Source organism: Pseudomonas sp. GP01-A4 (assembly GCF_058780865.1).
Map to the genome: position 1 here is coordinate 1 of NZ_JBYSWF010000018.1, position 101456 is coordinate 101456.

The window sequence follows — 101456 nt, forward strand, 5'->3', positions numbered from 1 at the left end:
CACCGAGTGGTGGGGCAAAGACCTTTTGGTTACTTTTGGGGCGTTTGCCAAAAGTGACCCGCTGTAAGAGCGGAACCATAAGCGGCCGTTACCGCAGCAACGGATATGTACACGGTCCATTACAAACAACTCAAACCCCACACAACGAACGCAGTAACCCGGTATCCAAATGCCGCTCTACCAGATCCGCCAACCGCTCAATATCCCGCTCCCGCAACCCGTGATAATCCACCTCTTGCACATCTTCCAACCCGGCCCAACGCAACAAAGCACTACAGGCCGCCGGAGCCTCAAACAATCCATGCAAATAGGTCCCAAGGATCTGCCCATCCTCACTCTGAGCCCCATCCAGGCGCCCATCGTCCAACTGCACCGCAGCCCGCACCAAGCCAGCGCCACTGGTTACACCCGCGTGGATCTCATACCCACTCACCTCGGCCTCCTCCAGCAACAACCGCCCCCGCACGTTACGCAGCTGCTTCTCCTCCTCCAGGGTCGTACTGAACGCCAACAACCCCAGCCCAGCGCTAGAACCACAAGGCCCTTCCAACCCCAGCGGGTCATGCACCTGCTCCCCGAGCATCTGCAACCCACCACAAATCCCCAACACCTTCCCGCCATAACGCAGATGCCGAGCCACCGCCGTATCCCACCCGTTGGCCCGCAAATACGCCAAATCACTGCGCACACTCTTCGAGCCCGGCAAAATAATCAGGTCCGCCGCAGGAATCGCCTGCCCCTGCCCCACAAACTGCAAATCCACCTGCGGGTGCAAGCGCAACGGATCAAAATCCGTGTGATTACTGATCCGCGGCAATACCGGCACCACCACCTTGAGCACTTGCGCCGCCTTGTCGATCTGGCGCTGGTCGATACCGTCCTCAGCCTCCAGATGCAGATCCATCACATACGGCAACACCCCCACCACCGGCTTGCCCGTGCGCGCTTCCAGCCAATCCAGCCCCGGCTGCAACAGCGCAATATCCCCGCGAAACCGGTTGATGACGAAACCTTTGACCCGCGCCTGCTCGGTCGGCGACAACAATTCCAGCGTACCTACCAGGTGCGCAAACACTCCGCCACGATTGATGTCGGCAATCAGCAGTACCGGGCAGTCCACCGCCTCGGCAAAGCCCATGTTGGCAATATCATTCGCCCGCAGGTTGATCTCGGCCGGTGAACCCGCACCCTCGACCATCACCACCGGATACGCCGCACTCAAGCGCGCGTGGGAGGCAAGCACCGCCTGCATCGCGATGGCTTTGTAGTCGTGGTAGGCCACCGCATTCATGGTGGTCACGGCGCGCCCATGGATAATCACCTGGGAGCCCGTGTCACTGTTGGGCTTGAGCAATACCGGGTTCATGTCGGTATGGGGCGCCAGGTTCGCGGCCTGGGCCTGCACCGCCTGGGCCCGGCCGATCTCGCCGCCTTCGGCAGTCACGGCGCTGTTGAGCGCCATGTTCTGCGGCTTGAAGGGCACCACCGGGATGCCCTGGCGCACCAGCCAGCGGCAGAGTGCGGTCACCAGCGTGCTTTTGCCGGCGTCAGAGGTGGTGCCCTGCACCATCAAGGTACTCATGAGGCTTCCTTGTAGGCCTTCAGTGCCTGTTCCAGCCGCAACCAGTCGGCCTCGGTATCCGGCAGGCCGAAACGCAGGCTGCTGTTGTCGACAAACAAGCGCAGCAGAATGCCGCGCTGGGCCATGAATTCATGCAGCTGCTCAGCCCGGTCCGTGATCATCCACTGAAACAACGCGCAGCCGCCCTGGGGCCGCAAGTCGTGGCGTTCAAGCACATCAAACAGGCGCTGGCTGGCCGATTCGCAACGCAGCCGCTGTTGCGCATGGCCGGCGGTATCGCGCAGGCATACGTGCCCAAGCACCCGCGTCGGCCCGCTGACGGCCCACGGCCCCACCTGTTCGGCGAGCAGCTTGAGCAGCTTGCGCTCGGCCAGCACGAACCCCAGCCGCACTCCGGCCAGGCCAAAGAATTTGCCGAACGAGCGCAGCACGATCAGGCCGACTTGATGGGCCTGGCCCGCCAGGCTCAGTTGCGGGGTGATGTCCATGAAGGCTTCATCCACCACCAGCCAGCCGCCGCGTTGGGCCAGGCGAGCATGCCAGTCCAGCAGGCGTTGCGGCGTCAGGCTCAGGCCGGTGGGGTTGTTGGGGTTGACCACCACCAGCACGTCGAGGCTGTCGAGGAAGAAGTCGACTTCCTGCTCCAGCACTTCGCGCACGATGTAGCCGGCGCGACGCCAGGCTTCTGCGTGTTCGGCGTAACACGGCGACAGCACACCGACCTTGCCGGCCCGGCGCAGGCGCGGCAATAACTGGATCGCGGCCTGGGAGCCGGCCACCGGCAATACATGGGGCGTGCCGTAATATTCACAGGCAGCCTGCTCCAGACCGTCGTCGTTTTCAGGCAGGCGCGCCCAGGCCCGCAGCGGGATTTCCGGAATCGGAAACGGCCATGGCGCCAGGCCGCTGGACAGGTCCAGCCAGTCTGCTTCTGGAATGCCGTACTGCATCGCCGCCTTGCGCAAGCGGCCACCGTGCTCAAGCATAAAACTCAGCCCCCACACACAGGATCAGCAACCACAGCCACACGCCGCGTTGCACCAGTTGCCAGCCACGCTCGATGGAATCCGCATCCGCCGGCGGGCCTTCGCCCAGTGGCGGGCGCTGGTGCAGCTCACCGTGATAAATCGCTGCACCGCCCAACTCCACGCCAAGGGCACCGGCACCCGCAGCCATCACCGGGCCGGCGTTGGGGCTGTCCCAGGTCGGGCCCTGGGTGCGCCAGCATTTGAGAGCCAGGCGGGTTTTGCCCAGCAGCGCGTAGGTCAACGCCACCAGGCGTGCGGGAATGTAGTTGAGCACGTCGTCAATCTTCGCCGCGGCCCAGCCAAAACGTTCAAAGCGCTCATTGCGATAGCCCCACATAGCGTCCAGGGTGTTGCTCAGACGATAGAGCACCACGCCGGGCACGCCAGCGACCACAAACCAGAACAAGGCGGCAAATACCGCGTCGCTGCCGTTTTCCAGCACCGATTCGGTGGCTGCACGGGCGACTTCGGTGCGATCCAGCTCGCTGGTCTGGCGGCTCACCAGATAGCTGACACGCTTGCGGGCCTCGTCCAGATCATCACTGCGTAACGCTTGCGCCACCGGCAGCACGTGTTCGCCGAGGCTGCGCATGCCGAGGGCGCAATACAGCGCGAGGATTTCCAGGACCCAACCGATGTAAGGCGCCCACGAGAGGGCCGTGGCCAACAGGGTCAGCGGCACCACCGCAATCACCCATGCGGTAACGCCATGGCTGCGCCAGCCACGGCCGCCGGAGTTGAAACGCTGCTCGATACGCCCGGCAAAATTACCGAACGCCACCAGCGGATGCCAGCGCCTGGGCTCGCCCAGCAGCGCATCCAGCGCCACGGCAGCGACACTCAGCAAGGCCACACTCATTGACTCACTCCCCAAACATTCTCGTACAACATGTCACTCAGCGGCCGTGGTTCGGTCCAGCCTTCGAGCTGCAACATCGGTGCCGGGTAGAACTCGGCCACCGGGCCCAGGCACAACACGGCCAACGGCTTGGCACCGGGCGGCAGGCCCAGCAGATCGGCCAGGGCCTGGGGCTCGAACAGCGAGACCCAGCCCATGCCCAGCCCTTCGACACGAGCCGCCAGCCATAGATTCTGAATCGCACAGGACAACGATGCCATGTCCATTTCCGGCAAGGTGCGGCGCCCGAAGATATGCCGCTCGCGGTCGTCCATCAAGGCAGCCACCAGCACTTCGGCGCAGTCGTTGATGCCTTCGACCTTGAGCTTCATGAACTGATCGGAGCGCTCGCCGAGAGCCTCGGCGGTGCGTACGCGTTCTTCTTCCACTAGCTGCTGGATCTGGCCGCGCAGGTTGCGGTCGCTGATGCGGATAAAACGCCAGGGCTGCATCAAGCCGACGCTCGGCGCCTGGTGCGCGGCTTGCAGCAGGCGATGGAGCAATTGCGGCGCCACGCTGCCACCGCTGAAGTGCCGCATGTCGCGGCGTTCGGCGATGGCACGGTAGACGGCTTCGCGGTCGGCTTCCGGAAAGGCGTTGTCAGTCATGGCCTCATCGCGGGCAAGCCCGCTCCCACAGTAGATTGCGTTTCAACTCGGTCAACTGTGGGAGCGGGCTTGCCTGCGATGGCAGTCTCAAGGCTTGGCGCAAACAAGGCAGCCACCGCCATCGGGTTGGACGGGAAGTAAAAGTGCACATAGGAAGCCGTCATCCGGCCCTGACGATAAACCGCCTCGGCACCGCGCCCGCCATTCGGGCTCAGGCCCCGGGCAATCGGCTGCCACTCGGTGCTGGTCAGCGAGTGATGGTAGGTGTGACCGCGCAAGAGGCCTTCGGGCAGTTCGACGTTTTGCAGGGCCAGTGCCGCCAGACGCTTTTGCATCACGGCGTCGCCCTGGAGCAGGCCGACCAGTTCGGCACGGGTGCCGTCGACATCGGTGAGTGAGTCCAGCAGATAGAGCATGCCGCCGCATTCGGCCAGCAGTGGCTTGCCAGCAGTGTGGTGGGCGCGGATGGCGTCGAGCATCGCGGTATTTTCCGACAGCGCCTGGTGATGCAATTCCGGATAACCGCCGGGCAGGTAGAGGCTGTCAGCTTCGGGCAATGCACGGTCACGAATCGGCGAGAAGAAGCGCAGCTCGGCGCCCATCGCTCGCAACAGGTCGAGGCTGGCGCCGTAGGTAAACGCGAAGGCTTCGTCGCGGGCCACGGCGATGCGCACGCCGGCCAGCAACGGTTGGGCCTCGATCACCTCGGGCGCAGCGAATTCCACCGGCGGTGGCAGCGCTACCTCACAGCTGCTGCCCAGGGCCTGGGCGGCGGCGTCGAGGCGCAAGTCGAGGTCGTTCAATTCGCTGGCCTGCACCAGGCCAAGGTGGCGGCTGGGCAATTCGATCCCGGTTTCCCGGGACAGTGCGCCGTACCAGCGCAGGCCTTCGGTCAGGCTGCCTTCAAGCAGTTGCGCATGGCGCAGCGTGCCGACGCGGTTGGCCAGCACGCCGGCAAACGGCAGGTCCGGCTGGTAACGCGCCAGGCCCAATGCCAGGGCACCGAAGGTCTGGGCCATGGCCGTGCCATCGATGACCGCCAGTACCGGCACGCCAAAATGCCGCGCCAGGTCGGCGCTGGACGGCGTGCCGTCGAACAGGCCCATCACGCCTTCGATCAGGATCAGGTCGGCTTCCCCCGCCGCTTCCCACAGCAATCGGCGACTTTCCTGCTCGCCGACCATCCACATGTCCAATTGATAGACCGGCGCACCACTGGCGCGCTCGTGGATCATCGGGTCGAGAAAGTCCGGGCCGCATTTGAACACTCGCACCTTGCGCCCCAGGTTGCGGTGCAAACGGGCGAGCGCGGCGGTGACGGTGGTTTTGCCCTGGCCGGACGCCGGTGCGGCGATCAGCACAGCAGGACAGTGACGGGGCTGATTCAAAGTTCGATGCCTTTCTGCGCCTTGATACCCGCCTGGAATGCATGCTTGAGCATGCCCATTTCAGTCACGGTGTCGGCCATTTCGATCAATTCGGGTTTCGCGCCACGGCCGGTGACCAGCACGTGTTGCATCGGGGGGCGGGCCTGCAGGTCGCTGAGTACCTGGTCCAGGTCGAGGTAGCCGTGCTTGAGGGCGATGTTCAGTTCATCCAGCACCACCAGGCCGATGGCCGGGTTCTGCAGCATTTCCCGGGAGACCGCCCAGGCGGCTTCGGCGGCCACGATGTCGCGGGCACGGTCCTGGGTTTCCCAGGTAAAACCTTCGCCCATCACGTGGAAGCGCACCTGCTCGGGGAAACGGCGGAAGAACAGTTCTTCGCCAGTGCTGTTGCGGCCCTTGATGAACTGCACCACGCCACACTGCATGCCGTGGCCCATGGCCCGGGCGAGCATGCCAAAGGCCGAGCTGCTCTTGCCTTTGCCATTGCCGGTAAGCACCAGCAGCAACCCGCACTCGTTCGGTGAATTGGCAATGCGCTCGTCAATCACGGCTTTTTTGCGCAGCATGCGCGCCAGGTGGCGTTCGTCACGATCGGGGGATTCAGTCATGGCAGCTCTCCGTTGGGGCTGGACAAAAACGGCGGGCAGGAAAAAGACACATACAGACAGCCAAGCATCGCCCACCGTGATGCTGTTGGATGGATCAGGCCGGTCTCCGGGCTCATGAGTGGCATTGGATGCCGAAGGTGCGCCTTCCCATATCGCGGGCGATACAGTGGCTTAAGGCACCGTCTTGACTCATTTACCGTTGCGGGGGCAGCGCCGGGATCGTGGCAGCACTGTAGAAAAATGCGCTCACTCACCGGCTTCCCTGTTTCACTCAGTCGGCGCGTACGCCACAGAGCACCTGAAACAAGCCGCGAAGGTTAGTGGGTTGGGGGTGGAGCGTCAATTAAAGCCGGACATGCGCGTGAACCATCGGGCCGCTGCGCGCCTCTACCGCTACAGGTATTAAGGAGAAAACCATGCACAAGACCCGACTTGCCCTACTGATCATGCTCGCCGGCACCCTCGCCGCCTGCGGCGAAAGCTCTACCCTGCAAGTGTCCGACGGCACCGGGCCCTCGCCCAAACTGCCGGAACCGAATAAAACCCTGATCCCCACGGTGAATATCGCCCCGGCCATCGGCTGGCCCGAAGGCACCAAGCCAACGGCGGCGGCAGGCACTCAAGTAGCGGCGTTTGCCGAAGGCCTGGACCATCCGCGCTGGCTGTATGTGCTGCCCAATGGCGATGTGCTGGTGGCAGAAACCAATGCGCCACCCAAGCCGGACGATTCCAAGGGTATTCGTGGCTGGGTGATGGAGAAAGTCATGGGCCGCGCCGGGGCCGCCGTGCCGAGCCCCAACCGCATCACCCTGCTGCGGGACGCCGACCACGACGGCATAGCCGAAACCCGCACGGTGTTCCTGGAGAACCTGAACTCGCCGTTCGGCATGACACTGGTGGGCAGCGACCTGTATGTGGCCGATTCGGACAAGCTGCTGCGCTTCCCCTATCAGCCAGGCGAAACCTCGATCAAGGAAGCCGGCACCACGGTGACCGACTTGCCGGGCGGCAGTATCAACCATCACTGGACCAAGAACGTGGTCGCCAGCCAGGACGGCAGCAAGTTGTACGTCAGCGTGGGCTCCAACAGCAACGTCGCGGAAAACGGCCTGGAAGCCGAACAAGGCCGCGCCGCGATCTGGGAAGTGGACCGTGCTACCGGCCAGCACCGTATCTTCGCCTCCGGCCTGCGCAACCCCAACGGCATGGCTTGGGAACCGCAAAGCGGCAGGCTGTGGACGGCGGTGAATGAGCGCGATGAAATCGGCAGCGACCTGGTGCCGGACTACATCACCTCGGTCAAGGATGGCGCCTTCTACGGTTGGCCATTCAGTTACTACGGGCAGCACGTGGATGTGCGGGTCACACCGCAGAACCTGGACCTGGTGGCCAAGGCGATTGCCCCGGATTATGCAGTCGGCCCGCACACAGCCTCGCTGGGACTGACCTTTGCTGATGGCAGCAAGTTACCGGCGCAATTCAGCAATGGCGCGTTTATCGGCCAGCATGGTTCGTGGAACCGCAAGCCACACAGTGGCTACAAGGTGATCTTCGTGCCGTTTGAAGGCGGCAAACCCAAAGGCCAGCCGGTGGATGTGCTGACCGGGTTCCTCAATAGCGATGAGAAAGCCATGGGCCGCCCGGTCGGCGTGGTGATCGACAAGCAGGGGGATTTGCTGGTGGCGGATGACGTGGGGAACAAGGTGTGGCGAGTGTCGGCGGCTAAATAGCCAGCTTCGCAAACACCGCAAAACAAATGTGGGAGCGGGCTTGCTCGCGAATGCAGTGTGTCAGTCAGCTTGTTGTCGACTGATCCACCGCATTCGCGAGCAAGCCCGCTCCCACATTTGGTTTCGTGTTTTCCTAGGGGTTTCGTGCCAGGTGCTCGGCTGGCAACACACGCTTGGCGCTCAGGTAGGCGTTTTGCCAATAGGCTTTGGACAGCGTGTCCAGCTTCACCGTACCGCCAGTTTGCGGCGCATGCACAAAGCGCCCTTCTCCCACGTAGATCCCGGCGTGGCTGACCTGCGAGCCGCCACCGGTGGCGAAGAAAATCAGGTCGCCGGTCTGCAGGTTGTTTTCGCTCACGTCCTGGGCGCGCATCACGATCAGCTCGCGGGTGGTACGTGGCAAGGAGATGCCCGCCGCGTCACGGTAGACGAAACCGATCAAGCCACTGCAATCAAACCCCGAGTCCGGCGTGTTGCCGCCCCAACGATAAGGCGTGCCGACCAGGCCCAGCGCACGAAAAAGCACGTCTTCGGCCGCAGGCGAGAAACTTTGGGTGGCATAGGTGTTGAACACCGGCTTGGGCTTGACGGCCACGGGAGCAGGCGGAGGACGACTTGCGCAGGCGCTGAGCAGCGCGGCGCAAACGAGAAGAATTAGGCGGGCCGAGGTCGACATGGGCAGAACAATCCTGATCTGGATGCGGCTTTCGCTGCCGAACGTTGAAAAACAGAACGCGCAAGCAAAGCTCGCGCGATCAATTTACAACAATGTCCAGGGATTCTAGCGCTTACACGTCAAACTTCAAGTATCACTTTAACTTTACTTGCTGGCGGTAACGGTAGTCGGGGCCATCGCCAGGGCGCGCTTGGCTTCGATAAAGGTTTTGCTCCAGTAGCTGTCACCCAGGTTGTCGACTCGCACACCACCGCTGCGGCGGCTGCTGGAGTGGATAAACTGGTTGTCGCCCAGGTAGATACCGGCGTGGCTGACACGACCACGGCCAGCCGTACTAAAGAAAAGCAGATCACCGGGCTTGAGGTTGTTCCGCGCGACCAACGGTGCATCCACGTTGATCATTTCGCGGGTGGAACGCGGCAGGTTCATGCCGGCTTCCTCGCGGAACAGGTAGCCGATGAAACCGCTGCAGTCGAAACCGGCTTCAGAGGTACCGCCGAAACGGTAACGGGTACCGATCAGGGACATGCCGCGTTCGAGAATGCTGTCGGCCAGAACGGGAAGCTGGTAAGGCTTGGCGCCGGCGAAGTCGGCGAGTTCTTTTTCAGTTGCGATCTCTTCCTGATAAACAGTGGAAGACTGCGACGCAACGAATTTTGCCTGGGACTGCTGTACTGGTTTTTGCTGCTCAGCCACGTTTTGAGTGTGGGTGGCGCAACCAAACAACAGGGTAACGAGTGCGAGAGGCACGAGGGGTGCGAAGCGATTTAGCATGGGCACGACCGTGGCTGATGTGTAAAGAAGCCGAGACTATGCCTTCTATCACATCGATTTGCAAATTCAATCGTGATCTATGTGACTTCTTGTTTGGACTATGACATCTAAGCCCTTAACACCCTATGCCAGCCATTTGCGTGGCCAAAACGGCCCAAACGCAGGTTTTCTGGCGCCTGTAATTTGCCGAAAGCCCCGGTTTTAAAGGGCTGGCTACCAGCCCAGGGTTTCTTTGAGGAAGGGAATAGTCAGCTTGCGTTGGGCTTGCAAGGAAGCCTGGTCGAGCTGTTCGAGCAAGTCGAACAATGCGCTCATGCTGCGTGTACCGCGAGTGAGAATAAAATGCCCGACTTCATCGGTCAGGTGCAACCCGCGGCGCGAAGCACGCAGTTGCAGGGCCCGCAGTTTGTCTTCGTCGGACAACGGGCGCATCTGGAAAATCAGCGCCAGGGTCAGCCGCGACTTCAAGTCCGCCAGCTTCACCGGCAGCTCACGTGGCGAGGTGGAGGCGGCAATCAACAAACGCCGGCCGCTGTCACGCAAGCGGTTGAACAGATGGAACAGTGCCTCTTCCCAATCTGCCCGCCCCGCCACTGCCTGCAAATCGTCCAGGCAGACCAGTTCGTATTGTTCAAGGTTGTCGAGGATCTCGATACCGCGGTCCAGCAGCTCCGCCAGCGGCAGGTACACCGCCGGTTCACCCATCTGTTCGAAGCGCAGGCAAGCGGCCTGTAACAAGTGGGTACGCCCCACGCCGTGCTTGCCCCAGAGGTAGATCAAGCTTTCGGTCCACCCGGCGTCGGCTTCGCAGAGCCGCTCGACATAGCCGAGTGCAGCGGCATTGGCGCCTGGGTAGTAATTGATAAAGGTGGCGTCGTCACGCAGACGCACACCTAGGGGCAGCTGAATCGGTTTCATGCTGACTGAACGGTTCCAATCGAACCGTTAGTGACCTCTGTGTAAAGTTTGCAAAGTTTATACCCGTGACGCCGGGCGCACAATGCAGCAGACCACAAGCAAAATCAAAGGTTTGCGTTAACTTGTTGGATTTGGTGAGGAATGTTTGACGCAATGGCGAAACGCCAGAGCCGATAAATGACAAACCCGGCCTTGAGCCGGGTTTGTGACGCTGCGGTTATAACTCCGGTTCGTCGGTTCCGGCGTACATGTCCGAGTCCTTGTACAAGTCGTGCACATGGCGCACCAGCACCATGATCACCGCCGCCACCGGCAGCGCCAGCAGGATGCCGGTAAAGCCGAACAGCTCGCCGCCCGCCAGGATCGCAAAGATCACCGCCACCGGATGCAGGCCGATCCGGTCGCCCACCAGCAACGGCGTCAGCACCATGCCTTCCAGGGCCTGGCCGACCATGAACACCGCGACGATCCCGAGCATCGGGTACAGGTCGCCGTGGAACTGGAACAACCCGGCCACCAGCGCCGCACCGATACCAATCACGAAGCCCATATAAGGCACGATGGCTGCCAGGCCGGCGATCAGGCCGATCAACAGCCCCAGTTCCAGGCCGATCGCCATCAACCCCGCCGCGTAGATGATCCCCAGCGCCAGCATCACCAGCAACTGGCCACGGACGAAGGCGCCGAGCACCTCATGACACTCCTCGGCCAGGGAGACAATGCGCTCCTCACGGTCGCGCGGCAGCAGGCCGCGGATCTTGGCCATCATGATGTCCCAGTCCCGCAGCAGGTAGAACGCCACGACCGGGATCAGCACCAGGTTGGTCAGCCAGCCAATCAGCGCCAGGCTCGACGCCGTCGCCTGGCTCAGCACCACGCCGACAATGTCGGTGGTCTGGCCCATGTGCTCGCTGATGGCCGCCTTGACCTTGTCGAACTTCCAGAAGCCGTCTGCCAGCCCCAGCTTGGCCTGCGCCCACGGCATGGCCGTGTGTTGCAGCCAGTCGAGCATCTGCGGCGCCAGCTCATAGAGCTTGAACAGCTGCTTGGCCAACATCGGCACCAGCACCAGGACCAGCGCCGTGATGATCAAGGTGAACAACGCAAACACCGCCACCACGCCCCAGGTACGTGACAGGCCGATCTTTTCCAGGCGATCCACCACCGGATCGAACAGGTAGGCCAGCAGTAACGCGACCAGGAACGGCGTCAGGATCGAATGCAGCAGGAACACAAAAACGCACAGCAGGACAATCCCGCCAAGCCACACCCAACGACGCGTATCCGCCATAAACCACTCCCTCTGTTATTTGCTTCCTGCTTCTATATAAGAAGGAAGAACACTTACCAATGAAAACGTAGCTGCGGCGTCGGCTCGACCGGTGCCGGTTGCGCGCCTTCTACCACCGGCTGCGGAGCCGGAGCTTCACCTGCCGGGATTTCCTGCAACTTGGCCAGGCTCAACTGGGTGCGCAGCTGCTCGGCGCTGCCATTCACCCGATAAACGATGCGAGTGCCGTCCACGCGCACTGGCTGGGCACCGAACGGTTCCAGCAGATGGCCGAGGGCGGCGTAATGCTCGAGATTCATGCCCTGCACTTCCAGCAACTGATCACTGGTGGCAGCGCCGGCCTTGACCGCAAAGCGTGGTGCCAGGCGTTCGCTGACGGCCAGCAGCACGGCGTCAGCCAATGCGGCAGTATCAGTGCCGGTGGCGGTGCCCTGCTCGCTTTTATCCCCCAGCCACAGGCGCCATTTGGCCGACCATTGGCCGCCATCTTCGCGAGCATGCACCGCCAGCAAGGCATCGGCCCCATAACGCTCGGACGCGGCGCGCAGCGGTGTGGCGTCAGGGCTTTCAAGATTCGGGGCGGTGGCGACGATCTGTTCGTCCAGGTCACCCAATGGCAGACGCAGCGGCAAACCACGGTGCTGGGCCGCGCGGCGCAGCGGCTGGGCGACGGCCTGGCCATCACCGACCAGGCTGCTGCCTTCCACGGAGTCGTTCAGCCACCAACCGAGGATCGATGGCCGATTGCTGCCCCACAGCGCCAGGCCCGCGCCACGCAACGCGCGGTCGGTGCTGACCGGGTCGAAATCCACCTGCAGGCTTTCCGGCGGGCCGGCGTCGTAGCCATACTGACTGATGATTTGTTGCGGGTCTTTGCGGATCGCCGCCAGGCCCGGGCCATCGGCGGCCTTGGCGTCGCCGGTCAGGCGGATCACCAGGGTTTGCAGGGCACGCTGGGTCGCCTGGTCGCGCTCCTGAGGAGACTGACTGCTGACCGGCTCCAGCACCTGATAGAGACCATTGAGGGTTTCGGCATGACTCGCCAGGCTGACCAACGACAAGCAGCCCACAAAAAAATATTTACTCAGACCCATGAAAGAAGATTCCCGAACGGCAAATAAGCGGTTGGAACAGACCGCGTGAACACTGTTGAGCAAGGCTGTGACCACAGCGACCGGCAAAACATTCACAGGGTCTCGGCAAGTTTTTGTACTGTCATAACGATAGCGAGTTAAAGGCTATACCTTAATAGGGCCTGTGACCGACTCGATTAGCGATTTTTTTAACAGCTATTGCCCCTGCCCGTCGGCCCGAGGATGGCCGCTGCCCCTCAAGCCTGATAAAATCGCGCGCCTTCGCAGACCGTCAATGGCAGGCCGTGCTGAAACTTCAGGTTTCGGTACACCCGCCGCATTCGGTCGTTACCCCTGAATCCCCCCTAAAGGCCTGGATCATGAGCAAGCAACCCTCCCTGAGCTACAAGGACGCCGGTGTAGACATCGACGCCGGTGAAGCATTGGTCGAACGCATCAAGAGCGTCGCCAAGCGCACTGCGCGCCCCGAAGTCATGGGCGGCCTGGGCGGTTTTGGCGCCCTCTGCGAGATCCCGGCCGGCTACAAGCAGCCTGTATTGGTCTCCGGCACCGACGGTGTGGGCACCAAGCTGCGCCTGGCACTGAACCTGAACAAGCACGACAGCATCGGCATCGACCTGGTTGCCATGTGCGTGAACGACCTGGTGGTGTGCGGCGCCGAGCCGCTGTTCTTCCTTGACTACTACGCCACCGGCAAGCTCAACGTCGAGACCGCTACCCAGGTGGTCACCGGCATTGGCGCTGGCTGCGAACTGTCCGGCTGCTCCCTGGTCGGCGGCGAAACCGCTGAAATGCCAGGCATGTACGAAGGCGAAGACTACGACCTGGCCGGTTTCTGCGTCGGCGTTGTCGAAAAATCCGAAATCATCGACGGTTCCAAGGTGGCTGCCGGTGACGCCCTGCTGGCCCTGCCATCGTCCGGCCCGCACTCCAACGGCTACTCGCTGATCCGCAAGATCATCGAAGTGTCCGGCGCCGACATCGAAACCATCCAGCTCGACGGCAAGCCCTTGACCGACCTGCTGATGGCCCCGACCCGCATCTACGTGAAGCCGTTGCTCAAGCTGATCAAGGACACCGGCGCGGTCAAGGCCATGGCCCACATCACCGGTGGCGGCCTGCTGGACAACATCCCGCGCGTACTGCCTGAAGGCGCCCAGGCGATTGTCGACGTGGCCAGCTGGCAGCGCCCGGCAGTCTTCGACTGGCTGCAAGAGAAAGGCAACGTCAACGAAACCGAGATGCACCGCGTGCTGAACTGCGGCGTGGGCATGGTCATCTGCGTGGCTCAAGAGCACGTTGAAAGCGCGCTGAACGTATTGCGTGAAGCCGGCGAACAGCCTTGGGTCATCGGCCAGATCGCTACCGCCCCTGAAGGCGCGGCTCAGGTTGAACTGAAGAACCTTAAGGCGCACTGATGCCTGCAACCTGTGATGTCGTGGTGCTGCTCTCCGGCACCGGCAGTAACTTGCAGGCCCTGATCGACAGCACGCGCGCCGGCGACAGCCCGGTGCGCATCGCTGCGGTGATTTCCAACCGCAGCGACGCCTACGGCCTGCAACGCGCCAGGGACGCAGGTATCGACACCCGCTCCCTGGATCACAAGGCTTTTGAAGGCCGCGAGGCCTTCGACAGCGCCTTGATCGAACTGATCGACGCCTTCAACCCCAAACTCGTGGTACTGGCCGGCTTCATGCGCATTCTCAGCGCTGACTTCGTGCGTCACTACAACGGGCGTCTGCTGAATATCCACCCGTCCCTGCTGCCAAAATACAAAGGGTTACACACCCACCAGCGTGCCCTGGAGGCCGGCGACACCGAGCACGGCTGCAGCGTGCACTTTGTCACCGAGGAACTCGATGGCGGGCCTCTGGTCGTACAGGCAGTAGTTCCGGTAGAGTCTGCGGACTCTGCGCAGACGCTTGCGCAACGGGTTCACGCCCAGGAACACAGGATTTACCCGCTGGCTGTTCGCTGGTTCGCTGAGGGACGGTTGATTCTTGGCGACCACGGTGCATTATTGGACGGTCAGTTACTTGCGGCCAGCGGCCACTTGATTCGAACCTAGGAGACTTTATGCGTCGCGCCCTGCTCTTCGCTTTTGCGCTGTTCGCCTTGCCTGCCGTGCAAGCGGCAGACCTTCACCCTTTCTCCGCCAGCTACACCGCCGACTGGAAACAGTTGCCCATGAGTGGTTCGGCAGAACGCAGCCTGACCAAGAATGACAACGGCAGCTGGACCTTGAATTTCAAGGCTTCCATGATGATCGCCAGCCTGACTGAAACCAGCGTGATCCGCTTCGACAAAGACGCCCTGCAACCGGTGAGCTACACCTTCGAACGCGGTGGCCTGGGCAAGACGAAGAAGATCAACCTCGACTTCGATCAGACGGCCAAGAAAGTCACCGGCTTTGAAAACAAGGACCCGGTCAACGTGGCCCTTCAAAGCGGCATGCTCGACAAGTCGACCTACCAGTTGGCATTGCAGCGCGATGTGGCAGCCGGCAAGAAAAGCATGAGCTACAACGTCGTCGAAGGCACTGATGTCGATACCTACGACTTCCGCGTGATCGGCCCGGAAAAGGTCCAGACCAAAGCCGGCTCCATCGATGCGATCAAGGTCGAGCGCGTGCGTGACCCGACTCAAAGCAAGCGCATTACCCAAATGTGGTTTGCCAAGGACTGGGGCGGCATCCTGGTTGCCCTGCGCCAGGTCGAGACTGACGGCAAGGAATACAACATCATGCTGCAAGACGGTACCGTTGACGGCAAGGCTGTCAAAGGCAGCTGATCCTCTGCGCAATGAAAGAGCCTCGCGTACGCGGGGCTTTTTTTCGCCTGTCGCCTGACGCCAACATGAAACTTTTGTCATAAAACTCAGCGCCCTGCGACGCAATGTCGCGGTTTCCGTGGGCTCGCGGGATTACTCCAGTTTCTGTAAAGGTGTGTTGCAATTCCTGGTTATTTACTTAGCAAGCTAACAAATCATATAACAAAGGCCTGCGACGCCTTGCCGCAGATCAACCAGAGATTGGAGCAAGCAGATGACTGTAAAAGTAACTGAACGCGACGATGAACATATGTCCCACGAAGCAGTAGCCCACGGGATTCACATCTGGGATGTACACCAGCAAGACCTGCTGGTCGGCATGTTTCACGACGAGGCCGAAGCTCATAATTATAAAAACGAGCTCGAGACCCTTGAGATGAAACGCCAGGCGCAAAGCTCCTGAAACTCTGAAATCCTGTAGATAACCAGCCCCACGCAGCTGGAGTGTCTATAAACACAAACCCCGCCTTTTGAGCGGGGTTTGTGTTTTGGGGGTTGGGGGTTGGGATTTTGGGGGCGCTTCGCGCCCCAGCGGGAGCAAGCTCCCTCGCCACAACAAGCCGTCTCGCCACAATGTGTGTTTCTAACGCATTACCACATCAGGTCGTCAGGGATCTGGTAGGCGGCGTACGGATCATCCTCATCCGGCACCTGGCTTTCGGTCAGCACGTTCATCTGGACGATGCGCTCCGGCGCCCGCTCCTGGATCTTCAGCGCGGCTTCGCGCGGGATCACCTCGTAACCGCCACCGTGATGCACGATCGCCAGGGAGCCGTTGCTCAGCTTGTTACGCATCAGCGTGTTGACCGACAGGCGCTTGACCTTCTTGTCATCCACGAAGTTGTAGTAGTCCTCGGTGGTCAGCTTGGGCAGGCGCGAGGTTTCGATCAATTGCTTGACCTGCGCAACGCGGGCCTTAGCCTCGGCCTTTTCTTGCTGCTGACGGTTCAGCTCCTGGTCGCGCTTGACCTTCTCGGCATGCGCCTGGATGGCCAGGCGCGCCTGGCTGTCGTCCGCTTCGGCCTGGCCTTTATGCACCAGGCGCTGCTGTTTCTGTTTCTCTTTGCCGACCTGCTTGGCCTGCTTTTGGTTGACCAGGCCTGCTTTGAGCAACTGGTCGCGAAGGGAAATGCTCATGGTGCTTACTCACTTGGGCAACGGCTCAGCCGCAGCTGGACAGATTCTTTTCCTGGCGTTTGGCTTCGCCCCACAGGGCGTCCAACTCTTCGAGGGTGCAATCTTCTATGGGACGGTGGGTCTCGCGCAATGCCTGTTCGATAAATCGGAAACGTCGTTCGAATTTAGCGTTGGCTAAACGCAAGGCTGCTTCCGGGTCGACCTGGAGGTGACGGGCCAGGTTGACCGCCGCAAACAGCAGGTCACCTACTTCATCGGCGATGGCTGCCGGGTCGTTATCGGCCATGGCTTCGAGCACTTCATCCAGCTCTTCGCGCACGTTATCCACCACGGGCAACGCGGCCGGCCAGTCGAAACCCACCTGCCCGGCGCGCTTTTGCAATTTGGCGGCGCGGGAAAGCGCCGGCAAGGCCGTGGGTACATCATCCAGCAAGGACAGTTGCTCCGGTGCGTCGGACTTTTCCGCACGCTCCTCGGCCTTTATTTCTTCCCAACGCTGCTTGACCTGCTCTTCGCTCAGCTGCGGAATATCCAGCGGCGCGTACAAGTCTCCCGTGGGAAACACATGCGGGTGACGGCGAATCAACTTGCGGGTAATGCTGTCGATCACCCCAGCGAATTCGAAGCGCCCTTCTTCCCGCGCCAGCTGGCTGTAATACACCACCTGGAACAACAGGTCGCCCAGCTCACCTTGCAGGTGATCAAAATCCCCGCGCTCGATCGCATCGGCGACTTCGTAGGCTTCTTCCAGGGTGTGGGGGACGATGGTGGCGTAGGTTTACTTGATGTCCCACGGGCAACCGTATTGCGGGTCGCGCAGGCGGTTCATCAGGTGCAGCAGGTCTTCAAGTGAATACATCAGTCTCTTTCCGCAGAAGTGGGAACGCTGAGGATCAAATGTGGGAGCGGGCTTGCTCGCGAAGGCGTCGTGTCAGTTGCCTGATATTTGACAGACACATCGCCTTCGCGAGCAAGCCCGCTCCCACATTTCAGTCCGCGCTCATCCAGCTACTCATGGCGTGCGATTACGCCGGGTCTCAATGATGTTCGGCAACTGGGAAATACGCCCCAGCAACCGACCCAACGCGTCCAGCCCCGGAATCTCGATGGTCAGGGACATCAGCGCCGTGTTGTCCTCTTTGTTCGAGCGGGTGTTGACCGCCAGCACGTTGATCCGCTCATTGAGCAGCACCTGCGACACATCACGCAGCAGCCCGGAACGGTCGTAGGCACGAATGATGATGTCCACCGGATAGGTCAACACCGGCACCGGGCCCCAACTGACCTGGATGATCCGCTCCGGCTCGCGCCCGCCCAGTTGCAACACCGAGGCACAGTCCTGGCGGTGAATGCTCACCCCGCGGCCCTGAGTGATGTAACCGACGATGGCGTCGCCCGGCAATGGCTGGCAGCAGCCGGCCATTTGCGTCATCAGGTTGCCGACGCCCTGGATCTGGATATCGCCGCGCTTGCCCGGCTTGTAGCCGGTGGCCTTGCGTGGAATCAGTTCCAACTGCTCGCTGCCCCGCTCCGGCTCAACCAGTTGTTGGGCCAGGTTGACCAACTGCGCCAGGCGCAGATCGCCGGCACCGAGGGCGGCGAACATGTCTTCGGCGATCTTCATGTTGGCCTTTTCGGCCAGCTTGTCGAAGTCCACCTGCGGCAGGCCCAGGCGTGCCAATTCGCGCTCGAGCAAGGTCTTGCCGGCGGCGACGTTCTGGTCGCGCGCCTGCAATTTGAACCAGTGGACGATCTTCGCCCGCGCCCTGGACGTGGTGATGTAGCCCAGGTTCGGGTTCAGCCAGTCGCGGCTCGGCGTACCGTGCTTGCTGGTAATGATCTCGACCTGTTCACCGGTCTGCAGGCTGTAGTTGAGCGGCACGATGCGCCCGTTGATCTTGGCGCCACGGCAGTTGTGGCCGATCTCGGTGTGCACCCGGTACGCAAAATCCAGCGGTGTGGCGCCCTTGGGCAGGTCGATCGCGTGGCCGTCGGGGGTGAAGATGTAGACCCGGTCAGGTTCGATATCTACCCGCAGCTGGTCGGCCAAACCGCCGATGTCGCCCAGCTCTTCGTGCCACTCCAGCACCTGGCGCAACCAGGAGATTTTCTCTTCGTACTGGTTCGACCCGGCCTTGACGTCGGTGCCCTTGTAGCGCCAGTGAGCGCATACGCCCAGCTCCGCCTCTTCGTGCATCGCGTGGGTGCGGATCTGCACTTCCAGCACCTTGCCCTCGGGGCCGATCACCGCCGTGTGCAACGAGCGGTAACCGTTTTCCTTGGGGTTGGCGATGTAGTCGTCGAATTCCTTGGGGATGTGCCGCCACAGCGTGTGCACGATACCCAGCGCGGTGTAGCAGTCGCGCATTTCCGGCACCAGCACACGCACGGCGCGCACGTCGTAGATCTGGCTGAAGGCCAGGCCCTTGCGCTGCATTTTGCGCCAGATGGAATAGATGTGTTTGGCCCGGCCGCTGATGTCGGCTTCAACGCCGGTGGCCTGCAGTTCCGTGCGTAACTGGCTCATCACGTCGGCGATAAAGCGCTCACGGTCCAGCCGCCGCTCATGGAGCAGCGTGGCAATCTGTTTGTATTGATCGGGTTCGAGGTAACGGAAGGACAAGTCCTCCAGTTCCCACTTGATATGGCCGATACCCAGGCGGTGGGCCAGCGGCGCGTAGATGTCGAACACCTCGCGGGCGACGCGGTTGCGCTTTTCGTCGTCGGCGGTTTTCACCGCCCGAATCGCGCAGGTACGCTCGGCCAGCTTGATCAAGGCGACGCGCACGTCGTCGACCATCGCCACCAGCATCTTGCGCAGGTTTTCCACCTGGCCCTGGGTGCCCAGCACCATCGACTGGCGCGGGCTGAGGCTGGCACTGATCGCCGCCATGCGCAGCACGCCGTCGATCAGCTTGGCCACCACGGTGCCGAAACGCTGGCTGACGGTGGGCAGTTGAATATGCCCTTCACGCACGCCGCGATACAGCACCGCCGCGATCAGCGAATCCTGATCGAGCTTGAGATCGGCGAGGATCTCGGCGATTTCCAACCCGGTGCGAAAGCTTGAAGTGCCTTCGGCCCACAGGTTCTTCGCCGCATTGTCTTGCTGTTCAGACTCACGAGCGAACTCGCAGGCTGCTTTCAAGGCTTCACGGTCCAGTGCCGGGTCGACACTGATGGCATGATCCAGCCATGCCTCGAGATTGATACTGCCGTCGGTGTTGATCGGCTGGTGTGCTCTCACCTGTACCATCTTGCTTACCTTCCCTACGACGCACCTTTTAGTGCGTCAAAATCATCGCTGACCTGCTTTACAAAAAAAGCTTGTGCACGCTCCCTGGCAGGTCACAGGCCCAGGAGATGCAGGCCAGTCGGATTAAACGGGCATCCTAGCCCGCTTCAAATAACGCCATGGCCTCGACATGGGCCGTCTGGGGAAACATGTCGAGGATCCCGGCACGTTTTAGCCGGTAGCCTTGCTTGACCAACTCGACCGTGTCCCGCGCCAGCGTTGCCGGATTGCAGGACACATACACCAAGCGATCAGCCCCCAGGGTAGCGAGCTTGCGCACAACCTCCAGGGCACCATCGCGGGGTGGGTCCAAGAGTACCGCAGAAAAGCCCTGTTTGGCCCATTCCGCGTCGGTCAAAGGCTGGGACAAATCGGCCTGAAAAAACTGAACATTATGCAAATTATTGCTGACGGCATTCTGTGCCGCCCGGTCCACCATGGCCTGCACGCCTTCCACCGCCACCACTTCCCGCACTTGGCGGGCCAGCGGCAAGGCGAAGTTGCCCAAGCCACAAAACAAATCCAGCACCCGCTCGTCGGGCTTTGGCGCCAGCCAATCCAGCGCCTGGGCGACCATCGCCTGGTTGACCCCGGCGTTGACCTGCACAAAGTCTCCCGGGCGGTACGCCAACTGCAAATCCCACGGTTCCAGACGATAGCCCAAGGCCTGGTCTGGTTCGACCGGTTGCGGCTGGCCCTCGCCATGCAGCCACAGTTGGGCTTCATGGAACGTGCAAAATTCCTGCAGGATCGTCAGGTCCGCTTCGGACAAGGGCGCCATGTGTCGCAACAACACGGCAATCGACGAACCACTGAATAATTCCACATGCCCCAATGCCTGAGGCTTGCTCAAGCGCCGCAGCATGTTGGGCAAACGCTGCATGATCGGTTGCAAGGCCTGTACCAGCACCGGGCAATCGTCGATGGCGACGATGTCCTGGCTGGCCACGGCACGAAAGCCGACTTCAAGTTTCTTCGCCTTGGCATCCCAGCGCACGGCCACGCGGGCGCGGCGACGATAGCCGAATTCCGGCCCACTCAAAGGCGCGGCCCACTCCTGGGGTTCGACACCGGCCACACGGGATAATTGCTCGGCGAGCATGCGCTGTTTCAGGGCGAGTTGTTCGTCATGGGGCAAGTGTTGCAGGCTGCAACCGCCACAGCGGCCGGCGTGCACACAGGGTGCCGGACGGCGCAGTTCGCTGGCGGTAAATACGCGCTCGGTGCGCGCCTCGACCACTTTGCCGTGGGCGCCCAACACCCGCGCTTCCACCTCTTCACCGGCCAGCGCACCCACGACAAACCAGGTGCGGCCTTCAAAGAACACAATGCCACGGCCGTCGTTGGCCAGGCGCTCGATGGTCAGGCGCTGCTTCTTGCCTACGGGAATCTGTGGGGCCCGGCTGCCGCCCGTCGGTTGGAAGCGCAGGCCTCTCTCGTGCTTGGCCATCAGTTGGGCGCGTCGAAAATGCCGGTCGACAGGTAACGGTCGCCACGGTCACAGATGATCGCGACGATCACCGCGTTTTCCAACTCCTGGGACAAGCGCAACATCCCGGCCACGGCGCCACCGGACGACACGCCGCAGAAGATGCCTTCTTCACGGGCCAGGCGGCGGGTGGTGTCTTCGGCCTCACGCTGGGCCATGTCGATGATGCGATCGACGCGAGCCGCGTTGTAGATCTTCGGCAAGTACTCTTCGGGCCAACGACGGATCCCCGGGATCGCTGCGCCTTCCATCGGTTGCAGGCCGACGATCTGGATCTCGGGATTCTGCTCCTTGAGGTAGCGCGAATTGCCCATGATGGTGCCGGTGGTGCCCATCGAACTCACGAAGTGAGTGATGGTGCCCTGGGTCTGGCGCCAGATTTCCGGGCCAGTGGTGGTGTAGTGCGCCTCGGGGTTGTCGCCGTTGGCGAACTGGTCCAGCACCAGGCCACGGCCTTCGGCAGCCATACGCTCGGCGAGGTCGCGGGCACCTTCCATGCCTTCTTCCTGGGTGACCAGGATCAACTCGGCGCCGTAGGCGGTCATCGCCGCCTTGCGCTCGGCGCTGCCGTTGTCGGGCATGATCAGGACCATCTTGTAGCCCTTGATCGCCGCGGCCATGGCCAGGGCAATCCCGGTGTTACCGGAGGTGGCTTCGATCAGGGTGTCGCCGGGCTTGATCTGCCCACGCAACTCGGCGCGGGTGATCATCGACAACGCCGGGCGGTCCTTGACCGAGCCGGCCGGGTTGTTCCCTTCGAGCTTGAGCAACAAGGTATTGCTGGTGTTGCCCGGCAGGCGCTGCAAGCGGACCAGCGGGGTGTTGCCGACGCAATCGGCGATGGTGGGGTACTGCAAGGTCATGGCGTATTCGCAATCCAGACTGCGGGGGCGACTATCATACCGGGAAAGGCTGGCGGGCCATATCACGCAAAGTGTGGTGCTTATCGCTTAATGGAATAACTCAGGCGGGGCCGTGGTTTCTCTGGAACACTTCATCGCCCATCGCGGCAATCTGTCCTTCGATCAATGCCTCGAACGGTTTCAGCAGCGGCTCAAATGAGGTGGGCGCTTCAAGCACCTGCAACGCCTGCACGATGGCCTCCACCGTCGACAACGCCCCGGGCCCCGGTGCCTTGCGCAGCCGATAACGGGACACGGCGCCTTCCGCCAGCGTCACCCGAGGCAGCGCCGCCAATAAAGGATTGAGGTGCAGCAACTTGCGCGCCTTGCGCCAGGTACCGTCCGGCACCACCAACAGCAACGGTTCGTCGGATGGCGTATAGGCCTGCAAGGGTTGGGCATTTTCGTCCGGAAACAACAGACGCGCCTGATAACCCGGCGGATTCAACAACGCCTGCAAATCCTCAAACACCTCCCCCACCACCAACTGCGCATTCACCAAGCCCAGCGCCGCCAACCGCGCGGTATTCAAGGCGTGATTGACCTCACTCGGATGCTGCAACAGCAACACCCGGGTTCGGCTATCCAGCCGGGGAATCAGCGCGCACAGGCAGTGAGTGGTGGGCCGCAGGCAGCGGGAGCATTGGGGTCTGGACATGGGTTTTCAGGCCTGGTTGAGCTGGGCTTTGAGTAAATCGCGGAAGGTCTGGATCAGGGGTTCGCGGCTGCGGCCCCGGCGCATGATCATCGAGAACGGCGCCTGGTAACCAAAGGTTGCCGGCAGCAGTACCCGCAAATCCCCTTTGTCGGCCCAGGCCTGGGCGTAGTGCTCCGGGAGGTAGCCGATGTAGGCGCCGGACAGCACCAGGATCAATTGCGCCTCCATACTTTCCACCGTGGCGGCGCTGTGCTTGAAGCCGTGACGCGCCAGTTCGGCCTGGCTCCAGTAACCACGACCGACCATGCGTTGCTGGGTGATGACTTGTTCGGGAATGCGCCGCTCGTTGAACAATGGGTGACGGGTGCTGCAATACAGCCAGTGCTGTTCGCGGTACAGCGGCATATAGATCAGCCCGCTCATCCGGTTGGAAAACGCACCGATGGCCAGGTCCAGGCGATTATCCTGGACGCCGAGTTGCAACTCGTAAGGACTCATCACCGACAGGTGCAAATGCACCGCCGGGTGTTCCTGACTGTAGGCGCCGATCACTTCGGCAAACGGCAAGGCCTTGTCGCTGACGGTGGAGTCGAGTACGCCGAGTTTCAGGGTGCCGCGCAGTTCGCCTTTGAGCGCGGCGGCGTATTGCTCGAAGCCTTCCAGCTCGCCCAGCAGGCGCAGGGTTTCCTGATGGAACAACTCGCCCTTGCTGGTGAGGCTGAACCCGCCCCGCCCGCGATGGCACAGCACCAGGCCCAACGCGGCTTCCAGCTGGCTCATGTAAGTGCTGATGGCCGAGGTCGACAGGTTGAGTTCGTGCTGGGCATTGGCGAAACCCTGGTGCCGCACGACGCTGACGAAGATGCGCAGGAGTTTCAGGTCGGGCAAGGCGTTGGCCATAAGATCTCCAAGTAACACAAAACCTGTAGGAGCTGGCTTGCCAGCTCCTACAGTTGCAGCCGAGTTTACCCCAGGCATTAGTTTAGAAAAATCTGAACTAAGTATTTGCCCCTGCCGATTCTTCCCTTCCCATGCATTTCGCAGAATCGGCTTCTAATAAACAAAACGATGAGGCAATCCCGTGGACAAGATTTTCCACCAACCACTGGGCGGCAACGAAATGCCGCGCTTCGCCGGCATCGCCACCATGATGCGTCTTCCCCATCTGCAATCGGCCAAGGGCCTGGATGCCGCCTTCGTCGGCGTGCCCCTGGACATCGGCACCTCCCTGCGTGCCGGCACCCGTTTCGGGCCGCGGGAAATTCGCGCCGAATCGGTGATGATCCGCCCTTACAACATGGCCACCGGCGCCGCGCCGTTTGACTCGCTGTCGGTTGCCGACATCGGCGACGTGGCGATCAACACCTTCAACCTGCTGGACGCCGTGCGCATCATCGAAGAAGCCTACGACGAAATCCTCGAACACAATGTGATCCCGATGACCCTGGGCGGTGACCACACCATCACCCTGCCGATCCTGCGGGCGATCCACAAGAAACACGGCAAGGTCGGGCTGGTGCACATCGATGCCCACGCCGACGTCAACGACCACATGTTCGGCGAGAAAATCGCCCACGGCACCACCTTCCGCCGCGCGGTGGAAGAAGGCTTGCTGGATTGCGACCGCGTGGTGCAAATCGGCCTGCGCGCCCAGGGCTACACCGCCGAAGACTTCAACTGGAGCCGCAAACAGGGCTTCCGTGTGGTCCAGGCCGAAGAATGCTGGCATCACTCGCTGGCGCCCCTGATGGCTGAAGTGCGCGAGAAAGTCGGCGGTGGCCCGGTGTACCTGAGCTTCGACATCGACGGCATCGACCCAGCCTGGGCGCCCGGCACCGGCACCCCGGAAATCGGTGGCTTGACCACGATCCAGGCGATTGAAATCATCCGCGGCTGCCAAGGCCTGGATCTGATTGGTTGCGACCTGGTAGAAGTTTCGCCGCCGTACGACACCACCGGCAACACCTCGCTGCTGGGCGCCAACCTGCTGTACGAAATGCTCTGCGTATTGCCAGGCGTGGCGCACCGCTGATGAGCGCCCAGGCCGAGGTATTAAAAGCCGCGGCCGACCTGGTGTCGGCCTTCGCCCGCAATGATCGCGACGCCTACTTCGGTGCGTTCAGTGCCGACGCCAGCTTCGTGTTCTACACCCTCCCCCAGCCGCTGCTGAGTCGCGATGCCTACCAGGTGTTGTGGGACAGCTGGCGCCGGGACGAGGGATTTGAGGTGCTTTCCTGCACCTCAAGCAACGCTTTCGTCAGCCTGCACGGTGACGTCGCGGTATTTGTGCATGACGTGGCCACCGAGCTGCGCATGAACGGGGAGCAATTCTTTAGCCAGGAACGCGAGACCATTGTCTTCAAGCGGCAAGGGGATCGCACACAACAAAAAGAAGGCCTGTGGCTGGCCTGTCACGAACATTTGTCCGCTATGCCGGAAGGGCTGCCGCCCCATTAGCCAATGTGATCGGAGCAGATCATGAATAATAAAAACAACGAAAACAGTATTCGCAACATAGAAACCAACGGCGTCGAACAGATCCCGGACCACGAACGTACCGCCGGGCCGAAGGATTTGTTTCGCCTGATTTTCGGCGGTGCCAACACCTTCGCCACCGCGGTGCTGGGGAGCTTTCCGGTGCTGTTTGGCTTGTCGTTCCAGGCCGGCGTCTGGGCGATTGTGCTGGGCGTGCTGGTGGGGGCGGTGATCCTCGCCCCCATGGGTCTGTTCGGTCCGATCAATGGCACCAACAACGCCGTGTCTTCCGGTGCGCACTTTGGTGTGCACGGGCGGATTGTCGGCTCGTTCCTGTCGCTGCTGACCGCTATCGCGTTCTTTTCACTGTCGGTGTGGAGTTCAGGCGATGCACTGGTGGGCGGTGCGAAACGTCTGGTGGGCTTGCCGGAAACCGACCTGACCCTGGGCCTGGCCTACGGCGTCTTCGCCATTCTCGTGCTGACGGTGTGCATCTACGGCTTTCGCTTCATGCTGTGGGTCAACCGCATCGCAGTGTGGGCGGCGAGCCTGCTGTTCCTGCTGGGGATCTTCGCCTTCGCGCCGGCCTTCGACAGCCACTTCGCCGGCACCGTTGCCCTCGGCCAGACCGGCTTCTGGGCGGCGTTTATCGGTGCAGCACTGGTGGCCATGAGCAACCCGATTTCCTTCGGCGCGTTCCTCGGCGACTGGTCGCGCTACATCCCGCGGGAAACCTCGAAGATGCGGATCATGCTGGCGGTGGTGTTCGCGCAGATCGCCACCTTGATCCCGTTCCTGTTCGGCCTGGCCACCGCGACCATCGTGGCAGTCAAGGCACCGGACTACATCGCGGCCAACAACTATGTCGGCGGCCTGCTGGCGGTGGCACCGAGCTGGTTCTTCCTGCCGGTGTGCCTGATCGCGGTGATCGGCGGCATGTCCACCGGCACCACCTCGCTGTATGGCACCGGCCTGGACATGTCCAGCGTATTCCCGCGCCTGCTGTCCCGGGTCAAGGCGACGCTGCTGATCGGAGTGATGTCGATTGCCTTCATCTTTATCGGACGTTTCGCCGCCAACCTGGTGCAGAGCGTGTCGACCTTCGCCGTGCTGATCATCACCTGCACCACGCCGTGGATGGTGATGATGATCATCGGCCTGATCGTGCGCCGGGGTTACTACTGCCCGGATGACCTGCAAGTGTTCACTCGCGGCGAAACCGGCGGGCGCTACTGGTTCAGCCATGGCTGGAACTGGCGCGGCCTGGGGGCCTGGATCCCGAGTGCGCTGGTGGGCCTGTGCTTCGTCAACCTGCCGGGGCAGTTTGTCGGGCCGCTGGGCAACCTCGCCGACGGCATCGACATCAGCTTGCCGGTGACCCTGGGCCTGGCCTCGCTGGTGTACCTGACACTGCTTCGCGTGTTCCCTGAACCGGCTGCCGTCTACGGACCGACTGTGGCGAGGGAGCCTGCTCCCGTTCGACTGCGCAGCAGTCGCGAGGCTGCCTGATGAATTGCGTGGAATGGATTGGGGCTGCAATGCAGCCCAGCGGGAGCACGCTCCCTCGCCACACAGCCCCCTTTAGCCCCACATAAAAAAGATAATCGGAGACTCGCCGTCATGGCCTTAGATCTATTCGTCGTCCTCATCTACGCCGCCGGCATGCTGGTGCTCGGCTACTACGGCATGCGCCGCGCCAAGACCCATGAAGACTACCTGGTGGCCGGCCGCAACCTCGGCCCGACGCTGTACATGGGCACCATGGCTGCCACGGTGCTGGGCGGTGCGTCCACCGTCGGCACCGTGCGCCTGGGCTATGTACATGGTATTTCCGGTTTCTGGCTGTGCGCCGCGCTGGGCGCGGGGATCATTGCGCTGAACCTGTTCCTGGCCAAGCCGCTGCTGAAGCTGAAAATCTTCACCGTGACCCAGGTCCTGGAGAAACGCTACAACCCCATGGCCCGCCAGGCCAGTGCGGTGATCATGCTGGCCTACGCGCTGATGATCGGCGTGACCTCGATCCTGGCCATCGGCACCGTGCTGCAAGTGTTGTTCGACCTGCCCTTCTGGATGTCGGTATTGGTAGGCGGTGGCGTGGTGGTGGTGTACTCGACCATTGGCGGCATGTGGTCGCTGACCCTGACCGACATCGTGCAGTTCGTGATCAAGACGGTCGGCCTGATGTTTATCCTGCTACCAATCTGCCTGTACCGCGTCGGCGGTTGGGATGAATTGGTGGCCAAGCTGCCCGCGTCGAATTTCAGCTTCACTGAAATCGGCTGGGACACCATCATCACCTACTTCATGATCTACTTCTTCGGCATCCTGATCGGCCAGGACATCTGGCAACGGGTGTTCACCGCCCGTGACGAAAAGGTCGCCCAGTACGCAGGCACCTTCGCCGGTTTCTACTGCATCCTCTACGGCCTGGCCTGTGCGCTGATCGGCATGGCCGCCCACGTACTGATCCCGGACCTGGACAACGTCAACAATGCGTTCGCCGCCATCGTCAAAGTCTCGCTGCCCGACGGTATCCGCGGCCTGGTGATCGCCGCTGCACTGGCTGCGATGATGTCCACCGCCAGCGCCGGCTTGCTCGCCGCTTCCACCGTATTGACCGAAGACCTGCTGCCGCGCCTGCGTGGTGGCAAGCAGTCAAGCTTGAAGATCAACCGTCTGTTTACCTTGCTGACCGGTATCGCTGTGTTGGGTATCGCGCTGGTGGTGAGTGATGTGATCAGCGCACTGACCCTGGCGTACAACCTGTTGGTGGGCGGCATGTTGATCCCGCTGATCGGGGCGATTTTCTGGAAACGTGCGACGACTTCCGGGGCGATCACCTCCATGACCCTGGGTTTTGTGACCGCGTTGGTGTTCATGATCAAGGATGGTTTGGACGCCAATACACCGATCTACTACAGCCTGGGCGTGGGCCTGGTGAGTTTTGTGCTGGTGAGTTTGCTGTCCCGTCGTCCGGAGGCTGTTGCGGCTCGGGCGATCTGAACGAATAGTTGAAAGTAGCTTTCTTCAGCGGGTGCGACGTCGGATGTCGCACCCGTTTTTTTTATTCCCATACTGCCGAAACCCCCGGCGCTCTGGCCTGGATGACTTCCTGGACCAAAGACGCCCATACCAATCCCTGCGTGGTGCCCCCGGCATAAGTTGCCCCCGCGACAATGCGGTTGTAGGCGGACCAATGCACGATTGAAAGTCCATCTGCGGTGCCGGGCCTGGCACATTCGATTTGTTGCAAGTCGCCACGTTCGATTGCGCGGCTGCAGGACTTTGGAAAGTGTCGAGAAACGGCAGCCAGGCACGCCGCCCGTATCTGCTCCTTGTACTGCGGCGTCGAATCGGGCGGCACCTGCCCGGCGGAGACAAGGATGCAGTTCCCGTCCAGGCGGCAATTCATGACGCCGATTGGCAGGTCGTACTGCAGCTTGAGTCCGCGCATGTCGACACCTTCATCATCAACGGCGCGCAGCTTGAAAAACCAGCCAATGATCGGGATGACCTCTGGCTCGTCCACCCCCATGGCCGTGACGACAAAGTGCTCTCTACTCAGATCGGCAATTTGGACCGGACTCAGGTGCCGTGGCAGGAACTCAACCCCGGAGCGCTGCAAAAGCGTCACCATCTCATCCATTAAATGGATAAATTCCAGATCGTAGCCCGACACCTCAATCGCCCGCCCGACCTCGGGAACTCCATACATTGCCTGGAATTGCAACTGACTGATCTCTGCAAGCTCTCGCCCCGGCTTGCCACTCGGCCAAGGCCTGTTTTCAATATCCCATTGCTCGCGGATCGCGGCCTCCGTGCCACTGGAGTCGTCCACATAGGCTCGTACAATTCGCGACCGTGCAAATCGTGCCAGCGATGGGTTGTCGGCCAGGAATTTTTCAAACAGCTCGATGCCTGCGCGATTGCACTCAATGGCCAGGTACTGATTTGCGGGAGTCAGGTAATCGTTAGGCAGCGGTTTTGCAGTCGTCTCCGTTGCTGACAGATGACGCATGTTCACCTGCTTGTGACTGGCACCATCGCGCTGCTGATTTCCTCCGTAAACCGTGACCTGATAATTTGCCAGGCGGAACATCACGGCTTGGAGCAGCCCGTTGATACCTCTGCCGATGATCGACACACGCGGCGCACCGGCATCGGCTTGCCGAGAGGGGATCGCCAATGAGTGTGCAAGCTTGCGCCGGACAAGGCCGCGCAAGGCCATCAAGCTCAGTTGCACCGAGACCGCATAGTCGAGGTCGCAATGGCAGGCTTCGGTGGTGGCCGCCTGTGTGGTCAGCGTCGCCGGCTTGTACCACGTGGAGACACTGCAGCCGAGCGCTTGTGTGCGCACCCGAAACGCATCCAGTGTCCTGGGGCGGTAGTCCAATATGAGCTGGATATCTTCGGAGACTGCCAGGGTCTGCAACGCATCGTCGCTAAAGACATCCGGCTTGGCGACACAGACAAGGCGAGCCTTTCTGTGCAGGCACTGAATGAGGGTCCGATCAATGCGATAAATGGATTCATCATTCAGGGATAAGCATAGGGCGACTGCATTGGCCCCCTCGAGCGCCTCAAGCCAGTCGTCAACCAATGAAACCCTACAATCGGAAGAGGCTTTCCCGAAACTGTCCGACACTCGATCGCGTCGATCCAACACCTTAATCCGAACATCCGGATCTCGAGCAAGCAACAACTTAACAAGCTCTTTCCCTACATTGCCGTATCCCAGTACACAGATGTCATGGGGCAAGGAGCCATCGGCCAGCGTCAGCCAGTGCGCAATATAGGCAGCAACATGCGGCGCATTGACCCCTGGCGTGTTAATCACTCGAACATTGTTGCGCTCGCACAGATCCAATCGGATCTTATCCAGACTTGTACCTCTGCGGACCAAACAGAGTTCGCCAAATGGGTGGGATATACGCCATTGGTTGATGACGTCGGCATCAATAACCTGGTCTGCGACAATGATCGTTGATGGGCGCAGCAGTGCAATCTGTATAAGCAGAGCCTGCTTGGTTAACGTCGGCGGGAAAAACACCACGTTGCTGGGTGCATCAGCTTTCCAGCCACGCGATGCAGGGGCGATATGCAAGATGTTTTCGGTGGTGGCAATAAGTGACGCGGCGACTGGCGGAACGGAAGAGAACATCATGGTTTTGTCTCCAACAGTTCTGACTGGCTCATACTCCGGAGAGCGCAACTCAATGAAGTTGGGGGCTTGTAAGAACTGCAAACGATACAAATCTTTTCGTGATGAAACTCAACCTACGCCTATCCTAATAATCAAATAAGCCCGTCGACTCTGACAAACAGGTAGTCCAATTCCGATACTTAATGGCAAAACTCGACTGACGCGCACACGTCCGGACTACCAATCGGTATTACCGTGGCATTGTTAAATTAAATATTTGAAGGATTATTCCGAAAGCAGGTGTCTTGAGAAAATCACCAAACCCCGGAAATGAAAACGTCCGGCCAAAGCCAGACGAAGAATTGAAGTACACAGCAACGGGTCATGATCAATCATGACTCCAATACATAGGCAAACCTCCTGGCCGCGCCCAAACAAACATGCTTGAGCGCTTTCCAGGACTTACCTGCGACGCGGGCGACGCTGCTCGTCATCGGTGCGGATTGGCACCGGTTGCAGCGGTGGCTCGATCAAGCCGAGTGCGACGCCGAGGTCGTGCAGCCAGTTTTGCAGTTTCTCTTTCATGGTGCCCCCTTGGGGTAATGCCGAGCGGCTGGAATTCTGTGGCCGCTTCCTACAGATAGTAGTCTTAAGTCTTACGTATTGCTTGAACGAAACCACAACGAACTATTACTGAATTGATCAAAATCCTGACGGATCGTTCAAGCAATCGCTCGGGTTTCGGTTTCCGGTAGCACCTTGCCCTCCTGCTGCAGGTCAATCCACGCATTGAGGTTAGCGCCGAGCATGCCCTTGCGCCACATCAACCAGGTGGTGGCGCTGGCAAAAGGCTCGGCCAGCGGATGAATGGACACGCTGTCCTTGCCCGGCAGGCTGTCGAGCATCGATTCCGACATCAACGCCACGCCGGAACCGGCGATTACACAGGCCAGCATGCCTTGGTAGGACTCGATCTCGATGGCCCGGCCCATGGCCACGCGATCGTGGGAAAACCAGGCTTCCAGGCGCGCCCGATAAGAACAACTGCGTCGGAAAGTGAACACCGAACGGCCGGCAACATCCTGCGGCCCACGCACCGGCGGATGATCCGCCTCGCAGATCAGCAGCAGGCGCTCTTCGCACAGCGGCACGCCGTCGAGGGTGGCCAGGGTCAACGGCCCATCCACCAATGCGGCGTCCAGGCGCCCGGTGATCAAGCCTTCCAGCAGTTCACCGCTGGGAGCTGACTGCACCTGCAGGTTCACCATCGGATACGCCTTGTGGTAACGCGCCAGCAGCTTGGGCAAATGAATCGCCGCCGTGCTGTACATGCTGCCGAGCACAAAGTCTCCAGCCGGTTGCCCGCCTTGCACCGCGCCATGGGCTTCGTCATGCAGGGCCAGCAGGCGCGCACTGTAGTCCAGCAGCACTTTGCCTGCAGGAGAAAGCTGCAAGCGCTGGCGCTCGCGCACGAACAGTTCGACGCCCAGTTGTTCTTCCATCTGTTTAAGCCGGGTCGACAGGTTGGACGGCACCCGGTGCAAGCGCTCAGCGGCACGGGTGATGGAGCCTTCCTCGGCCACGGCCTGGAAAATCCGCAATTGACTGAACTCCATCACCATTCTCCAAAACTGAACAAGTTACTCACTATTATTCATTTTTAAAGAAAGTCAATCCGCTTTAGCCTGATGGTCACTCGCTGCTCCCAGGAAAAACCACCATGTCACCGCTGATCCGCTTACTCGCCAGCTTTATCGCCCTGATGATGGCCATGGGCATAGGTCGATTCGCGCTCACCCCGCAAATGCCGCATTTGCTCAGTGAAGGGCAGATCGACCTGACCGGCGCCGGCCTGATTGCGGCGGCCAACTACCTGGGTTATTTCGTCGGTGCGGTGGATTCGATCTTTGCCCGCAGCCATCATCATGTACGCGGGCGTTTGTACGGTGGGCTGTGGCTGTGTGTGCTGCTGACCCTGGCGTCGTACTGGGCCCACGGGTTCTGGCCGCATCTGTTGTTGCGCTTTGGTACCGGTGTAGCCAGTGCATGGGCGCTGGTGATGATTACCAGCCTGAGCCAGCCGCTGGCCATTGCGGCCGGGCGCCCACGCCTGGGTGCGCTGGTATTTGCGGGGCCGGGGCTGGGAATTCTGTTGACCGGGTTGCTGGCGCTGGGCTCCAACCTGTTGGGGCAAGACTCTGCAACCTTGTGGCTGGTGTATGGGGTAGTCGCCCTGGTCATGCTGCTGGCAATCCTGCCGTTCCTGCCCAAGCCTTCTGCTGCCGACTCGCCCGCTGCCAGCCACACCGACGTGGCCAGCAACGGCAGCATCACACACCTGTGCTGGATCTACGTGTTGTATGGCCTTGGCTACATCATCCCGGCGACATTCTTGTCACAGATGGCCAGCGCGCAATTCAAGGGAGCATGGCAAGCAGACCTGTTCTGGCCCTGCTTTGGCCTGGCTGCCGCGATTGGCGTGGTGGCGGCAAGTTTGCGCCGCAAGGACCCGGACACTACCCGTCGCTGGCTGATGACAACCCTTTGGCTGCAAGCGGCCGGCGTGTTTGCCTGCCTGCTGGGCAACGGTTGGGGGCTGGCGCTGGGGGTGTTGCTGTGCGGTGGGCCATTCCTGGCGTGCATGCAACTGGTGATGGCGCGCTTGCGTGATGTCGCCCCCCACGGCTACCAGCGCAGCACCGGGTTGCTGACCGCCAGCTTTGCGATCGGCCAATTGAGCGGTCCGTTGCTGGCGTCGGTGAGCAGCCACCTCAGCGGTGGCCTGCAACCGGCGCTGGTGGTAGCAGGCGCCGGTTTGTTGGTGGCCGGATCGGTGCTGGTCAGCCGGCAACCATCGACACAGGCGCGCGAACCTGTTCACGCCGCGCCAACACCAGGAAAAACAGCCCACCCAGGAAGCAGCCGGTAAACCAGGCGAAATTGGCCATGCCCTGCAGCGCCGGGGTGAAGGTGATCGCGACGCCTACCAGCGTCGCGGGCACCAGTGCCTTGACCGCCGTCCAGTTCACGCCGCCGTCAAAGTAGTAGCGCCCGCTCGGGCTGTCATCGAACAGCGCATCCACGTCGATCTTCTGTTTTTTGATCAGGTAGAAATCCACCAGCAGAATCCCGAACAACGGCCCGATAAACGCGGCGAGGATATCGAGGGTGTAGTGGATCATCAGCGGGTTGTTGAACAGGTTCCATGGGGTGATGAAGATCGAGGCCACCGCCGCAATCATTCCACCGGCACGCCAGCTGATTTTGCTCGGTGCCACGTTGGCGAAGTCAAAGGCCGGCGAGACGAAGTTGGCCACGATGTTGATGCCGATAGTCGCGGTGACAAAGGCGAACGCCCCCAGCAACACAGCCATGTCATTGTCGATGCGCGAAACGGTGGCAATCGGGTCGTGGAGCATTTCGCCGAACACCGGCAAGGTGCCCGAGACGATCACCACGGTGACCAGGGAGAACGCCAGGAAATTCACCGGCAGGCCCCAGAAATTTCCGCGACGCACGTCTTTCATCGTGCGGCAGTAGCGGCTGAAATCACCGAAGTTCAAGGTCGGCCCGGAAAAGTACGACACCACCAACGCGGTTGCCACGATGATTTGGCCAAACGCCTGCCAGCCTGAGAGGGATTTTTCCGCCAGGGTGAAGCTGATATTGGCCCAGCCAGCCTTCCAGACGATCCAGCCTGCCAGGGCAAACATCACCGCATAGACCACAGGCCCCGCCCAGTCGATGAAACGACGGATGGACTCCATGCCCGCCCAGAACACCAGCGCCTGGAGCGTCCACAGGCTGAGGAAACCGAACCAGCCCAGGTACGACAGGCCGGCAAAGTGCGGCTCTGCGTATACCGCCATCTGTGGGAAAAAGCGCAGCACCACGATGATCAATGCACTGGACGCCAGGTATGTCTGGATCCCGTACCAGGCCACTGCGATTAAGCCGCGAATCACTGCCGGGATGTTCGCCCCAAAAACCCCAAAGGCCAACCGGCAGATTACCGGGTACGGCACTGCCGCCTGCTGGCTCGGCTTGGCCACCAGGTTGGCGATCAATTGCACAATACAAATCCCGGCGAGCAAGGCGATCAATACCTGCCAACTGGCCAGCCCCAGGGCGAACAGGCTGGCGGCGAATACGTAGCCGCCGACGCTGTGCACGTCGCTCATCCAGAAGGCGAAGATGTTGTACCAGTTCCATTTTTGCGGCAGCGGTCCTAGGTCCTGGTTGTACAGGCGCGGGCTGTAGCCTTTGGGCAATTGTTCGGTCATCGCAGGGCTCCTCGTAAATACCGGCCTGCCACCCGCGACGGGAGTGCGTACGGGAGGCGACATGGTTTGTATACGAGTTGTTGAGCAGAATGCGTGCCAATGCAATAAAACTCGGCACAATCCCCCGTGGAGCTTGGCTCTTCAGGCGGCGTAGAGACGATTGAACGGTGGTGATTCGCTCAGGGATGGTGCAGGGCAATCCTGTACACAATCAATTGTGCACCCTGCGCGCACATTGATAGCCCACGGTGCAGCAAACGGCAGTCAGGAAGGTGCCCCAGGCGATGTCCATGAAGGCCAAACCGGCGGACCAGCCCTGCAGGGTTGCCCAATTGCTCAGGTCATAGGTGCCGTAGGCTACCAATCCCAGGAGTGCACCAAGCCGCGCGGCACGCTGCCAGCCGCCGCTCGCCAACGCAGGCAGGACGACAAGCACCACACAACCGAATACATAGAGGAGATAGAACGCCACGGCTGGGAACAGGCGCGGCTGGTCAAGCATCAACGGGCCGAGCAGCGCTTTGTAGGTCGGGCCCATGAGGACACCGAGCCACAGGCCGTCAAGCATCAGAAAGGCAAGCAACGTACCGAGGTAGGCGAAAAGCGTTTTTCTGGACATTGAGGCGGCCTTCTGCAGGAGCAAGCGTGCGCCTACAGAAGAGCAAACCGCGATCAGCTTAGTTCAATGCGATCCGCGTGGATCACAATCTGACCCTGCTTGTAGAGGGCGCCGATGGCCTTCTTGAAGTTGCCTTTGCTGACACCGAACAAACTGCTGATCAGTGCCGGGTCGCTTTTATCGCTGACCGGCAAGGTGCCGTTGTTGTCGCGCAACTTGGCGAGGATCTTGGAGTTCAGGCTGGAGGCCGCTTCTTCACCCACAGGCTGCAGACTCAGGCTGATATTGCCGTCGGCGCGAATTTCCTTGATGAAGCCTTTCTCTTCCTTGCCCGGGCGCAGGAACTTGAACACTTCGTTCTTGTGGATCAGGCCCCAGTGCTTGTTGTTGATAATGGCCTTGAAGCCCATGTCGGTGGCTTCGGCCACCAGCAAGTCAACTTCCTGGCCGACCTTGTAGGTGGCCGGAGTCTTGTCCAGGTAGCGGTCAAGGCGTGCGGTGGCAGTGATGCGCTTGGTGTGTTTGTCGAGGTAGACGTGTACCACGCAATACTCACCGGCGGTCAGCTGGCGCTTTTCTTCGGAGTAAGGCAGCAGCAGATCCTTGGGCAGGCCCCAATCGAGGAATACACCGATACTGTTGACTTCAACCACTTTCAGACTGGCAAATTCACCCACCTGTACTTTTGGTTTTTCGGTGGTCGCGATAAGTTTGTCATCGCTGTCCAGATAAATGAAAACGTTGAGCCAGTCTTCATCTTCACTGGGAATATCTTTGGGGATATATCGGTTGGGCAAGAGGATTTCGCCCTCTTGATCACCATCCAGGTACAAACCAAAGTTAGTGTGTTTAACCACTTGCAAGCTGTTGTAGCGCCCGACTAAAGCCATCTCAAATACCCTCATTGCGTGGGCGGCATTCTACCCGAGTTGACGACGGCGGTCCCGCGTACCGGCGTACAGGCCTGAAAAATCATGGGTTTGCCGAGAAGCGCCCCGCTCGTCAGGTCATCGGGCTGAATCCAGCCAGTACCCACGGCCGGATTTCCTCGAGGGATTCGAGTTAAAACAGCAAGTTAGGTGAGTATTTCACTTAATAATCCAGGCGAATCATAAACCCTGCGTATATTTCAGGGGGATATTTGCCAAGCAATTGTCAAGCATTTCATGTACGATGCATGGCCAAGTTAATTCTCTACAGGTTAGTGGCCGCCATGCGCGTAAAAGCATCCAACAGCAAAGCAAAGCCAGCTCCCGCCGTTGAAACCAGCGAATCGATCAACAGCCAAATTGCTGCATTCCTCAAGCAGGGCGGCGAAATCCAGCAGATTGCCAAAGGCGTAAGCGGCCAGACTTTCGGCCCGTCCAAGCAGATCACCCTGGGTAAAAAGTAAGACTCGCGCATTACACCTGGTCCCTATGCGCTTTGCCTTTCAAGGCGCTAGGACTAGAGCCCGCACTACCCTCTGATACACCCCTTTATTACGCCAATCGACGAACGGGCCTCATCTGCGAACCATCGCCGGTATGCTTGCACACGTCTAGATCGGGCATTTGCCTGATATTTCCCGTTACTGCTCCTCGCTTTTCATGGAGTGAAGCATGCTCAAATCCTGCATATTCCTGGCCGGTGCCCTGTTGGCCAGCCCCCTCGCCGAAGCGCAGGTTTTCCAGCGTGAATTGGGTGATTTCGACCTGAAATTGGGCACGACACCCAGCCGAAGCATGGCTCAAGGCCTGGTAAAGCCCACGGCGCCCGGGAGCGACTCGTTCCATGGCGGCCTGGACCTGAGCCACGGCAGCGGCCTGTACCTCGGCCAATTCTCACCGAGCATGGGCATTTCCCCTACCAGCAACCTGGAAGTCGACTCCTACCTGGGTTTCAAACGCCCCTTCGACCAGACCCTGGGTTATGAACTGGGGATGATTCACTACAGCTATCCCAAGCTGAGCCCCCTCGACAGCCAGGAGTTCTACGGCGGCCTGACCTTGCTGGGCAATCGCTTCGGCGCCTCCTTCAGCAACGACCCGGACCGGCAGGACAGCACCCTGTTCGCCGACCTCGGCGGCACCAAGCCGTTCGGCATCGGCGTCAGCATGAAATACACCACCCACCAGCTCGGCACCCCGGTCTCGGTGGCCGATGGCAGTTCGATCCGCAGCTTCAGCGACTGGTCGGTACAATTTTCCAGGCCATGGATGGGCGTCGACCTGAACCTGATCTACAGCGACTCCAGCCTCAGCGGCGGCGATTGCTCGGCCTACTCCGGACACAACTCGCAATGCGACGGGCTGTTGACCCTGAAGGCCGAGCGGGCGTTTTATTGATGGGCTGAACTGTCGCTGCCCTGACGGGTTCAGATGCAATACTCTCGTCTGCGCAAGGACTCGCTCATGCTGCGTCGGTTAAAATTTCTGGTGATGTTGCTGACCCTCAGCCTGGTGCTTGCCGGCTGCAATCGGGTGGGCCTGGCCTATCGCAATCTGGATGTGATCATCCCCTGGACCCTCAGCGACTACCTGGAAATGAACGCCGGGCAGAAGAGCTGGTTCAACGACACACTCAAGGAACACCTGGCCTGGCATTGCACCACCCAGTTGCCGGGCTACCTGGACTGGCTCGATCGCCTGCAACAGATGGTCGACATCAACCAGGTGACTGACGCCGCCCTGCAAACCCGTACCGCCGAAGCCAAACAAGCCATTGCCGAGAGCGCCCGGGCGATCACGCCGTCCGCCGTCGAGCTACTGCAGGGGCTGGACGACCAGCAAGTACAGGATATGGAGCAAGCGTTCGCCAAGGACCTGCGCAAGCGTCAGGACGAATACCTGAAACCGCCCCTCGAGCAGCAGATCAAGGAACGCGCCGAGCGCATGAACAAGCGCCTCGATGCGTGGCTCGGGCCGTTAAGTGCCAGCCAGCAGAATCGCGTCACCGCCTGGTCGATCGCCTTGGGTGAGCAGAACCAACAATGGATTGGCAACCGCGCCCACTGGCAAACACTATTTATCGCAGCCGTCAAAGACCGCCACAGCAGCGATTTCCCACAGAAGATCGAGCAACTGCTGGTGAACCGCGAAAGCCTGTGGACGCCGGAATATCGCCAGGCCTACGCCCAGACCGAAGCCGCTGCCCGCAGCCTGATCGTCGACCTGATGGCGGAAAGCACCGTGCAACAACGCCAGAAGCTGACACAAAAGATCGACAAGGTGCGCAGCGACTTCAAGGCACTTAAATGCCTGAAGGCTGGCACCCCATAGTCATCAGGCAATCTGTGGTTTGGAAGCCAGTTCATCAAACGTCGCCGGATCCAGCGCATCCGCCTGTTCGTCCAGCACCTGCCGGGGGTGATTATTGCCGGGGATGCTGCTGTCGATCAGGCTCAGCAGCTGTGAGCCGCGCGGGGTCAATTTGAAATTCTCCCCATTGCCGCACTCTTCCTCTGACCTCGACTCAATAAAGCCGTGCTTGAACAACAACGCCTCGTAATCCGCTGCGGTCTTTTTGAACTTATCAAGGTTACCGATGGGCTCTCTAGCATTAGCCCTTTCAGCGGCTTCCTCCTCGGCATATTTGCGCGGGGCGAAGTTGGCGCCACCGTTCTGTACCTCATGCAGCAATCGTTCGATCAAATCCCAATCGTAAGTCGTCATCCTGATTCCTCCTGAAGGCACACGAAATAGGCCCTTCAAAGGTGTGACATGCCGGGCCATCGTCCGTTCAGCCTAGTGGACAGGCGCAATTTCGCTGAACTTTTAAGCGCTCGCGGCCCTCAACCGAACATCATCGCCATGGAGGTCCGAATTATGAAAACCCTGCTGAATATGACCGTGGCGGCCACGCTGCTTGCCGCCCTGCCCGCCTGGGCCTGCACGCCGGAAGAAGCCACCGCCAAACGTGAGCAACTGGCCAAGAAGGTGACCGAGCTCACCCAACAGAATCCAGAGAAGGCCAAGGAGATCAACGAAGAACTGCAGAACATGAAGCTGGAAACCGCCAGCGCAGACCTGCCCGACAAGTGCCAACTGATCGACCAGCGCCTCACGGAACTCAATGAGGCGACCGACAAAACTAAAAACTGAGGCGAAAAAAAACCGGACATTGTCCGGTTTTTTTATGGCTCAAGCTTTACTCGGCAGCCGGTGCTTCCGGCTTGCGGCGCTTCAGAGGCGCCATGCCGTCCTTGCTGACCAACGACAGGTTGTCGGTCTTTGGACGGTTGGCAATCTTGCGCTTGGTCGGCGACTTGGCACCGGCCTTCTTCTTGTCGCCCTTGGCGTCGACCTTTTTCTTCTTCACGCCAACGGCCTTGCCCGATGCCTTGACCTTCTTCGGCCCGCCGTAGGTGCCTTTGACTTCCTTGATGGTGCGGCGCTCGAACGACTGCTTCAAGTAGCGCTCGATGCTCGACATCAGGTTCCAGTCGCCATGGCAGATCAGCGAGATCGCCAGGCCATCGTTGCCGGCACGCCCGGTACGACCGATACGGTGCACGTATTCGTCGCCGCTGCGGGGCATATCAAAGTTGATCACCATGTCCAGGCCGTCAACATCCAGGCCGCGGGCGGCAACGTCGGTGGCGACCAGGATCTTCACGCCGCCTTGCTTGAGGCGGTCGATGGCCAGCTTGCGGTCCTTCTGGTCTTTCTCACCGTGCAGGACGAACGCCTTGTACTCCTGAGCCACCAGGCGACCGTAGATGCGGTCGGCCATGGCCCGGGTGTTGGTGAACACGATAGCCTTCTGATAGGTCTCGTTGGCCAGCAACCAGTTGAGGATCTGCTCTTTGTGCACGTTGTGGTCAGCAGTGATGATCTGCTGACGGGTGGTCGAGTTCAGGTCGCTGACGTTGTTGACCTGCAGATGCTCAGGGTTGTTCAGGACCTTGGCGACCATGTCGCGCAGGGTCGAACCACCGGTGGTGGCCGAGAACAGCATGGTCTGCTGGCGGTTCACGCACTCTTGCACCAGGCGCTGCACGTCGTCGGCAAAACCCATGTCGAGCATGCGGTCGGCTTCGTCGAGCACCAGCACTTCAACTTCCTTGAGGTCCAGGTTGCCGGCGTTCAATTGCTCGATCATCCGGCCCGGAGTACCGATCAGGATGTCCGGCACCTTGCGCAACATGGCGGCCTGGACCTTGAAGTCTTCGCCGCCGGTGATCAGGCCGGACTTGATGAAAGTGAACTGCGAGAAGCGCTCCACTTCCTTCAAGGTCTGCTGGGCCAGTTCGCGGGTCGGCAGCAGGATCAGGGTCTTGATGCTGACACGGACTTTCGCCGGGCCGATCAGACGGTTAAGGATCGGCAGGACGAAAGCGGCGGTCTTGCCACTCCCGGTTTGAGCCGTCACCCGCAGGTCACGCCCTTCGAGCGCGAGCGGGATGGCCGCTGCTTGCACAGGCGTTGGCTCGACAAATTTAAGCTCGGCCACGGCTTTGAGCAGGCGTTCGTGCAGGGCGAATTGGGAAAACACGGGTGCTACCTCGAAGAAATACAAAAAAACAGCTGCATAGGGTAACGGTTTCGGGCGCTCAGGCCGAGTTTCTTTACGCGAACTGGGTTAATCAGGCGCTTTTTTGTCAGGGGATTTGTCCACAACCACAACTTTGACGTACTTAAATGCTCTAATCCGCCCGTCACGTCTTACAGAAGAATCGCGTTTACCCATGGATATCAAACAGCTCTGGCTCAACGTCAAAGACCTTTGGGGCACCCTCGACGAACACCCGCTGCTGCATTCCAGCCTCGCGCTGATGGTGTTGCTGGTAGTGGCATTGCTGCTCGGACGAGTGGCCCGGTACCTCATCCTGCACGCCGTCAAGCTGCTGGGCCGGCAACCCGCGCTGCACTGGCTCAACGACCTGCGGCACAACAAAGTCTTCCACCGCCTGGCACAGATGACGCCGTCACTGGTGATCCAGTTCGGCCTGTACCTGGTGCCGGACCTGAGCAAGACCGCCACCCTGTTCATCGGCAATGTCGCCCTGGCGTTCACCATTCTGTTCATGGTGCTGGCGATCAGTGCACTGCTCAACGCCCTGCTGGACATCTATGCCCGCACCGAACACGCCCGCACCCGCTCGATCAAGGGCTATGTGCAGTTGGCGAAGATGGTGCTGTTCGTGTTTGGCGCAATCATCATCGTCGCCACGTTGATCGACCGCTCGCCACTGCTGCTGCTTTCCGGTCTGGGTGCAATGTCGGCGGTGATTCTGTTGGTCTACAAGGACACCCTGCTGTCGTTCGTCGCCAGTGTGCAACTGACCAGCAACGACATGCTGCGGGTCGGCGACTGGATCGAAATGCCCCAGGTCGGCGCCGACGGTGACGTGGTCGACATCACCCTGCACACCGTCAAAGTGCAGAACTTCGACAAGACCATCGTCTCGATTCCCACCTGGCGCCTGATGTCCGAGTCGTTCAAGAACTGGCGCGGCATGCAGGCCTCCGGTGGCCGGCGGATCAAGCGCAGCCTGTATATCGACGCCAGCGGCGTGCGTTTCATCCGCGACGACGAAGAGCTGAAGCTCACCCAGGTACACCTGCTGACCGACTACATGAGCCGCAAGAAGGCCGAGCTCAAGGCCTGGAACGAAGCTCAGGGCAATGTCGCGGCGATGTCCGCCAACCGCCGACGCATGACCAATATCGGCACCTTCCGCGCGTATGCCTTGGCCTATCTGAAAAGCCATCCGGAGATCCAGCCGAACATGACCTGCATGGTGCGGCAGATGCAGACCACCGCCCAAGGCATCCCGCTGGAGATCTACTGCTTCACCCGCACCACCGCATGGGCCGACTACGAGCGGATCCAGGGCGATATCTTCGACTACCTGCTGGCGGTGCTGCCGGAATTTGGTTTGAGCCTGTACCAGCAGCCGAGCGGCGGTGACTTGCGGGCGGGGATGTTGCCGGCGGTGCTGGGAGCCAGTCACCTGCCCCCGGCGGAAAAGGCAGTGATGTAACAACAAAAAACGGCACAACCCGAGTTGTGCCGTTTTTTTTGCGTTGGACCTTACTTGACCTGACGCTGCGGCGCGCCGTGAACCATGGTGTAGGCGTAATCCACGCCCATGCCGTAAGCGCCGCTGTGCTCCTGTACCAGGCCCATCACCGCGTCGTAGGTTTCCTTGTGAGCCCAGTCACGCTGGTATTCCAACAGCACTTGCTGCCAGGTGACCGGTACCGCGCCCGCCTGAATCATCCGTTGCACCGACATGTCATGCGCTTCTTTGCTGGTGCCGCCGGAGGCGTCGGTGACGATGTACACCTCGTAGCCTTCGGCCAGGGCTTCCAGGGCCGGGAAGTTCAGGCACACCTCGGTCCACAGGGCCGCCATGATCAGCTTCTTGCGCCCGGTGGCCTTCACCGCGGCCACCAGCGCCTTGTCTTCCCAGGAGTTCATCGAGGTGCGCTCGATCGGCTGCTGGTCCGGGAACACATTCAGCAGCTCCGGCCAGATATAGCCGCTGAAGCTCTTGGTCTCAACCGAGGTCAGGATGGTCGGTACGTTGAAGATCTTGGCGCCCTTGGCCAGCGCCACCGTGTTGTTCTTCAGAGTCTGGCGATCGATCGACTGCACGCCAAAGGCCATCTGCGGCTGGTGGTCGATCAGGATCAGGGTGGAGTTGGTTGGGTTGAGCAATTCGCGAATAGACATGGTGACTTCCTTTTAATGGTTTCGATTCGGTAAGAGGTGCGTTCAGCGCCGCTGTGAAGCTTGGCTGGCGGCTTGGAAGTAACTTTATGGGATGGATAAAATCGAGACAATTACCTAAAATAGAGAATCATTGATTCTAAAAAAGGTACAATCATGGACCGTATCGAATGCATGCGGGCGTTTGTCGTCACGGTCGGCGAGAACGGCTTCGCGGCCGCCGCGCGAGCCATGGACGTACCGCGCTCAAAAGTCAGCAAACAGATTCAGGCGCTGGAAGAAGCCATAGGCGTGCAACTGCTTCAGCGCACCACCCGCAGCCTGCATTTGACGGAGGCCGGGGCCGAGTATTTTGAAGCTGCGCGTGAAGTACTGGCCGCCCTGGACGAAGCCGAACAGCGGGCCCGGGATGGTATCGGTGAGCTACGGGGCGTGTTGCGGGTCAATGCGCCGATGTCGTTCGGGCTGCATCGCCTGGGGCGGTTGATTCCGCTGTTCCATGAACAGCATCCGCATATCGAGCTGCAACTGGTGCTCAGCGACCAACAGGTCGACCCGGTACGCGGTGGTTTCGACGTGACCATCCGCATCGCCAGCATGCCCGACTCAACGATGATCGCCCGCCAGTTGGCACCTGCGCCACGGATCATGGTGGCTGCGCCAGCCTACCTGGCACGCGCGGGCATACCGCAGACCCCGCAAGACCTGCGCCAGCACCAGTGCCTCAATTATGGGTATCTGCAAAGCGGCGTCAGCCTGCAATTGAGCAAGGGCCAGGAAACCCAGCGGGTCAACGTTACCGGCCCTCTGCACGCCAACAACGGCGACCTGCTGGCCCAGGCGGCAGAGGCCGGGATGGGCATCGCGCTGTTGCCGGACTTTATCGTCGAAGACGCCCTGAGCGCCGGGCGCCTGGTGCCGGTGCTCTGCGAATGGCAGGCGCCGGCAATCACCATCAATGCGGTTTATTCGTCAGCGCGACGCGTGCCGCAAAAGACCCGCGCATTCATTGATTTTTTGCTGACGCAATTGGCGCCGACGACCGCAGGCCCAGCCGGCTGATCCACACCGCCCCGAGAATCACCAAACCGCCCAGCAGCAACCTGCCCAACGGTTCATGCTGATTCCAGATCAGCAAGTTCAGCAACAACCCCACCGGCACATGCAGGTTGTTCATCACCGCCAACGTGCCACCGTTGACCATGCACGCGCCCTTGTTCCACCAGTACATACCCAGTGCCGTGCTGACCAGACCGAGGAACACCAAAACGCCCCACTGCAACGGCGCTTCCGGCAGGTAGTTGGCCTTGCCGAACATCAGGAACGCCGGCAACGCCACCGCCAACGCGCCGAGGTAGAAGTAGCCAAAGCGCCGGTAATGCGGCAGATCACTCGGATGACGGGCCACCAGATGCTTATAAAGCACCTGCCCGGCGGCGTAGGTGAAGTTGGCCAGTTGCAGCAGCAGGAAGCCCATGAAGAAGTTCGGGGTGATCTGGTCGAAGCGAATCACCGCTGCCCCCGCCACCGCCACCAGTGCGGCCACCAGCGCCCACGGGTTGAAGCGGCGGTTCAGGGCGTCTTCGATCAAGGTCACGTGCAACGGTGTCAGGATGGTGAACAGCAACACCTCCGGCACCGTCAGTACGCGAAAGCTCAGGTACAGGCACACGTAGGTCACGCCGAACTGCAGTGCGCCGATCAACAGCATGCCGCGCATGAACGCCGGCTCCACCGAGCGCCAGCGGGTCAGCGGGATAAACACCAGCCCGGCCAACAGTACACGCACCAGCACCGCGAAATAACTGTCGACGTGACCGGCCAGGTATTCGCCGATCAAGCTGAAGGAAAACGCCTGGATCAGCGTCACAACAAGTAGATAGCCCATGCTCGCCTCATTTTGAATGGGCGCGACATTAGCGGTTTTCCGCGCGTTACGAAACTCAAGGCAAAAAAAACCCGACCTCGCTAAAAGCGTCAGTCGGGCGGGAGCACTCAGGAGCAAAAAGTGCAAAGGGAGGTTCGATACGCGTACTTGAAGGGTTGCGTGGAGCTATCTAAACAGCGGGCGATTATCTGACGATTAACATCTCACGCCACTTGGGCCAACAACGCCTTGGCCTGGTTCAAACCCTTCTCCTGGAAATCACCGCCCAGGTTCACCCCTTCGGCATGAATGAACGTGACGTCATGGATGCCGATAAAGCCCATGACCTGACGCAGGTACGGTTCCTGGTGGTCGGTGCTGCCACCGGCGTGGATGCCGCCGCGGGCGGTCAGCACAAAGGCACGCTTGTCGGTCAGCAGGCCCTGGGGGCCGGTGGCGGTGTACTTGAAGGTCACACCGGCACGCAGCACATGGTCGAGCCAGGCTTTGAGGGTGCTGGGAATCGCGAAGTTGTACATCGGCGCGGCCATCACCAACACATCGGCGGCCAGCAATTCATCGGTCAGTTCGTTGGAGCGGTCCAGGGAAGCCTGTTCGAGCGTGCTGCGCTGCTCGGCAGGTTTCATCCAGCCGCCCAACAGATTGGCATCCAGGTGCGGAACCGGGTTGATGGCGAGGTCTCGTACGGTGATCTGATCAGCCGGATGGGCGACTTTCCATTGGCTGATGAATTGTTGGGTCATCTGGCGGGAGATTGAATCCTGCTGACGGGCACTGCTTTCGATGATCAGAACACGGGCCATGATTATGTAAGCTCCATCGGTGAATGCTGTAAGGCGATGGAGTGAAGGTTAGACAGGGTCCGTTCGATTAAAAAGCGTAAAAAACTGCTATAACCCATCTAGAAATTTGTTTATAAGCGGAGTATTGCTGTACGCAAGCTCCGCTTTTGCCTTATTTCGGTGCGCAGGTCAGCTGGATACGCATCTTGATGATGGCACGGCTGAAATTGGCCGTGGTGTTGGTGGTTTTCCCTGCCGCGACCGTGACCTTGCGCGTACGCGGGGCTTCCGGACCATTGGTAAAGCGTACCTTGCACTCCGCGTCATTGGGGCCGTAGTTGGTGAGTTGGATCGAACTGATATTGCTGTCGACGTCTGACGCGCTGTAATCGATCTTCACGCCCTGAATGTCTTTCGTCACATCGGTACTGAATGCAAACGCACTCAACGGCAGCAACGCCAGCAGCACACAACAGAATTTTCTCATTCGGCAGTCTCCAATAAGGACCGCCAGCTTAGGACAAGAGGAGCTCATCTTGAAAGCGCCCCGCGTTACCCTTGATCAATGGCGCACCTTGCAAGCCGTGGTCGACCATGGCGGCTTCGCCCAGGCGGCCGAAGCGCTGCACCGCTCGCAATCCTCGGTGAGCTACACCGTGGCCCGCATGCAGGATCAGCTCGGCGTGCCGCTGCTGCGCATTGACGGGCGCAAGGCCGTGCTCACCGAAGCCGGTGAAGTGCTGCTGCGCCGCTCCCGGCAACTGGTGAAAAACGCCAGCCAACTGGAAGACCTGGCCCACCATATGGAACAAGGCTGGGAAGCCGAGGTGCGGCTGGTGGTCGACGCGGCCTACCCCAACGCCCGCCTGGTGCGCGCCCTCACTGCCTTTATGCCGCAAAGCCGTGGCTGCCGGGTGCGTTTGCGCGAAGAGGTGTTGTCCGGCGTCGAAGAGCTGTTGATGGACGGCATGGCCGACCTCGCCATCAGCGGGTTCATCATTCCCGGTTACCTCGGTACGGAAATGAGCGACGTCGAATTTGTCGCCGTGGCCCACCCCGAACATCCGCTGCATCAATTGCACCGCGAACTGAGCTTCCAGGATCTGGAAAGCCACATGCAGGTGGTGATCCGCGACTCCGGCCGCCAGCAGCCACGGGACGTCGGCTGGCTCGGCGCCGAGCAGCGCTGGACCGTCGGCAGCCTGCCCACCGCCGCCACCTTCGTCAGCAGCGGCCTGGGCTTCGCCTGGCTGCCGCGACACCTGATCGAACGCGAACTCAAGGAAGGCCTGCTCAAGCTACTGCCCCTGGAACGGGGTGGCAGCCGCAACCCGACCTTCTATCTTTACTCGAACAAGGACAAACCCCTGGGCCCGGCCACGCAGATTCTCGTCGAGTTGCTGCGCACCTTCGACACTGCACCATTGGACGCGCCATTCGCCGCACCGCAGCAAGCCTGAACAAGGAGTTCACGTGGCCTATTTCGAACATGAAGGTTGCACCCTGCATTACGAGGAATATGGCCACGGCGCGCCGCTGATCCTGATCCACGGCCTGGGCTCCAGTTGCCTGGACTGGGAACTGCAAGTGCCCGTGCTGTCCCAACACTATCGCCTGGTGGTGGTGGATGTGCGCGGTCACGGCCGCTCCGACAAACCCCGTGAGCGCTACAGCATCGCCGGCTTCACCGCCGACCTGGTGGCCTTGATCGAACACCTGCATTTGCCGCCGGCCCACGTGGTCGGCCTGTCCATGGGCGGCATGATCGCCTTTCAACTGGCAGTGGATGAGCCGCAAATGCTCAAGAGCCTGTGCATCGTCAACAGTGCGCCCCAGGTCAAGGTTCGCAGCGCCAGCGACTATTGGCAGTGGGCCAAGCGCTGGAGCCTGGCGCGCGTCCTCAGCCTGAACACCATCGGCAAGGCCCTGGGCAGCCTGCTGTTTCCCAAGCCCGAACAGGCCGAACTGCGGCGCAAGATGGCCGAACGCTGGGCAAAAAACGACAAACGTGCCTACCTCGCCAGCTTCGATGCGATTGTTGGCTGGGGCGTACAGGAACAACTTTCGAAAATATCCTGTCCAACCCTGGTCATCAGCGCCGACCACGACTACACCCCCGTGGCGCAGAAAGAAATCTATGTAAAACTGCTGCCCGATGCGCGACTGGTGGTGATCGAGGATTCCCGCCATGCCACGCCGCTGGACCAACCCGAACGCTTCAACAACACCCTGCTCGATTTTCTCAAGACAGTCGAAACCACAACCCAGGATCACTGACCCATGCTGAAAAAAATCGCCCTCTTTGCCGGTTCCGTACTGTTCGCTGCCAACCTGATGGCGGCCGAACCCGCCAAGGCACCCCACGTCTTGATCACCACCACCAATGGCGACATCGAGATCGAACTGGACCCGGTCAAAGCCCCGATCAGTACCAAGAACTTCCTGGCCTATGTCGACAAGGGCTTCTACACCAACACCATTTTTCACCGGGTAATCCCGGGCTTCATGGTGCAGGGCGGTGGTTTTACCCAGCAAATGTCGCAAAAGCCGACCGAAGCACCGATCAAGAACGAAGCCAGCAACGGCCTGCATAACGTGCGCGGCACCCTGTCGATGGCGCGTACCAACGACCCGAACTCCGCCACCAGCCAATTCTTCATCAACGTTGCGGACAATGCCTTCCTCGACCCGGGCCGTGATGCCGGTTACGCGGTGTTCGCCAAAGTGGTCAAGGGCATGGACGTGGTCGACATCATCGTCAACTCGCAGACCACCACCAAACAGGGCATGCAGAACGTGCCAATCGATCCTGTCCTGATCAAGTCGGCCAAGCGCATCGACTGAAGGCTACAGGGAGTTTCGCGCGGGGCCCGCAAGGCGTCGCGCGCATTTGAACAGGAGAGCCCGCCGCGCGGGCGTCAGACCTAATGCTCTATCGTCGTTTTGAACAACTGATCGACATCTTCCGCGAACCTCCCAGCGCGGCCCCTCCAGACAAAGTCCTACCCTTCTACGTCTATTACCTGCGCCAGGTATGGCCAAGCTTTGCCGCCTTGCTGGTGGTGGGCCTGATCGGCGCGCTGATCGAAGTGGCGCTGTTCAGCTACCTGAGCCGCATCATCGACCTGGCCCAGGGCACGCCGCCCGCCAACTTCTTCCAGATCCACGCCACCGAGCTGATCTGGATGGCCGTGGTCGCCCTGCTGTTGCGCCCGATCTTCGGCGCCCTGCATGACCTGCTGGTGCACCAGACCATCAGCCCCGGCATGACCAGCCTGATCCGCTGGCAAAACCACAGCTATGTGCTCAAACAGAGCCTGAACTTCTTCCAGAACGATTTCGCCGGGCGCATTGCCCAGCGCATCATGCAAACCGGCAACTCCCTGCGCGACTCCGCAGTGGCCGCCGTGGACGCGATCTGGCACGTGGCGATCTACGCCATCAGCGCCCTGGTGCTGTTCGCCGAAGCCGACTGGCGCCTGATGATCCCGCTGATCACCTGGATCGTCGCCTACAGCCTGGCCCTGCGGTACTTCGTGCCACGCGTCAAGGAGCGCTCGGTCATCTCCTCCGAGGCACGCTCAAAACTGATGGGGCGGATCGTCGACGGCTACACCAACATCACCACCTTGAAGCTGTTCGCTCATACGAATTTCGAGCAGAACTACGCCAGGGAAGCCATTGTCGAGCAGACCGAGAAAACCCAGTTGGCCAGCCGCGTCGTGACCAGCATGGACATCGTGATTACCACCATGAACGGCCTGCTGATTGTCACCACCACCGGCCTTGCCCTGTGGCTGTGGACCCAATCCCTGATTTCGGTGGGCGCCATCGCCCTGGCCACCGGCCTGGTGATTCGTATCGTCAACATGTCCGGCTGGATCATGTGGGTGGTCAACGGCATTTTCGAAAACATCGGCATGGTCCAAGACGGCCTGAAAACCATCGCCCAGCCGCTGGCAGTGACCGACCGGGAAAATGCCCCGCGCCTGGAAGTGCCCCATGGCGAGGTGCGGTTCGATCAGGTGGATTTCCACTACGGCAAGAAGAGCGGGATCATCAGCGGCTTGAACCTGGCGATTGAACCGGGTGAAAAGATCGGCCTGATCGGTCCGTCCGGCGCGGGCAAATCCACCCTGGTCAACCTGCTGTTGCGCCTGTACGACCTGCAAGGCGGCCGTATCCTGATCGACGGCCAGAACATCGCCGACGTCGCCCAGGAAACCCTGCGCGAACAGATCGGCATGATCACCCAGGACACCTCGCTGCTGCACCGCTCGATCCGCGACAACTTGCTGTATGGCAAGCCGGACGCCACCGACGAAGAGCTTTGGGCCGCCGTGCACAAGGCCCGCGCCGACGAGTTCATCCCATTGCTGTCGGACGCCGAGGGCCGCACCGGCCTCGACGCCCACGTCGGTGAACGCGGGGTGAAACTCTCCGGCGGGCAACGTCAGCGCATCGCCATCGCGCGAGTGCTGCTCAAGGATGCGCCAATCCTGATCATGGACGAAGCCACCTCGGCGCTGGATTCGGAAGTCGAAGCGGCGATCCAGGAAAGCCTGGAAACCCTGATGCAGGGCAAGACAGTGATCGCCATCGCCCACCGGCTGTCCACCATTGCCAGAATGGACAGGCTGGTGGTGCTGGAAAAAGGCCAGATCGCCGAGACCGGCAGCCATGCCGAATTGCTCGCACACGGCGGTTTGTATGCGCGATTGTGGCAACACCAGACCGGTGGCTTCGTCGGAATAGACTGATTCCGTTGGTTAACTGCAACCTCAATTCCGAACAATTCTGACAGTTTTCTTTATCCCGCTGGTCTTGCGACACAATCCTGCTGTACTCCAATCAGGCCCCAGGAGGGCCCTGATTTAAGGCAGCAGGGATGCATCACAGACCCGTTAATCAGATAGAGCAATCTATTAAGGATGTGTTCATGTCACTGTTCAAACGTTCCGTTACGGAAGGACTGGGTACGTTTTGGCTGGTGTTGGGTGGCTGCGGCAGTGCGGTACTGGCCGCATCGTCCCCGGTCGGGATCGGTGTGCTCGGTGTGGCCCTGGCGTTCGGGCTCACGGTGCTGACCATGGCATTTGCCATCGGGCACATCAGCGGTTGTCACCTGAACCCCGCAGTGTCGGTGGGGCTGGTAGTGGGCGGAAGATTTCCGGCCAGGGAGTTACCGGCGTACATCGTGTCCCAGGTAATCGGCGGCGTCGTTGCCGCTGCATTGTTGTACTTCATAGCCAGCGGCAAGCCGGGGTTCGAACTGGCTTCGGGCCTGGCCAGCAACGGCTACGGCGAGCACTCACCTGGTGGTTATTCGATGGCAGCGGGGTTTGTGTGCGAGCTGGTGATGACGGCGATGTTCGTGCTGATCATCCTCGGCGCCACCGACCGCCGTGTGCCGACGGGCTTCGCGCCCATTGCCATTGGCCTGGCGCTGACGCTGATCCACCTGATCTCGATCCCGGTCACCAACACCTCGGTCAACCCGGCCCGCAGCACCGGCCCGGCGCTGATTGTCGGCGGTTGGGCGCTCCAGCAGTTGTGGATGTTCTGGCTGGCGCCGATCCTCGGTGCAGTGGTCGGCGGCATTACCTATCGATGGCTGGGCGCGGAAAAAACCGCCTGAGCCAGACAGGTTCAGCCCTGCCGATAAGGCAGGGCTGCCCTCGCCAGTGCTCTATCAGCCTTGATGTGCCTGCATATACTGGCGCAGCAACTGATTGATGCGCGTCTGATAGCCAGTCCCTTGCCCCTTGAACCACTCAAGAACGTCAGCATCCAGACGGATAGTAACTGCCTGCTTGACCGGCACACGCAATTCGGCACGACGGAAGAAGTCTTCTCCCAATTCGGGGATGTCGCTGGTATCGATCTCCCGATCGTCCATCTTAGCCAGGCGCTCCCAGTCAGTTTTCGATGCTTTCGACATAGTATTTGGCCTCCTGTTTGGTTGCTTTTCGGGCGGAAATAATGCGAATTACGTCACCCCGCCTCTCGGTGTATACAACTACACCTACCAGTAATTTTATCCAGCCAATGCTGACCCAGCGTTCTTCGTCATAATCCGTTCGAGGATCACGTTGTGACAATATTGGATGTTGAAAAATATCCGATACGTCGTTGAAGTCTATGCCGTGCTTGCGGATGTTTATTTGGTTTTTTGGATTCATCCCACTCAAAACGCATGCTGCATCCTGTATTTACTTTTGTACATACACTGTAGCGAAGTGCTCCCGCCCTCGGCACCTGTCAACCGATCAGTGGTTCAGCCCTGCCGATAAGGCAGGGCTGCCCTCGCCTCCTCGGCATATGCCAGGATCCCCACGCTTTCGCGCTCCAGGAAATCCGCCACGGCGGTCTTCAATCCCGGGTGTCGCAGGTAATGCCAGGAGTGCGTGATCACCGGCTCAAACCCGCGAATCAACTTGTGCTCGCCCTGGGCGCCGGCGTCGAAACGCTGCAGGCCATGGGCAATCGCGTAATCCATGCCTTGGTAGAAGCAAGTCTCGAAATGCAGCCGGTCGAACTCGGCCAGGCAGCCCCAGTAACGCCCATAAAAACTGTTGCCGCCGATCAGGCTGAAGGCCATGGCCACCGGCCGTGAGCCTTGCTTGGCCAGCACCACGCGAATCGCCTCGGGCATGCGCTCGGCCAGCAGACTGAAAAACGCCCGGGTCAGGTACGGCGATTGTCGGCGTATGGCGTAGGTATTGGCGTAACAGGCGTAGACAAAATCCCACTGCGCCTCGCTCAACTCATGACCTTGCAGCCACTCGAAATCGATGCCCTGCCCCGCCACTTGCTCGCGCTCCTTGCGCATCTGTTTGCGCTTGCGCGAACTCAGCGCGTCGAGAAAGTCCTGGAAGTCGCGGTAGCCGCGGTTTTGCCAATGAAACTGGCAGCCCAGGCGTTGCAGCCAACCCGGCTGCCGGGCCAGTGCGGTGTCTGCGAGGGCGTCGGTAAAGTTGATATGGGCGCTGGAAAGGCCTTCGATTTCCAGGTAACCGGGCAGGCTTTTAAGCAATTCGAAACCGTCCTCGGCGCTGGCGGCCAACAGGCGCGGGCCGCTGACCGGGCTGAAGGGCACGGCCGTCAGCAATTTCGGGTAGTAGTCGATGCCCGCCCGCTCGCAAGCATCGGCCCAACCGTGGTCGAACACGTACTCGCCATAGGAATGCCATTTGCGATAGCTGGGCAACGCGGCAATCAGCCGTCCACCTTCATAATGCAGCAAATGCTCGGGCTGCCAGCCGGAGTGCGGGCCGATGCTGGCGCTGTCTTCCAGGGCACTGAGGAACGCATGGCGCAGAAACGGCTGATCGACGGGGACCAACGCGTTCCATTCATCGGGCGCAATCTCGGACAGGTTATTCAAACGTTGTAACGGCATCCCATTCCCCGACGGTCACGGCTTTGTGTAGGAGCGAGCTTGCTCGCGATGATCGTTAACGACAACGCGACCATTCTGACAGAACGCGGTGATCTCGGGTTCTTCGCGAGCAAGCTCGCGCCTACAGGACACGGCGCAAAAAAAAGCCCCGCCAAACGGCGGGGCAAACCAAATGAGGAGCGCTTTGACGGATGAAGAAAGAGCGCTTTGGAGCGGTATTACAGGTTGCCTAGAACACGTATTGCACGCGGGCCACGATGGCGTCGCCGCTGTCGTCGCCGGCGGCGTTAACCACTTTGTCGGTCTTGGCCTTGATGTAGTTGGCAGAGACTTTCACCGCCTCGTTGGCGTACCAGTTCACCCCGATGATGTTCAGGTTGGCCTTGGCATCTCCCACTTCACGGGTGGCGGTGTTGCGCACTACGTTTTTGTCATCAACGGTGATGTTGTCGTAACGGTAGAACACTTCCCACGCGCCGTACTGCTTGTTCTCGGGCTTGATGGTGTCGAACTTGGCACCGTCGAGTTTGTAGACGCGGGACTCTCCGGTCAGGGTGTAGGCCACCTGGCCGTAGAAGCCGCTGGCTTTCACGTCCTGATAGGCACTGCTGTCTGCCTTCATCTTGCGGTTCAGGTATTCGCCCTGCAGGGACAACGGACCACGGGCGAATGCAAATTCGCCGCCGAACACGGTGTCGGTGTCGTAGGCGTCGTTCGCCGTCAGGCTGCCGGAATCCAGACCCACACCGCCGCCGAAGGTCGCACGGTTGCCGTTGGCGCCCGCATCGTTGCCGCCGTTGGTGGAAACGCCGCGAACCCCAAGACGCGGACGAATACGCGAGTCGAAGGCCGTGTCCTTCAGGTCACGTACCGCGTAATCCAGGCCCAGGTGCAGCACGTTGCCGGTGTCATGCATCGGCGCAAACACCGCACGGGCGTTGAATTGCTTCACGCCTTTGCCGTTCTTGTCGTTGATGTCCTTGGAAGAAACGCTGGCCGACAGGTAAGCCATGTCGCCGACCACCGAGCTGGCCTGGATGCCCATGCCGTTGGCGTGGGAGTGGATCCAGTCCGCCACTTCATACGCTGCGTTGCGGTCAACGCCGGTGACCCACTTGGAGCTGGTGGCTTTTTCCAGGCCGAAGTCTTCGTCGAAGCGACCGGCGCGAATCACGACAGGCTTGAAGCCGGTGTAGGACATGGACGCTTCATCGAAGTAGCCATCGTCTGCGTTGCCGGAGTTGTGGGACAGGTCGTAGTTGACCTGGTATTTCCAGTCCTTGTAGACGGTGCCGCCAAACTCGATGTAGGCGCGGCGGAAATAGGCCGCGTCAGCCGAGTTGCCATTCTTGGTGTAAAAGCCATCAAACGTGCCGTAATCGGCCTGCAAACGACCACCCAGCTTGAAGCTGAAATTCTGGTCGGTGGTTGCAACCTCAAGGCCGCCCTTGGTTTTGACAACGATATCGGCACCATCAGTAGTGACAGTACCGGCGAAAGCCTGGGCGGTAACGGCCAGGGCCAAGGCGCTGGCCGCGAAACCGGCGAAGTGCTTACGGATCATCGAAGAATTCCCCTAATTGATGGTCTTGTGCATTGGTAAAACACGCGGTTTAGAGCCGCTGGTGTTGGGGGGCGATCTTGGCGAGGGGATATTTCAGCTGGGTTGCCGGAACATAAAGATTTTGTTACTCGGGAACTTTTTAATAGCCATTCGAAATAAGCCAGAGCCTACGGAAATCAAGGCTCCAGCCCCGGAAACTGGTGAAAATGTCAGATGATACAAAATGTAAAAACACCCGAGAAAAATGAAATATTTTTCATCTTGGTTGTTTTTTGAGCAAAAAAAAGCCCGCATCTTTTATCGATGCGGGCTTCGTTTAAGTGTGAAAAGTGATGGATATTATTGGTCGCGGGAGCGCTCGGCGGCCAGGCGTTCGGCCAACGCATCAACATCGGCGATAGGCGGCTCGGGCAGGATCTTCAGCGTCGCCTGCATCAAGCGCATCTGCCGGATAAAGCGCCGGCAGTTGGGGCAGAACATCAGGTGATGGCGCACCAGCAGGCGCTCGCGAAAGGTCAGTTGCCCATCGAGATAGTCACTGGAACGTGCCACTTGTTCCTTACAGGTCAACATTCGCCGGTTTCCTCAAAATGCTCCACCGTGGCGAAGACTTTAAGCCGTGCTCGATGCAACAGCACACGAACATTGGAGAGCGATAGCGTCAGAAGATTACAAATCTCCTCCAACTCCAGCCCCTGGCGCTCACGCAGCAGCAGTACGCTGCTTTGCAGCTCGGAAAGACTGGCCAGCGTGTGCTCCAGGCAATTACGCAGTTCGTCTTCGGTAAGCAGCGCTTCGGGAGTGTCCTGATGCCAGGCAAACGGCGCGACGGCCCAGTGGCCATCGTCGGGCACAAAGCGATCATCACCGATGGTGCCATGGGGCGCCGGCAAGTCATCGAGCAGTACTTCCCGGCGGTTCTGCTTGTAGCGGCCCTTTGCCGAGTTGGCAGTAATGGTCAGCAGCCAGGTCTTGAGGCTGGAACGCCCCTCGAACTTCGCCAGGTTACGCACCACCGACAGCCAGGCGTCCTGCACCACCTCGTCGGCATGGCGCTGGCCAACAATGGCATAGGCCACCGCGCGCATAGCGCTCTGGTAAGTGGTGACCAGCTCCTTGTAGGCCCGCTGCTCACCCTTGAGCAATCGTTCAAGCAGGTGCGCGTCGTCCGCTGCTGCCATTCAAGACCTCGATTTCAAAACATGATCAGCGTTTGCGCAGGATCACGCTACCAATCGAATACCCTGCGCCAAACGAGCTAAGCACAGCCACAGCGCCCTTGGGCAAGTCGTCCTGGTAGGTGTGGAACGCAATCACCGAACCCGCCGAACTGGTGTTGGCGTAAGTATCGAGGATCACCGGCGCCTCTTCCACAGAAGCCTCGCGGCCCAGCAGTTTCTTCACGATCAGATGATTCATGCTGAGGTTGGCCTGGTGCAGCCAGAAACGCTTCACATCGCCAACATTCAGCTGGTTTTCCGACAGGTGCTTGCCGATCAACTCGGCGACCATCGGGCAGACATCACGGAAGACCTTGCGGCCTTCCTGCACGAACAGCTTGTCCGGGGCACCAATCCCCTCTTCCGCCGCGCGGTTGAGGAAGCCGAAGTTATTGCGGATGTTGTTGGAGAACTTGGTCAGCAACTTGGTGCTCACCACGTCGAACTGATGCTCGGAAGTGGCCAGGTCGGCCCGCTCCAGGATCACGGCGGTGGCCGCATCGCCAAAGATGAAATGGCTGTCGCGGTCGCGGAAATTCAGGTGGCCGGTGCAGATCTCCGGGTTGACCATCAGGATCGCCCGCGCCTGGCCCAGCTGGATGCTGTTGGCGGCGTTCTGGATACCGAAGGTCGCCGAGGAACACGCCACGTTCATGTCAAAGCCAAAACCCTGGATACCCAGCGCTTCCTGGACTTCGATGGCAATCGCCGGGTACGCCCGCTGCAGGTTGGAACAGGCGACGATCACACCGTCGATATCGGCGGCGGTCTTGCCGGCGCGCTGCAAGGCTTGCTCGGCAGCACTGACGGCCATCTGGCAGAGGATCGACCATTCGTCGTTGGAGCGCTCTGGCAGGCGTGGCGCCATGCGTTGCGGGTCGAGAATGCCGGCCTTGTCCATAACAAAGCGGCTCTTGATGCCCGAGGCCTTCTCGATAAAGGCGGCGCTGGATTCGGTCAGGGCCTCCACGTCACCGCGTTCAATGGCGGCGGCGTTATCCAGGTTGAACTGTTGCACGTAAGCATTGAAAGACTGCACCAGCTCTTCGTTGGAGATGCTGTTGGCCGGGGTGTACAGGCCTGTGCCGCTGATGACGACGTTATGCACGGTCGTTCCTCTAAATCTGTTCAGGCAGAAGGGTATTGGTACCGTCGTACCAAACCGTAAGTAGTTTTATGCCGCCCAGCGGCCTTCAAACTGGAAACGCTTTATTCCATCGCGCCACGGCTGCACCAGCCCAACTCGACGATCCCGGCATTTATAACCGCGAAGTTTGCCACAACATCGGACACTTGGCGCCTATCCCGCGCAAACACCTTCCCTGTGGCGAGCGAGCTTGCTCGCGCTGGATCGCGAAGCGGCCCCAATAAAGTGACCCGGGTGTTTCAGAGAGACCTTATGGGGCTGCTTCGCAGCCCAGCGCGAGCAAGCTCGCTCGCCACCGTTGCTTGCCGCACGTCGGTCACGCTTCGACCAGGCTCCATTGCTTGCTCAGGCGCTTGTCGGAAATCGGTACCTTGGTGCCCAACTGCTGGGCAAACAGCGAAACCCGGTATTCCTCCAGCCACCAGCGATACAGCTCCAGCTGAGGGTCGCGCTTGCCTTCCTGGGCGTGTTTGTTCAGGCGGTTCTGATACTGGCTCCACAAGCCGCCCAACTCGGTACTCCAGACCCGGTCCTTCTGCACCTGGCTTGGCAATTTCTCCAGGCGCAGCTCGATGGCCTTGAGGAAGCGCGGCAGTTCCTTGAACCATTGCGCCGGGGTTTCCCGTACGAAACCGGGATACACCAGATTGCTCAGTTGCTGCTTGATATCATTCAGCGCCACCGCCTGGGCCAGGTCAATCTTGCCCTTGAAGCGTTTTTGCAGGCCATGCCACAGTTTCAAAATTTCGAGGGTCAGGCGCGCCTGGCGCTCGGCGTGCTCGGTCCAACTGCCACGCTTGCGCTCGGCCAGGGCGGCCAGGCCGGCGCCGTCCCGCGGCAGGCTGGCTTCGCCTTCCAGCACGCAACTGTCGAGGCTGGCCAACAGAATGTCTTCCACCAGGGCTTCGATACGCCCCAGCTCGCGGTACATCAACCCCAACTCGGTCAGGCCCGGCAATTTGCCCCGCAGGAACTTTGCCGGCTCGGCCAGTTGTTGCAGCAGCAGGCGCTGCAAGGCTCGACGGTGCTGGAACTCAGCCTCGGCCGCGGTAGAGAAACGCCCTTCCTTGACCGTGCCGTTTTCTTCGACCAAGGCCGGATACACCGTCATCGAAAGCCCGGCTATGTTTTGCTGGGTTTTCTCGGCCACCGCCGCGAACACCTTGGCCTCCACCGGCTGCTGGCTCTTCGCAGTCTGCGGCACCGCCAACGCAGCTTGGCTGGCCTCGGCGAAACGCGCGGTCAACTCGGCCAGGTCGCGGCCTTCACCGAGGAACTTGCCCTGGCCGTCGACCACTTCCAGGTTCATCTTCAGGTGGCTCTCCACCTGCTGCGCAGCCTCGGCCCAGGCTTCATCGCTGACCCGTGCCCCGGTCATGCGCAGCAGCTCACGCCCCAAGGCCTGAGGCAACGAGCCTTGGCCGAACTCGATACGTTGCAACGCCGCCTTGACGAAATCCGGCACCGGCACGAAGTTCTTGCGCAGGGCCTTGGGCAAGTTGCGCACCAGGGCAATGCACTTGGCCTCGATCACACCCGGCACCAGCCATTCCAGGCGCTCGGGTGGCAAGGCCGGCAACAGCGGCGCCGGCACGCGCAGGGTCACACCGTCCCGTGGATGGTTGGGTTCGAAGTGATAACTCAAGGCCAGGGCCAGGTCGCCCAGGTGCAAGGTGTCGGGGTAATGGGCGGCGGTGACTTCACTGGCCTCGCGGGCCAGCACGTCTTCTTCGCGCATGATCAACAGCTGCGGGTCTTTCTGGCTGTTGACCTTGTACCAACTGTCGAAGGTCGCAGTCTGGTGGATCTCGGCGGGCAGGCGCGCATCGTAGAAGGCGTACAGCGTTTCCTCGTCCGCCAGGATATCGCGCCGGCGGGCCTTGGCTTCCAGTTCGTCGAGCTGCTCCAGCAATTGCTGGTTGGCCGTCAGGCAGCGGGCCCGGGACTGGATCTCGCCGCGCACCAGGCCTTCGCGGATAAACAGCTCGCGGGACGTCACCGGATCAATCGGCCCGTAATGCACCGGCCGGCGCCCGACGATGATCAACCCGAACAGGGTGATCTGCTCAAACGCCACCACCTGGCCGCGCTTCTTTTCCCAATGGGGTTCGAAGTGGTTTTTCTTGATCAGGTGCCCGGCCAACGGCTCGATCCAGTCGGCGTCGATCTTGGCCACCATCCGCGCGTACAGCTTGGTGGTTTCCACCAGCTCGGCGGTCATCAGCCATTGCGGACGCTTCTTGCCAATACCCGACGACGGGTGAATCCAGAAACGCCGCTGACGCGCGCCGAGGTAATCGCCCTCTTCGGTCTTCTGGCCAATCTGGCTGAGCAGGCCGGACAGCACCGCCTTGTGCAGTTTCGGGAAGTCCGCCGGTTCTTTATTGACGGTCAACTGCATGTCGCGACAGATCAGGCTCAACTGGCGGTGGGAGTCACGCCATTCCCGCAGGCGCAGGTAGTTCAGGAAATTCTTGCGGCACCAATTGCGCAGCGGGCTGGCGGTCAATTCCTGGCGCTGCTCTTCAAAACCCCGCCACAGGTTCACCAACCCGGCGAAGTCCGAATCCGCGTCCTTCCATTGTGCGTGAGCCTGGTCGGCGGCTTGCTGGCGCTCCGGCGGACGCTCGCGCGGGTCCTGGATCGACATGGCGCTGGCGACGATCAGCACTTCCTGCAGGCTGCCAAGCTTGGCCGCCTCCAGCAACATGCGGCCCATGCGTGGGTCCACCGGCAGACGCGCCAACTGGCGGCCCATCGGTGTCAGCTGGCTGTTGCGGTCAACGGCGGACAACTCTTGCAGCAGGTTGAAACCGTCGCTGATGGCCTTGCCGTCCGGCGGCTCGATAAACGGGAAATCGGTGATCTCGCCCAGGCGCAGGTGCAGCATCTGCAGGATTACGGCCGCGAGGTTTGTGCGAAGAATCTCGGGGTCGGTAAATTCCGGGCGCCCGATAAAATCCTCTTCGCTGTACAAGCGCACGCAGATACCGGGTTCGACCCGCCCGCACCGGCCTTTACGCTGGTTGGCACTGGCCTGGGAAATCGCCTCGATCGGCAGTCGCTGCACCTTGGCCCGGTAGCTGTAGCGGCTGATGCGCGCGGTGCCACTGTCGATCACATAACGAATGCCTGGCACGGTCAGCGAGGTTTCCGCGACGTTGGTCGCCAGCACCACACGCCGGCCCGGGTGCGACTGGAAGATCCGCTGCTGCTCCGCCGGCGACAGGCGCGCATACAGCGGCAGGATTTCAGTGTGCTTGAGCTGGGCCTTGCGCAGCATGTCGGCAGCGTCGCGAATCTCGCGCTCGCCGGGCAGGAACACCAGCACATCGCCGGGGCTCTTGCGCTCGCTGCGCTCGAAGGCGGCGATCTCATCGAGAGTGGCGAGAATCGCCTGGTCGACGGTCAGGTCGTCCTCGACGCGGTTGCCCTCCTCGTCCTGCTCCAGGGTCAGCGGGCGGTACCAGGTTTCCACCGGGAAAGTGCGGCCCGACACCTCGACAATCGGCGCATCGTCGAAGTGCTTGGAAAAGCGCTCCAGGTCGATGGTGGCCGAGGTGATGATGACCTTGAGATCCGGGCGACGCGGCAGCAGGGTTTTCAGATAACCCAGCAGGAAGTCGATGTTCAGGCTGCGTTCGTGGGCTTCGTCGACGATGATCGTGTCGTAGCGTTCGAGATAGCGGTCGTTCTGGGTTTCGGCCAGCAGGATGCCGTCGGTCATCAGCTTGATCAGGGTGTTGGAATCACTCTGGTCTTCAAACCGCACCTGATAACCCACCAGGGAACCCAGCGGCGTTGCCAACTCTTCCGCGACCCGGCTCGCCACGCTGCGCGCCGCAATCCGCCGCGGCTGGGTGTGGCCGATCAGGCCGTATTGGCCGCGGCCGATTTCCAGGCAGATTTTCGGCAACTGGGTGGTTTTACCCGAACCGGTCTCACCGGCAATGATCAGCACCTGATGCTTGAGCAACGCTTCCTTGATCTCGTCACGCTTGGCGGCGATCGGCAGGCTGTCGTCATAGCGAATCACCGGCAGGCTGGCGCGCCGCGCCGTCACCTGGGCGCAGGAAGCCTGCATCCGCGTCACCCACTGCGCAAGTTTTTCCTCATCGGGTTTCTTGCGCAGCTCAAGCAGCTGCCGCCGCAGGCGGTGGCGGTCGGCGAGCATGGCGTGATCGAGGTTTTTCAGCAGTTGGTCGATAGCGGGCGCTTGGTCAGTCATCAGGTACGCAAAGGTCGTCTATGTAGGCAGGGGGCGGATTGTCGCAGAAAAGCGCCGCCGCGCGCTCCCCTCATTCATTGTCCAGGCCCTTGCGCCGGTAAGGAAACACATCGATTACCTTGCCGGCGCGAATCGCCTCTTGCAGGCCTTTCCAGTAGTCGGCGTTGTACAACTCGCCGTGCAGTTCGTCGAACAGGCGGCGCTGGCCGGAATCAGCAAACAGGAATGGCGGGAACTCCTCGGGGAACACGTCCAGCGGACCGATGGAATACCAGGGCTCGGAGGCCATTTCATCTTCCGGGGTACGCGGCGCGGGGATGTGGCGGAAGTTGGCCTCGGTCAGGAAACAGATTTCGTCATAGTCGTAGAACACCACGCGACCGTGGCGGGTGACGCCAAAATTCTTCAGCAGCATGTCGCCCGGGAAAATATTCGCCGCCGCCAGTTGCTTGATCGCCAGGCCGTAGTCTTCCAGGGCTTCGCGCACCTGGGCTTCGTTGGCGTTTTCCAGGTAGAGGTTGAGCGGGGTCATGCGCCGCTCGGTCCAGCAGTGGCGGATCAGTACCGTATCGCCTTCGACTTCGACGGTACCGGCGGCGACTTCCAGCAGTTCGGCCAGGCATTCAGGCTCGAATTTGCTCAACGGAAAACGGAAGTCGGCGAACTCCTGGGTGTCGGCCATGCGCCCTACCCGGTCGACACTTTTCACCAACCGATACTTCTCGATCACGGTGGCGCGGTTGACGTTTTTCGACGGTGAAAACCGGTCCTTGATGATCTTGAACACGGTGTTGAAGCCCGGCAGGGTAAACACGCTCATGACCATGCCGCGCACGCCCGGCGCCATGATGAACTGGTCATCGGTGGTGGCAAGGTGGTTGATCAGCGCCCGGTAGAATTCGGATTTGCCGTGTTTGTAGAAGCCGATGGAGGTGTACAACTCGGCGATGTGCTTGCCCGGCAGGATGCGCTTGAGGAAGCCGATAAACTCCGCCGGCACCGGCACGTCCACCATGAAATAGGAGCGGGTGAACGAGAAGATGATCGACACATCGGCCTCGTCGGTGATCAGCGCGTCGATCTGGATGCCGCGCCCTTCCCGATGCAGCAGCGGGATCACCAGCGGCCACTGTTCGTCGCGGGTGTAGATGCGTCCGACGAGGTACGCGCCTTTGTTGCGGTACAGCACCGAGGAAAACAGTTCGACGTTGAGGTCCGGGTCCTTGCACACCCAGTCCGGCAGGTTTTCGCGCAATTGCGCCTCCAGGCGGCGCAGGTCGGCGGGCAAGTCGGCGTAGGGTTCGCTGAAACTGTAGTCGGCGAAAATCTGCTCCAGCATGCCCGCCAGCTTGCCGCCCGGCTTGTAGGTGCGGGTTTGCGCCGCCCGGGCGCGGCGCAGGCTGGGCCGGGTGGTATGGATGAACATGCAGCCGTCGCTGATCAGGTCATGGCTGAACAGCCCGCAAAACGTCGAGTTGTACCAGGTCTCGGACAGCTCATCGTCAAACCGCAGGTCGATCAGGCTGATGTAGGCACTTTTCACCAGCGGCCAGTCGGCAATGTCGAGCAACACGGCTTCATCGAAAGCCGCCCGCAGCCGCGCCGTGACTTCGCTGACCTTCTCTTCGTAAAGATTGATGCGCGCAGCCGATGCCGCCTGCCCTTGCTGCCACTGCGCCTTTTCAAAGCGCTCCCGGGCGCCGTCGGTGATCTGGCGGAAGTGCTCGCGGTAGTCGTCGAAGCCGTCGAGGATCATCTGCGCAATGTCGAGGGCGGGCGTTGGCTGCGGCATTCGGGAAACCTCTGCGGGCATTTGGAGTGAGCTGAGCTTAGCCAGTGTGCGGGAACAGGAGAAGGATCATTTTTCATTCAGACTTGTACAAGATTGTTCATTTCGTACATTTATTTACTCTTTATTTAATTCGACTAACCGGTCAACAAAAAACCCGCGCGTCACCCTCCCCGCATTAAACGTTTCATCTACAGGCCTTGTGTGACGTGGCCTGCCTGTGCGAGCCGGGGTAAATAAGAGTCTTTGCTCTACTGCTCCGGTACTGGTGGCTTCTCGACCATTGGATCCAACGTAAGGGAAACCCTGACTACCCTAGCTAGTGGCACTTTGCTATATAGCGCGCCCTCTCCCACCTAACAAGGTCAGAAGACCGATCCGGGATCAGGTTCTAACCGCCAAAGGAGCATTGAGATGTCATTGAGGAATATGGGGATCGGCCTGCGCGCCAGTCTGAGTTTTGCGGTACTGGCCGGCTTGCTGGTAGTGGTGGGTCTGTTTGGCTTGGGGCAAATGGCCAAGCTGCGGGAAAGCGCCACCGTGATTGAGGATTCCTGGATGCCGAGCATCGAGACGGTCCACGACAGCGCGGCCTTTATCGCCAGCATCCGCCTGGAAGCACTGCGCCTGTTGACCACCGACGAATCCAGGGTGCGCGACAACAGCAAGAGCCTGATCAGCAAGGAACAGGCAGACCTGCAGGAAAGCTTCAAGCAATACGAAACACTGGTGGTCAACGAGCAGGACGCCGAGATGCTCAACCAGCTGAAAAGTACCGTATCGACGTACATGAGCATCATGGGCCAGATGATTCAGCTGGTGGACCAGGATCAACAGCAGCAGGCCATGGACCTGCTCAACAGCCGCCTCGCGCCCCAGGGCCTGGTGCTCAACAAGAGCCTGGAAGACCTGATCACCTTCAACCAGAAAGGCGTCCAGGAAGCCGCAGAGTCAGCGGCGCAGATGTACTACAGCGCCCAATGGATCGTAGGCCTGATCATCATCACCGCCCTGCTGGCCACCTTGTTGCTGGCCTGGCTGCTGACCCGCAGCATCACCGCGCCCATTGGCCAGGCACTGACAGTGGCCCGCACCATCGCCTCCGGCGATCTGAGCCGGCCGATCGTCGTGGAGGGCAAGGATGAGCCGGCGCAACTGCTCACCGCGCTGGCCACCATGCAGGCCAACCTGCAGGAAACCATCCGTGGCATCAGCGAATCGTCGCAGCAGTTGGCCTCGGCGGCGGAGGAGATGAGTTCGGTAATGGAGCAGAGCACCCGCGGCCTGCAAGCGCAGAACGACGAGATCGAACAGGCTGCCACCGCCGTGACGCAGATGAGCGCGGCAGTCGATGAAGTGGCGGGCAATGCGGTTTCCAGCGCCGAAGCCTCCAAGGCCTCCGACGAAGACAGCAAGCACGGTCACTACCAGATCAGCGAAACCATCAGCTCGATCCAGAACCTGGTGGACGAAGTCCTCGGTGCCTCGACCAAGGCCGAGGGCCTGGCGGCGCAGGCCCAGGACATCAGCAAGGTGCTTGAAGTGATTCGCGGGATTGCCGGGCAGACCAACCTGCTGGCACTCAACGCGGCGATTGAGGCGGCCCGCGCGGGCGAGGCCGGTCGTGGTTTTGCCGTGGTGGCTGACGAAGTGCGCTCCCTGGCACAACGCACCCAGGACTCCACCGAAGAAATCGAGCAGATGATCAACGGTATCCAGCAAGGCACCCAGGACACCGTCGGCGCCCTGAACAGCAGCGCCGAACACGCTGGCCAGACCTTGCAGCGAGCCAACAGCGCCGGCAGTGCACTGGAGAAAATCACGGCGGCGATCTCGCAGATCAGCCAGCGCAACCTGGTGATCGCCAGCGCCGCCGAGCAGCAAGCGTTGGTGGCTCGTGAGGTGGACCGCAGCCTGGTGAACATCCGGGACCTGTCGACGCAAACCGCCGCCGGTGCCACCCAGACCTCGGCGGCCAGCCAGGAACTGTCGCGGCTGGCGGTGGACCTCAATGGCTTGGTGACGCGTTTCGTGCTGTAAAACATGTATTAGCGATTGTGTCAGACAGGTCGGTGGGCAACACTTCCGCCCTTATCAAACTGGAGTTCCTCCGTGAGACCTGTCGACACCCTGCACCTGTTGGTGCTGGCCGCTATCTGGGGCGCGAGTTTTTTGTTCATGCGAATTATCGCGCCGGAAATCGGCACCCTTCCTACCGCGTTTTTCCGGGTGTCGATTGCTGCCACCGGCCTGCTGGTGATCCTCGCCATGATGCGGGTGAGTTGGGATTTCCAGGGCAAGTTCAAGACGGTCCTGTTGCTCGGGGTGATCAACTCGGGCATTCCCGCGACCATGTATTCAGTGGCGGCCCAAGTGCTGCCGGCCGGTTACTCGGCGATCTTCAATGCCACGACGCCACTGATGGGCGTGCTGATTGGCGGGTTGTTCTTCAGTGAGCGCCTCACGCCGTCGAAAATCGCCGGGGTATGCCTGGGCCTGTTCGGCGTTGGCATCCTGACCCGCGCCGGGCCGGTGGCCTTCGACATGGAATTGTTGATGGGTGCGCTGGCATGCCTGTTGGCGACCACCTGCTATGGCTTTGCCGGCTTTTTGGCACGCCGCTGGCTCGATCAACAGGGCGGGCTGGACAGTCGCCTGGCGGCCCTGGGCAGCATGCTCGGGGCCACGCTGTTCCTGCTGCCGCTGTTTGCCTGGAGTGCCATCAGCCATCCACCGGTCAGCTGGGGTGGCTGGCCTGTATGGTTGTCGCTGCTGGGGTTGGGGCTGGTATGCACGGCGTTTGCCTACATCCTGTACTTCCGCTTGCTGACGTCCATCGGCCCGGTGAAGTCGATGACCGTGACCTTCATGATTCCGCCATTCGGGGTGTTGTGGGGCGCGTTGCTGCTGGATGAGCCGTTGTCCATGGCGCATCTGTATGGCGGGTTATTGATTGCGGGGGCGTTGTGGCTGGTGCTTCGGCCGGGGAGATTGGCCCGCAAGCTGTAGGAGCTTTTTGGCTCCTACAGCATTGGGTTTATCAGCCCTTACGGAACACGAAAGCCAATCCGACGATGATCAAGCCCATCCCCAGCAAGCTCAACATTGCCAGCTTGTTGCCGAAGATCAGGTAGTCCATCACCGCCGTCACCGCGGGCACCAGGTAGAACAAGCTGGTGACATTCACCAGATTGCCCCGGGCAATCAGCCGGTACAGCAACAGCGTCGCCAGCAACGACACCACCAGCCCCATCCACAGCACCGGCACGAAAAAGCCGGTGTTGTGTTCAAAGTGGAACGGCTGGAACGGCACAAACACCGAGCACAACAGCAAGCCGGCCAGGTATTGCACAGGCAGCGTGCCCAACGGGTTATCGGTGATGCGCTTCTGCATGATCGAACCAAAGGTCATGCTGGCCAGGGCCAACAGGCCAAAAAGCATGCCTGCCAGGGACATGCCGGACATCCCGATGCCCTGGTACACCACCATGATCAACCCCGCCATTCCCAGCCCGAGGCCGAACATCCGGCTCCAGGAGCGCCGGCGCTCCATCAACACCACGGTCAGGATCGGCTGCACGCCCATGATGGTTGCCATCATGCCGGGCGTGACTTTGAGGTCCAGGGCCAGCAGATAGAAAATCTGGTAGGCCCCCAACAGCACCAGCCCGGTAGCCGCCGCGTAAAGCATCGGCTTGCCGGGACGCGGCAACTTCAGCTTGAGGATCGGTACCAGTATCACCAACCCCGCCAGGGCGATGGCGAAACGGATCAGCAGAAACGCAAAGGGTGAAGCGTGGGCCAGGCCCCATTTGGAGAAAATCGCCCCGCTGCTCCACAGCAAGACAAACAGGCTCGTCGAGGCCGCCGCGGCCACGGATTGTTTCGAAAGAACAGACATGGATACCACCTGTGATCAGGCAAAAAGCCAACTCAGCAACAGCTGAAATTCAGTAGGTTTTTTCAGGCGGGCACAGGGGAACAGCCATCAGCTGATCAGCCCGAAATGCCAACACCCGGCGGTGATACGACTGCGTACACCGGCGTGCTACTGACAGGTGGGGGGTAGTGACTGATCTGCGCAGGCTGCTGGCTCCCGCACGGCACGACCGCAGCGTTGACCGCTGAATCGACTACCGCTATGCGCAGGGAAGCTGGCATGTGCTGATCTTTTATGAAGGGATGAACAAGGTGTCTGGAAACACCTGCGGCCGACTATAACCAGCTGGGGACATGCTTTGCAATAACTTCGCCCGCACAAATCCAGCGCATAAAAAAACCGCTCATCGGAGCGGTTTTTTCGTGCCTGCAAAAGCCTTAACCAAACAACCAATACCCCAGCGCCGTCAGCACCACCACCGCCAGCACTGGCCGCAGGATGCGATAAGCCTTCGGATGCTTGCGCTTCCACTGCTTGACCACGCCACTGAAGCTGTCGCTGAAGCGCTTGCTCCAGGCATACGCCTGGTTGATGCCGCCAACGCGTTCGTCATCCAGGTTCTGCGGTGCGGTGGCGCGCCCCAGTTGCGCGCTGACCCAACGGTTGATGCGGGTCATCAGGCGGTTGCTCAGCGGGCGTTCGATGTCGCAGAACAGGATCACCCGGGTGTGCTCGGTTTCGTTCTTCACCCAGTGCACGTAGGTCTCGTCGAACATTACATCTTCACCGTCGCGCCAGGCGTACACCTGGCCGTCGACGAAAATACGGCAGTCGTCGGAGTTCGGCGTGGACAGCCCCAGGTGATAACGCAGCGAACCGGCAAACGGGTCGCGATGCGGGTTGAGGTGGCTGCCACCTGGCAACAGGGCGAACATCGCGCCCTTGACGTTAGGAATGCTGCTGACCAGGGCCACGGTTTTCGGGCACAGCAGTTCAGCCGACGGCAACGGTTTGTCGTACCACTTGAGGTAGAAACGCTTCCAGCCCTTCTTGAAGAACGAGCCGAAACCGGCGTCGTTGTTCTTCTCCGCGGCGCGGATGTAGCCCTCGTCGAACAGGTGCATGGCCTCTTCGCGAATCACTTCCCAGTTGTCCTTGAGCACGTCCAGCTCCGGGAACTTGCTGCGGTCCAGGTACGGCTTGGACGGCACGGCGGAGAAGATGTACATCAAGGCGTTGTACGGGGCGAACAGCGCTGAATGGTTGACGAACTGACGCAACATCGGCAAACGGGCCTTGCCACGCAAATGCACATACAGCGTGCTGCCGATAAACAGCAGCAACACCGACAGTTTGGCGGCCAAAGAAAAGGTCATGCAGCAACTCCTGGAAATAGGCGTCTGGCCATTAGCCTCCCGTTACGGGGAAACCAGACGTAGCAGCCGGCCATGATAAACACTCCGGGCCTCGGGAAAAACCCGCGCACTCCAACAATCAGCATCTAGCGGTGCGCGATAACGGGCCAATTATGCATAAGGGCCACGCCATCGCGCTGATTTGAATCAAGCCTGGTTTTCCTGATCGGTGAACAAATCGGCGAACAGCATGCTCGACAGGTAGCGTTCACCGGAGTCCGGCAGCACCACGACGATGGTCTTGCCCTGCATTTCCGGCTTCTGCGCCAGTCGCACCGCCACGGCCATCGCCGCGCCGCAGGAGATACCACACAGAATCCCCTCCTCCTGCATCAGGCGCAACGCCATGGCCTTGGATTCTTCGTCGCTGACCAGTTCGACCCGGTCGACCATCGACAGGTCGAGGTTCTTCGGCACAAAACCGGCGCCGATACCCTGGATCTTGTGGGGGCTGGGCTTGATCTCTTCACCGGCCAGCGCCTGGGTAATCACCGGCGAACTGATCGGCTCCACCGCCACCGACAGGATCGGCTTGCCCTGGATGTTCTTGATATAGCGCGACACCCCGGTGATGGTGCCGCCAGTGCCCACGCCCGCTACCAGCACGTCCACCGCGCCATCAGTGTCATTCCAGATTTCCGGACCGGTGGTTTTCTCGTGGATCGCCGGGTTGGCCGGGTTTTCGAACTGGGCCGGCATAAAGTACCTGGCCGGGTCGCTGGCAAGGATTTCGCCGGCTTTTTCAATCGCGCCCTTCATGCCCTTGCCCGGCTCGGTCAACACCAGTTCGGCGCCGAGGGCCTTGAGCACCTTGCGGCGCTCGATGCTCATGGAGGCGGGCATGGTCAGCAACAGCTTGTAACCACGGGCGGCGGCGACAAATGCCAGGCCGATCCCGGTGTTGCCGGAAGTCGGCTCGACAATGGTCATGCCCGGCTTGAGTTTGCCGCTGCCTTCGGCATCCCAGATCATGTTTGCGCCAATCCGGCACTTCACCGAATACCCCGGGTTACGCCCTTCGATCTTGGCCAGGATAGTCACGCCACGCGGCGCGATACGGTTGATCTGAACCAGGGGAGTGTTACCGATGGAGTGCGCGTTGTCTGCAAAAATGCGGCTCATGACGGGTCCTTAAGGCAATTTCAGGAAGGCCCCAAGGGTATGCCTCGTGTTGCAAGGCGTCCAGTCAAGCGAACGTCCGGCGGCGCCAGCAGTCAATCGCCTACACGGATGGAGAATTTTCCTATGAAACGTCGCTACAGTTGGCCGCTCTGGACCCTCGTCGGGGTCGTGGTACTGCTGGTCGTCCTGGATATCGCCCTGCCCTATCTGGTGCGCAATTACCTGAATGACAAACTCGCCGACATGGGCGATTACCGCGGCCAGGTCACCGATGTCGACCTCGCACTGTGGCGCGGCGCCTATCGGATCAACGGCCTGCAGATCGTCAAGGTCGACGGCAAGGTGCCGGTACCGTTCGTCAAGGCGCCGGTGATCGACCTGTCAGTGAGCTGGCATTCGCTGTGGTACGACCACGCAGTGGTGGCCGAGGCACAGTTCATCAAGCCGGAGCTGAACTTCGTCGACGGCGGCACCAACAAACAGGCGTCCCAGACCGGTCAGGGCACCGACTGGCGGGCCCAACTGAGCAAACTGTTGCCGATCACCCTGAACGAGGTACGCATCGACGACGGAAAGATCGCGTTCCATAACTTCAGTTCGAAACCGCCGGTCAATATGTACGCGACCCAGGTCAACGCCAGCTTCTACAACCTGACCAACGTGGTGGATGTCAAAGGCCAGCGCGACGCGCGCTTCGACGGCAAGGCGCTGTTCCTGGGCCAGGCACCGCTGGAAGCCACCGCCACGTTCGACCCCTTGAGCAATTTCGAAAACTTCGAATTCCGCTTCCGGGCCCGGGATATCGAACTCAAGCGCATGAATGACTTCGCCTCGGCCTACGGCAAGTTCGACTTCAATGCCGGCAGTGGCGACCTGGTGGTTGAAGCCCAGGCCGAAAAAGGCCAGTTGACCGGCTACATCAAGCCTTTGCTGCGCAATGTCGAAGTGTTCAACTGGCAGCAGGATGTCGAGAACAAGGACAAGGGCATCTTCCGGTCGATCTGGGAGGCGGTGGTTGGCGTCAGCGAAACCGTGCTGAAGAACCAGCAGAAAAACCAGTTCGCCACCCGCGTGGAGCTCAGCGGCAACGTGCACCAGCAAGATATCAGCGCGTTCCAGGCGTTTTTGCAGATTTTGCGCAATGGTTTTGTCCAGGCCTTCAACGCCCGCTATGAACAACCCAAGCCCTCGACAGATTGATCTTCAACGTGACTGCCCATTCAGAGACTGAATAGCCCGTCTGCGTTCACAGTCGCCGGGGCTGCGCGGTATAGTCGGGCCAAGCTGATTACTCGCCCGCTTCGGTCCTGCACCGTTCGGCGTCACGTTCGAGGATTGATAGATGAAGTTCGAAGGCACCCAGGCCTACGTTGCCACCGATGACCTGAAACTGGCCGTCAATGCCGCCATCACATTGGAGCGGCCACTGCTGGTCAAGGGCGAACCGGGCACCGGCAAGACCATGCTCGCCGAGCAACTGGCCGAATCCTTTGGCGCCAAGCTGATCACCTGGCACATCAAGTCCACCACCAAGGCGCACCAGGGCCTGTACGAGTACGACGCGGTGAGCCGCCTGCGGGACTCGCAGCTGGGCGTGGACAAGGTGCACGACGTACGCAACTACCTGAAAAAGGGCAAGCTCTGGGAAGCCTTCGAGTCCGAGGAGCGGGTCATCCTGCTGATCGACGAAATCGACAAGGCCGACATCGAGTTCCCCAACGACCTGCTGCAAGAACTCGACAAGATGGAGTTCTACGTCTACGAAATCGACGAGACCATCAAGGCCAAGAAGCGCCCGATCATCATCATTACCTCCAACAACGAAAAAGAGCTGCCGGACGCGTTCCTGCGCCGCTGCTTCTTCCACTACATCGCCTTCCCGGACCGCACCACCCTGCAAAAGATCGTCGACGTGCACTACCCGGACATCAAGAAAGACCTGGTCAGCGAAGCCCTCGACGTATTCTTTGACGTGCGCAAAGTACCGGGCCTGAAGAAAAAACCGTCCACCTCCGAACTGGTGGACTGGCTGAAACTGCTGATGGCCGACAACATCGGCGAAGCGGTACTGCGCGAGCGCGACCCCACCAAGGCCATCCCGCCCCTGGCCGGTGCCCTGGTGAAGAACGAGCAGGACGTGCAGTTGCTGGAACGCCTGGCGTTCATGAGCCGTCGCGGTAACCGATAAGGGCGATTACCATGCTGCTCAACCTGTTCAATGAAATGCGCGCAGCCAAGGTGCCGGTGTCGGTGCGTGAGCTGCTGGACCTGATCAACGCGCTGAAACAGCGCGTGACCTTCGCCGACATGGACGAGTTCTACTACCTGGCCCGGGCGATCCTGGTGAAGGACGAACGGCATTTCGACAAGTTCGACCGGGCCTTCGGCGCCTACTTCAACGGTCTGGAAAAACTCGACGATCACCTGCAGGCACTGATCCCCGAAGACTGGCTGCGCAAGGAATTCGAACGCTCGCTGACCGACGAGGAACGCGCACAGATCCAGTCCCTCGGCGGGCTGGACAAGCTGATCGAAGAATTCAAGAAACGTCTGGAAGAACAGAAGGAACGCCACGCCGGCGGCAACAAGTGGATCGGCACCGGCGGTACCAGCCCCTTCGGCTCCGGCGGCTTCAACCCCGAAGGCATTCGCGTGGGGGATGCCGGCAAGCGCCAGGGCAAGGCGGTCAAGGTCTGGGACCAGCGCGAGTACAAGAACCTCGATGATTCGGTGGAACTGGGCACGCGCAACATCAAGATCGCCCTGCGCCGCCTGCGCAAGTTCGCACGCCAGGGTGCGGCGGAAGAGCTCGACATTGACGGCACCATCGACCATACGGCCCGCGATGCCGGGCTGCTGAATATCCAGATGCGCCCGGAGCGGCGCAACACCATCAAGCTGTTGCTGCTGTTCGACATCGGCGGCTCGATGGATGCCCATGTGAAGACTTGCGAAGAGTTGTTCTCGGCGTGCAAGACCGAGTTCAAGCACCTGGAGTATTTCTACTTCCACAACTTCATTTATGAATCGGTGTGGAAGAACAACATGCGCCGGGGCTCGGAACGCACCTCGACCCAGGATTTGCTGCACAAGTACGGTGCCGACTACAAAGTGATCTTTATCGGCGATGCGGCCATGGCGCCGTATGAAATCACCCAGGCCGGCGGCAGCGTCGAGCACTGGAATGAAGAGCCCGGGTATGTGTGGATGCAGCGGTTCATGGAGAAGTACAAGAAGCTGATCTGGATTAATCCGTACCCGAAAGATACCTGGGGCTATACGGCGTCCACCGGGATTGTCCGGGATTTGATCGAGGACCAGATGTTTCCGTTGACGTTGCGCGGGCTTGAGGAAGGGATGCGCTTTTTGTCGAAGTAAGTTGTTTCCCAGACAACCACGATCAAATGTGGGAGCGGGCTTGCTCGCGAAAGCGCAGTGTCAGTCACCGAATATATTGGCTGATACACCGCCTTCGCGAGCAAGCCCGCTCCCACATTTTGTCCTGCGGCGGTCTTTAGTTTCTGGCAAGGTACTGCAAATACTCCACTTGCTGCCGATGCGCCGTCTCCTGCACCACCGGCGCCAACCTCACCTTCTCCCCCGGCAAGCACTGCGCCAGCCGCGCCAACGCCAATGGCGTCAACGCGCCCAATCGTGGGTAGCCGCCAATGGTCTGCCGGTCATTGAGCAACACAATCGGCTGCCCATCCGGCGGCACCTGGATCGCCCCCAGCGGGATGCCTTCCGAGATCAGCGACGGCCCCTGATACTCCAGCGGCGTGCCAAGCAAGCGCATGCCCATGCGGTCGGCACGGCTGTCGAGGGTCCACTCGCTGTTGAACACATCAAACAGACTCTGCCCGCCAAACTGGCCGATCTGCGCCCCGAGGATCACCTCCAGTGGCGCCTTGGAATCCAGCTTCGGCAATTGCCCGGCGGACAACACCTGCATCGCACCGCCCACGCCCGAATAGGTCAATTGCGCACCTTCGGCCAGTGACCGGCCAAAGCCATCCAGCCCGCCCAGTTCTTCACGGCCCACCGTGGCGCAACTGCCCAGCACCTGCGGCGCATCAAACCCGCCCGGCCCTGCCAGGTAAGCCCGCGCACCGCTGAAAGGCTGAGTAAAACGCAAGCGCTGGCCCTTTTGCAGAATAAAGCTGCGCCCCGGGCTGATCGCGCGCTCGTCGACATACGCGCCCAAGTCCGCCCCGGCCAGCGCCAGCAGGCAATAGTCCTCGGCCTGCACGGTGAAGCCACCCAAGGTGATTTCCACCACCGGCGCATCCAGGGCATTGCCCAGCAACCAATTGGCCCACGACATCGACACCCAATCCAGCGCGCCGCCCTGGGTCACGCCCAAATGCCTGACGCCAAAACGTCCGGCGTCCTGCAACAGGCACAGCGGCGTGCTGGCCTCGATCAGCAAGCGGCTCATGCCTGGGCCTCCAACGGCGTGTCATCGCCGCCCAGGTTGATGAATTCGCGATGGCTGACCGCTTCGTAGCGCACGGTATCCCCAGGCTGCATCAGGCTGTAGCCCTCGCGTTCACGGTCAAACAGCTTGGCCGGCGTGCGGCCAATCAGGTTCCAGCCGCCTGGCGAGACCACCGGATAAGCCGCCGTCTGCCGCTCGGCGATGCCCACGCTGCCCGCCGCCACCCGCTTGCGCGGGGTGTTGAGCCGCGGTGTCGCGAGCTGTTCATCCACCAGCCCCATAAAGGCAAACCCCGGGGCGAAGCCCAAGGCGAATACCTGGTACTCATGCTGGCTGTGACGGCGAATCACCTCCCCCACTGCCAGGCCACTGCGCTGCGCCAGCAACGCCAACTCCGGGCCGACACTCAGGTCATACCAGACCGGCAACACATGGCATTGCCCGCTGCCCTTGGGTTCGGGCTGCAATTCCTTGAGCGCCTGGTCGATCAACGCCCGTGCCTGGCCAGGGTCCAGCGCCAGCAGGTCGTAGTGCACCATCAGGGTCGTGTAGGACGGCACCAGGTCCACCAGCACCGGGCCAAAACCTTCGCGCAAACGGCGGGTGGCGGCGAGCATCCAGGGCATGTTGTCTTCGGCGATCACCTCAAACAGGCGCACCATCAGGCAGTCGATGGCCACCACTTCAATCCGTGGCTTCATGCTGGGGTCAACGCCTCGCGGATGCGCTGCACGGCAGCCACTGAGCTGGCGTTATCGCCATGCACGCACAAGGTATTGGCTTGCAGGTGCAACGGACTGCCATCACTGGCGACCAACTGTTCTCCCCGGGCGATGATCAAGGCCTGCTGGATGATCTTTTCCGGGTCATGATGCACCGCGCCCGGCAACTGGCGGGAGACCAGATGGCCGGCGCTGTCGTAGGCACGGTCGGCAAAGGCTTCGAACCACAGGGTCACGCCATATTCCTCACCCAGGGCCTGGGCGGCGCTGTTGTCGCGGGTGGCCATCAGCATCAATGGCAGGCTGGCGTCGTAGGCCGCCACGGCCTGGATCACCGCACGCAATTGCGCAGGCTTGGCCATCATGTCGTTGTACATCGCGCCATGGGGTTTGACGTAGCTGACCCGCCCGCCCTGGGCCCGGCAAATACCGTCGAGGGCGCCGACCTGGTAGTGCAACAGGTCCTGGATTTCCTGCGGGGTGTAGGCCATGGAGCGGCGGCCGAAACCCTGCAGGTCCTGGTACGCCGGGTGCGCGCCCACCTGCACGCCATGCTCGAAGGCCAGGCTGACGGTCTTGCGCATGATGCTCGGGTCGCCGGCGTGGAAACCGCAGGCTACGTTGGCGCAATCAATGAACGGCATGACTTCGGCGTCCAGACCCAAGGTCCAGTTGCCAAAGCTTTCGCCGATGTCGCAGTTCAATAGCAGGCGGCTCACGGTAGGGCTCCTGTAGGCTTTATTTTTTTGTAGTGTGGGATCTTTTACCAAGATCTCGCAACGATGTTGTCCCGAGCCCCAACGACGCTTATCGTGAGACAGCTCGATTTTTGGCGGTTGCGGCACGCTGCGTCCAACTAATAAAAAACAATCCATGCATAAGAAAAGTTGATCCCATGAATTTGAAGTTCCTCGAAACCTTCGTCTGGGTGGCCAAGCTCAAGAGCTTTCGCCTCACGGCAGAGAAGCTGTTCACCACCCAGGCCTCGATCTCCAGCCGCATCGCCGTGCTGGAAAGCGAGTTGGGGGTGAAGCTGTTCCTGCGCGATTCCCGAGGTGTGAGCCTGACGCCGGAAGGCTTGAAGGTGCTCGATTATGCCGAGCAGATGATGGCGACCATGCAAGGGCTCAAGCAGTCCCTGGAAACCACCAGCAGCAAGGTCGGGCGTATCCGCATCGGAGTGATGGACACGGTGATCCACACTTGGCTGAGCGCGCTGGTGGCAGAACTGACGGACAACTTTCCGCGGGTAGAAATCGAGTTGGTCGCCGATACCGCGCTGAACCTCAGCGATCAGTTGCAAAAAGGCTTTCTCGACCTGATCCTGCAAACCGACCTGCTGCGCCAGGAAACCTTGCGCAGCCTGGAACTGGCCAGCCACCCCATGGGCTGGATCGTCGCCAGCCACTCGATCTACAACCGCGACTACGCGTCCCTCGCCGAACTGGCCCAGGAGCGCATCATCACCTACTCGAAAAACTCCTGTCCGCACCAGGACGTGCTCAGCCTGATGCAGGCTAACGGCGTATCCGCCCCACGGATGAACTGTGTGAACTCGGTGTCAGCGATCACCCGCCTGCTGCGGGACGGGTTCGGGATTGGTGCGTTCCCGCCCGTATTGGTCAGTGAAGAGCTGGCACGAGGTGAATTGACCATGCTGCCCATGGAACAACGGCCGCCGAACCTGCAGGTGGTGGTGTCGTGGCGAGTGGGCGTGGAGTTGGTGGAGGAGATTGTGGCGCTGTGCCAGAGCGTGGTGCAGCAGTATGCGCAGAAGGTGGGCGAGGACTTGATGGTGTTGAGCAAACCCATGCCACTGAAGGAACCGATTTAAAACTGTGGGAGCGGGCTTGCGCGCGAATGCGGTGTGCCAGCCACCCCATATGTCACTGACGCACCGCATTCGCGAGCAAGCCCGCTCCCACAATTTGACCGCGTCAGCCTTTAAAGCCCCTTGAGGTCCCGCTCTTCAATCGGTCGGCTCTGGCGCAGGCGCTTGCCGCCCAACACCACCCAGTCGATCAGGCGGAACAGGCACTCGATGCCGAACGACAACAACATCGCCCCGCCCAGGCCCCAGCCCATGGCTTCCGGGGTCAGCAACAGCATGTAGCTGTAGCCGTTCCAGGTTTCCTGGCGAATCGCCGGGTCGGCGGCCACCGCCACTTGCAGCGCGCGGATGTACCACGGGCCCTGCATCGCCTGGAACTGCTTATCCAGCGCTACCTGGCGGTCGAGCAAGGTGCCCAGGCTGTTGGCATCGCTGCGAAACACCGGGTCGTCACTGGCACGGTAATGGGCCACCAGCGCCTGCAAGTCACCGTTGAAGAACTGTTGCGCCGTGGCATCGAAGCCGCGCAAGCCGGTCTGGGCTTCGATCAAGTGGGCTTCGACGCGCTTGGCGTAGTCGCTGATAAACCCCGGCACCTGCACACCGACTAACAGACCCACGGCAAACAACACCAGTCGCAAATAGCTGAGCAACATATTCGACGTCCTTATTCCGTTTTACCTTGGCTGACACATTCGCCGCGTCGCCACAGGCTCCACTGGCCCGGTTCGTAGCGGGTCCAGGTCTCGTTTTCGGTCAGGGGTTCGGTGGCAATCACCGTCACCACGTCATTGGGGGTGGTTTCGGCCTGAAAATCGACGATCACGTCGACATCTTTCAACCGTGCAGGGCCAAATGGCGCACGCCGGGTGATCTGTGCCAGCTTGGTCGAGCAATAGCAGAACAGCCAGTCACCGTCGCTGAGCAGGCAGTTGAACACGCCCTTGCTGCGGTATTCGCTGCAGGCGGCGATCAGGTCCGGCAGCACCTGTTCGATGTCCACCGGTTCCGGGAACGCTTCACGGACTCGGTTGAGCAAATCGCAGAACGCCGCTTCGCTGTCGGTATCGCCCACCGGGCGGTAGAACGTGGCGCGGGGGTTGAAGTCCGCCAGTTGACCGTTATGGGCAAAGCACCAGTTACGGCCCCACAGTTCACGGACGAACGGATGGGTATTGGACAGGCACACCTTGCCCACATTGGCCTGGCGGATATGGCCAATCACCACTTCACTCTTGATGGGATAACGCTGCACCAGCAGCGCGACTTCCGATTCGCTGCTGGCCGCCGGGTCCTGGAACAACCGCAGGCCACGGCCCTCGTAGAAGGCGATGCCCCAACCGTCGCGGTGGGGCCCGGTACGTCCGCCGCGCTGCATCAGCCCGGTGAAGCTGAAGACGATATCGGTCGGTACGTTGGCACTCATGCCCAATAATTCACACATGCCAGGCTTCTCGATACAGGGCGTACAACGTTAAAGGCGCGGTTCGACCCGCATACCGCTGACAGGTGCCGGGCGACCGTAACGCTCATCGGCGAAGGGTTCGTCGTCATCCTCCGGCTCGGCAGCAGCGGCTGCCGCAGCGGCGGCCTTCTGCTCACGACGAACCCTGGCGGCACGCTCGATGGGCCAGCGGATCAGCACGAACACCAGGTACACGCCGAACGCGATCATGCAATACATGAACAGATCGGAAATCGCCCGCCAGGCGTTGTTGCCGACCTTGAGCACCAGGTCCAGGGCGGTGATGGCCACGGCCGGGGCGAACTGGGTCTTCACCGGATCGACGATGGTCGGGCTGAACAGCAGCACCGCCACCAGCAACCGCAGTGGCTCGCGCAGCCAGCGCCACATCCAGCGGGTCATGGCAAACCACACCAACAGGCAACCCAGGGCTGCGAAGGCGTAGAGGCCCCAAGCGATCAGATAGTCGTTCTCGGTCATGGTGTCCATGGCAAGGTAGGCAAACAGGCCGCTATGATAACGGCTTTTCAGTGCCGAGGCTGCAATGCCGTCGGCCAACCGCCAGACAGAGAGTGATCCATGCCCCCATCGACCCACATCACTGCCGCCCCGATCGCCCGCAAGGCCCCAGGCACCGACCCGTATGCCTGGCTGCAAGCGCGTGACAGCGCCGAGGTGCTCGATTACCTCAAGGCGGAAAATGCCTGGCAAGAAGCACAATTGTCCGACCAGCAGGCGCTGCGCGAGACCCTGTTCGAGGAGATCAAGGGCCGCATTCTCGAAACCGACCTGTCCTTGCCCTCGCCCTGGGGCCCGTACCTGTATTACACCCGCACCACCGCCGGCGACGAATACGCCCGCCACTACCGCTGCCCGCGCCCGGCGGACGACAGCCAACAGGTCGACGAAAGCGCGGAAGAGCTGCTGCTGGACCCGAACGTACTGGCCAATGGCGGCTTTTTCTCCCTCGGCGCCTTCAGCATCAGCCCGGACCACCAGCGCCTGGCCTACAGCCTGGATACCAGCGGCGAAGAGATCTACACCCTCTATGTGAAGGAATTGGCCACCGGCAAGGTCAGCGAACTGGAGTTTGAAGACTGCGATGGCAGCATGACCTGGGCCAACGACAGCCTGACCCTGTTCTTCACCGAGCTGGACGACACCCATCGCCCGCACAAGCTGTATCGCTATCGCCTGGACGGCACTGCCGCCGAAGAAGTGTTCCACGAGCCTGACGGACGTTTCTTCCTGCACTGCTACCGCTCCAGCTCCGAGCGTCAGTTGCTGCTGGCCCTGGGCAGCAAGACCACCAGCGAGATCTGGGCCCTGGACGCCGAAAAGCCGCAGCAGGCGTTTACCTGCATGGCGCCACGGGTCGAGGGCCATGAATATGACGTCGACCACGGCAAGCTGGACGACCAGTGGACCTGGTTTATCCGCAGCAACCGTGACGGCATCAACTTTGCGCTGTTCCAGGCGGCCGACACCGGCAGTGTGCCGACCCAGGACGACTGGCTGAACCTGATCCCCCACGACGACGCGGTAATGCTCGATGGCGTAAGCCTCAATGCCCGGGCCATGACCCTGAGCCTGCGGATCGGCGGCCTGCCGATCATCGAAGTGCACCCACAGGGGCAAGCCGCTTATCGCGTGGAGTTACCGGACGCGGCCTACAGCCTCTATGTGCAAAACAGCCTGGAATTTGCCAGCGACAAGATCCGCCTGCGCTATGAGGCGCTGAACCGCCCGGCCCAGGTTCGTCAGCTGGAACTGGCCGGCGGCGCACAACAAGTGCTCAAGGAAACCCCGGTGCTGGGCGTGTTCAACGCCGACGACTACGTCAGCCAACGCCTGTGGGCAACGTCGGCCGATGGCACTCAGGTGCCGATCAGTCTTGTCGTCCGACGCGATCAGTTGGGTAAGCCGACGCCCCTGTATCTGTACGGCTACGGCGCCTACGGCCACAGCCTCGACCCGTGGTTCTCCCACGCCCGCCTGAGCCTGCTGGACCGTGGCGTGGCCTTCGCCATTGCCCATGTACGCGGCGGCGGCGAACTGGGTGAGGCCTGGTATCGCGGCGGCAAGCAGGAGCACAAGCAAAACACCTTCAGCGACTTTATCGCGTGCGCCGAACACTTGATCGCCCAGGGCCTGACCACCTCCAAGCAACTGGCCATCAGCGGCGGCAGCGCCGGTGGCCTGTTGATCGGCGCGGTGCTCAATCAACGCCCGGAGCTGTTCCAGGCGGCGATTGCCGAAGTGCCGTTCGTCGATGTGCTCAACACCATGCTCGACCCCGAGTTGCCGCTGACCATCACCGAGTACGACGAATGGGGCAACCCGCAGGAGCCCGAGGTGTATGAGCGGATCAAGGCGTACGCACCGTACGAAAACGTCAGCGCCCAGGCCTATCCGGCCACGCTGGTGATCGCCGGCTACAACGACAGCCGCGTGCAGTATTGGGAAGCGGCGAAGTGGGTGGCCAAGCTGCGCGACACAAGGACCGACGACAACCTGTTGCTGCTCAAGACCGAGCTGGGCGCCGGCCACGGCGGCATGAGTGGTCGTTACCAGGGATTACGTGACGTAGCACTCGAATATGCATTTGTTTTCAAGGCGCTGGGGCTGATTTAAGGAACTCCGCCTGGCGGGCCGGTCTGAACACTTGACCGCCGGGCGCGCCCTGCACGATTTATGGACAAAGACTGTAAGCCTCATGCCAGAACCGACCTTACTCAATAACGAAATCCGCGACATGCTGATGGATTGCGGCCTGTTCGACCCGTTGCTGCCGGAAGACTTCCACGTAGCGGCGGGCTATTTCAACATCAGCAGCATCGCCCGCGATGAGGTGATTTTCCTCGAGGGCGACGCGGGCACCTTCATGTGCATCATTCACTCAGGCCAGGTGGCGGTGCAGAAGACCAACCATGCAGGCCAGCGCCTGACTATCGCCACCTTGCGCAGCGGGCGGACCTTTGGCGAGATGGCTGTGCTGGACGGCGAGCGCCGCTCCGCCAGCTGTGTGGCGGCCAGCGATTGCGTGCTGTTGAACCTGGGCAAGGATTCCCTGGAAAAGATGCTCAACGATGCACCGAAAATCGCGGCCAAGATCATTCGTGCGATTGCTATCGCCCTGTCCAGGCGCCTGCGCATGGCAGACGGGCAATTGCTGTCCCAGCAGTTTTAGCCGCCCGGGGTCTTGGGCTTGATGTCGTTTTGCTGCAAGCCGGGGATCGTCTGGTCCTTAGGCGGCGCGGGCAGCACGATCGGCGCCAACAATGGCTCACCGCTGCCGGCCGCCTTTGGTGTCGCCGGTGGCGTGACTTGCGGGTAAGGCGTGGGCGTTGCAGTACCCGGTGAACCCGCCGTGGGCGCGGGGGTAATCGGCACGGTTTGCGACTCCTGAGCCTGGGCCACACCGCCAAGGGCGAGCGCGCTCCACACAATGACCGTTAGAATGCTGCACTTCATCGATGGCTCCATGGCCTGACCGTAAAGTCGTAAGGCTACTCCCAACCGCGCAAGAATGCCCTTCCCAATGAGATTTCCATGAAACGTTTCGTTCTGCTGGACACCACCCCGATCCCCGACAACGGCGGTGCCTTGTGCCTGTTCGAATACGGTGAGGATTTTGTCATCAAGATTCAGGGCGGTGACGGTGGCCAGTTGATGAACACGCGCATGCACGGTTCCGAGGATGCGCTGGCGGAGATTCCGTGCCGCAAAGTCGCCGGTCGGCCCGGCTCCAGGGTGTTGATTGGCGGCCTGGGCATGGGTTTTACCCTGGCGGCAGCGCTCAAGCATTTGGGCAAGACTGCCGAAGTGGTGGTTGCCGAGCTGGTGCCCGGCGTGGTCGAGTGGAATCGTGGCCCTCTGGGGGAAAAGTCCGGCCGCCCGCTGCTGGACCCGCGCACCGTGATCCGTCTGGAAGACGTGGCCAAGGTGCTGCAGGCCGAGCCCCAGGGGTTTGACGCGATCATGCTGGACGTGGACAACGGCCCCGAAGGCCTGACGCAAAAAGCCAACAGCTGGCTGTATTCCGCCGGTGGCCTAAGCGCCTGCGCCAAGGCGCTACGGCCCAAGGGCGTGCTGGCGGTGTGGTCGGCCAGCGCCGACAAGCAGTTCAGCGACAAACTGCGCAAGGCCGGCTTCAAGGCCGAGGAAGTGCAAGTGTTTGCCCATGGCAACAAGGGCACGCGGCATACCATCTGGATTGCCGAGAAACTCAAGGGCTGAAACAGCCGCCTGAATTCCACTGCGCGGGTCGTAGGTCAGATCGACCGGCGCAGTCGATTCAAATGCCTCAAGCCTTCCAGCACCAACACCACCACGGCCAGCCAGATCGGCAGGTAGGTCATCCATTGGCCCGGTTTGAGAGCGTCTCCCAGCATCAGCGACACGGCCACCAGCAGCACCGGCTCTGCGTAACTGAGCAAACCGAACAGGCTGAACGGCAACAGCCGGCTGGCCAGGATGTAGGAATAACCCGCCGCCGCGCTGACCAACCCCATGAGTGGCACCAGCCAATAGAGCGCCGGGCGCTGCGCCAGGGTCTCGTTGATGGGCTCACTACCGAGGACGAACCACAGCGCGACCGGAATCATCAGCATCATGTCCAGCCACAGCCCGCCGAGGTTGTCGGTGCCACAACGCCTGCGCAGCACGAAATACAGCGGATAACCGACGCACACCACCAGGGTGGTCCAGGAGAACCCGCCCGTGCGATACAGCTCGTTGGCCACGCCCACCGCCGCCAGCGCTGCGGCAATTTTTTGCAGATGGGAAAGGCGTTCGCCGTAAACGATGCGCCCGGTGATGACCATGGTCAGCGGTAACAGGAAATAGCCCAGCGACACATCCAGGCCGTGGCCATTGAGGGGCGCCCACATGAATATCCACAACTGCACACCCACCAGGGCACTGGTGAGCACGACACAAGGCAGCAATGCGGGTTTCTCCCGCAGACGCTTGTAGATCAACGGCACCCACTTCCAATCCCCGGACAGGCACAACAGCAACGTCATGAAGGGCAACGAGATGAGCATTCGCCAGCCAAATATCTGCTGGCCATTCAAGGGTTCAAGAAGGGAGGTAAAGAAATACAGCACACCAAACAGGAAGGAAGCGGAAACCGCCAGAACAACGCCTTTAGACACAACAGCCTCTACAAAAAATTGCATGTATTCAATTGAAGCAGGCCGTTGCATTCACGCAGTGTGAATGTCAGTGAGATGAACATCAGAAGTTTATTAACGGGCACCATAAACTTACAACTTGCACGGGACACCTATCCCGAATCTTCAAGTTATAACAACAGGGTAACGCGTCGATCTTTTATTATTTGCACGACGATCATCAGACACTTCAACCACCCGACTTCGGTTATTGGAAGCAGTACGCTCTGGATGAGCGCTTCTGATTTGAAACGCCACAACGTCAACCACGGGGGTTGATATCGTGAAAGGAAAGCCCGGCTTGCGGGAAACTGACAGTCGCCAGGAAAGACCTGACGTATTGACTACCTGACGCCACCACAGAACACACTAACGGCAGTAGGCCAAGAGGCGCCACATTAAACAAACTGGCAAAGTTAGTCCAACACTTTATCACCCTGAAGACAATTAAATGCCCCACGGCATTTAAATCGATATTTGCCGGATCTTTACTGTATATTAAGCCGTTATACGCCCGACAGAAACAGCACAAGGCCGCCCCTGCCGGTTCGTCACTTAGTTACTTCTACTGTCGATAACGTAGGGCACTTTCTTCTTGAACGTATCGTTCAGTTCTTTGCGGTCAAGTGACGTGAAGCCGCCCAACTGCCGGGCGCTGAAGCCGCTGTCCCCTACCGGTGCCTCGGGCGCCAGGCTGACCATGCGCTTGGCTACCGCCTCGATTGCCTTTTCATACCCGCCTTGCTTGTTCAGGTTGAACGCGCCGAGGTCAATCTGCGTGCGCAACCACCCTCCCCAGTAAAACTCCAGGAATTCCGGCACCACCTCACCAGAGGTCGGCTTGCCGTAGGACGCCTTGCGGGAGAAGTAAACCAGGCTGCGGAACATATCGTCGCCGAGGTCCTTGAAGCCCAGGTGTGCCGGAATTTGCTCAGGCGTGATGGTCTTGCCCTGGCCGTCCTTGAGCCAGACCTTGCGGCCCTGCTCCATGCGTTTCCAGAAAGTCGCCAGGTCGGGACTGTCGCTGAGGTTATCGGTGACCCGCACCCACATCTTCAGTTTGGCGCCGGCACCTGGCTGCTCCCACAAGGTACTGAACGAGTGGTGGCCGTCAGTGAGGTACAACTGGCCAGCGGGGCCGACCACCACGGTTTTCATGTCCGCCGGGTGGGCGCCTACCGGGTCTTTGCAGGTGAAGCTGCCCGGCTTATGCAGATCGGCATCTTCAGGCACCTTGTCGACACCGCCCTGGCCGTTGGTTTCACAGTATTCGTCGAACACTTTTTTGGGCGACTCGGCAAATACCCCCAGCTTGTAATGAATCTGATCAAAACCGATGACGGCCTGGGTCGGGTGGAGCTGCTCCAGCGCCACATCGATCACCTCGCCTGGCTGGGGCGTGGAAAACGCCTGGACCTGAACACTGACGGCGCACAACAGCAGCGCCCACAACCATGAATGCATCCGCATGAGTACCGCTCCTTATGATTCAGTTCGTCGATACTACAAACAATCCCCCTCACCGGCATGACCGCGCCTGAAAAAGCCGGAGGTTTATTAGCCCGCAAGCAGCTAGAATCAACGCTATCCGTGATCCACTAAAAGACAGGAGCCATGATGAGCTCGACCAACCCGCCCTCCCACACCGCCAAGCTGGATCGCATCCTCGCCGATGCCCAGCGCGACCGGGAAATGGGCTACCGCGACAAAGCCCTGAAGATGTACCCCCACGTGTGTGGCCGCTGCGCCCGTGAATTCGCCGGCAAGCGCCTGAGCGAACTGACCGTGCACCACCGCAACCACAACCATGACGACAACCCCCAGGACGGCTCCAACTGGGAGTTGCTGTGCCTGTATTGCCACGACAACGAACACTCGCGTTATACCGACCAGCAGTATTTCGGCGAAGGCTCCACCAGCAGCCCGACGATCGCCAAGGCGACGCACAACCCGTTTGCGGCGTTGGCCGGGTTGATGAAGAAAGACGACTGAGTATCTTCGCTGAATGTGACGGCCTCATCGCGGGCAAGCCCGGCTCCCACAAGGGATTGCATTCCAAATGTGGGAGCCGGGCTTGCCCGCGATAGCGATCGCCCAAGCAATGCATTAGCCCGAGGCCGTATAATCGCGGTTTTTCTCGAAGGCACCCTTTCCCGTGGGCAATAAACGCTACAGCTGCATCGGTCTGTACAACCCCAAATCCCCCGAAAACGTCGGCTCGGTGATGCGCGCCGCCGGCTGCTACGGCGTGGCCTCGGTGTTCTACACCGGCAAGCGCTATGAGCGGGCCCGGGACTTTATTACCGACACCAAGAAGGTCCACCACGACATTCCGCTGATCGGTATCGACGACCTGAAAAAGATCCTGCCCCTGGGCTGCATCCCCGTCGCCGTCGAGCTGGTGGAAGGCGCCCGCCCTCTCCCCGAATACACCCATCCGGACCGTGCGCTGTATATCTTCGGCCCGGAAGACGGCTCCCTCGACAAAGAGATTCGCGACTGGTGTGAAGACGTGATCTACATCCCGACCACCGGTTGCATGAACCTCGCCGCCACCGTCAACGTGGTGCTTTACGACCGTCTGGCCAAGGGCAACAACACCCGTTCGGGCCCCAAATACTGATTTTTTGGGAACATCCGCGGCCTGTGTGCAGTCAGCTGCATATCAATCAGCCCTTGTTGGAGACAGATCATGAGCGACAGCAAAACCCTGCGACCCGTTATCCGGTCCACCCCGTTCGAGCCCCAACCCACGCAAAACGTCCAGGGCTGGGAACGCATCGGCTCCCTGGCTGGCGGTGTGGTGATGATGGGCAAAGGCCTGCGCCGTGGCGGCTTTTTCGGTTTGATCCAGGTGGCGATTGGCGGCGTAGCGCTGGCACGCGGGATCAGCGGGCATAGTTCGGCGAAAGAGTTGCTGGAGCGCAGCCGCCAGGAAATGAACAGCGTGCGGACCAAGATCGAACGCGCCGGTGAGGAACTGAAAAACCTCAAGACCAAGGCTGAAGTGGCGGCTGAAAACGCCAGCAAAACTGTGGGTTAACCCCGATCAAATGTGGGAGCGGGCTTGCTCGCGAAAGCGGAGTGTCAGTCACTGACTGTGTTTCTGATACACCGCTTTCGCAAGCAAGCCCGCTCCCACCTTGGTTTCAGTGCAGCAGTTTGGTATCGAGTACTACCGACGACTCGCCAATAATGCTCTCCCCCAGCTGCACAAATTCCTTTGTGCTGATGCTGTTCAAGCGCATCACCGCCTGGGTCAAATCATCCAGCGAACGCTTGTTGTGGGTTTTCACACGAATCTCGCGGTCCAGCTCCTGCAACAACACCACCGCTCGTGAGACGGTCGCGCTACTGGCGTGCTCGACCCGCAGGGTGGTCACGTCCTTGCCTTCGTTGGCCAGCCGGGCCTGCAGGGCGGCATAACGATCGTCGCTGATCCCCCCTGCGCGGCGCATCAGCTCAATGGCGTAGTACTGCGCCAAGCCCTCGCTGATCCAGTCGCTGCCCTGGTGGTCGTTGAAGCGGCCGATAGCCTGCACCACTTCACGGATCAACGGGCTGCTGCCGTTCTCGCTGACCAACGGCGTTCGGCTGTTGAGGTAAATCGAGTCCCGCGCCGAATACGCACCGCGCCTCATCGGGTCACTGGCGCCCACCACCAGCAATTTCGCCGGGTGCCGTGGGAATGCCGCTTGCACTTGCGGCCAGACAAACGTCAGCAAGGTCAGCACATCCATGCGATGCATGCCTTGCCCTTTGGGCGACGCCACGGTGATTTCGGTTTCCCCCAGGCGCATCCTGCGACTGCCCAGCGTACCCGCGAGCATCCAGCCGGTGGGCCGGTCAAACAGGCGGGAAACGTTATCGATGCGGAATTTGTTCTTGCCGATGCGCGGCCAGGACGTCTCGACGCTTTTCCAGCCGGCAGGCAGTTCAAACACCAGGCGCGACACCAGTTCAATGCCGTCCTGTTGATCCAGACGTGCAGTGGGCACCAGGTCTTCGCCGCGAAACAGCGCCCAACTCGGGGTCATCCGCGCTTCGTAGACGCCTTTCTTGCGCGCGTGGGTGAGGCGTACACGGTAGGTCAGGCTGGCCTTGTCGGCACTCGGTTGCCACAGGCCGCGGCTGTCACCCGGGGTAATGCCCGGCAACACTTGCCACTGGCCATCGGCCTTGAAGTCGCTGTAGTCGCCGTCGCGGCCCAGGTCGAAGTTGAGGCTGCGCACCGCCGAGCCCTGGGACAGGCTCAGGCGCACTTCTGCCTGATCACTTTGGGGCAACAGCTTGACGTGATAGTCCAGGTCAACTTTCTTCGCCGCCCACGCCGGCGCACTCAATACCAACAACAGCAGGCTCGCCGCCAGCCTGGCTCCAACCGTCATACACACTCCTTCTCAGCCTGCTCGAAAAATCAGGTAATCCTCCCAGTCATCCTCGGGCACGCTGCCTTCGCTGAGCATGCGCCCGGACTGGGAAATGCGTTCCTGGTGCACAGCGTCGCGATCGCCGCAGACCAGGTGGTGCCACAGCGGCAAGTCCTTGCGCTCGCTGACCAGCCGGTAACCGCAGGTGGGCGGCAGCCATTTGAACTGGTCGGCCTGGCCCGGAGTGAGCTGGATGCAATCGGGCACCGAGGCGCGACGGTTGGGGTAATCGGTGCACTGGCAGGTTTTCAGGTCCAGCAGTTTGCAGGCGATGCGCGTGTAGTAGACGCTGTTGTCGTCTTCATCCTCGAGCTTTTGCAGGCAGCACAGGCCGCAGCCGTCGCACAACGACTCCCACTCATCCTGGTCGAGTTGTTCGAGGGTTTTGCGGATCCAGAAAGGTTCGACTTTGGCGGCCATGGCTCTACATCAATATCGGTATGTTAAAAGGCCGCCAGTCTAGTGCCCATGGCCCCCGGGGCCAAGCGCTTACGACTGTCGGTAGAACAAGACTTGTCAGCCACCCGGCGGCGAAGTAGCTTTGAACCCCGGTTTTTCATCAGGATCAGCCCAATGAGCAGCAACCCACGCGTCGCCGACTATCCGATCCACCCACAATTCACCGACCGCTGGTCGCCGCGCGCCTTCACCGGCGAAAGCATCCCGGTGGACACCCTGTTGAGCTTCTTCGAAGCCGCGCGCTGGTCACCTTCGGCCTACAACTCGCAGCCATGGCGTTTTCTCTATGCGCGCCGCGACACGCCGAACTGGGAACGTTTCCTGGGCCTGCTGAACGAATTCAACCGTGGCTGGGCGCAGCATGCCTCGGCCCTGGTGATCGTCGCGTCGAAGACGACCTTTGCCGTGCCTGGTGCCACCGAAGAAACCCCGGCCCTGTGGCACACCTTTGACACCGGCTCGGCCTGGGGCCACCTGGCGCTGCAAGCCAGCCTCAGCGGCTGGCACACCCACGGCATGGCCGGTTTCGACCAGGAACTGACCCGCAAGGAACTGAAGATTCCTGAAGGTTACGCCCTGCACGCTGCGGTGGCGATTGGCAAGCTCGGCGACAAATCGACCCTGGCCGACTACCTGCAAGCCCGGGAAACCCCGAGCCCGCGTCGTCCATTGAACGAGCTGGTGTCCGAAGGCGACTTCAACCACCAGGACTGAACACGCTCTGGCAGTCGTTGACGGTCACGTCAAAACCCTGCTGCTGCGATCACAGCAGGGTACACCCGCCACAAGTGCAGCTAAGCCTTGGCGATCAGCGCGTAATAGGCCCTGCGCAGCTCGTCTCGATCACGCTTGTACATACTGGCGAGAAACGGTGTCATGTCTTCAAGACCGTTTGCGTTCAAGTCCACTGGATAGATTTTATTATCCCTCGCTGAATACAGGAAATTACTTAACTGCAGATCGTTGTGGTAAAGATTTTTCTGTTCCATGCGCCGAAATGCGTCATCCAGTAAAAGCCTGGCCTCTGGGGGCAAACTTCCCCTTGCCAGGGTATTTACATCCACCCCGTCCAGCTTGCCCATTTTCAAATAACGGCGACCATTTTCAAATATCGTGGTTGCAAAGCCGTCACCGTAATAGCTGTTCAGGCACAGGGTCTCGTTATCGACAAAGTCGTCGGCAGAAGTCATGGATGAAGGGCCATAGTCCTTATAGACACTTTTCCCGTCGAGACTGTCGTAGATCGTCCCCTCACCGCCCCCGCCAATTTCCGGCCCCAGGTCTGATGCCACAGAAGGCGGGTTACCGCCGCGTGCCCCCAGGCGCTGCCATTGGTCCCCCTGAAGGTGCTGCACCAGCAGCGGCGTTTGCCGGTTGTTGTGATAAATCTGCGCCTGTACGGCACCGTCGGCGGTGCGAGTCACTTGCCGCACTTCGTAGACCGCAGTGTTGCCGGCAGTATCGGTATGGCGGATGTGGGACAAGTGACCGTCCGCCGCCACATAGATCCCCTGACTGTTGCGCGCAAGCCCGGCTATTTTCGATTCGGCCACGCTGTAGTCGCCAAGCAACCGGTTGTTCAGGGCGCTGCCCGGCTCGGCAGGCGTGGTGATGATCGCCCCATCCATCGCACTCGTTTTTGCGGTGAAGCCTTCAAGAGGGCTGCCGTAAGGCCGCATCCTGTCCACATCAAACGCATACCATCGACCGTTCTGGAGTACCGCGCCTCCATCAACGCTTTGCCCGGCGACCTTGAAGGTACCCGTCGCTGCTGCGTCATAGTGTTTACTGGCAGCCTTCAACAGGTCATAGCTGCCGCTCGCGCCCCTGAGCTTGTTGACCACCTCTGCACCCGTGGCGCGTACAAAGTTGGCGCCTTTGCCCAGCAACCGGGCACCGCCCGCGACCAGTTCGCTGAAGCCATCCAATGGGTTGAATGCTTGAATGGCAGCCACACCGATGACTTTTGCCACTTGAATGGCCTTGGCGGCGGCGCTCGCGACCTTGGCCCCCGCCTTCGTGACTTTCGCCGCCACACCCGCGCCCGCCGTGACAAAACCAAAGACATCCAGCGCCAGGTCACTGGCCCCTTCCAGGTGGTTACCCCTGGAAAAATTCACGATGGCGGACCTGAGCGGAATCAGGTCAAGAAAAAAGTGGGTGACGTTCCACTCGGTTGCCATTTGTTTATCGAATGAGGTGACACCCCGGGCATAGGTTTTTATGTCATCACTGTCGAGATCAAGATGTTCAACAAAGGCATCGGCAATGTGCTGGGTTCGCGCACTGGAAAAACTGGGGGGCGGCGTTGACAAGCCGTCCTGGCTCTTTTGGCCAAGGGCAGCCTCGCTCACGGTCTTGGGCTTGAAGGGCTCCGTCTTGAACTCCTTGTTGGCCTGCCGCTCGCGTTTTGTTGTTAACTCCGAGGTCGGCACCGACTTGATTGCACCTGCGTTCAAATCAATTTCATAAACGGTGTTGCCATTCCTTCCGGTGGCCTTGACCCACAGTTTGTTTTCCGCGCCCTGCCGTTTTTTAGAGATGAAGTCGAGGCCCAGTTCATAAGTGTTTTTCTGAAAAAACTCGAGCTTTGCAAACTCCAGGTTTTCCCGGTCAACCAAGGGCAGTGTTGCGACAAGGTGCTTGATGACGCTGCGAACCCCTTGCTGGCGAGAAGTGATTGCTTGTTCAAATTCTTCGTTGAAGATTTTGTTCACGCTGAAATCCAGGCTCTTGCCTTTGATTGCCTCGGCAATGCTCGGGTCCCTGGTTTCCCATGGGTATTGGCCAAGTCCGCTCATGGCGATGTCCAACAACGAGAAAAGCCCGCCGGGCGCCCGGTTCGGATCATAAAGTGGTTGGGCTGACGGTTGTTTCGAGTCAACGACCTTCAGTCGTTTCTCTTCAAAAGGTACGTGTTCGCCAAACCGCTCCTTCAAATGAGCCAACGCAATGTCTTTACGGCTTGGAATCTCGGCTTCCAACAAACCGGTAGCCGCAAGCGTCGACTTCAGTTGTGCGTTGAATGCCGTCCTTGCACGGTCTATCTCATCGTCGCTGTAATGATCACCTGGCTGGCATGTGACGATCCCGTTGACCACGGCCCAGTCCACCAATGCCGCCTTTTGTGCATGTTCGGCGGCGGCTCGATTCGTCAGGATCGCGTTTTCCGCGCTGGACATGACTTGGGCAAAGGTCATGTGCGCCACCTTTCCGGGGAACTGCGCCTCTATGGCCGCCGCTGCGACCGCGAGGCTTACCCAGGCAGGGCTGCCGTAGGTCACGCGGTCGGGGATGTCCTTGATCAAAAACTCGGGCGCCTTTCGTGCCAGTAACAAATAGGCGCCGGCCTTGGCCATCTCGGGACTGGTCTTGTGATTTTCGTGCAGGTAAGTGCTCAGGCGCTCGAGTACTGTCGAAGCCGGCTTGCCCCAATGGGCCTGTTGCGCGAGGTCGAAACCTGCCACACGGTTTCGGTGCGGCGCCGTAATGGACTCGGGATCCAGCAGCAGGTGGATTGCGCTCAGTGCGTATTCGTTCACGCTGGTCTCGGAGGCGGCGCCCCCAAGCTGGTCCTGTATGGCTTGCCCCAGTGCCTGCCCGCGGGTGGAGCTGACGAGGGTTTCGAGTGCCTTGGCAGGATCAGCCAATGCCTCGCCCGACAACGGCTGGTTCGCGTTCAGATATTCCAGTACACCCACGCTTGCGCCGATGTGCGGTGCATTGGGGTTCTGGCTGCCATGGTCGGTAGCCGCCGCCAGTACCCTGCGTTGTTCAGCGGCGCTCATGGGAACAGGCCAGGACAACCCGCCGCCAAAATTGCCGAGCGGATGCTCCAGTGCCCTATCACTCACCGCGTGGGCATGACCGGTCAGCTGAAAATGATTGGTGGGCAACCCCAAGCCGATACTTCCGAGAAAGATCTCTACCGTCGCCGCTTTACCCGCCTGGGTCGGGTAGGACGAGTCGGGGTGTATTTGCATCGGTGTCGTTTGCAGCGCGGCCAGCACCGCTTGAGGGCTGGCATTCACGCCAAGACGGCTGGCGATTTCGTTGAGCTTCTGGCCCAGTGTCCGCAGATTCTCGCGGTCGCCCAACGCCGCGGTGAGACCGGATTGCCGGGGGACTGGGGCGAGGGCCTGCGTATTGAGATCGGCCGTAGCACCCAGAGCAGAGGGCAATAGAGGGAGCGCCGCCGGCTCGGTAGAAAGCAGGGAAAGTTGCGGAGTTACCCGTGGAGGGAGAGACACAGTGCCAGCATTCAACATGAGAATGTACCCATCTGGAGAGGGGTACGAGCCTCACATACGGCCTGCGAAACGAACATCTGATTAGTGTTTGCAGAAATTTGTAAGCGCCCGGCAACACGCGTTGCCGAGCCTTCGCGCTGTCAGTAACCGCGCTCGAAACTCACTTCGCCGCGCAACGTTTCCTGCGCCTGGTACGCGCGCAAATTCTCGACAAATAATTGCACCATCATCCCCGGCGAAGTCGGCGCCGAGCTGTGCCCGGTCAGCAGCAACCCCCAGGCGGTCCAGAACGGATGGCGCTGGGGCAATGGTTCCTGACGGCAAACGTCGATCACCGCGCCGGCCAGATGGCCTTCCTTCAACGCTTCCACCAGGTCCGCATCGACCACCGCCACACCGCGCCCGACGTTGATGAACAACCCGGTCGGCTTGAACTGCTTGAACAGCGCCGCATTGTACAAATCGTGGGTGTTCGGTGTGTTAGGCAGCAGGTTGACCACGTAGTCCACCTCACCCACCAGGCGCGGCAACGCGTCGAGCCCGGCAACTTCGACAAACGGCGCCTGCTCACGGGCCTCACTGGCAATGCCGTACAGCTCAACGCCAAACGGCTGCAGGAATTGCGCAACGCTGCGGCCGATATCACCGGTACCGACGATCAGCACTTTGCGCCCCGCCAGGCTCTGGCCCATGCGGTTATCCCACTTGCGCTCGACCTGGCTGACCAGCCGCGCCAGCACTTCACGCTCATGGCCAAGCATGTAAGTCAGCACGTATTCGGCCATCACCTGGCCAAAAATGCCCACGGCGCGGGTCAGGCGGTAATCCCGCGGCAGGCCGTCGGCCAGCAGCGGCGTAATGCCGGCCCAGGTGGATTGCAGCCATTGTGGCTGGTGCCCCTGGCGCAGCAAGGTGGCCAGAAGATCCGGCTGGCCCAGCCACACCGGGCAATCGGCCGCCAGGCGCGACAATTCGGCGGAGTCGCCGCTGGTCATGACCTCAAGGTCCGGCGCCGCTTCGCGCAGCAGCCGGGCGTACAGCGGGTGATCGTGTTCAGCAATCAGAACGCGCATGGTTCAAACCTTTCAAAAACACTGCAGGCGGCCGCCGGTCCAGTTCACTGTACCGTGCGGCCGCCGCCAAAAATTGAATTCCATAGATGATGTGCCCCGGACGGGGCACTGACCGATCACATCGGGTCATTGCGTCGCAGCAGCTCTTCGGGCAAGTGTTCGATGTACTCGTCCTCGGCCGGCGGCATTTGCAGGTGGTAACCCTGCTTTTCGAGGTTCTCCAGAACCACGGTGATGTCCTCGCGGGACAGCTTGCGCTCCGGGCTCAGCACCAGGTCGAAGGCGTGGTGCGGCTTGCCGAAGGCGGCCAGCAGACTTTCCGGCACGCGCTCCAGTGCATCGCTTTTCAGCACGTAGAGGTACATCTCGTTTCGTTTGAGGCTGCGATAGATGGAGCAGATACGTTTCAAGGCTGTTCTCCGGCAGTGGCCAGGCTGTCCAGCAGCGCCTGGCCCATCAGTTCGCGGCGCCAGCCACGCAGCGAATCTGGCAATTGGTAAGGCCCCTCGGGGTAGCCGCTCTTGACCAGGGCTTCAAGGGTTTTCTTGCGCAGCATCAGTTCCGGCGCCATGTCCAGGCGTTCGGCCTCGGCCTGGCCCAGGGCGCGCAGTTGCTTGATCAGCGTGGCGGCGTCCACCGGCAATGGCTCGGCAACCGCCGGTGGCCACTGGTCCATGGGCACGCTGCCGGCGCGCTTGATCAGGCCCAGCAGGAACTCGCCGTCCTGGCGCACGGTGCGCGGGTGCATGTCTTCGATCTTGCCCAGCGCGGCGAGGTTATCCGGCTGGGATTTGGCCAGGGGCCATAACGAGTGCTCACGGATGATCCGGTTGCGCGGCAGGTCACGGGCACGGGCTTGCTGTTCGCGCCAGGCGCACAGTTCGCGCAATACGGCGAGCTGGGCACGGGAGAGTTTCCAGGCGAGCTTGGCGTCGCGATAAACCTCGTACGGGTCGACTTCGCGGCGCAGGTTGGCCACCAGTTCGGCACCGTCTTCCAGGACCCAGGCGTATTTGTCGTCGGAAAGCTTCGGGCGCAGGCGTGTGTAGACTTCTGCCAGGTGCACCGCGTCTTCGGCGGCGTAGCTGATTTGCGTCTCGGACAATGGCCGCTGCAACCAGTCGGAGCGGGTCTCGCCCTTGGGCAACTCGATATCGAGGACGGCTTGCACCAACCGCGAATAGCCCATGGAGAAACCGAGGTTCAGGTAGGCCGCCGCCAGTTGCGTGTCGAACAACGGCACCGGCAGGCTGCCGGTCAGGCGCAGCAACACTTCCAGGTCTTCGCTGCACGCGTGTACCACCTTGATCACCGCCGGGTTCTCCAGCAAGGCGGCCAGGGGTTGCCAGTTGTCGATGGTCAGGGGGTCGATCAGGTAAGCGCGCACGCCATCACCGATCTGGATCAGCCCGGCAATGGGATAAAAAGTGTCGACCCGCATGAATTCGGTGTCGAGGGCGACGAATGGCAACTGCTGCCATTCGGCGCAGTGCTGGCCGAGGCTATCGTTGTCGCAGATCCAGTGAATATCGATGGCCACACGGCTCTCCCTTGAAGAATGGCGCGCAGTATATATCGCGAAAGGGAGTTGCGAGCATTCGCAGTACAGCATCCGCCATGAAAACTCTTATAGGAGCTGAAGAATAGTCCGACAGTCGGTACTTATCCTCTCTTACGCAGGACATACACCCGCCACATGGCTGAGCCGGGCATGAACTCCTGTTGACCGAGGACCTTGAAACCCGCCAGGCGAAACTCCGCCTCCACTTGCGCCCGGTGGCTGGCAACTGCCGCCGGGCCAGGCTGCAACGCCCGGTAGCCGCTGTCGCTGTTGACCGAAACAATTACCGTGTCGCGGCTTACCCGATGAAACTCACCGAGCAGGGCCAGGCGCCCTTCTGCCGTTGGCACATGGCGAAACAACTCCAGGCAAAAAATGCAGTCCACCGCGTTGGCCGAAAGGCCGATGGAAAATGCCGAGCCCTGGAAGGTCTTGATCCGCTTGAGCAAGCCCGGCGCGTGGTGGGTACGTGCGTGGTCGAGCATGTCCTGGGAATTGTCCGACGCCAGGATCACCCGGTTGCTGTGCTCGGCCAGCACCGGCCAAAAGCGCCCGGAGCCGCACGCCAGGTCGAGAATCAGCCCTGGCTCGCCGGCGATCTTCAGTGCACGGCGCACCAATTGCTCATCGCGCCACAACCCCAGGCGCCGCAACAGCCCCGGCGGACGCGTGTCGGCGCAGACCAGGGCATGCTGCTGGCCAGCGCGTTCGGCAAATTCAATCTCGATGGAAGACGGCGGTTGCGACGGCATCACACGACTCTGTTAATGGATCAGACATTCGCAGCTTAACCACCGTCTCGTGAAAAAAAGGTCGAAGGATTGTTCGCCGTTAATGCAGAACCAGTATCCAGCCCGCTGCCTGTCTGTTAACTGTCTGTGATCAACGCCTTCATCTTCAGGCCTGGTGCAGATACCAGCGCCAATCCTGCTCGCCCACCTCGCCCATGAACTGACGGTATTCGGCCCGCTTGACCGCCAGGTACACGCCGAGGAATTCGCCGCCGAACGCCTCCCGCGCCCAAACCGAGCCTTCAAGCGCACGCAAGGTGGTCAGCCAATCGGTGGGCAGCAACTCCTTGGCCTGGGCATAACCGTTGCCCTCCACCGGCGCGCCGGGGTCGCGCTGTTCGCGGATGCCCCGGTGGATACCGGCCAGAATCGCGGCCGCCGCGAGGTACGGGTTGGCGTCGGCGCCGCAGATACGGTGTTCGATATGCCGGGAAAACGCCGGTCCGCCGGGCACCCGCAGTGTGACGGTGCGGTTGTCCACGCCCCAGGTCGCGGCCAGCGGCGCGTAGCTGTTGGTCTGGAAGCGTCGATAGGAGTTGGCGTTGGGGCAGAACATCAGCAACGAGTCGAGCAAGGTGCTGAGCATGCCGCCCACCGCGTGGCGCAACAGCGGCGTGCCGTCGGGCGCTTCGCTGGCAAACAGGTTATTGCCGTCGCGGTCCGCCAGGCTGACGTGCATGTGCATGCCGGTGCCGGCCAGATCGTCGAACGGCTTGGCCATGAAACACGCGGTCATCCCGTGCTTGTGGGCTACGCCCTTGACCAGGCGCTTGTAACGCACCGCCTCGTCCATGGCTTGCAGGGCATCGCTGCGATGTTCCAGGGTGATTTCCACCTGGCCCGGGGCGTATTCGGAAATCGCCGTGCGCGCCGGGATGCCCTGGAGTTTGCAGGCGCTGTAGAGGTCGGCGAGGAACGGTTCGATCTGCTCCAGCTCCCGCAGGCCGTAGACCTGGGTCGAGCGCGGGCGCCCGCCGTCGACATCCCGCGCCGGTTGCGGGCGGCCGTTACTGTCGGGTTTCTGGTCGAGCAAATAGAACTCCAGCTCCGCCGCCATCACCGGGTAATAGCCGTCGGCCTTGAGGTCGTCAATCACCCTGGCCAGCAGGTGCCGGGGATCGGCCACGGTAGCGGGCATGCCTTCGGTGGGGTGCATGCTGACTTGCACTGCTGCCGTCGGGATCAGGCGCCACGGCATGCGCTGCAAACTGCCGCTGACCGGGTAAGCGCGGCAGTCGATATCACCGACTTCCCAGACCAGCCCGGAGTTCTCCACGTCGTCGCCATTGATGGTCAGGCCGAGGATGGTACTCGGCAGCGGCCGGCCACTTTCATAGACCGCCAGCAGTTCATCGCGGTGCAGCAGTTTGCCGCGAGGCACACCGTTGTTGTCGAGGATGAACAGCTCGAACATCTCGATATCCGGGTTCTGCTCAAGAAAGGACTGGGCTTCGTGCAGGGTGGCAAAGGGCGTGCTCATGGGCATTCTCATACGTTCGCGTCAGGCAGGCGCGCGGGCGCTGCCGGGCAGATGCGCGGGGCATCCATTCGGGCAAATCAACGTAGGAGAAAGGTGTCCGGTGGGCGTGCGTGGCGGCAGTGCCAGAGCGCCCAGAAGGCGAGTTCGGAAGGGAGGGCATCAGCGGTGACTCGACGACGATCCGGACGGCTGGACGCGGTGGCGCCTGGCGATGTCTCAGGGTGTGTGTCGGGGGAACCGTCCATGCGGGATTCACAGTAAAGAGATGCCGGGCAGCCTCACACGCGAGGTTAAGCCGTTAAATCCAGTCTTGATGGAGTTTGGTTGTGCCGTGGCTAAACATTTGCAAATAATGGCGGCCCTGCCCATGCCCAAGGACCCGACCGCATGAAAGCATTGCTGACCCTTTCCCTGCTGGCCGGCCTGTCTGCCCAGGCCCTGGCCGACAGCCCCGCGTCGCGCCTGGATGAAGTGCTCCAGCGCGGCGAAATGAGCGTCTGTACCACCGGCGACTACAAGCCCTACAGCTATTTACGCCCGGACGGCAGCTACGAAGGCATCGACATTTCGATGGCCCAGTCCCTGGCCAAGAGCCTTGGGGTGCAGGTGAAGTGGGTGCCGACCACCTGGAAAACCCTGATGCCGGACTTCCTGGCCCAGCGCTGTGATATTGCGGTGGGTGGTATTTCAGTGTCCCTGGAGCGGCAGAAAAAGGCGTTTTTCAGCCAACCATTGGGCGTCGACGGCAAGATCCCGCTGGTGCGTTGCGCCGATGTGCAGCGCTATCAGACGGTGGAGCAGATCAACCAGCCGCAGGTACGGGTGATCGAGCCTGCGGGCGGCACCAATGAAGTATTTGCGCGGGCGCATTTGGGCAAGGCACAACTGACGCTGTTCCCGGATAACGTGACGATTTTCGAGGAACTGCTGGCGAACAAGGCGGACGTGATGATCACCGACGCCAGCGAGGCGCGGTATCAGCAGAAGCTCAAGCCGGGACTGTGCGCGGTGAATCCCGAGCGGTACATGCAGTACAGCGAAAAAGCGTTCCTGCTGCCCCGCGATGATGTCGCATGGAAGAGTTATGTGGACCAGTGGCTGCACTTGAGCACGGTGACCGGCGTGTACGACGGCATCATCAATCAGTGGCTGGCTGCGCCCTGACCAGCTCGACAAACGCCCTGCACGCCGCACTGCGATAGCCTCCCTTGCGGCTGAGCAACGCCGCCGTGCGTTGCGGCAACGGCGGGCTCAGCGGCACCGCCTGCAACCCCGGCTGCACCTGGGCAATCGCGCTGGGCAGGATGGTCGCCAACTGCGTATTTCGTACGATTTCGATAATCGCGCTGATGGAATTGGCCTCCATGGTGATCAGCGGTTTCACCGCCTGGCTGCGAAAATACTCATCGATATAGCGACGCGTGGCGAAGCCGGCATTCAGCAGCACCAACGGCTGCTGGAGCCACGACTGTCGATCAATGCCGGGATGACCGGCGCTTACCACTACGCTCAACACCTCGACAAACACCCCTTCACACTCGATATCCGGCAAATGCTCGCCGGTAAAACCGATGCCGATATCCAGCAAATCCTCCGTCAGTGCCGCCTCCATGCGGTCCTGGGTCAGCTCCTCGACACTCACTGTAATCCCCGGATACTGCCCGTTAAATCGCGCCAGCAGCGGCCCGATCAGGTAGGCGGTAAATGTCGGCGTCATCGCCAGGCGCAAGCTGCCACGGCTCAGGTCCTGCACGTCATGCATGGCGCGGGTGCCGGCCTGCAGATCCTGCAAGGCCAGGCGCGCAAACCGCACATAGGCCTCGCCTGCATCGGTCAGGCTGACGCTTCTGCCGGAACGGTCCAGCAGTGGCGCACCGAGAGTGTCTTCCAGTTGCCGGATCTGCTGCGACAAGGTCGGCTGCGACACATGCAGCGCCTCCGCCGCCCGGGTGAAATTACGGTGCTCGGCAACGGCCAGCAGGTAGCGGATATGACGCAGCAACATGGAAGGCGCTCCAACTATAGGCATGACTTATAGAAACCATAATAAGCCGGTCTTGGACGCTATAGCTGAAAACTTCCATCCTTGCCCCATCAGCGACGCAAGGAGAACCACCATGCAAGATCTCATCGACGGCTTCCGCAAGTTCCAGGGTGAAGCCTTCACCCAACGCAGCGACCTGTTCAAACACCTGGCTACCACGCAAAACCCCGGCACGTTGTTCGTGTCTTGTTCCGACAGCCGCGTAGTCCCGGAACTGCTGACCCAGCAGGAACCCGGTGACCTGTTTGTGATCCGTAACGCCGGCAACATCGTCCCGTCCTACGGGCCGGAGCCTGGCGGCGTGTCGGCCACCGTCGAATACGCAGTAGCCGTTCTCGGCGTCAGCGACATCGTGATCTGCGGCCACTCCGACTGCGGTGCCATGACCGCGATCTCCACCTGCAAATGCCTCGACCACTTGCCCGCCGTGGCCAACTGGCTGCGCCACGCCGAGTCGGCCAAGGTGATCAACGCCGCCCGCACTCACGCATCGGATGCCGACCGGCTGAACTCGCTGGTACGGGAAAACGTGGTCGCCCAACTGGCCAACCTCAAGACCCACCCTTCCGTGGCCCTGGCCCTGGAACAAGGCCGGCTGAGCCTGCACGGCTGGGTCTACGACATCGAAAGCGGCGCCATCGACGCCCTGGATGGCCGCAGCGGGCGCTTCGTGTCGCTGCTCGACCACCCGGCCACCCGTGCCTACGCCGCCTGAACCTTATTCAAACCCAAGAGGACATCACCATGCTGCAATCCCAATTCGCCCAATCCCCACGCCTGGCCCTGGCCGACACCGTCATCGACATCAAGGCGCGCAAGAACCTGTCATGGCAGGACCTCACCGACGGCACCGGCCTGAGCCTGGCGTTTGTTACCGCCGCCCTGCTCGGCCAGCATCCGCTGCCCAAGGACGCTGCCGATGTGGTCTGCGACAAGCTTGGCCTCGACCAGGACGCCAGCCGCCTGCTGCAAACCGTGCCCCTGCGCGGCAGCTTTCCGGGCGGCGTGCCGACGGACCCGACCATGTACCGTTTCTATGAAATGCTGCAGGTCTACGGTTCGACCCTCAAGGCCCTGGTGCACGAACAATTTGGCGACGGCATCATCAGCGCGATCAACTTCAAGCTGGACATCAAGAAGGTCGAAGACCCGGACGGCGGCTCCCGCGCGGTGATCACCCTGGATGGCAAATACCTGCCGACCAAACCGTTCTGATTTGCCGGCAAACCGTCTACGCTCTTGGCACACCAACAAGATCGAGGGACGGGTAATGAAGGCAATGCTCCGAGCCACCTGGCTGCTGCTGTTATGTGTTGGCCAGGTGCACGCCGCCACCGCTGAGGAGGCGGATGCCCAAGCCGCCAAGGCCTTGCTGGAAAAGGCCTTGGCGTATTACCAGACGAATGGTGACAAGGCTTTTGCGGCGTTCAGCCGCCAGGGTGAATTCGTCGACCAGGACCGTTACGTGTTCGTGGTCAACACCAAGGGCGTACTGCTAGCGAGTGGCGGGCCCTCTTCTGCGTTGATCGGGCGCAATGTTTCCGAGGTACTGGGGCCGGATCTGAACAAGTCGTTCAAGGAGGCGTTGGCGGTGCCGGAAGGCAGTGGCATCCAGCAGGCCGATTACCGATGGCAGAACTGGAATGACGGCAAGGTGGAACGCAAGCATGTGTATTACCAGCGCGTCGGGCAGCGGATTTTGGCCGTTGGCTACTACCTGCCGCGGGCGACGCCGGAACATGCCAGAGCGCTGCGAAACAAAGCCGTCAAGGCGCTGGAGAAAGACCCGGTTGGGACGCTCAAGGCCATCAACGCCATGCAGGGTGGTTTTCTACAGGACGATTTGTATGTGTTTGTGGTTGACCTCGACACCCAGCGCTACGTGGCCCATGGCACGACTCCGCGGTTGGTGAATACGGATTTCAGCAAGATCAAGGATCCCGACGGGAAGCCGGTGGGTGAGCCGATCCTGGCGGTCATGGCCGAGCAGGATCAGGGGGAATACAAGTACCGCTGGAAAAATCCGGTGACCGGAAAGGTTGAGAACAAGCATGCGTATTTGCGCAAAACCGGACATTTCATGGTGGCTGTGGGGTATTACAGCCCGTGAAGGTCACCTATTTAAATGCTGGAACGCAATCGAATGTGGGAGCGGGCTTGCTCGCGAATGCGGTGTATCAGTCAGCCTATTTATCAGCTGACAGACCGCATTCG

At 60.7% G+C, this 101456-nt stretch carries 97 protein-coding genes, 2 pseudogenes and 1 riboswitch; of the genes and pseudogenes, 39 read left to right on the forward strand and 60 right to left on the reverse strand.

The genetic code is table 11. The annotated features are described in order from the left end of the window. Positions 1 to 130: 130 nt before the first annotated feature. Genes AC3WKX_RS12955 through cobO form a run of 6 tightly spaced genes read right to left on the reverse strand, consistent with a single transcriptional unit; the run spans position 131 to position 6112 of the window. A complete protein-coding gene (locus tag AC3WKX_RS12955) occupies positions 131 to 1582 on the reverse strand; it encodes a cobyric acid synthase (protein ID WP_102606290.1) in 1452 nt (483 codons plus the stop codon). Continuing rightward, on the reverse strand, positions 1579 to 2568 hold the full coding sequence (gene cobD / locus AC3WKX_RS12960) for a threonine-phosphate decarboxylase CobD (RefSeq protein WP_102606289.1): 990 nt from the start codon (positions 2566 to 2568) through the stop codon (positions 1579 to 1581). Before cobD ends, AC3WKX_RS12955 begins: the two co-directional genes overlap by 4 nt. Continuing rightward, positions 2561 to 3469 (reverse strand): adenosylcobinamide-phosphate synthase CbiB, encoded by a 909-nt coding sequence (gene cbiB, locus AC3WKX_RS12965; RefSeq protein WP_087694822.1) that lies wholly within the window; start codon positions 3467 to 3469, stop codon positions 2561 to 2563. The genes cobD and cbiB overlap by 8 nt, the downstream gene beginning before the upstream one ends. After that, on the reverse strand, positions 3466 to 4116 hold the full coding sequence (gene bluB, locus AC3WKX_RS12970) for a 5,6-dimethylbenzimidazole synthase (protein ID WP_003210753.1): 651 nt from the start codon (positions 4114 to 4116) through the stop codon (positions 3466 to 3468). The genes cbiB and bluB overlap by 4 nt, the downstream gene beginning before the upstream one ends. Then, a complete protein-coding gene (locus tag AC3WKX_RS12975) occupies positions 4113 to 5504 on the reverse strand; it encodes a cobyrinic acid a,c-diamide synthase CobB (protein WP_102606288.1) in 1392 nt (463 codons plus the stop codon). Before AC3WKX_RS12975 ends, bluB begins: the two co-directional genes overlap by 4 nt. Continuing rightward, positions 5501 to 6112, reverse strand: a complete 612-nt coding sequence (gene cobO, locus AC3WKX_RS12980) for a cob(I)yrinic acid a,c-diamide adenosyltransferase (RefSeq protein WP_003210751.1) — start codon at positions 6110 to 6112, stop codon at positions 5501 to 5503. The genes AC3WKX_RS12975 and cobO overlap by 4 nt, the downstream gene beginning before the upstream one ends. A gap of 80 nt (positions 6113 to 6192) precedes the next feature. Further along, positions 6193 to 6429: riboswitch (cobalamin riboswitch) on the reverse strand. A gap of 99 nt (positions 6430 to 6528) precedes the next feature. Here cobO and AC3WKX_RS12985 point away from each other — a divergent pair. After that, a complete protein-coding gene (locus AC3WKX_RS12985; RefSeq protein ID WP_102606287.1) occupies positions 6529 to 7842 on the forward strand; it encodes a PQQ-dependent sugar dehydrogenase in 1314 nt (437 codons plus the stop codon). A gap of 133 nt (positions 7843 to 7975) precedes the next feature. Here the strand turns inward: AC3WKX_RS12985 and AC3WKX_RS12990 are convergent, their stop codons facing one another. From AC3WKX_RS12990 to AC3WKX_RS13010, 5 genes are all read right to left on the reverse strand, one after another. After that, the gene (locus tag AC3WKX_RS12990; protein WP_003210749.1) at positions 7976 to 8518 is read right to left on the reverse strand and encodes a C40 family peptidase; all 543 of its coding nucleotides are present in this window, start codon (positions 8516 to 8518) and stop codon (positions 7976 to 7978) included. A gap of 144 nt (positions 8519 to 8662) precedes the next feature. Beyond that, positions 8663 to 9292, reverse strand: coding sequence for a C40 family peptidase (locus tag AC3WKX_RS12995; protein WP_003210748.1), 630 nt, complete (start codon positions 9290 to 9292; stop codon positions 8663 to 8665). 213 nt (positions 9293 to 9505) lie between these two features. Beyond that, positions 9506 to 10210, reverse strand: a complete 705-nt coding sequence (gene hda, locus AC3WKX_RS13000) for a DnaA regulatory inactivator Hda (protein WP_003210747.1) — start codon at positions 10208 to 10210, stop codon at positions 9506 to 9508. Between the two features lie 217 nt (positions 10211 to 10427). Then, entirely contained in the window at positions 10428 to 11501 is a 1074-nt protein-coding gene (locus AC3WKX_RS13005) for an AI-2E family transporter (RefSeq protein WP_003210746.1), read from the reverse strand. A gap of 53 nt (positions 11502 to 11554) precedes the next feature. Next, entirely contained in the window at positions 11555 to 12595 is a 1041-nt protein-coding gene (locus tag AC3WKX_RS13010; protein WP_003210745.1) for a DUF2066 domain-containing protein, read from the reverse strand. 359 nt (positions 12596 to 12954) lie between these two features. On the opposite strand from AC3WKX_RS13010, the gene purM reads away from it, so the two are divergent. The 4 genes from purM to AC3WKX_RS13030 all read left to right on the forward strand — a co-directional run bounded on the left by purM (position 12955) and on the right by AC3WKX_RS13030 (position 15827). Next, positions 12955 to 14013, forward strand: a complete 1059-nt coding sequence (purM, locus tag AC3WKX_RS13015) for a phosphoribosylformylglycinamidine cyclo-ligase (RefSeq protein ID WP_003210744.1) — start codon at positions 12955 to 12957, stop codon at positions 14011 to 14013. Beyond that, complete coding sequence (purN, locus tag AC3WKX_RS13020) at positions 14013 to 14663, forward strand: phosphoribosylglycinamide formyltransferase (protein WP_087694819.1); 651 nt, start codon at positions 14013 to 14015, stop codon at positions 14661 to 14663. Before purM ends, purN begins: the two co-directional genes overlap by 1 nt. An 8-nt stretch (positions 14664 to 14671) precedes the next feature. After that, positions 14672 to 15385 (forward strand): DUF3108 domain-containing protein, encoded by a 714-nt coding sequence (locus tag AC3WKX_RS13025; protein ID WP_003210742.1) that lies wholly within the window; start codon positions 14672 to 14674, stop codon positions 15383 to 15385. A gap of 253 nt (positions 15386 to 15638) precedes the next feature. Continuing rightward, positions 15639 to 15827: a hypothetical protein gene (locus tag AC3WKX_RS13030; RefSeq protein WP_003210741.1), complete on the forward strand. Its 189-nt coding sequence runs from the start codon at positions 15639 to 15641 to the stop codon at positions 15825 to 15827. Positions 15828 to 16015: 188 nt separating this feature from the next. Here AC3WKX_RS13030 and AC3WKX_RS13035 read toward each other — a convergent pair whose 3' ends face one another. The 7 genes and pseudogenes from AC3WKX_RS13035 to AC3WKX_RS13065 all read right to left on the reverse strand — a co-directional run bounded on the left by AC3WKX_RS13035 (position 16016) and on the right by AC3WKX_RS13065 (position 23805). After that, positions 16016 to 16561, reverse strand: a complete 546-nt coding sequence (locus AC3WKX_RS13035; RefSeq protein WP_003210740.1) for a DUF2058 domain-containing protein — start codon at positions 16559 to 16561, stop codon at positions 16016 to 16018. A 25-nt stretch (positions 16562 to 16586) separates the two neighbouring features. Next, positions 16587 to 17420 (reverse strand): annotated as a pseudogene (gene mazG / locus AC3WKX_RS13040) (nucleoside triphosphate pyrophosphohydrolase). 153 nt (positions 17421 to 17573) lie between these two features. Next, complete coding sequence (relA, locus tag AC3WKX_RS13045; protein ID WP_003210738.1) at positions 17574 to 19817, reverse strand: GTP diphosphokinase; 2244 nt, start codon at positions 19815 to 19817, stop codon at positions 17574 to 17576. 136 nt (positions 19818 to 19953) lie between these two features. Next, positions 19954 to 21306, reverse strand: coding sequence for a 23S rRNA (uracil(1939)-C(5))-methyltransferase RlmD (rlmD, locus tag AC3WKX_RS13050; protein WP_008438175.1), 1353 nt, complete (start codon positions 21304 to 21306; stop codon positions 19954 to 19956). Next, positions 21306 to 22208, reverse strand: a complete 903-nt coding sequence (gene cysM, locus AC3WKX_RS13055) for a cysteine synthase CysM (RefSeq protein ID WP_003210736.1) — start codon at positions 22206 to 22208, stop codon at positions 21306 to 21308. The genes rlmD and cysM overlap by 1 nt, the downstream gene beginning before the upstream one ends. Positions 22209 to 22308: 100 nt before the next feature. Continuing rightward, positions 22309 to 22905, reverse strand: a complete 597-nt coding sequence (locus AC3WKX_RS13060) for a tRNA-uridine aminocarboxypropyltransferase (protein WP_003210735.1) — start codon at positions 22903 to 22905, stop codon at positions 22309 to 22311. Between the two features lie 6 nt (positions 22906 to 22911). Further along, the gene (locus AC3WKX_RS13065) at positions 22912 to 23805 is read right to left on the reverse strand and encodes a LysR family transcriptional regulator (RefSeq protein WP_003210734.1); all 894 of its coding nucleotides are present in this window, start codon (positions 23803 to 23805) and stop codon (positions 22912 to 22914) included. Positions 23806 to 23986: 181 nt separating this feature from the next. Between AC3WKX_RS13065 and speB the strand changes: the two genes are divergently transcribed. The 4 genes from speB to AC3WKX_RS13085 all read left to right on the forward strand — a co-directional run bounded on the left by speB (position 23987) and on the right by AC3WKX_RS13085 (position 28383). Continuing rightward, the gene (gene speB, locus AC3WKX_RS13070; protein WP_003210733.1) at positions 23987 to 24937 is read left to right on the forward strand and encodes an agmatinase; all 951 of its coding nucleotides are present in this window, start codon (positions 23987 to 23989) and stop codon (positions 24935 to 24937) included. Further along, positions 24937 to 25362 carry a YybH family protein gene (locus AC3WKX_RS13075; RefSeq protein WP_003210732.1) on the forward strand — a complete coding sequence of 142 codons (426 nt, stop codon included), beginning with the start codon at positions 24937 to 24939 and terminating at the stop codon, positions 25360 to 25362. Before speB ends, AC3WKX_RS13075 begins: the two co-directional genes overlap by 1 nt. Positions 25363 to 25383: 21 nt before the next feature. Next, positions 25384 to 26889 carry a purine-cytosine permease family protein gene (locus AC3WKX_RS13080; RefSeq protein WP_003210731.1) on the forward strand — a complete coding sequence of 502 codons (1506 nt, stop codon included), beginning with the start codon at positions 25384 to 25386 and terminating at the stop codon, positions 26887 to 26889. A 111-nt stretch (positions 26890 to 27000) separates the two neighbouring features. Then, positions 27001 to 28383, forward strand: coding sequence for a sodium:solute symporter family protein (locus AC3WKX_RS13085; RefSeq protein WP_003210730.1), 1383 nt, complete (start codon positions 27001 to 27003; stop codon positions 28381 to 28383). A gap of 61 nt (positions 28384 to 28444) precedes the next feature. On the opposite strand, the gene AC3WKX_RS13090 is transcribed toward AC3WKX_RS13085, so the two are convergent. The 3 genes from AC3WKX_RS13090 to ptrR all read right to left on the reverse strand — a co-directional run bounded on the left by AC3WKX_RS13090 (position 28445) and on the right by ptrR (position 32139). After that, complete coding sequence (locus AC3WKX_RS13090) at positions 28445 to 30544, reverse strand: FAD-dependent oxidoreductase (protein ID WP_102605395.1); 2100 nt, start codon at positions 30542 to 30544, stop codon at positions 28445 to 28447. A 441-nt stretch (positions 30545 to 30985) separates the two neighbouring features. Further along, entirely contained in the window at positions 30986 to 31108 is a 123-nt protein-coding gene (locus AC3WKX_RS13095; RefSeq protein ID WP_003210728.1) for a PA1414 family protein, read from the reverse strand. Positions 31109 to 31245: 137 nt separating this feature from the next. After that, on the reverse strand, positions 31246 to 32139 hold the full coding sequence (gene ptrR, locus AC3WKX_RS13100; RefSeq protein WP_003210727.1) for a putrescine utilization regulator PtrR: 894 nt from the start codon (positions 32137 to 32139) through the stop codon (positions 31246 to 31248). 104 nt (positions 32140 to 32243) lie between these two features. On the opposite strand from ptrR, the gene AC3WKX_RS13105 reads away from it, so the two are divergent. Then, positions 32244 to 33452: an MFS transporter gene (locus AC3WKX_RS13105; protein WP_102605394.1), complete on the forward strand. Its 1209-nt coding sequence runs from the start codon at positions 32244 to 32246 to the stop codon at positions 33450 to 33452. Here AC3WKX_RS13105 and AC3WKX_RS13110 read toward each other — a convergent pair. From AC3WKX_RS13110 to AC3WKX_RS13120, 3 genes are all read right to left on the reverse strand, one after another. Continuing rightward, the gene (locus tag AC3WKX_RS13110; RefSeq protein ID WP_008438164.1) at positions 33364 to 34806 is read right to left on the reverse strand and encodes an NCS1 family nucleobase:cation symporter-1; all 1443 of its coding nucleotides are present in this window, start codon (positions 34804 to 34806) and stop codon (positions 33364 to 33366) included. The two genes, AC3WKX_RS13105 and AC3WKX_RS13110, sit on opposite strands and share 89 nt — an antisense overlap. Positions 34807 to 35017: 211 nt before the next feature. Continuing rightward, positions 35018 to 35425: a DUF2177 family protein gene (locus tag AC3WKX_RS13115; RefSeq protein WP_008438163.1), complete on the reverse strand. Its 408-nt coding sequence runs from the start codon at positions 35423 to 35425 to the stop codon at positions 35018 to 35020. A gap of 53 nt (positions 35426 to 35478) precedes the next feature. Then, positions 35479 to 36315 (reverse strand): CvfB family protein, encoded by an 837-nt coding sequence (locus AC3WKX_RS13120; protein ID WP_008438162.1) that lies wholly within the window; start codon positions 36313 to 36315, stop codon positions 35479 to 35481. Between the two features lie 323 nt (positions 36316 to 36638). On the opposite strand from AC3WKX_RS13120, the gene AC3WKX_RS13125 reads away from it, so the two are divergent. The 3 genes from AC3WKX_RS13125 to AC3WKX_RS13135 all read left to right on the forward strand — a co-directional run bounded on the left by AC3WKX_RS13125 (position 36639) and on the right by AC3WKX_RS13135 (position 38685). Further along, a complete protein-coding gene (locus AC3WKX_RS13125; RefSeq protein ID WP_003210722.1) occupies positions 36639 to 36818 on the forward strand; it encodes a PFL_1563 family small protein in 180 nt (59 codons plus the stop codon). Positions 36819 to 37026: 208 nt separating this feature from the next. Next, on the forward strand, positions 37027 to 37752 hold the full coding sequence (locus tag AC3WKX_RS13130) for a TorF family putative porin (protein ID WP_003210721.1): 726 nt from the start codon (positions 37027 to 37029) through the stop codon (positions 37750 to 37752). 66 nt (positions 37753 to 37818) lie between these two features. Further along, entirely contained in the window at positions 37819 to 38685 is an 867-nt protein-coding gene (locus AC3WKX_RS13135) for a DUF6279 family lipoprotein (RefSeq protein WP_102605393.1), read from the forward strand. 3 nt (positions 38686 to 38688) lie between these two features. Here AC3WKX_RS13135 and AC3WKX_RS13140 read toward each other — a convergent pair whose 3' ends face one another. Continuing rightward, a complete protein-coding gene (locus tag AC3WKX_RS13140) occupies positions 38689 to 39078 on the reverse strand; it encodes a transcriptional regulator (protein WP_102605392.1) in 390 nt (129 codons plus the stop codon). A 153-nt stretch (positions 39079 to 39231) separates the two neighbouring features. On the opposite strand from AC3WKX_RS13140, the gene AC3WKX_RS13145 reads away from it, so the two are divergent. After that, positions 39232 to 39507, forward strand: coding sequence for a hypothetical protein (locus AC3WKX_RS13145; RefSeq protein ID WP_102605391.1), 276 nt, complete (start codon positions 39232 to 39234; stop codon positions 39505 to 39507). 46 nt (positions 39508 to 39553) lie between these two features. On the opposite strand, the gene AC3WKX_RS13150 is transcribed toward AC3WKX_RS13145, so the two are convergent. Further along, complete coding sequence (locus AC3WKX_RS13150; RefSeq protein WP_063034035.1) at positions 39554 to 40900, reverse strand: DEAD/DEAH box helicase; 1347 nt, start codon at positions 40898 to 40900, stop codon at positions 39554 to 39556. 193 nt (positions 40901 to 41093) lie between these two features. Between AC3WKX_RS13150 and AC3WKX_RS13155 the strand changes: the two genes are divergently transcribed. Next, the gene (locus AC3WKX_RS13155) at positions 41094 to 42392 is read left to right on the forward strand and encodes a mechanosensitive ion channel family protein (RefSeq protein WP_003210716.1); all 1299 of its coding nucleotides are present in this window, start codon (positions 41094 to 41096) and stop codon (positions 42390 to 42392) included. A gap of 50 nt (positions 42393 to 42442) precedes the next feature. Here the strand turns inward: AC3WKX_RS13155 and AC3WKX_RS13160 are convergent, their stop codons facing one another. Continuing rightward, positions 42443 to 43087: a hydrolase gene (locus AC3WKX_RS13160; protein WP_102605390.1), complete on the reverse strand. Its 645-nt coding sequence runs from the start codon at positions 43085 to 43087 to the stop codon at positions 42443 to 42445. 153 nt (positions 43088 to 43240) lie between these two features. On the opposite strand from AC3WKX_RS13160, the gene AC3WKX_RS13165 reads away from it, so the two are divergent. Beyond that, on the forward strand, positions 43241 to 44146 hold the full coding sequence (locus AC3WKX_RS13165; RefSeq protein ID WP_032899700.1) for a LysR family transcriptional regulator: 906 nt from the start codon (positions 43241 to 43243) through the stop codon (positions 44144 to 44146). On the opposite strand, the gene AC3WKX_RS13170 is transcribed toward AC3WKX_RS13165, so the two are convergent. The 3 genes from AC3WKX_RS13170 to AC3WKX_RS13180 all read right to left on the reverse strand — a co-directional run bounded on the left by AC3WKX_RS13170 (position 44091) and on the right by AC3WKX_RS13180 (position 46241). Next, entirely contained in the window at positions 44091 to 44972 is an 882-nt protein-coding gene (locus AC3WKX_RS13170; RefSeq protein ID WP_102368336.1) for a carboxylate/amino acid/amine transporter, read from the reverse strand. The two genes, AC3WKX_RS13165 and AC3WKX_RS13170, sit on opposite strands and share 56 nt — an antisense overlap. A 203-nt stretch (positions 44973 to 45175) precedes the next feature. Next, complete coding sequence (locus AC3WKX_RS13175; RefSeq protein ID WP_102605389.1) at positions 45176 to 45775, reverse strand: FMN-dependent NADH-azoreductase; 600 nt, start codon at positions 45773 to 45775, stop codon at positions 45176 to 45178. Positions 45776 to 45926: 151 nt separating this feature from the next. After that, positions 45927 to 46241: a hypothetical protein gene (locus tag AC3WKX_RS13180; protein ID WP_032899698.1), complete on the reverse strand. Its 315-nt coding sequence runs from the start codon at positions 46239 to 46241 to the stop codon at positions 45927 to 45929. A 49-nt stretch (positions 46242 to 46290) separates the two neighbouring features. On the opposite strand from AC3WKX_RS13180, the gene AC3WKX_RS13185 reads away from it, so the two are divergent. The 5 genes from AC3WKX_RS13185 (at position 46291) to aqpZ (ending at position 51392) form a co-directional block, all read left to right on the forward strand. After that, complete coding sequence (locus AC3WKX_RS13185) at positions 46291 to 47214, forward strand: PA3225 family LysR-type transcriptional regulator (RefSeq protein ID WP_003210710.1); 924 nt, start codon at positions 46291 to 46293, stop codon at positions 47212 to 47214. A gap of 13 nt (positions 47215 to 47227) precedes the next feature. Next, positions 47228 to 48031, forward strand: coding sequence for an alpha/beta fold hydrolase (locus tag AC3WKX_RS13190; RefSeq protein ID WP_102605388.1), 804 nt, complete (start codon positions 47228 to 47230; stop codon positions 48029 to 48031). 3 nt (positions 48032 to 48034) lie between these two features. Further along, entirely contained in the window at positions 48035 to 48598 is a 564-nt protein-coding gene (locus tag AC3WKX_RS13195) for a peptidylprolyl isomerase A (RefSeq protein ID WP_008437991.1), read from the forward strand. 83 nt (positions 48599 to 48681) lie between these two features. Beyond that, positions 48682 to 50514: an ABC transporter ATP-binding protein gene (locus AC3WKX_RS13200; RefSeq protein ID WP_102605387.1), complete on the forward strand. Its 1833-nt coding sequence runs from the start codon at positions 48682 to 48684 to the stop codon at positions 50512 to 50514. A gap of 179 nt (positions 50515 to 50693) precedes the next feature. Continuing rightward, positions 50694 to 51392: an aquaporin Z gene (aqpZ, locus tag AC3WKX_RS13205; RefSeq protein WP_008437990.1), complete on the forward strand. Its 699-nt coding sequence runs from the start codon at positions 50694 to 50696 to the stop codon at positions 51390 to 51392. A gap of 54 nt (positions 51393 to 51446) precedes the next feature. On the opposite strand, the gene AC3WKX_RS13210 is transcribed toward aqpZ, so the two are convergent. The 3 genes and pseudogenes from AC3WKX_RS13210 to AC3WKX_RS13220 form a co-directional block, all read right to left on the reverse strand. Next, positions 51447 to 51695, reverse strand: coding sequence for a BrnA antitoxin family protein (locus AC3WKX_RS13210; RefSeq protein ID WP_003210705.1), 249 nt, complete (start codon positions 51693 to 51695; stop codon positions 51447 to 51449). After that, a pseudogene (locus tag AC3WKX_RS13215) lies at positions 51673 to 51952 on the reverse strand (BrnT family toxin). Before AC3WKX_RS13215 ends, AC3WKX_RS13210 begins: the two are co-directional and overlap by 23 nt. 79 nt (positions 51953 to 52031) lie before the next feature. Further along, positions 52032 to 53156 carry a GNAT family N-acetyltransferase gene (locus AC3WKX_RS13220; RefSeq protein WP_102605385.1) on the reverse strand — a complete coding sequence of 375 codons (1125 nt, stop codon included), beginning with the start codon at positions 53154 to 53156 and terminating at the stop codon, positions 52032 to 52034. A gap of 39 nt (positions 53157 to 53195) precedes the next feature. Here AC3WKX_RS13220 and AC3WKX_RS13225 point away from each other — a divergent pair, with 39 nt between their 5' ends. After that, complete coding sequence (locus AC3WKX_RS13225) at positions 53196 to 53351, forward strand: hypothetical protein (protein ID WP_157222855.1); 156 nt, start codon at positions 53196 to 53198, stop codon at positions 53349 to 53351. Between the two features lie 34 nt (positions 53352 to 53385). On the opposite strand, the gene AC3WKX_RS13230 is transcribed toward AC3WKX_RS13225, so the two are convergent. The 6 genes from AC3WKX_RS13230 to aceK all read right to left on the reverse strand — a co-directional run bounded on the left by AC3WKX_RS13230 (position 53386) and on the right by aceK (position 63107). Further along, positions 53386 to 54720 (reverse strand): OprO/OprP family phosphate-selective porin, encoded by a 1335-nt coding sequence (locus AC3WKX_RS13230; RefSeq protein ID WP_102605384.1) that lies wholly within the window; start codon positions 54718 to 54720, stop codon positions 53386 to 53388. A 339-nt stretch (positions 54721 to 55059) separates the two neighbouring features. Continuing rightward, a complete protein-coding gene (locus tag AC3WKX_RS13235; RefSeq protein WP_003210701.1) occupies positions 55060 to 55293 on the reverse strand; it encodes an anti-sigma factor family protein in 234 nt (77 codons plus the stop codon). Next, positions 55287 to 55901, reverse strand: a complete 615-nt coding sequence (locus AC3WKX_RS13240; RefSeq protein ID WP_008437987.1) for an RNA polymerase sigma factor — start codon at positions 55899 to 55901, stop codon at positions 55287 to 55289. The genes AC3WKX_RS13235 and AC3WKX_RS13240 overlap by 7 nt, the downstream gene beginning before the upstream one ends. A 25-nt stretch (positions 55902 to 55926) precedes the next feature. Next, positions 55927 to 57048 (reverse strand): beta-ketoacyl-ACP synthase III, encoded by a 1122-nt coding sequence (locus AC3WKX_RS13245; RefSeq protein ID WP_003210699.1) that lies wholly within the window; start codon positions 57046 to 57048, stop codon positions 55927 to 55929. A gap of 355 nt (positions 57049 to 57403) precedes the next feature. Next, complete coding sequence (gene hrpA / locus AC3WKX_RS13250) at positions 57404 to 61315, reverse strand: ATP-dependent RNA helicase HrpA (protein WP_008437986.1); 3912 nt, start codon at positions 61313 to 61315, stop codon at positions 57404 to 57406. Positions 61316 to 61385: 70 nt separating this feature from the next. Continuing rightward, positions 61386 to 63107: a bifunctional isocitrate dehydrogenase kinase/phosphatase gene (aceK, locus tag AC3WKX_RS13255; RefSeq protein ID WP_102368332.1), complete on the reverse strand. Its 1722-nt coding sequence runs from the start codon at positions 63105 to 63107 to the stop codon at positions 61386 to 61388. A 426-nt stretch (positions 63108 to 63533) separates the two neighbouring features. On the opposite strand from aceK, the gene AC3WKX_RS13260 reads away from it, so the two are divergent. Together AC3WKX_RS13260 and AC3WKX_RS13265 are read left to right on the forward strand one after the other, a co-directional pair. Continuing rightward, positions 63534 to 65144 (forward strand): methyl-accepting chemotaxis protein, encoded by a 1611-nt coding sequence (locus AC3WKX_RS13260; protein ID WP_003210696.1) that lies wholly within the window; start codon positions 63534 to 63536, stop codon positions 65142 to 65144. Between the two features lie 72 nt (positions 65145 to 65216). Further along, a complete protein-coding gene (locus AC3WKX_RS13265) occupies positions 65217 to 66113 on the forward strand; it encodes a DMT family transporter (protein WP_008437984.1) in 897 nt (298 codons plus the stop codon). Positions 66114 to 66144: 31 nt separating this feature from the next. On the opposite strand, the gene AC3WKX_RS13270 is transcribed toward AC3WKX_RS13265, so the two are convergent. From AC3WKX_RS13270 to cysK, 3 genes are all read right to left on the reverse strand, one after another. Further along, the gene (locus AC3WKX_RS13270) at positions 66145 to 67005 is read right to left on the reverse strand and encodes a DMT family transporter (protein ID WP_102605383.1); all 861 of its coding nucleotides are present in this window, start codon (positions 67003 to 67005) and stop codon (positions 66145 to 66147) included. A 416-nt stretch (positions 67006 to 67421) separates the two neighbouring features. Beyond that, on the reverse strand, positions 67422 to 68360 hold the full coding sequence (locus AC3WKX_RS13275) for an aspartyl/asparaginyl beta-hydroxylase domain-containing protein (RefSeq protein WP_003210693.1): 939 nt from the start codon (positions 68358 to 68360) through the stop codon (positions 67422 to 67424). A 186-nt stretch (positions 68361 to 68546) separates the two neighbouring features. Next, the gene (gene cysK, locus AC3WKX_RS13280) at positions 68547 to 69521 is read right to left on the reverse strand and encodes a cysteine synthase A (RefSeq protein ID WP_102605382.1); all 975 of its coding nucleotides are present in this window, start codon (positions 69519 to 69521) and stop codon (positions 68547 to 68549) included. Between the two features lie 123 nt (positions 69522 to 69644). On the opposite strand from cysK, the gene AC3WKX_RS13285 reads away from it, so the two are divergent. The 3 genes from AC3WKX_RS13285 to AC3WKX_RS13295 all read left to right on the forward strand — a co-directional run bounded on the left by AC3WKX_RS13285 (position 69645) and on the right by AC3WKX_RS13295 (position 72899). Beyond that, the gene (locus tag AC3WKX_RS13285) at positions 69645 to 70721 is read left to right on the forward strand and encodes a DUF748 domain-containing protein (protein ID WP_102605381.1); all 1077 of its coding nucleotides are present in this window, start codon (positions 69645 to 69647) and stop codon (positions 70719 to 70721) included. 142 nt (positions 70722 to 70863) lie between these two features. Further along, positions 70864 to 71709 carry an AAA family ATPase gene (locus AC3WKX_RS13290; protein WP_003210690.1) on the forward strand — a complete coding sequence of 282 codons (846 nt, stop codon included), beginning with the start codon at positions 70864 to 70866 and terminating at the stop codon, positions 71707 to 71709. 11 nt (positions 71710 to 71720) lie between these two features. Then, on the forward strand, positions 71721 to 72899 hold the full coding sequence (locus AC3WKX_RS13295; RefSeq protein ID WP_003210689.1) for a vWA domain-containing protein: 1179 nt from the start codon (positions 71721 to 71723) through the stop codon (positions 72897 to 72899). 136 nt (positions 72900 to 73035) lie between these two features. Here the strand turns inward: AC3WKX_RS13295 and AC3WKX_RS13300 are convergent, their stop codons facing one another. Genes AC3WKX_RS13300 through AC3WKX_RS13310 form a run of 3 tightly spaced genes read right to left on the reverse strand, consistent with a single transcriptional unit; the run spans position 73036 to position 75400 of the window. Further along, positions 73036 to 73959, reverse strand: a complete 924-nt coding sequence (locus AC3WKX_RS13300; RefSeq protein WP_102605380.1) for a 5-oxoprolinase subunit C family protein — start codon at positions 73957 to 73959, stop codon at positions 73036 to 73038. Further along, positions 73956 to 74660 (reverse strand): 5-oxoprolinase subunit PxpB, encoded by a 705-nt coding sequence (gene pxpB, locus AC3WKX_RS13305; RefSeq protein WP_102605379.1) that lies wholly within the window; start codon positions 74658 to 74660, stop codon positions 73956 to 73958. The genes AC3WKX_RS13300 and pxpB overlap by 4 nt, the downstream gene beginning before the upstream one ends. After that, positions 74657 to 75400, reverse strand: a complete 744-nt coding sequence (locus AC3WKX_RS13310) for a 5-oxoprolinase subunit PxpA (RefSeq protein ID WP_008437944.1) — start codon at positions 75398 to 75400, stop codon at positions 74657 to 74659. Before AC3WKX_RS13310 ends, pxpB begins: the two co-directional genes overlap by 4 nt. A gap of 176 nt (positions 75401 to 75576) precedes the next feature. Between AC3WKX_RS13310 and AC3WKX_RS13315 the strand changes: the two genes are divergently transcribed. Next, positions 75577 to 76515, forward strand: a complete 939-nt coding sequence (locus AC3WKX_RS13315) for a LysR family transcriptional regulator (RefSeq protein WP_008437943.1) — start codon at positions 75577 to 75579, stop codon at positions 76513 to 76515. A 110-nt stretch (positions 76516 to 76625) separates the two neighbouring features. Here the strand turns inward: AC3WKX_RS13315 and AC3WKX_RS13320 are convergent, their stop codons facing one another. From AC3WKX_RS13320 to AC3WKX_RS13330, 3 genes are read right to left on the reverse strand one after another with little or no spacing between them, the layout of a single operon-like run. After that, on the reverse strand, positions 76626 to 77168 hold the full coding sequence (locus AC3WKX_RS13320; protein ID WP_003210684.1) for a DUF2937 family protein: 543 nt from the start codon (positions 77166 to 77168) through the stop codon (positions 76626 to 76628). A gap of 11 nt (positions 77169 to 77179) precedes the next feature. After that, a complete protein-coding gene (locus AC3WKX_RS13325; RefSeq protein ID WP_003210683.1) occupies positions 77180 to 77956 on the reverse strand; it encodes a class II glutamine amidotransferase in 777 nt (258 codons plus the stop codon). A gap of 30 nt (positions 77957 to 77986) precedes the next feature. Further along, the gene (locus AC3WKX_RS13330; RefSeq protein WP_003210682.1) at positions 77987 to 78535 is read right to left on the reverse strand and encodes a hypothetical protein; all 549 of its coding nucleotides are present in this window, start codon (positions 78533 to 78535) and stop codon (positions 77987 to 77989) included. 21 nt (positions 78536 to 78556) lie between these two features. Between AC3WKX_RS13330 and AC3WKX_RS13335 the strand changes: the two genes are divergently transcribed. Beyond that, a complete protein-coding gene (locus tag AC3WKX_RS13335) occupies positions 78557 to 80611 on the forward strand; it encodes a S9 family peptidase (protein ID WP_008437939.1) in 2055 nt (684 codons plus the stop codon). Positions 80612 to 80693: 82 nt separating this feature from the next. Then, positions 80694 to 81167, forward strand: coding sequence for a cyclic nucleotide-binding domain-containing protein (locus AC3WKX_RS13340; RefSeq protein ID WP_003210680.1), 474 nt, complete (start codon positions 80694 to 80696; stop codon positions 81165 to 81167). Here AC3WKX_RS13340 and AC3WKX_RS13345 read toward each other — a convergent pair. Next, positions 81164 to 81451, reverse strand: a complete 288-nt coding sequence (locus tag AC3WKX_RS13345) for a hypothetical protein (protein ID WP_003210679.1) — start codon at positions 81449 to 81451, stop codon at positions 81164 to 81166. The two genes, AC3WKX_RS13340 and AC3WKX_RS13345, sit on opposite strands and share 4 nt — an antisense overlap. Positions 81452 to 81529: 78 nt before the next feature. On the opposite strand from AC3WKX_RS13345, the gene AC3WKX_RS13350 reads away from it, so the two are divergent. Continuing rightward, positions 81530 to 82216 (forward strand): spermidine synthase, encoded by a 687-nt coding sequence (locus AC3WKX_RS13350; RefSeq protein ID WP_003210678.1) that lies wholly within the window; start codon positions 81530 to 81532, stop codon positions 82214 to 82216. A gap of 35 nt (positions 82217 to 82251) precedes the next feature. Here the strand turns inward: AC3WKX_RS13350 and rarD are convergent, their stop codons facing one another. Both rarD and AC3WKX_RS13360 read right to left on the reverse strand, forming a co-directional pair. Continuing rightward, on the reverse strand, positions 82252 to 83136 hold the full coding sequence (gene rarD / locus AC3WKX_RS13355; RefSeq protein WP_023659097.1) for an EamA family transporter RarD: 885 nt from the start codon (positions 83134 to 83136) through the stop codon (positions 82252 to 82254). A 573-nt stretch (positions 83137 to 83709) separates the two neighbouring features. After that, the gene (locus AC3WKX_RS13360; protein WP_102606133.1) at positions 83710 to 84624 is read right to left on the reverse strand and encodes a ParB/Srx family N-terminal domain-containing protein; all 915 of its coding nucleotides are present in this window, start codon (positions 84622 to 84624) and stop codon (positions 83710 to 83712) included. A gap of 147 nt (positions 84625 to 84771) precedes the next feature. Between AC3WKX_RS13360 and AC3WKX_RS13365 the strand changes: the two genes are divergently transcribed. The 3 genes from AC3WKX_RS13365 to AC3WKX_RS13375 all read left to right on the forward strand — a co-directional run bounded on the left by AC3WKX_RS13365 (position 84772) and on the right by AC3WKX_RS13375 (position 86197). Next, a complete protein-coding gene (locus tag AC3WKX_RS13365; RefSeq protein ID WP_003210675.1) occupies positions 84772 to 85146 on the forward strand; it encodes a YajD family HNH nuclease in 375 nt (124 codons plus the stop codon). A 163-nt stretch (positions 85147 to 85309) separates the two neighbouring features. Next, positions 85310 to 85777 carry an RNA methyltransferase gene (locus tag AC3WKX_RS13370; RefSeq protein ID WP_003210674.1) on the forward strand — a complete coding sequence of 156 codons (468 nt, stop codon included), beginning with the start codon at positions 85310 to 85312 and terminating at the stop codon, positions 85775 to 85777. Positions 85778 to 85846: 69 nt separating this feature from the next. Further along, positions 85847 to 86197: a YgaP family membrane protein gene (locus AC3WKX_RS13375; RefSeq protein ID WP_003210673.1), complete on the forward strand. Its 351-nt coding sequence runs from the start codon at positions 85847 to 85849 to the stop codon at positions 86195 to 86197. A 106-nt stretch (positions 86198 to 86303) separates the two neighbouring features. On the opposite strand, the gene AC3WKX_RS13380 is transcribed toward AC3WKX_RS13375, so the two are convergent. Both AC3WKX_RS13380 and AC3WKX_RS13385 read right to left on the reverse strand, forming a co-directional pair. Beyond that, a complete protein-coding gene (locus AC3WKX_RS13380; protein WP_102606132.1) occupies positions 86304 to 87542 on the reverse strand; it encodes a hypothetical protein in 1239 nt (412 codons plus the stop codon). A 12-nt stretch (positions 87543 to 87554) separates the two neighbouring features. Further along, positions 87555 to 88004, reverse strand: a complete 450-nt coding sequence (locus AC3WKX_RS13385) for a YcgN family cysteine cluster protein (protein WP_003210671.1) — start codon at positions 88002 to 88004, stop codon at positions 87555 to 87557. A gap of 153 nt (positions 88005 to 88157) precedes the next feature. Here AC3WKX_RS13385 and AC3WKX_RS13390 point away from each other — a divergent pair, with 153 nt between their 5' ends. Beyond that, complete coding sequence (locus tag AC3WKX_RS13390) at positions 88158 to 88757, forward strand: nitroreductase family protein (protein ID WP_008437924.1); 600 nt, start codon at positions 88158 to 88160, stop codon at positions 88755 to 88757. Between the two features lie 80 nt (positions 88758 to 88837). Here AC3WKX_RS13390 and AC3WKX_RS13395 read toward each other — a convergent pair whose 3' ends face one another. From AC3WKX_RS13395 to AC3WKX_RS13420, 6 genes are all read right to left on the reverse strand, one after another. Continuing rightward, a complete protein-coding gene (locus AC3WKX_RS13395) occupies positions 88838 to 92311 on the reverse strand; it encodes an OspG family effector kinase (protein WP_102606131.1) in 3474 nt (1157 codons plus the stop codon). A 122-nt stretch (positions 92312 to 92433) separates the two neighbouring features. Next, positions 92434 to 93366: a D-2-hydroxyacid dehydrogenase gene (locus tag AC3WKX_RS13400; RefSeq protein ID WP_003210668.1), complete on the reverse strand. Its 933-nt coding sequence runs from the start codon at positions 93364 to 93366 to the stop codon at positions 92434 to 92436. Between the two features lie 116 nt (positions 93367 to 93482). Continuing rightward, a complete protein-coding gene (locus tag AC3WKX_RS13405; RefSeq protein ID WP_003210667.1) occupies positions 93483 to 93776 on the reverse strand; it encodes a YcgL domain-containing protein in 294 nt (97 codons plus the stop codon). Then, positions 93773 to 94906 carry a ribonuclease D gene (rnd, locus tag AC3WKX_RS13410; RefSeq protein ID WP_003210666.1) on the reverse strand — a complete coding sequence of 378 codons (1134 nt, stop codon included), beginning with the start codon at positions 94904 to 94906 and terminating at the stop codon, positions 93773 to 93775. The genes AC3WKX_RS13405 and rnd overlap by 4 nt, the downstream gene beginning before the upstream one ends. 122 nt (positions 94907 to 95028) lie before the next feature. Then, positions 95029 to 95679 carry a class I SAM-dependent methyltransferase gene (locus tag AC3WKX_RS13415; RefSeq protein ID WP_003210665.1) on the reverse strand — a complete coding sequence of 217 codons (651 nt, stop codon included), beginning with the start codon at positions 95677 to 95679 and terminating at the stop codon, positions 95029 to 95031. A 145-nt stretch (positions 95680 to 95824) separates the two neighbouring features. Then, positions 95825 to 97198: a glutamine synthetase family protein gene (locus AC3WKX_RS13420; protein WP_003210664.1), complete on the reverse strand. Its 1374-nt coding sequence runs from the start codon at positions 97196 to 97198 to the stop codon at positions 95825 to 95827. 387 nt (positions 97199 to 97585) lie between these two features. Here AC3WKX_RS13420 and AC3WKX_RS13425 point away from each other — a divergent pair, with 387 nt between their 5' ends. Further along, positions 97586 to 98362: a transporter substrate-binding domain-containing protein gene (locus AC3WKX_RS13425; RefSeq protein WP_008437921.1), complete on the forward strand. Its 777-nt coding sequence runs from the start codon at positions 97586 to 97588 to the stop codon at positions 98360 to 98362. Here AC3WKX_RS13425 and cynR read toward each other — a convergent pair. Next, positions 98337 to 99203 (reverse strand): transcriptional regulator CynR, encoded by an 867-nt coding sequence (gene cynR / locus AC3WKX_RS13430; protein ID WP_102606130.1) that lies wholly within the window; start codon positions 99201 to 99203, stop codon positions 98337 to 98339. The genes AC3WKX_RS13425 and cynR overlap by 26 nt on opposite strands. Positions 99204 to 99315: 112 nt before the next feature. On the opposite strand from cynR, the gene AC3WKX_RS13435 reads away from it, so the two are divergent. The 3 genes from AC3WKX_RS13435 to AC3WKX_RS13445 are packed head-to-tail and all read left to right on the forward strand — an operon-like array spanning position 99316 to position 101352. Next, entirely contained in the window at positions 99316 to 99957 is a 642-nt protein-coding gene (locus AC3WKX_RS13435; protein ID WP_087692575.1) for a carbonic anhydrase, read from the forward strand. A 29-nt stretch (positions 99958 to 99986) separates the two neighbouring features. Beyond that, positions 99987 to 100457: a cyanase gene (gene cynS, locus AC3WKX_RS13440; RefSeq protein WP_003210659.1), complete on the forward strand. Its 471-nt coding sequence runs from the start codon at positions 99987 to 99989 to the stop codon at positions 100455 to 100457. A gap of 55 nt (positions 100458 to 100512) precedes the next feature. Next, positions 100513 to 101352, forward strand: a complete 840-nt coding sequence (locus tag AC3WKX_RS13445; RefSeq protein ID WP_003210658.1) for a cache domain-containing protein — start codon at positions 100513 to 100515, stop codon at positions 101350 to 101352. Positions 101353 to 101456 lie beyond the last annotated feature (104 nt).

Coding starts and splice junctions, on each gene's coding strand:
- AC3WKX_RS12955 (WP_102606290.1), bottom strand. CDS start 1,582: ATGAGTACCTTGATGGTGCAGGGCACCACCTCTGACGCCGGCAAAAGC.
- cobD (WP_102606289.1), bottom strand. CDS start 2,568: ATGCTTGAGCACGGTGGCCGCTTGCGCAAGGCGGCGATGCAGTACGGC.
- cbiB (WP_087694822.1), bottom strand. CDS start 3,469: ATGAGTGTGGCCTTGCTGAGTGTCGCTGCCGTGGCGCTGGATGCGCTG.
- bluB (WP_003210753.1), bottom strand. CDS start 4,116: ATGACTGACAACGCCTTTCCGGAAGCCGACCGCGAAGCCGTCTACCGT.
- cobO (WP_003210751.1), bottom strand. CDS start 6,112: ATGACTGAATCCCCCGATCGTGACGAACGCCACCTGGCGCGCATGCTG.
- AC3WKX_RS12985 (WP_102606287.1), top strand. CDS start 6,529: ATGCACAAGACCCGACTTGCCCTACTGATCATGCTCGCCGGCACCCTC.
- AC3WKX_RS12990 (WP_003210749.1), bottom strand. CDS start 8,518: ATGTCGACCTCGGCCCGCCTAATTCTTCTCGTTTGCGCCGCGCTGCTC.
- AC3WKX_RS12995 (WP_003210748.1), bottom strand. CDS start 9,292: ATGCTAAATCGCTTCGCACCCCTCGTGCCTCTCGCACTCGTTACCCTG.
- hda (WP_003210747.1), bottom strand. CDS start 10,210: ATGAAACCGATTCAGCTGCCCCTAGGTGTGCGTCTGCGTGACGACGCC.
- AC3WKX_RS13005 (WP_003210746.1), bottom strand. CDS start 11,501: ATGGCGGATACGCGTCGTTGGGTGTGGCTTGGCGGGATTGTCCTGCTG.
- AC3WKX_RS13010 (WP_003210745.1), bottom strand. CDS start 12,595: ATGGGTCTGAGTAAATATTTTTTTGTGGGCTGCTTGTCGTTGGTCAGC.
- purM (WP_003210744.1), top strand. CDS start 12,955: ATGAGCAAGCAACCCTCCCTGAGCTACAAGGACGCCGGTGTAGACATC.
- purN (WP_087694819.1), top strand. CDS start 14,013: ATGCCTGCAACCTGTGATGTCGTGGTGCTGCTCTCCGGCACCGGCAGT.
- AC3WKX_RS13025 (WP_003210742.1), top strand. CDS start 14,672: ATGCGTCGCGCCCTGCTCTTCGCTTTTGCGCTGTTCGCCTTGCCTGCC.
- AC3WKX_RS13030 (WP_003210741.1), top strand. CDS start 15,639: ATGACTGTAAAAGTAACTGAACGCGACGATGAACATATGTCCCACGAA.
- AC3WKX_RS13035 (WP_003210740.1), bottom strand. CDS start 16,561: ATGAGCATTTCCCTTCGCGACCAGTTGCTCAAAGCAGGCCTGGTCAAC.
- relA (WP_003210738.1), bottom strand. CDS start 19,817: ATGGTACAGGTGAGAGCACACCAGCCGATCAACACCGACGGCAGTATC.
- rlmD (WP_008438175.1), bottom strand. CDS start 21,306: ATGGCCAAGCACGAGAGAGGCCTGCGCTTCCAACCGACGGGCGGCAGC.
- cysM (WP_003210736.1), bottom strand. CDS start 22,208: ATGACCTTGCAGTACCCCACCATCGCCGATTGCGTCGGCAACACCCCG.
- AC3WKX_RS13060 (WP_003210735.1), bottom strand. CDS start 22,905: ATGTCCAGACCCCAATGCTCCCGCTGCCTGCGGCCCACCACTCACTGC.
- AC3WKX_RS13065 (WP_003210734.1), bottom strand. CDS start 23,805: ATGGCCAACGCCTTGCCCGACCTGAAACTCCTGCGCATCTTCGTCAGC.
- AC3WKX_RS13075 (WP_003210732.1), top strand. CDS start 24,937: ATGAGCGCCCAGGCCGAGGTATTAAAAGCCGCGGCCGACCTGGTGTCG.
- AC3WKX_RS13080 (WP_003210731.1), top strand. CDS start 25,384: ATGAATAATAAAAACAACGAAAACAGTATTCGCAACATAGAAACCAAC.
- AC3WKX_RS13085 (WP_003210730.1), top strand. CDS start 27,001: ATGGCCTTAGATCTATTCGTCGTCCTCATCTACGCCGCCGGCATGCTG.
- AC3WKX_RS13090 (WP_102605395.1), bottom strand. CDS start 30,544: ATGATGTTCTCTTCCGTTCCGCCAGTCGCCGCGTCACTTATTGCCACC.
- AC3WKX_RS13095 (WP_003210728.1), bottom strand. CDS start 31,108: ATGAAAGAGAAACTGCAAAACTGGCTGCACGACCTCGGCGTCGCACTC.
- ptrR (WP_003210727.1), bottom strand. CDS start 32,139: ATGGAGTTCAGTCAATTGCGGATTTTCCAGGCCGTGGCCGAGGAAGGC.
- AC3WKX_RS13105 (WP_102605394.1), top strand. CDS start 32,244: ATGTCACCGCTGATCCGCTTACTCGCCAGCTTTATCGCCCTGATGATG.
- AC3WKX_RS13110 (WP_008438164.1), bottom strand. CDS start 34,806: ATGACCGAACAATTGCCCAAAGGCTACAGCCCGCGCCTGTACAACCAG.
- AC3WKX_RS13115 (WP_008438163.1), bottom strand. CDS start 35,425: ATGTCCAGAAAAACGCTTTTCGCCTACCTCGGTACGTTGCTTGCCTTT.
- AC3WKX_RS13120 (WP_008438162.1), bottom strand. CDS start 36,315: ATGGCTTTAGTCGGGCGCTACAACAGCTTGCAAGTGGTTAAACACACT.
- AC3WKX_RS13125 (WP_003210722.1), top strand. CDS start 36,639: ATGCGCGTAAAAGCATCCAACAGCAAAGCAAAGCCAGCTCCCGCCGTT.
- AC3WKX_RS13130 (WP_003210721.1), top strand. CDS start 37,027: ATGCTCAAATCCTGCATATTCCTGGCCGGTGCCCTGTTGGCCAGCCCC.
- AC3WKX_RS13135 (WP_102605393.1), top strand. CDS start 37,819: ATGCTGCGTCGGTTAAAATTTCTGGTGATGTTGCTGACCCTCAGCCTG.
- AC3WKX_RS13140 (WP_102605392.1), bottom strand. CDS start 39,078: ATGACGACTTACGATTGGGATTTGATCGAACGATTGCTGCATGAGGTA.
- AC3WKX_RS13145 (WP_102605391.1), top strand. CDS start 39,232: ATGAAAACCCTGCTGAATATGACCGTGGCGGCCACGCTGCTTGCCGCC.
- AC3WKX_RS13155 (WP_003210716.1), top strand. CDS start 41,094: ATGGATATCAAACAGCTCTGGCTCAACGTCAAAGACCTTTGGGGCACC.
- AC3WKX_RS13160 (WP_102605390.1), bottom strand. CDS start 43,087: ATGTCTATTCGCGAATTGCTCAACCCAACCAACTCCACCCTGATCCTG.
- AC3WKX_RS13165 (WP_032899700.1), top strand. CDS start 43,241: ATGGACCGTATCGAATGCATGCGGGCGTTTGTCGTCACGGTCGGCGAG.
- AC3WKX_RS13170 (WP_102368336.1), bottom strand. CDS start 44,972: ATGGGCTATCTACTTGTTGTGACGCTGATCCAGGCGTTTTCCTTCAGC.
- AC3WKX_RS13175 (WP_102605389.1), bottom strand. CDS start 45,775: ATGGCCCGTGTTCTGATCATCGAAAGCAGTGCCCGTCAGCAGGATTCA.
- AC3WKX_RS13180 (WP_032899698.1), bottom strand. CDS start 46,241: ATGAGAAAATTCTGTTGTGTGCTGCTGGCGTTGCTGCCGTTGAGTGCG.
- AC3WKX_RS13195 (WP_008437991.1), top strand. CDS start 48,035: ATGCTGAAAAAAATCGCCCTCTTTGCCGGTTCCGTACTGTTCGCTGCC.
- AC3WKX_RS13200 (WP_102605387.1), top strand. CDS start 48,682: ATGCTCTATCGTCGTTTTGAACAACTGATCGACATCTTCCGCGAACCT.
- aqpZ (WP_008437990.1), top strand. CDS start 50,694: ATGTCACTGTTCAAACGTTCCGTTACGGAAGGACTGGGTACGTTTTGG.
- AC3WKX_RS13210 (WP_003210705.1), bottom strand. CDS start 51,695: ATGTCGAAAGCATCGAAAACTGACTGGGAGCGCCTGGCTAAGATGGAC.
- AC3WKX_RS13220 (WP_102605385.1), bottom strand. CDS start 53,156: ATGCCGTTACAACGTTTGAATAACCTGTCCGAGATTGCGCCCGATGAA.
- AC3WKX_RS13230 (WP_102605384.1), bottom strand. CDS start 54,720: ATGATCCGTAAGCACTTCGCCGGTTTCGCGGCCAGCGCCTTGGCCCTG.
- AC3WKX_RS13235 (WP_003210701.1), bottom strand. CDS start 55,293: ATGTTGACCTGTAAGGAACAAGTGGCACGTTCCAGTGACTATCTCGAT.
- AC3WKX_RS13240 (WP_008437987.1), bottom strand. CDS start 55,901: ATGGCAGCAGCGGACGACGCGCACCTGCTTGAACGATTGCTCAAGGGT.
- hrpA (WP_008437986.1), bottom strand. CDS start 61,315: ATGACTGACCAAGCGCCCGCTATCGACCAACTGCTGAAAAACCTCGAT.
- aceK (WP_102368332.1), bottom strand. CDS start 63,107: ATGCCGCAGCCAACGCCCGCCCTCGACATTGCGCAGATGATCCTCGAC.
- AC3WKX_RS13260 (WP_003210696.1), top strand. CDS start 63,534: ATGGGGATCGGCCTGCGCGCCAGTCTGAGTTTTGCGGTACTGGCCGGC.
- AC3WKX_RS13270 (WP_102605383.1), bottom strand. CDS start 67,005: ATGTCTGTTCTTTCGAAACAATCCGTGGCCGCGGCGGCCTCGACGAGC.
- AC3WKX_RS13275 (WP_003210693.1), bottom strand. CDS start 68,360: ATGACCTTTTCTTTGGCCGCCAAACTGTCGGTGTTGCTGCTGTTTATC.
- cysK (WP_102605382.1), bottom strand. CDS start 69,521: ATGAGCCGCATTTTTGCAGACAACGCGCACTCCATCGGTAACACTCCC.
- AC3WKX_RS13285 (WP_102605381.1), top strand. CDS start 69,645: ATGAAACGTCGCTACAGTTGGCCGCTCTGGACCCTCGTCGGGGTCGTG.
- AC3WKX_RS13290 (WP_003210690.1), top strand. CDS start 70,864: ATGAAGTTCGAAGGCACCCAGGCCTACGTTGCCACCGATGACCTGAAA.
- AC3WKX_RS13295 (WP_003210689.1), top strand. CDS start 71,721: ATGCTGCTCAACCTGTTCAATGAAATGCGCGCAGCCAAGGTGCCGGTG.
- AC3WKX_RS13300 (WP_102605380.1), bottom strand. CDS start 73,959: ATGAGCCGCTTGCTGATCGAGGCCAGCACGCCGCTGTGCCTGTTGCAG.
- pxpB (WP_102605379.1), bottom strand. CDS start 74,660: ATGAAGCCACGGATTGAAGTGGTGGCCATCGACTGCCTGATGGTGCGC.
- AC3WKX_RS13315 (WP_008437943.1), top strand. CDS start 75,577: ATGAATTTGAAGTTCCTCGAAACCTTCGTCTGGGTGGCCAAGCTCAAG.
- AC3WKX_RS13320 (WP_003210684.1), bottom strand. CDS start 77,168: ATGTTGCTCAGCTATTTGCGACTGGTGTTGTTTGCCGTGGGTCTGTTA.
- AC3WKX_RS13325 (WP_003210683.1), bottom strand. CDS start 77,956: ATGTGTGAATTATTGGGCATGAGTGCCAACGTACCGACCGATATCGTC.
- AC3WKX_RS13335 (WP_008437939.1), top strand. CDS start 78,557: ATGCCCCCATCGACCCACATCACTGCCGCCCCGATCGCCCGCAAGGCC.
- AC3WKX_RS13340 (WP_003210680.1), top strand. CDS start 80,694: ATGCCAGAACCGACCTTACTCAATAACGAAATCCGCGACATGCTGATG.
- AC3WKX_RS13345 (WP_003210679.1), bottom strand. CDS start 81,451: ATGAAGTGCAGCATTCTAACGGTCATTGTGTGGAGCGCGCTCGCCCTT.
- AC3WKX_RS13350 (WP_003210678.1), top strand. CDS start 81,530: ATGAAACGTTTCGTTCTGCTGGACACCACCCCGATCCCCGACAACGGC.
- AC3WKX_RS13360 (WP_102606133.1), bottom strand. CDS start 84,624: ATGCGGATGCATTCATGGTTGTGGGCGCTGCTGTTGTGCGCCGTCAGT.
- AC3WKX_RS13365 (WP_003210675.1), top strand. CDS start 84,772: ATGAGCTCGACCAACCCGCCCTCCCACACCGCCAAGCTGGATCGCATC.
- AC3WKX_RS13375 (WP_003210673.1), top strand. CDS start 85,847: ATGAGCGACAGCAAAACCCTGCGACCCGTTATCCGGTCCACCCCGTTC.
- AC3WKX_RS13380 (WP_102606132.1), bottom strand. CDS start 87,542: ATGACGGTTGGAGCCAGGCTGGCGGCGAGCCTGCTGTTGTTGGTATTG.
- AC3WKX_RS13385 (WP_003210671.1), bottom strand. CDS start 88,004: ATGGCCGCCAAAGTCGAACCTTTCTGGATCCGCAAAACCCTCGAACAA.
- AC3WKX_RS13390 (WP_008437924.1), top strand. CDS start 88,158: ATGAGCAGCAACCCACGCGTCGCCGACTATCCGATCCACCCACAATTC.
- AC3WKX_RS13395 (WP_102606131.1), bottom strand. CDS start 92,311: ATGTTGAATGCTGGCACTGTGTCTCTCCCTCCACGGGTAACTCCGCAA.
- AC3WKX_RS13400 (WP_003210668.1), bottom strand. CDS start 93,366: ATGCGCGTTCTGATTGCTGAACACGATCACCCGCTGTACGCCCGGCTG.
- AC3WKX_RS13415 (WP_003210665.1), bottom strand. CDS start 95,679: ATGCCGTCGCAACCGCCGTCTTCCATCGAGATTGAATTTGCCGAACGC.
- AC3WKX_RS13420 (WP_003210664.1), bottom strand. CDS start 97,198: ATGAGCACGCCCTTTGCCACCCTGCACGAAGCCCAGTCCTTTCTTGAG.
- AC3WKX_RS13425 (WP_008437921.1), top strand. CDS start 97,586: ATGAAAGCATTGCTGACCCTTTCCCTGCTGGCCGGCCTGTCTGCCCAG.
- cynR (WP_102606130.1), bottom strand. CDS start 99,203: ATGTTGCTGCGTCATATCCGCTACCTGCTGGCCGTTGCCGAGCACCGT.
- AC3WKX_RS13435 (WP_087692575.1), top strand. CDS start 99,316: ATGCAAGATCTCATCGACGGCTTCCGCAAGTTCCAGGGTGAAGCCTTC.
- cynS (WP_003210659.1), top strand. CDS start 99,987: ATGCTGCAATCCCAATTCGCCCAATCCCCACGCCTGGCCCTGGCCGAC.
- AC3WKX_RS13445 (WP_003210658.1), top strand. CDS start 100,513: ATGAAGGCAATGCTCCGAGCCACCTGGCTGCTGCTGTTATGTGTTGGC.